The sequence below is a fragment of the Streptomyces sp. NPDC050759 genome (assembly GCF_044456945.1).
GTDB lineage: Bacteria > Actinomycetota > Actinomycetes > Streptomycetales > Streptomycetaceae > Streptomyces.
The window spans coordinates 1-111526 of sequence record NZ_JBITGI010000022.1; the positions used below are offsets into that span (position 1 = coordinate 1).

Genomic DNA, 111526 nt, shown 5'->3' on the forward strand with positions numbered 1-111526 from the left:
AAACGCCCGGTTACATTCCGAACCCGGAAGCTAAGCCTTACAGCGCCGATGGTACTGCAGGGGGGACCCTGTGGGAGAGTAGGACACCGCCGAACAAATTTTGAGGAAACCCCCGTTCCATTCGGAACGGGGGTTTCCTGCGTTTCAGGTATTACTGTGGTCCGCATGAGTTATGCGATCCGGTCCATACGTGCCGACGAATGGCCCGCAGTGAAGGAGCTCAGGCTCGACTCGCTGCGGGATCCGGTGGCGCACCTGGCGTTTCTCGAGACCTACGAAGAGGCTGTCGCCCGTCCGGACTCCTTCTGGGAGGACAGGGCGGCCGGGGCCGCCGAAGGGGAGACCGGGGCGCAGCAATTCGTCGCCGAGGGGTCGGACGGGCGGTGGCTCGGGCAGTTGGTCGTCCTGCTGGAGGAGGCGGGGACCACGGACTGGGCCGGGTTTCCGGTCGAACGGCGGCAGGGACACATCGTCGGGGTGTACGTACGGCCCGAGGCGCGTGGCGGTGAGCTGACCAAGGCGCTCTTTGCGGCCGGCGTTGAGTGGGCCTGGGGGGCCGGCGCCGAGCGGGTGCGGCTCATCGTGCACGAGGACAACGGGCGGGCGCAGGGCCTCTACCGCAAGGTGGGGTTTGTGCCGAGCGGGGTACGGGTGCGGTTGCCGCAGGATCCGGGGGAGTCCGAGCTGGAGTTCGTGCTGGAGCGCGACTGAGGCGCGTTCATCAGGGATCATGAAGCATGGGCCCGGACGACTGGTACCTCACCGAAGACATCGACGACTTCCTCGCTCGTGCCGGGGAGTTCCTGCGCTCACGTCCTGTCCGGCACATCATGCCGCTGACGTGGACCGCGAGACTGCGGCGACGCGGGGCGGCCGCGTACGGTGCCGAAGCCGCCGTGTTCGGTTTGCTGGAGCGCGCCGGTGAGGTGCAGGGCGCCTTCTACCGCCTGTCGCCCAGCCGTGGTCTGAGCCTCACTCCTCTCAGCGCGGAGCAGGCCGACGCCCTCGCCGCCCGTCTGGTCGCCCTCGGGCACTCCGTTCCGTCCGTCAGCGCCGACGACGCCACCGCCGCCGTGTTCGCCGAGGCCTGGCAGCGGCACACCGGGGCGACGCCGAGGGTGCGCGTCCGGCTCTGTCTGCACCGCCTCGGCACGCTCGTCCCGCCGGAGCCGTTCCCGGCGGGCCGGAGCCGGGCCGTGGGGGAGCAGGACCTCGAGCAACTCATGGGCTTGTGCCGCGGGTTCGCGGCGGACGTGGGGGAAGCCGTCACCATCGACGCCGACTCCTGGGCCCACACCCGCTTCGCGGACAAGCGCTACACGTTCTGGGAGGCTCCGGACGGGACGCCCGTCTCCATGGCGGGCGCGAACCCCATGGTCGCCGGGCTGGTCCAGGTGGACCCCGTCTACACCCCGGCGCCTCTGCGCGGTCGCGGATACGCGGGTGCTGTGACCGCCGAGGTGAGCCGGGCCGCGCTGGCCTCGGGCGCCGAGGATGTCGTGCTGTTCACGGACGCGGCCAACCCCACCAGCAACGCCCTCTACCGGCGCCTGGGATACGTGCCGGTCGTCGACTGGGCTGCCTACGACTTCTGAGCTCTACGCCGGGAGGTCCGCGTCCGGCCAGCGGGTGCGGGCCTGTTCGCGGGACCGGAGCAGGGCCAGGGTCGGAAGCCCCCGGTCCGCTCCGGCGGCCAGCAACTCCGGGAGCTGGGGAAGCGGAGCCACGGCTGCGACGTCGTCCAGGACGAGCGTCAGTGGTGGGTCGAGGCGACCGGAGGATGACCGTTCGGCCATGCGCCGGCCACGCTCGACCACGCTTGAGGTGAGGGCCGTCAGAAGGGGCATCGCGCCTGGATTGGTCCTGGGGTCCTCGATGGATTCACCCACCACATAAAGCGTGCCCCCTTCGTCGACGAAGGAATCCAAGGCGAGGGCATCATTTCGGTTGGGAGTGCATGCCTCGCGGATGTTGACCGTGAAGAGCGCGGAGAGGGCCCGGCTGATCAACTCCTGGGCGATGTCGCGGCGCTCGGGGTGCGCGGTGAGGGCCGCTTCGAGTTCGCCCGCGGAGCCGGGTGCCGCCTTGGGGTTGGTGCGGAGGGTTCTCACGGCGTCCTGGACCTGGGCGCCCTGGCACCAGCGGTGGACGTGGCGGATGGTGCGGGCTTCTATCGCCGCGGCGTGGAGGTAACTGCGCAGGAGCGTTTCGGCCACGTCGGCCACGGCCTGGTCGATCTTCGCTGTGGGCCGGACGGGGGCGAGGAGGGCCTGTGCCCTGGTCTTGGCTGTCTCCTTGGTCTCGCAGCCTGTGGTGGGGGACCAGTGGAGGCGGGCCGGGGTGTCGCAGAGGTGGGTGGGGTCGTAGACGTGGACCGGGCCCAGTTTGGCTCGGGCGTCCTTGGTGTCGGCCCAGACGGCGGGGTTCGAGGTGACTACGAGGGCGGGGCCTTCCGCGTCTCTGATGGTCTGGGTCGCGGTTGAGTGGCGGGTTTCCCTGGGGGCGTAGAGCACCGCGCCTTCGGGGCGGGGCATTTCCCACCCGGCCCCCCGTTCACCCTGGGACAGGGACGTGGGCAGCTTGGCAGCCGTCGGCGTCGCGAGGAGGGGCTCGGTGGGGTGTGGGGAGCTGGGGAGAGGAGCCGCCGTGGCCGGTTGAGGTTGAGTTTCCGGGTGAGGCTGCGGCTCCGGCGCCGGTCTCGGGGCCGGTACCTCATGGACCGGCCCCGGTTCCGGACGTCGTTCCCCTGCCGCCAGTTTCTCCGCTCTAGTCCTCGCCCGTACCGCCCTCCAGCGGGCCAGTGTTCCCATCACGAAGATCGTCAGGACGCCCAGGATCAGCAGCTGGCCGATGAACAGGCCCCAGACCAGGCCGTAGCCGGAGAGCCGGCCTGCGGGGGTGTCGGGCCAGGCGCCTGGGATGTCCTGGGGGTGGCCGATGAGGTGGCGCATGGCCTGGGGGGTGCGGGTGAAGGTGACGTTGTGGGGCCAGTCGCCGTGGGCGAACAGGCCCGCGAGGCCCGTTGCCGTCCAGACCAGCAGGGTCATGCCGAGGAGGAAGGCGAGTATGCCGACCAACAGCCCGTCCGGGACGCCTCCCTGGCCTCCCTGACCGCCCTGTCGGCGGTCGTCCGGTCTCACCACGTGCCCTCCCTCCTACGCCACCGTCGACTCGGAGTCGCCCATGTGCTGTTCCACGAAGGCCGCCGCCCGCTCCTCCGCCTCCAGCTCCGCGGCGTGCAGGGCGTCGTCGGTCAGGTCGCTGGAGGACTCCGTCATCGCGCGGTCGGTGAAGACCAGGGGGCGTTCGGTCTCGGTGACCAGGTGTTTGACCACCTGGACATTGCCGTTGACGTCCCAGACGGCGATGCCGGGGGTGAGGGAGGGGATGATCTCGACCGCCCAGCGGGGCAGGCCCAGGACCCGGCCCGTCGCACGCGCCTCGTCCGCCTTCTGGGCGTAGATCGTCCTCGTCGATGCCATCTTCAGGATCGCCGCGGCCTCCTTCGCCGCCGCTCCGTCCACGACGTCGGACAGGTGGTGGACGACCGCGACGAAGGACAGGCCGAGCCGCCGGCCGAACTTCAGCAGCCGCTGGAAGAGCTGGGCCACGAAGGGGCTGGCGATGATGTGCCAGGCCTCCTCGACCAGGAAGATGCGCTTCTTGCGGTCGGGGCGGATCCAGGTGTGTTCCAGCCAAACTCCGACGATCGCCATGAGGATGGGCATGGCGATGGAGTTGCGGTCGATGTGGGACAAATCGAAGACGATCAGCGGCGCGTCCAGGTCGATGCCGACCGTGGTCGGGCCGTCGAACATGCCCCGCAGGTCACCGTCGACCAGGCGGTCCAGGACCAGGGCGACATCGAGGCCCCACGCGCGGACGTCCTCTATGTCGACGTTCATCGCCTCGGCCGACTCGGGCTCGGGGTGCCGTAGCTGCTCCACGATGTCCGTGAGGATCGGCTGGCGTTCGACGATCGTCTCGTTGACGTAGGCGTGCGCGACCTTGAGCGCGAAGCCGGAGCGCTCGTCGAGGCCGTGGCCCATCGCGACCTCGATGATGGTCCGGAGCAGGGCGAGCTGGCCGGTCGTCGTGATCGCGGGGTCGAGCGGGTTGAGGCGGATCCCCATGTCCAGGGCGGCCATCGGGTCCAGGCGGATGGGGGTTATCCCCAACTCCTGCGCGATCAGGTTCCATTCACCGACGCCGTCCTCGCCCTGGGCGTCCAGGACGACGACCTGGCGGTCGCGGAAGCGCAGCTGCCGTAGGACGTACGTCTTCTCGAGCGCCGACTTGCCGTTGCCGGATTCGCCCAGGACCAGCCAGTGAGGTGCCGGGAGCTGCTGGCCGTAGAGCTGGAACGGGTCGTAGATGTAGCCCTTGCCGGAGTACACCTCGCGGCCGATGATCACCCCCGAGTCGCCGAGGCCCGGCGCTGCTGTCGGGAGGTAGACCGCCTGCGCCTGGCCGGTGGAGGTGCGGACCGGCAGGCGGGTCGTCTCGACCTTTCCGAAGAGGAAGGAGGTGAAGGCGTCGCTGAGGACGGACAGCGGATCCCGCATGCTTGGTCCCCTACTTTCGGATGCCGGTGGCGAACGGAAGCGTGTTCACAAAGGCGCGATGGTGCTCGCGGTCGCACCACTCCAGTTTCAGATACGACTTTCCGGCCGAGGCCCGGATGGTCCGCTTGTCGCGGGCCAGGGCCTCGGGGTTGCGGGAGGACACGGTGATGTAGCCGACCAGGTTGACCCCGGCCGCGCCGCTCGCGAGGTCCTCGCCGCGCTGGTCCAGGCGGTTGTGGGAGGCGACGTCACGGGGGTCGACGGTGCGGTTCATCTTGGCTGCGCGGGAGGCCTCGGCCTCGTCGTTGGTTTTTTCGGTCAGCATGCGTTCGATGGCTACCTCGGTGGGCTCGAGATCCATCGTCACGGCGACCGTTCGGATGACGTCCGGGGTGTGGACGAGGAGCGGCGCGAGGAAGTTGACGCCCACCGGGGTCATCGGCCATTCCTTCACCCAGGCGGTGGCGTGGCACCAGGGCGCGCGGGTGGACGACTCCCTCGTCTTGGCCTGGAGGTACGTCGGCTCCATGGCGTCCAGCTCGGCCGGCCAGGCGTTGCGCTTGGTCATCGCCTGGATGTGGTCGATGGGGTGGTCCGGGTCGTACATGGAGTGGATGAGGGAGGCGAGACGGCCCTGGCCGAGGGGCTGGCGCACGCGGATGTCCGCCTCTTGGAGGCGGGAGCAGATGTCGGTCAGCTCGCGGGCCATGACGACGGCGAGCCCCGCGTCCCGGTCGAGCCTGCGGCCGGACTGGGGGCGGGCCGCGCGGGCCATCGCCTGGGCCTCGGCGGCGAGTTCGCGGTTGAAGTGCATGCAGGCGACGAGGTACGCGCGGTGCTGCTCGCTGCTGGTCGACACCATGGACTGGAGTTGGTCGTACGACGTCTGCAGCCAGGGCAGTGCCCTGTCGTCCCCGCGCATGGCGACGTCCTTGGCGTGGGCGTCGGGGTCGGCGGGGAGGGTGCGGGCGAGCATCTGGAGGCGGGTGACGAAGCCGTCGCCGTTGGCCACGTGCTTGAGGAGGGTGCCGAAGCGGTCGACGAGGGCTTCCTGGTCCTCGGAGTCGCGCAGGCCGACGCCGGGGCCCTCGATCTCGATCGCGGCCGTCACCGTGCGGCGGTCCGCGTGGAGCAGTACGGCGATCTCGTCGGGGCCGAACGGGGCGGCGAGCCAGTTGATCCGGCCGATGCCGGGGGGTGGGCCGACCTCGACCTCGCGGCCGTCGACGTGGGTGCCGGCCTCCATCACGGAGGAGCGGTAGGTCGTGCCCTGGCGGAGGGTGCGCTTGTAACTGCGGTTGATCTCGAACCACTTGTAGAAGGTGCGGCGCTTGTACGGCACGTAGACCGCGGCGAGCGCGACGAGCGGGAAGCCCATCAGCAGCACGATGCGCAGGGAGAGCACCGGGACGAGGAGCCCGCACATCATGCCGAGGAACGCGCCCACGATGATGAGCGCGATCTCGCCCGTCTCGCGATTGCGGCCGACGATCGCGTTCGGCCGGGCGCGGCCGATCAGATACGTACGGCGGGGCGTGACCGTATGCGACACGTGGGACTCGGTCGTCAACGCCCGTCACCTCCTGTGCTGTTGCTACTGCCGTTGCGGGTGTTGCCGGCGTGCGGGCTGTTCACCGGGTTGCTCGAGCGGGGTGCGGGAGCGGCGGAGGGGACAGATCCGCCACCTCCGTTCGGGGTGCGCGAGCTGTGGGCGGCGACTCCGCCGGACGCCGGGTTGCTCGGGCGGGCACCCGAGCCTCCGGAGGCCTGACCGTTGTTGTCGGCCCGGGAGCTGTGGGTCTTGATGCCCTGGGCGACCAGGGTGGCCGGGGAGCTGATCACCGCGGCGGCCTTGCCCTCGGCGTTCTGCATGATGCGGTTGTTGCGGGAGCCGGCGATCTCGTCGCCGAAGCCGGGGACGAAACGGTAGATCATCGCGCTGGCGAAGATGGCGAGCAGGATGATGGCGAGGCCGGAGACGACGGCGGAGAAGGCGTCGGGGCCGTCGTCGGAGGAGAGCGCGCCGGCGAGTCCGAGGACGATGACGATCACCGGTTTGACCAGGATGACGGCGATCATGATGCCGGCCCAGCGGCGGACGTGGCCCCAGAGGTTCTTGTCGACGAGGCCGGCGTAGACGACGGTGCCGAGGAGGGCGCCGACGTAGAGGAGGGCGGCTCGGATGACGAGCTCCAGCCACAGGACGCCGGCGGCGAGGATGCTGACCAGGGAGACGACGATCAGCATGATGGGGCCGCCGCCGATGTCGTTGCCCTTCTCCAGGGCGCCGGAGAAGGTGCCGAAGAAGGTGTCGGTCTGGTCGCCGGTGGCCTTCGCGAGGACCTCTGAGACGCCGTCGGTGGCGGAGACGACGGTGTAGAGGATGAGGGGGGTGAAGGCGGACGCGAGCACGGTCAGCCACAGGAACCCGATCGCCTCGCTGATGGCGGTGGTGAGGGGGACGCCTCGTACCGCGCGCTTGGCTACGGCCAGCAGCCACAGGAGAAGGGTGAGGATGGTCGAGGCCGCGAAGACGACCGCGTACTGCTGGAGGAACTTCTGGTTGGTGAAGTCGACGTTGGCGGTGTTCTCGACGGCGTCGCTGAGCTTGTCGATGGTCCAGGCCGCGGCCTTCGCGCAGCTCTTGGCGAGGGAGGACATGGGGTCGAGGGTGGAGGTGGGATCGTCGTTGATCGATCCGCCGTTCGACTTGCTGCTGCGGTCGCTCTCGCACAGGGAACGGGCGGTGCCGGTGATCAGGCGGCAGGCGTCGTCGCTCGGCGTGGGAGACGGTGAGGGCGACGGGGCCGCGAAGGCACGGGCCGCCAGCAGCACGGTCGCGGTCTGCACGGCTGTGACCGCCGCCGCGGCCTTGAGCACGTAGCGACTACCGGGCATAGGTGAACCCTCCGTACTCGGCGACAGCCTTCGCCATCTCGTCCGCGCTGGAGGCCGTGTCGTCGCCTGGGACGGGCGCCGGGCCTTCTTTCTGGGACTGCGTGACGACCTTCCAGTCGTCGGCGGTCCACTCGAGCTTCATGGTGATGGTGAACCAGCTGTTGGTGACGGGGTTCGTGGACTTCTCGCCTGCCATGCCGAGCAGCCCGCTGCACCAGACATCGACGGTCGCGCTGTTCTGGGAGGACTGGGTGACCTTGGTGCCGATCGGACTCGTACGGGACACGAAGGTGTAGCCGACCGGCGTGGAGCCGTCGTCGTTCAGACCGATGTTCTTGCTGAAGGCCGGGGTGTAGGCCTTGTCCAGAGTCGACGTGAAATCGGTGACATGGGTGGGGGCGATGATGGTCTGCAGGATCGCGTCGCGCTTGGCCTTGTTGAACATGTCGGCCGAGCCCAGCGCCACGGCGTAGTTCGCCGCCGCGCTCTGCGCACCTTGGACGTCATGCGGGTAGCCGGTGGGAATCACACCCGGCGTGGACTGCACCGGCTTGGTCCCGCTCGGTGCTGTCGACGCGACGTCCGGTCGGCTCCCCGTCCCCTCCGCCGAGGAAGAGCCATCGTCCCCGCCACGGTTCGCGAAGGCGATCGCGGCGATCAGGAGGACGATGACGCCGACCACGGTGACCAGGCTTCGGGAGGACGAGCGGCCGGAGCGGCGGGCGCCGCCGTAGACGTCGCTGCTGCCCTCCGGGTACCGGGTGCGGGTCTGGCCCGTGCCGCCGTAACCGCCGGAGCCTTCTTGGTCGTCTCCGAGACTCATGCCGCTCACGTCCCCTCGACGTCGTACGAAAACGCGTAGGAGTACGACGGTAGCCGCGCTGGTTTCCGTGCGGGTGCGGTGTGGTGACTCGACATCAGGGAACGCAACCTAAGCCGGTGGGCACTGCGGACGGGTGGGTTGGAGGGGCTGTACCGGACGCGGCGGCTATACGGCCATGCCGTACACGATGGTGAAGAGCGTGCCCAGGGAGCCGATGATGAAGACTCCCGTCAGCCCCGCGATGATGAGGCCCTTGCCCTGTTCCGCGCTGAAGGTGTCGCGCAGTGCGGTGGCGCCGATGCGCTGTTTGGCGGCGCCCCAGATGGCGATGCCGAGGCAGAGCAGGATGGCGACCGCCATGACGACCTGGATCATCGTCTTGGCCTCGGTCCCCAGCGCGCCGAAGGGGCCCCAGTCCGGAGCGATCCCGCCGATGATGGTGTTGATGTCTCCCTTGTCGGCCGCAAAGAGCATGTAAGTCACCGCCCCTGGTGGGTAGTTCCGTTTCCCCTGCGTGTGCGCAGAGGTCAGGCCTCATTGTCGCCGACAATTCCGCCGTCGTATGTCGACTTGGCGGCATTGGTTGGCGGGTTTCGTACGAATGACTGTCTGGTCACTCTGTGTATCACGGCAGGTAACGCCGGGCAATGAGGCCTGGGCGGAACCTGTCGTGTGGTTCCGTCGTTGACCCCTCTTACGACCTGCGGCGCTTCTGGCACCGATGTTCTGCGGGTGAAGGCTAACCCGGAGGGCCGCCGGCATGGCGAACGGGCCGCGGTAGGGGAGTCCGCGGCCCGTTCGTTGACGGAGAGTCAGCCGGTGAAGGCGCTCACTCCCTTGGGGGTGCCCCACCCGGTCGGACCGTCGTAGCCCGAGGTGGCGGTGCAGAAGTAGCTCGTCGAGCAGCTGCCGTTGTTGCCCGAGGTCACGTCGTTGAGGGAGGACGTGTGCCGGTAGGGGTACTGGGCCGGGTAGTCGCTGCTGCCGGGCGTACCGGCCAGCGCGTAGACGGCCGCGATGATCGGGGACGAGGCGCTGGTGCCGCCGAACGTGTACCAGCCGGCGGTGACGCCGTAGGAGTCGTAGACGGAGACGCCGGTGGCGGGGTCGGCGACGGCGGATACGTCCGAGATCATGCGCTTGGTGCAGCCGCTGTCGGTCTGCCAGCTCGGCTTGGCGTCATAGGACGAGCAGCCCGATCCCGTGCCCTCGGTGGAGCTGGTCTTCCAGACGGTCTCGGTCCAGCCGCGGCTGTTGGAGGAGGTGGACAGCGCGGTGCCGCCCACCGACGTCACGTACCTGGAGGCGGCCGGGTACTCGGCGCCGTAGCCCTCGTCGCCGGCGGAGACGGTGATGGCGACGCCGGGGTGGTTGAAGTACGAGGAGTCGTAGGAGGTGTCCGAGGAGGACTCGGAGCCGCCGTAGGAGTTGGAGACGAACTTGGCGCCCAGGGTGACGGCCTCGTTCACCGCCTTGCCCAGGTTGGCCATGGTGGCGGACTTGGCCTCGACGAGGAGGATCTTGGCGTTCGGGGCGATGGCGGAGACCATGTCGAGGTCGAGGGAGATCTCCTCGGACCAGCCGGCGTCGCTGGAGGGCAGGGAGGTCGTGGAGCCCGTCTGGGAGACCTTCTTGAAGCAGCCGCTCGCGCTGGTGCAGGCCGGCAGGCCGTAGTACGAGCGGTACTTGGCGAGGTCCGCCTCGGCGTTCGGGTCGTTGTAGGCGTCGACGATGGCGATGGTCTCGCCGGCGCCGTTGGAGGCGGCCGCGGCGGTCAGGCCGTAGGCCGACTGGAGGTCGCTCGGGCCGTAGCCGGAGGGGGTGGCGGCGTCGGCGGCCTTGGGGTTGATGCCCCGGGCTTTCTGGAAGGCGGTGGTGCCGCCGGTCACGCGAAGGGAGTTGCAGGCGAGTTCGCCGGTCTTCTTGGGGGTGGCGCAGGGGGTCGCGGCCCAGGTGACCTTGGACGAGGTCGTCGCGTCCGCGTGGACCGCGGTGCCGAAGCCGGCGAGGACGAGGGCGGCGGTGACGGCCGTGGCGGAGCCGACGCGGTGCCATCTCAGGCGTGTGTGGGGGAAGTTGGTACGCAAGGTGCAGCCTCCTGATGGTGAGGGACAGGGGCGGTGCGGGTGCGTGCCGTCGGCTTTCCCCGGCGGCGGGCGGCGGCCTGTGAGGACGGTCCACCTTGTTCCGTACGTGACAACAGAGAATGGCTGGAAATCTGACCTCCGCCATACCGAAAGTTGTCCCGGGCTTACTCGCGCATGGCCGCTCGATGGACCGCGGGCGGTGGTGACTTGACTCGCGTGGACCCGGCGAACGGGCCGCGACCGGATGTCGCGGCCCGTTGCCGTTGTGCCGCCGAGGGGACCCCACGTCCCCCTCTCAAGGGCGGCGTCCCCGTGACCCGACGGGGACACTCGTGGACCGGATCAGCCGGTGAAGGCGCCCAGGCCTGCCGGGGTACCGAGGCCGGTCGGGCCGTCGTAGCCCGACTTGGCGGTGCAGAAGTAGCTCGTGGTGCAGGAGCCGTTGTTGCCGGAGGTCACGTCGTTGAGGGCGGTGGTGTCCTCGTAGGGGTACTGGGCCGGGTAGTCACTGCTGCCCGGAGTGCCCGCGAGGGCGTACACCGACGCGATGATGGGGGCGGAGGCGCTGGTGCCGCCGTAGGTGTTCCAGCCCGTGCCGTCCGAGCCGTAGGAGTCGTAGACGGAGACGCCGGTGGCGGGGTCGGCGACGGCGGAGACGTCGGCGATCATGCGCTTGGTGCAGCCGCTGTCGGTCTGCCAGGAGGGCTTGGCGTCGTACGAGGAGCAGCCGGAGCCCGTGCCCTCGGTGGAGCTGGTCTTCCAGACGCTCTCGGTCCAGCCGCGGCTGGTGGAGGAGGTCTTGAGGGCGGTGCCGCCGACGGCGGTGACGTACTTGGAGGCGGCCGGGTACTCGGCGCCGTAGCCCTCGTCGCCGGCGGAGACGGTGATGGCGACGCCGGGGTGGTTGAAGTAGGAGGAGTCGTAGGAGGTGTCCGAGGAGGACTCGGAGCCGCCGTAGGAGTTGGAGACGAACTTGGCGCCCAGGGTGACGGCCTCGTTCACCGCCTTGCCCAGGTTGGCCATGCTCGACGAACTCGCCTCGACCAGCAGGATCTTGGCGTTGGGGGCGATGGCGGAGACCATGTCGAGGTCGAGGGAGATCTCACCGGCCCAGCCGCTGTCGGCGGTGGGCAGGGAGGTCGTGGAGCCGGTCTGGGAGACCTTCTTGAAGCAGCCGTTGGCGGTGGTGCAGGCCGGCAGGCCGTAGTAGCTGCGGTAGGTGGCCAGGTCCGCCGCGGCGTTGGGGTCGTCGTAGGCGTCGACGATGGCGATGGTCTCGCCCGAGCCGTTGGAGGCGGAGGCGTCCGTCAGGCCGTAGGCGTCCTGGAGGTCGCTCGGGCCGTAGCCGGTCGGGCTCGCGGAGGAGGCGTTCGGCTTGAGCGTCTTGGCGGTCATGCCCTTCAGTGCAGCCTGCTTCTCCATGAACGCGGTGGTGCCGCCGGTGACGCGCAGGGCGTTGCAGACGGCGTAGCCCTTCTTGGGGGTGGCGTCACACGTGCTCTCGTACTGCACATGGGCCTTGGCGACGGCGGTGGCGACGGCCTTGGCGCTCACGTGGTCGGGCGTGGCCGCGGTCGCGTGGACGGCGGTGCCGAGTCCGGCGAACACGAGGGCGGTGGTGGCCACGGCGGTGGAGCCGGCCCGGCGCCATCTGCCGGGTATGTGGGGGGTGTGGGGAGTACGCAACGTACAGCCTCCTGAGAGTGGTTGCAGAGGCCTGCGGTGGGGGACCACCGGTGAGGTTCCCGGTGGGGGCGGCGACCCGGGTAGACCATCGCCTTGTTGAGTACGTGACAACAAGGCAGGCGGTGGAATCCTGACTTCCGCCATACCGAAGGGCGTTGGGGGATTGCTGATCAATGGCGGGCGGATGGGCGGGGGATGGTCACGGCTTGACCATCTACACGCGTCGCACACAACTCCCGGGTGAGTGAAGGCGGTTGGCGTCTCCGGATCAGCGGGGCTTGAGGCCGTGCATCAGGTGGTGGACCAGTTCCGGCACGGTCTGCATGGCGGCCTCGGTGGTGAACATGCCGGTGGCGGCGAAGGACGCGAGGCCGTGGAGGGCGGTGCCCACGACGATGGTGAGCTGCTCGGGGTCGCCGTCGACGATCTCGCCGCGCTGCTGGGCGGCGGCGACGGCCCGCGCCAGGGCGCCCACCGTGCGGTCGATCCCGGCGGCCATCTGTTCGGCGGCGTCGGGGTCGTGCTTGCGGGCGTACATCAGCTCCAGGAGCTCGGCGTTGTCGATGGCGAAGCCGAGATAGGTCCGGGCGAGGACGGTGAGGCGGTCCCTCAGGGCGAGCCCCGGTTCGTCGGCGGCTTCGAGGGCCTCGGCCATGCGGTCGTATCCGACCAGGGCGAGGGCGTTGAGGAGGGCCTGCTTGTCCTTGAAGTGCCGGCCGGGGGCGGCGTGGCTGACGCCGAGGTCGCGGGCGAGTTCCCGCAGGGAGAGGGAGGCGCTGCCCTTGTCGCGGAGGGTGCGCTCGGCGGCGGCGAGGAGGGCGGAGCGCAGGTCTCCGTGGTGGTAGGGGCGGGTCTCGGGCTTCTCGGCTGGCATGGGTGCCATCGTATCCGGATGTAGTCGATGCCAGCATTGTTGGCAGTGCCACCATTGTTGTCATTGACAGCATTGTTGGCGGCGTCTACATTCGGGTGTATGGCTATCGACAAGCAGCAGAAGTGGAACGCGACCCGGATCCCCGACCAGGCCGGCCGCACGGCGGTGGTCACGGGGGCGAACAGCGGGATCGGACTCCGGGCCGCGCAGGCCCTGGCCGAGGCGGGCGCGCACGTCGTGTTCGCCGTACGGGACGTGGAGCGCGGTGAGGCGGCGGCGAGGACCGTGAACGGCAGCACGGAGGTCCGGCGGCTGGATCTGGCGGACCTGTCGTCGGTGCGGGAGTTCGCGGCGGGCTGGGACCGCCCGCTGGATCTGCTGATCAACAACGCGGGCGTGATGATGGTCCCGCAACAGCGGACGGCGGACGGCTTCGAGATGCAGTTCGGCACCAACCATCTGGGCCACTTCGCGCTGACGAACCTGCTGTTGCCGTATGTCACCGACCGGGTCGTGACGGTGTCCTCGGGTGCGCACCGCTGGGGCGACCAGCGGATCGACTTCGACGACCTGAACAGGACGTCGGCCTACGACCCGAGGGGCGTGTACGGCCAGTCGAAGCTGGCGAACCTGCTGTTCGTGCTGGAGCTCCAGCGGCGGCTGACGGAGTCGGGCTCCAAGGTCCGCGCTCTGGCCGCCCACCCCGGCTACTCGGCCACCAACCTCCAGAGCCACGCGGCGAGTGCGGCGGCCCGGGTGTTCATGAAGTTCGGCAACAGGTTCCTGGCGCAGGACGACCGCGCGGGCGCACTGCCCACGTTGTACGCGGCGACGCAGGAGCTGCCGGGGGCGAGTTATGTCGGGCCGGACGGGCTCGGCGAGATGAGGGGCGCGCCGACGCTGGTGGGCCGGAGCACGGCCGCGAGCGACCCCGCCGTCGCCCGGCGCCTGTGGACGGTGTCGGAGGAGCTGACGGGGACGCGTTTTCCCCAGGGTGTGGAGACGCGGGCCACCTGATCGGGGGCACGCGCCGGTGACTCAGCCGGCGTTCGCCCAGAACCCGCGCAGCGCGCCGGCGAGTTCCTCCGGCGCCTCCTCGGCCATGTGGTGCCCGGAGTCGATCGGACCGCCCTCCAGCCGGTCGCCCGCCCAGTCGCGCCAGACGTCCAGGACATCGCCGTAGAGGTCTCTCATGTCGTCGCGGGTGGCCCACAGGACCTGGAGCGGGCTGTCGATGCGCCGGCCGGCCCGGCGGTCGGCGTCGTCGTGTTCCCGGTCGACCCCGAGGCCGGCCCGGTAGTCCTCGCACATGGCGTGCACGGTGGCCGGGTCGTGGATCGCGTGCCGGTAGTCCTCGTACGCCTCGGCGCCCATCTGTTCGGCGGTGGCCGTGTACCAGGCGTCGGGGTCGGCGTTGATGACGCGTTCGGCGGGCTTGTCCGTCTGGCCGAGGAAGAACCAGTGCCACCAGCTCGCGGCGAAGCCGGCGTCACAGCGGCGCAGGGCCTCCCCGATGGGGACGGCGTCCAGCACGCTGACGGCGGACACGGCCTCCGGGTGGTCGAGGGCGAGCCGGGTGGCCACGTACGCGCCCCGGTCGTGCCCGACGACCGTGAACCGCTCGTGCCCGAGGCGGCGCATGACCGCGAGGCAGTCGCCGGCCATGGCGCGCTTGGAGTACGGACGGTGTTCCGGATCGGTCGGGGGCTTGTCGGACCGGCCGTAGCCGCGCAAGTCGGGGCAGACGACGGTGTGACCGGCCGCGGCCAGCAGCGGGGCGACCCGGTGCCAGGTGGCGTGCGTACGGGGGTGTCCGTGCAGGAGCAGCACGGCGGGGCCGCTGCCGCCGTGCCGCACCCGCAGCCGGACCCCGTCGTCGCCCTCGCGGCGTGTCAGCTCGAAACCGTCGAACACACCGGCCTCCCGGGTTCGGTCGTCGGGGTCCGGCTGCCCTGGAGCGCGCGATCCACACGGTGACCACGGCCGTGATCGCCCGTTGACGTGTTTCTCACCTTCGTGCGGAATGCTGGCTTCCGTGAAGCGCACGCCACGTCTGGCTCTCCACGCCGCCGTCGTCCTGCTCACCGTCACCTCGGCCTCCGAGGCGGTCGCCGACGACGGGGCGGGGCCCTTCGGGGTGACGGTGGTCGCCGCGGCGAACTCGCCGACCGCCCGCGTGGGACCCCTGTTCAACGGCGGACAGCACCACTGCACCGCCTCCGTCGTCCGCAGCCCGCACCGGGACCTCCTCGTCACCGCCGCGCACTGTCTCGACAATGGTGACGACGGCCTCGTGTTCGTGCCCGGCTACCGGGACGGCACAGCGCCGTACGGGACGTGGAAGGTGCGCAAGCGGTACATGCCCGAGGGGTGGTCCAAGGGGCAGGACGAGGACAGTGATGTCGCCTTCGCCACGGTCGAGGGGGACATCCAGGACGCCGTCGGCGGGAACCGGTTCGTGACCGGCTCAGCCACCGGGGCCACCGCCGTCACCGTCACCGGGTATCCCTCCTCCCGTGACCTGCCGATCAGCTGCACCAACAGGCCGACCGCGCACAGCCGTACGCAACAGCGCATCGACTGCCCCGACTTCACCGGCGGGACCAGCGGCAGCCCCTGGGTGAACGGGAACGGGCAGGTCGTGGGGGTGCTGGGCGGGCACGAGCAGGGCGGGGCGACGCCCGACGTGTCGTACAGCGTGGTCCTCGGGGCGGAGGCCGCCGCACTCTACCGGGACGCGGTCCGCTGAGTTCTGCGCCCCCTCGACCGCGATCTTCGCGCCGACCCGTCCGAGTACCCCGGTTTCCTTCGGGGAAGCTCCTAGACTGACGCGGGCGGACTCCCAGTCGGTGAGGGGCGGTTGACGGTGCGTAAGGCGTGGCTCGTGGCGGGCGCCGCTCTCGGGGCGGGGCTCAGCTTCGTGATGCTGCTCGTCGTGGGGGTCTACGTCGTCGCAGGCAACCTTGCGGGCGGGGTCGGCGGAGCCACCAGGACGCTGGCCAAGGGGGCTGTTCCGGCCGCCTATCAGCCGCTCGTGCAGAAGTGGGGCAACCTCTGCCCCGCCATCAACCCCGCCCTGCTCGCCGCCCAGCTCTACCAGGAGAGCGGGTTCAACCCGAAGGCCCAGAGCGCCGCGGCCGCGCAGGGAATAGCGCAGTTCATCCCGGGGACCTGGGCCACGCACGGGGTCGACGGGGACGGCGACGGCGACAAGGACGTATGGGACCCCAACGACGCCATTCCCTCGGCGGCTTCCTACGACTGCTCCCTCGCGTCCTATGTGAAGGCCGTCCCGGGCAACATCACCGAGAACATGCTCGCCTCCTACAACGCGGGCGCCTACGCGGTCATCAAGTACGGGGGCGTGCCGCCGTACAAGGAAACCCAGAACTACGTGAAGACCATCACGACGCTGGAGGAGAGCTTCGCGGCGCCCACGTCCCGTGTCGATCCCTCCAAGCAGGCCGCCGGGGCCATCTACTACGCGCAGAAGAAGCTCGGGACGCCCTATCTGTGGGGCGGGACCGGTACCGCCGAGCAGGGCGGGCGCTTCGACTGTTCGGGGCTGACGCAGGCCGCGTACGAGAGCGTGGGCATCACGCTGCCGCGCGTCGCGAACGATCAGTACAACGCCGGCCCGCATCCGGCCAGAAGTGAACTGTTGCCCGGGGACCTGGTGTTCTTCTCCACCGACCTCAACAACTCGCGCGCGATCCACCATGTGGGGATTTATGTGGGCGGCGGATACATGATCGACGCACCGAGAACAGGTGCTGTGATCCGGTTCGACCCGATCGACACTTCTGAGTACTTCGGTGCCACCCGGGTCACCGAAGATGGCGCGAAAGCATTGCCCACGACGGTGTGACCGAACGTGAAACCCACCCCTGAACTGCAGTGATGTGTCTCTCTTCGATAACGTCTGCGTGATCATTCAGTGGAGTGTGGAACGTATTAACGGGAGCCGTGCGTTCCTGGGGGCGTAGCCGAGCGCACATGGGTACGCCGGGAAAGACGACGAAGGGGCCGCAGCACCATGGCTGTTCTCGCCGAATCCGGGTCGAACCCCGACGTCGACCTGCTCTACGACATCAACGGCCTGGCCAAGGACGCCCCGCACTGGTTCGACCGGGTCATGGAGTACGTCGGGGAGTACGGCATCCTGCTCGGGATGGTGCTGCTCATCCTGTGGTGCTGGTGGGCGGGCCGCCGGCGTGGAGGTGAGGACGCGGCGTCCTCCGTGGCCGCGTTGGTGTGGGCGCCGCTCGCCGCCGCGCTGGCCGTGCTGGTGAACGTGCCCATAAGGGGGTTCGTCGAGCGGCCCCGGCCGTTCCGGACCCATGAGGGGCTCGAGGTCCTGGTTTCCGGGAAGACCGACTACTCCTTCGTGAGCGACCACGCGACGATCACCATGGCGATGGCCGCCGGGTTGTTCGTGGTCAACCGGAAGTTCGGGCTCCTCGGCATCGCGCTCGCGCTGCTCGAAGGGTTCTGCCGGGTGTACATGGGTGTGCACTATCCGACGGACGTCATCGGCGGGTTCGCGCTCGGGACGGCGGTGGCCCTGTTGTTGTCGCCGCTCGCGATGGCTCTCCTCACGCCGGTGATGAAGGCGGTCGAGGGGTCCTCGAAGGGGGCGTGGATCGTCCGCGCGCGAGGGGTCGAGCGGGGGGCCTCGGTGATTCCCGGGGCCCGGCAGGAGGCCGCGGCCTCCGAGCGGGATCTCGCCGCGTAGCGCACGACCGCTACAGCGACTGCGGGGAACCGCTACAGCGACTGCGGGGAGGTGAAGAACCCCTGCGGGTCGTACTGCTTCTTCACCTTGGCCAGCTGTGTCGCCGCGTCGCCGTAGTACGCCTTCCGCCAGTCCTTCAGCGTCGGGTCCGTGTAGTTCTGGTAGGCCGCGCCCGAGGCGTAGGGCTTCATCGCGTCGTGGGCTCCCGTCAGCCAGGACCGGGCCGTCGTGCCCGTCGATCCCGCCTTCCAGGACGCGATGTACTGGGCCAGCATGCGGGAGCGGCGGTGGACGAAGGCCGTCGCGGTGGGGGCGACGCGGTTGACCGCTCCGCCGAGGGCGGTCAGGGCGATGCTGCCCGAGCCGCCCCGGACCGAGGCGATCTGACTGAGAAGGGTCTGGATGCCGGCCGCCGAGAGCGAGCGGTCGAAGAAGTCCGAGTGGGCCGCGTAGGTCTCGCGGCCGAGGGCGCCCTGCGGGGTGCGGCCCGGGGTGGAGCCGGGCAGGTGGCACCTGGCGTCCGTGGAGAAGGACGAGCAGCCCGCGTACGCCTCCATCGCGCTCTCGTAGGAGTGCCGCCTGAGCGTCACGCTGCGGGCCGGTGAGCCGATCCTGTCGGCCAGGCGGTCGAGCGCGTTCTGGAGCTCGCCGTAGGTGCCCAGGGAGAACGCCGCTACCGCCACGGAGGGCGAGCCGCCGTTCTCCACGTGGCAGGAGGACCAGATCTCGTCGGGCTGGGTGGGGCCCCACTCCTGCCATGCCCTCACCACGGCGGCCGCCCTGGACCACGGCCAGGTCGCGTACGCGGTCACGCCCTGCGGGGCGGGGTGGGTCCTGAAGTGCAGTTCGGTCACTACGCCGAAGTTGCCGTTGCCCGCGCCGCGCAGCGCCCAGAAGAGGTCCTTGTCGGTGGACGCGTCGGCGGTCAGCTCCTTGCCGTCGGCCGTGATCAGCGTCGCCCGGGTGAGGCTGTCGCAGGTCAGTCCGTAGGCCCGCGAGGCCACGCCGTGACCGCCGCCCAGGGTGAGACCGGAGATGCCGACGGTCGGGCACGAGCCCCCGGGGATGGTCACGCCCTTGGCGGTGAGGGCCCGGTAGACGTCGATCAGCTTGGCGCCGGCGCCGACCACCGCGGTGCCGCCCGAGGCGCGGACGCGGTTCAGCCGGGAGACATCGACGATCAGTCTGTTGTTTCCCGAGGACCAGCCGGCGTAGGAGTGGCCGCCGTTGCGGATGGCCACCCGGATGCCGTGGGCGCGGGCATAGGCGAGAGTGGAACGGACGTCGTCCGCGTGCGCCACGTACGCCACCGCCGCGGGCCTCAGTGAGTCGAAGCGGGTGTTGTAGAGCTGCCGGGCGGTCGCCCAGTCGGCGTCGCCGGGGCGGACCAGTGGGCCGTCCAGGTCGCGGGCGAGGCCCGACCAGTTCGCGGCGGCCGCGGCGGGCGTACGGGAGGAGGAGAGGGACTGGCCGATGGTGCTCTGTGCGGCGCCGGCGCTGCCCCCGCCGTCGCACGCGGCCGTGGCCACCGCGGCGATCGCGGCCGCGCCGCCCCCGATGAACGTACGCCGTTGCATGTGTCCGTGCCTTCCGTCGGCCTCGTCGGCTTCCGTGGTACGAGACGGGACTGTGGGGGTGAGGGTTCCCTGGAGGGTTCCGGAATCACACTGTGCCCTCGACGTAAGCGTTCCGTGACCTCACCGCACCTTCTGCAGGGGTTCACCCGCAGTTCACTTCCGGCCATCAACGCCTTCACCTGATCTGCCTAATTTCGGCCTTACGCGATGCGTGGTGCGCCAGGAAGGCGCATCCGTGTCTCTCAGACTTCGCGCACGCCGCCGGATTCAGGACGGCGGCTCCCGGAAGGAACTCAAGTGAAGCTTCAGCGCAAGAACCGGCGGGCCCTCGCCTTCGGTGCTCTCGCCGTCTCCGGCGCCCTGGCCCTCACGGCGTGCGGCTCGGACGACACCAGCGACGGTGGTGGCAGCAGCGCGTCCTCGACCGCCAACGCCAGCAGCATCAAGTGTGACGACGCCAAGGGCCAGCTGCTCGCCGACGGCTCCTCCGCGCAGAAGAACGCGATCGACGCCTGGGTCAAGCAGTTCACGCAGGCCTGTGGCGTGCAGATCAACTACAAGGGCAGCGGCTCCGGCGCCGGCATCACCGCCTTCACCAACGGGCAGGTCGCCTTCGCCGGCTCCGACTCCGCGCTGAAGCCGGAAGAGGTCACCGCCTCCAAGAAGGTCTGCTCCGGCGGCCAGGCCATCGACCTCCCGATGGTCGGCGGCCCGATCGCGATCGGCTACAACGTCCCGGGCGTGGACAAGCTCACGCTGGACGCCCCGACGCTCGCGAAGATCTTCAACGGCAAGATCTCCAAGTGGAACGACCAGGCGATCGCGAAGCTGAACCCCGACGCCAAGCTTCCCGACCTCAAGATCCAGGCCTTCCACCGTTCCGAGGACTCCGGTACCACGGACAACTTCACCAAGTACCTGATCGCCTCCGCCAAGAGCGACTGGCCCTACTCGGGCGGCAAGGCCTGGCAGGCCAAGGGCGGCCAGTCGGCGTCCGGCTCCTCCGGCATCGCCCAGCAGGTGAAGCAGACCTCCGGCGCGATCGGCTACATGGAGCTGTCGTACGCCAAGGACGGCATCAACCCGGTCAGCATCGACACGGGCGCCTCCGCCCCGGTCGAGGCCAGCGTGGAGAACGCCACCAAGGCCATCGCCGACGCCAAGGTCGTCGGCACCGGCTCCGACCTGGCGCTGCAGCTGAACTACGCCACCAAGGCAGAGGGTGCCTACCCGATTACCCTGGTGACGTACGAGATCGCCTGTGACAAGGGCAACAAGGCCGACACCCTGGCCGCCACCAAGGCGTTCCTGCGCTACATCGCCTCCGAGGACGGCCAGAAGGTCCTCGCGGACAACGACTACGCGCCGATCCCCGACGACATCATCGCCAAGGTCCGCACCACCATCGAGGGCCTGAGCTGACCTGAGTGTGGTCGGACCGGGGCCCGCTTCGAGGGACCCGGTCCGACCACACCGTCCGGTGCACCGCCGCCAGGAGCCGCACATCGCACGCGGCTCAGCAGACCGGAGAACCCGATGGACACCACACAGATAACAGACGCACCTCCCCCCACCCCCCAGCAGACCGACGCCGAGCTGAAGCGCGCGGCCCGCGGCGCCACCCGACCCGGTGACCGGATCTTCCTCGGTCTCTCCCGTGGGTCGGGCATCCTGCTGCTGGCGATCATGGCCGCGATCGCCGTCTTCCTCACGTACCGCGCCTCCATCGCGATCGGCAAGGACGACGCGAACTTCCTCACCACCTTCGAGTGGAACACCGGTCTGATCCCGCCGAAGTTCGGCATCGCCGTCCTCGCCTTCGGCACGGTCGTCTCCTCGATCATCGCCATGGTCATCGCGGTCCCGATCGCGGTCGCCATCGCCCTGTTCCTCACCCACTACGCCCCGCGCAGGCTGAGCGGTCCCATCGCTTATGTGATCGACCTGCTCGCCGCCGTGCCGTCCATCGTCTACGGCCTCTGGGGCGCCCTGATCCTCGTCCCGCACATGAACGGCCTCTACGGCTGGCTCGACGACTACCTCGGCTGGACCGGCATCTTCGACTGGCAGGGCGGCGCGCCCCGCTCGATGCTCACCGTCGGCATCCTGCTCGCGATCATGATCCTGCCGATCATCACCAACGTGAGCCGCGAGGTCTTCCGCCAGGCCCCGCAGATGATCGAGGAGGCGGCCCTCGCCCTCGGTGCCACCCGCTGGGAGGTCATCCGCATGGCGGTGATCCCCTTCGGCCGCTCCGGCGTGATCTCCGCCTCGATGCTCGGTCTCGGCCGTGCGCTCGGCGAGACGATGGCCGTGGCCACCGTGCTCTCCCCGACCTTCACCATCCAGGCCAGTCTGCTCGACCCGGGCGGCGGCACCTTCGCCCAGAACATCGCCAGCAAGTTCAGTGAGGCCAGCGACCTCGGCCGGGACGCCCTCATCGCCTCCGGTCTGGTGCTGTTCGTCATCACCCTGCTGGTCAACGGCGCGGCCCGCATGATCATCGCCCGCCGCAAGGAGTACTCGGGGGCCAACGCATGAGCAACGCCGTCATCGCCGACAAGCCCCGCAGCACCCTGCGCGGCGCCCGCCTCCCCAAGTGGAGCCCGTACGCCATCGCCGTCGGCTCGGTCGCCCTCGGCCTCGGCATCAGCGCGGCCGCCGGTCTGAACAGCAGCATCCAGTGGGCCCTGATGGCCGCGGTCCTGTTCGTCCTCGGCACGTATGTCATCGCGGCCCGCGTCGAGGGGCGCCGGCAGGCCAAGGACCGGGTCGCGACCGCGCTGGTCTGGGTCGCCTTCCTGATCGCCCTGGTCCCGCTGATCTCCCTGGTCTGGACGACCGTCGTACGCGGTGTGAAGGTCCTCGACGTCTACTTCCTGACCCACTCGATGGGCCTGGTCTCCGACACCGAGCCGGGCGGCGGCATCTACCACGCCATCCTCGGCAGCCTGGAGCAGGTCGGCCTCGCCACGGTGATCGCGGCGCCGGTCGGCGTGCTCACCGCGATCTACCTGGTCGAGTACGGGCGGGGCAACCTCGCCAAGGCCGTCACGTTCTTCGTCGACGTGATGACCGGTATCCCCTCGATCGTCGCGGGTCTGTTCATCCTGTCGATCATGCTGATGTTCGACATGCAGCCCTTCGGCTTCGCGGGCTCGCTCGCGCTGGCCATCCTGATGATGCCGGTCGTGGTCCGCTCCACGGAGGAGATGCTCAAGCTCGTCCCGAACGAGCTGCGCGAGGCGTCCCTGGCGCTCGGTGTCCCGAAGTGGCGCACCATCCTGAAGGTGGTCCTGCCGACCTCGATCGGCGGCATCACGACCGGCATCATGCTGGCGATCGCCCGTATCGCGGGCGAGACCGCGCCGGTGCTGCTGCTGGTGTGGGGCAACTCGCTCATCAACACCAACCCCTTCGATGGTGCGCAGGCCTCGCTGCCGCTGTACATCTATCAGCAGTACGCGAACAGCGCGGGCTCCGGTGCGGCCTACGACCGTGCCTGGGCCGCGGCGCTGACGCTGATCGCCTTCGTGATGATCCTGAACCTGGTGGCCCGCGGCATCGCCCGCTGGAAGGCCCCGAAGACCGGTCGCTAAGGCGACAACTTCCGGCTCCGCCGGGCGGGGCCCCCTCAGCGACTGATCTGGAAGTGAAGTAATCATGGCCAAGCGAATCGACGTCAGCGGGCTCACCGCCTACTACGGCTCCCACAAGGCGATCGAAGACATCTCGATGACGGTCGAGCCGCGCTCGGTGACGGCCTTCATCGGCCCCTCCGGCTGCGGCAAGTCGACCTTCCTGCGCACGCTCAACCGGATGCACGAGGTCACCTCGGGTGGCCGGGTCGAGGGCAAGGTGCTCCTCGACGACGAGGACCTGTACGGCCACGGCATAGACCCCGTGTCCGTCCGCCGCGAGGTGGGCATGGTCTTCCAGCGCCCGAACCCGTTCCCCACGATGTCGATCTTCGACAACGTGGCGGCGGGCCTGCGCCTGAACGGCTCGTACAAGAAGAGCGAGCTGTCGGACGTCGTCGAGAAGTCCCTCAAGGGCGCGAACCTCTGGAACGAGGTCAAGGACCGCCTGAACAAGCCGGGTTCGGGTCTCTCCGGTGGTCAGCAGCAGCGTCTGTGCATCGCCCGCGCGATCGCGGTGGAGCCCAAGGTCCTCCTCATGGACGAGCCCTGCTCGGCCCTGGACCCGATCTCCACCCTCGCCATCGAGGACCTGATCGGTGAGCTGAAGGAGCGCTTCACGATCGTCATCGTGACGCACAACATGCAGCAGGCGGCGCGTGTCTCCGACCGCACGGCCTTCTTCAACCTGGCCGCCGTCGGCCAGCCCGGCAAGCTGATCGAGATCGACGAGACGGAGCGGATCTTCTCCAACCCGTCGGTCCAGGCCACGGAGGACTACATCTCCGGCCGCTTCGGCTGAGCCGACACCGACCCCTCGCGGTGCTGCATGGCGGTGCCACCGCGAGGACACAGAGGGCCCGCCCCCGGATTCCGGGGGCGGGCCCGTTGTACGTGCACGGCTCCTACAGGAACACCAGGTCCACGATCCAGAAGGCGCAGGCGGCCACGATCGCCGCCGCCGGCATGGTGATGAACCAGCCGAGGACGATGTTCTTGGCGACGCCCCAGCGGACCGCGTTGACGCGCTTGGTGGCGCCGACGCCCATGATCGCCGAGGTGATGACGTGGGTCGTCGAGACCGGCGCCTTGAACAGGTAGGCGGTGGTGAACATGATCGCCGCACCGGTCGTCTCCGCGGCGAAACCCTGCGGCGGATCGAGCTCGATGATCTTCCGGCCCAGGGTGCGCATGATGCGCCAGCCGCCCGCGTACGTGCCCAGCGACAGCATCACCGCGCAGGCGATCTTCACCCAGACCGGGATCGGGTCGCCGTACGTCTCGTGGCCGGAGATCACCAGGGCCATCACCACGACACCCATGGTTTTCTGGGCGTCCTGGAGGCCGTGACCGAGGGCCATGCCGGCCGCGGACACGGTCTGCGCGATCCGGAAGCCCCGCTTCGCCTTGTGCGGGTTGGCCCGCCGGAATATCCACATGATCGCGGTCATCACCAGGTAACCGGCGATCAGACCGACGACCGGCGAGAGGAACATCGGGATGACGACCTTGTCGAGCACACCGTTCCAGATCACCTCGGTGCCGCCCGCCAGGGCGGCCCCGACCATGCCGCCGAACAGCGCGTGCGAGGACGAGGAGGGCAGCCCGAAGTACCAGGTGACGAGGTTCCACACGATCGCGCCGACCAGGGCCGCGAAGAGGATCGCCATCCCCTTCGAGCCCTGTGGCGTGTCGATCAGGCCCTCACTGACGGTCTTGGCGACCCCGGAGCCGAGGAAGGCTCCTGCCAGGTTCATGACCGCCGCCATGGCGAGCGCGGCCCGGGGGGTCAGCGCCCGCGTCGACACCGAGGTCGCGATGGCGTTCGCCGAGTCGTGGAAGCCGTTGGTGTACGTGAAGAAGAGCGCGACCAGGATGGTCACGACCAGAGCGAAGGTGTCCATGGAAGAGGTCAGGACTCCTTGACGGCGATGGTCTCCACCGTGTTCGCCACATGCTCGAACGCGTCCGCGGCCTCTTCGAGGACGTCCACGATCTGCTTGAGCTTGAGGACCTCGATGGCCTCGTACTTGCCGTTGAAGAGCATGGCGAGCAGCTTGCGGTGGATCTGGTCCGCCTGGTTCTCCAGCCGGTTGACCTCGATCCAGTACTCGGTGAGGTTGTCCATGGTCCGCAGGTTCGGCATGGCCTCGGCCGTGAGCTCGGCGGCCCGCGCGAGCACCTCGATCTGCTGCTCGACGCCCTTGGGGAGCTCCTCGACGTTGTAGAGGACGACCAGGTCGACGGCCTCCTCCATGAAGTCCATGATGTCGTCGAGGGAGGACGCCAGGTTGTAGATGTCCTCGCGGTCGAACGGCGTGATGAAGGAGGAGTTCAACTGGTGGAAGATCGCGTGAGTGGCGTCGTCACCGGCGTGTTCAGCGGCCCGCATACGCTCTGCGATCTCGGCCCGGCCGGCGGTGTCCGCGCCGAGCAGTTCCATCAGGAGCTTCGAGCCCGTGACGATGTTGTCCGCGGAGGCGGCGAACATGTCGTAGAAGCTCGTCTCCCTGGGGGTCAGACGAAAGCGCACAAGGGGTCCTCGGGGTGCATCGGTTTCGGTCAGGCTGATGCTAGGTGCATCATCCGGCCACGGCTAATGGGCCGTCCCCCAGTGTCGCCCATCAGGCACAGTGGTTGGCACGGGGGCCGTCCGCAGGCCCTATACCCGGGAAACTTCGGTACCATATACCCAGGAGGGGTATAGGAATGCCCCTTGTTGTGGAGGACGCGATGACGACCACCGACACCGGCGCCACGGCGCCCTCCGAGCCAGTGGCCGAAAACGTCACGCACGGCTACCACAAGCAGAAGGACGAGCACCTCAAGCGCCTGCGCCGGATCGAGGGCCAGATCCGGGGCCTGCAGCGGATGGTCGACGAGGACGTCTACTGCATCGACATACTCACGCAGGTGTCGGCCTCCACCAAGGCCCTGCAGTCCTTCGCCCTGCAGCTCCTGGAGGAACACCTGCGGCACTGCGTCGCGGACGCTGCCGTCAAGGGCGGCGCCGAGATCGACGCGAAGGTCGAGGAGGCGACGAAGGCCATCGGCCGCCTGCTGCGGACCTGATCCGGACCTCGCCCCGACGGGACGGGCGCCCCCGGCTCACGTGCCGGGGGCGCTCGCACGTTCTTCGGCCACTTTCAGCACCTCGTCGATGCTCGCCAGGCTGAGCCGGTCGTCCGCGGCCGACGCCGCGATGATCAGCTCTCCGCACAGTTCGATCTCGGCGAGGGCCACGTGGTCCTGCACCGCCGTACCGCCGACCGGAGCCACGCGCATCACCTCTTCTCTGCCGTTACCGACTTCCTAGAGTAGGGAGCGGCATACACACCGCGCATGGCACGGACGGGCTAGTTCTTGACGCCCGTCACGGCCGCTCACCCCTCGGCGATCTCGCCGGCGTAGATGTCCCGGGCGGCCGGCAGACGTACGTCCGTGGCGATCCCGAAGTCGTACAGCAGGGTCGTCGAGGCGACCGCGACGGTGCCCTGCCGCTGTCCGTTGACGAAGCTGAAGCGGTGGCGGATCTTGCGGATGCGGCCCTGGTCGTCGAGGTAGACATCGAAGGGCACCGCGGTCGTGGCGAACCCTTTCGCCGCCGCTGCCAGGACACCCTGGTTGGCGCCGGAGGCGTTCTTCGCCGCGGCGGCGAGGTCCGCCGTACCCCGGTAGTGCCGCACCTCGGTCCCCGCGAGTTCGGTCGTGCCGACGTAGGTGGCCGTCCTGGTCCCGCGCAGCACCTCGGCGGCGGCGAACGGATCGGTGGCCCCGCCGGTGACGAGATTGCCGTCGGACAGGGTCGCGGTGTCGACGCGCACCCACTTGTCGGCGGGCACACCCGCACCCCGGTTCTTCATGAACAGGGCACCGGGAGCGAGGAGTTCGGTGATCGGCCGGTGCTCGCTGGTGCCGGCCGGGTCCTGCGGCAGCATCACCTTCAGGCGGCCGAGCCGCTCGCGGTAGTCGTACACGCCCTCGCCGCGGATGGTGACCCGGGTGCCGCCGGTGGCCATCTCCATGGACGTGCTCGCCTTCGAACTGCCCGCGTTCTCAAGGGCGTCGGCGGCCCGGCGCAGGGTACCGACCGGGTCGGCCGCGCGCGCGTCGTCGAGGGTGGCGCCGCTGCCCGAGCAACTGGTGGCGCAGGCGCACGCCATGAGCACCGCCGCGACGACGACCGACCCGCCGGCCTGCCTCTGCTGCCGCTCCGTCATCGCCGCCTACCCCCAGCCGATACGTCCGTCAAGGACCCCCTGTCGTGTCGCCTAACGACGGGCAGGAGGAGGTCGTCACGCGCATACCGGGCCTTTACCCGCGGTGGGTAACGTTGTCAGCGTGGCGCAGCAGGACAGGATCCCCCCACCTCCCTCCGACCGACCGGCCCACCACACGCAGATGGTCGAACAAGGCCGTTTCTGCCTGGCCCGGTGCACCTGCGGCTGGCGCGGACCGGCCCGCAGAGCCCGCAGCCAGGCCCGGGCGGACGCGGCGGGGCACACGGAGGGGTGAGGCCTACGTGTGCTCGAGCACGCGCACCAGGAGTTCGTCGACCAGGGTCCGGTCCCGGAGTTGGGTCAGTCGGTTCTTGGCGGCCGTCGGCGAGAGCCAGAGAACGCGGTCGACCTCGTCGTTCGGGGTGAAGGCGCCGGTGGTGGCTTCGGCCGCCCAGTAACGGACCTGCTTGGGGCGGCCGTTGGCGTAGTACTTCGTGGTGGAGAGCGGGGTGCCGGGTGCGGCCCGGTACCCGGTCTCCTCCTCCACCTCACGCAGCGCGCCGGTGAGGGCGTCCTCGCCGCGCTTCAGCTTGCCTTTGGGGTGCGACCAGTCGTCGTATTTCGGCCTGTGGACCAGGCAGACCTCCAGCCCGCCGTCGATCGGGGAGCGGCGCCACAGGACGCAGCCGGCTGCCTGGACGGGGGTTTGCGGGGCGTCGGTCACGGGAGTCGATGCCTCCTTCAGGTACTGACGGCCTGTTTCTGCCAGCACTGCTGGAACGTGAACCGGGCCGCCTCCACCTCGTGGCGCTGGTCGGCGTGCAGAACGCCGAGGGCGTAGGCGGTGGCCGGGGCGATGCGGGGGGTGCGGGCCGCTGCCGCGGCGGCGGCCGCGGCCTCGGAGGCGTCCCGGTGGCGGTCCAGGGCCTCACCTGCCGTCAGAAGCCGCAGCTCCACCGGGGGGTTGCTGCCGCAGAGGACCTCCCGCGCGTATCTGTGCAGGCGAAGGAGGAGGCGGACCTGGTGCCAGGGGGCGTCCTGGGGGTGGGGAGAGGGGTCCGGGGAGAGTCCGTGGATGAGGGCCTCGGCGTTGTAGGGATGGCCCGCGGTGACCAGGGGCAGGGCGGTCACCGCGTCGTCGAGGCGTTCCTGGGCCGCGGTGGCCATGGGGTGGAGGTCGGTGGTGACGGCCGTTTTCGTCAAGGGGACTTCGCTCGCCAGTACGGCGATGTGGTCGGCGACCGCGTGGAAGCGGGAGGAGCCGAGGGCCTGCAGGGCGGTGCTGTGGGCCCGGGTGCGGGCGAGGGTGAGCTGGCGGTCGAGGAGGGCGCCTGCCTTTGCGGCGCCCACGGTCAGGTTGCCGCGGTCCGGGGCGGGCACCGGGTGGGCGGGGGAGCCGGCGGTGCCCACCGCCGCACCCGCCGGCTGCGCCGGGAACACCGCCCCCGACAGCCGGTGCAGGGCCAGCAACAGGCGTTCCAGACGGGACTCGTACGCGTGCTCCATGCCCAAGGTCCCGGACAGCCAGGCCAGTTCGGGGCGCAGGGACTCCGACCAGTCGGGGTCCAGGAGCGGGCGGAAGGTGTGGAGGCTGGCGCTGATGCGGCGGACCGAGCGGCGCAGGGCCCGGGCCGCGTCGACGGGGTCGTCCGCGCTCGCCGCCGAGGCACCGCCGGACTCCCGGTGCTGGCGCAGGGCGCGGAGGAACTCCGTGGCCTGGGACCGCAGGTAGCCCGCGAGGGCGTCCCCGGTGAGCGTCCCGGCGTGCCCGGCCAGGGGATCCGTCGGTTCAAGGTGTTGCTGTGCCACGCCGGCGCCTCCGGGCGTCTATGAGCATCTCCTGGACGTTGCGCAGGGGCTGGCCGTCCGCATCCATGGCGTGCCGGGTCCACTCGCCGTCCGGGCCGAGATGCCAGGACGCGGTGGTGTCGGACATGCCGGTCTCCAGCAGCCGGTTGAGGGCCGCCCGGTGGGCCGGGTCGGTGACCCGGACCAGGGCCTCTATCCGGCGGTCGAGGTTGCGGTGCATCATGTCGGCGCTGCCGATCCACATCTCGGGCTCGCCGCCGTTGCCGAAGCCGAAGACGCGGGAGTGTTCGAGGAACCGGCCGAGGATCGAGCGGACCCGGATGTTCTCGGACATGCCGGCGACGCCGGGGCGGATCGCGCAGATGCCGCGCACCCAGACGTCGACCGGCACACCCGCCTGGGAGGCGCGGTAGAGCGAGTCGATGAGTGCCTCGTCCACCATGGAGTTGACCTTGATGCGGATGAAGGCGGGGCGCCCTGCGCGGTGGTGCTGGACTTCCTTGTTCACGCGGGAAATAAGGCCGTCGCGGAGGGACTTGGGCGCCACGAGGAGGCGGCGGTAGGTCTCACGACGGGAGTAGCCGGACAACCGGTTGAAGAGGTCGGAGAGGTCAGCGCCCACCTGCGGGTCGGCGGTGAGCAGGCCCAGGTCCTCGTAGAGCCGCGCGGTCTTCGGGTGATAGTTGCCGGTGCCGACGTGGCTGTACCGCCGTAGCGTGTCGCCCTCCTGACGGACCACCAGGGACAGCTTGCAGTGGGTCTTCAGGCCGACCAGGCCGTAGACGACATGGCAGCCCGCCTCCTCCAGCTTGCGCGCCCACTTGATGTTGGCGTGCTCGTCGAAGCGGGCCTTGATCTCGACCAGGACGAGGACCTGCTTGCCGGCCTCGGCGGCGTCGATGAGGGCGTCGACGATCGGCGAGTCGCCCGAGGTGCGGTACAGGGTCTGCTTGATGGCGAGGACGTCGTCGTCCTCGGCGGCCTGCTGGAGGAACGCCTGCACCGACGTCGAGAACGAGTCGTACGGGTGGTGCAGCAGGACGTCGCGGGCGCGCAGGGACGCGAAGATGTCGGGCGCGGACGCCGACTCGACCTCCGCCAGGTCGCGGTGGACGCCGGCGACGAACTTGCGGTACTTCAGCTCGGGGCGGTCGAGGCCCGCGATGCGGAAGAGGCCGGTGAGGTCGAGGGGGCCGGGGAGCGGATACACCTCCGCCTCGGAGATCTTCAGCTCGCGCACCAGCAGGTCGAGGACCTCGCGGTCGATGGACTCCTCGACCTCCAGGCGCACCGGCGGGCCGAAGCGGCGCCGCATGAGCTCCTTCTCCAGGGCCTTGAGGAGGTTCTCGGCGTCGTCCTCCTCGACCTCCAGGTCCTCGTTGCGGGTGACCCGGAAGGTGTGGTGCTCCAGCACCTCCATGCCCGGGAACAGCTCCTCCAGGTGGGCCGCGATGACGTCCTCGATGGGGACGTAGCGGCCGGGGGAGGACTCCAGGAAGCGGGACAGCAGCGGCGGGACCTTGACCCGGGCGAAGTGGCGCTTGCCGTTGACCGGGTTGCGCACGATCACGGCCAGGTTCAGCGACAGGCCGGAGATGTACGGGAAGGGGTGCGCCGGGTCGACCGCGAGGGGGGTCAGGACCGGGAAGATCTGGTGCCGGAACAGGGTGAAGAGGCGGGCCTGCTCCTTCTCCTGGAGTTCGCTCCAGCGGACCAGGTGGATGCCCTCCTCCGCGAGTGCGGGGGCGACGTCCTCGTGGTAGCAGGCGGCGTGCCGGGCCATCAGCTCGCGGGAGCGGGCCCAGATCATCTCCAGGACCTCGCGCGGCTGGAGGCCGGAGGCGGAGCGGGTGGCGACGCCGGTGGCGATACGGCGCTTCAGTCCGGCCACCCGGACCATGAAGAACTCGTCGAGGTTGCTGGCGAAGATCGCGAGGAAGTTCGCGCGCTCCAGCATGGGGGTGTTCGGGTCTTCGGCGAGTTCCAGGACACGTTCGTTGAACGCGAGCCAGCTGCGCTCCCGGTCGAGGAAACGACCCTGCGGGAGCTGGGCGGCCCCGTCGACCGGGACCTCCTCGTACGCGTCGAGGTCGGCGTCGAGGTCTGGTTCCAGATCGGAGACGGTGGCCGACACGGTGTGCGGGCGGTGCGCGGCTATGGAGCCCACGGAGGGCTGTACGTGCTGGACCTCTGCCTGGGTGTTCGACTGGCTCATGGACCCATTCTTCCGCGCCGGGAGCGAAACGGGCGCGTCGGAGGCGGCGAGCGGGAGCACCACGGCGACCGGGGCGTCCCCGTTCCCCGCGGATCCCTCGGGCGGCGGCGAAGGCTCTGGCACGGCGGGCTTCATTCGGTGAGGGTCGCAAGCCCGTCTGAACCAATGGTTACGGCGACATGGCGTTCGGGATATCGGAGGACGGCTCCCGGGCGTCCGCACCCCTGAACCGCACGTCCTTCCCGCGGCCGGGGGGACGTGCGGTTCAGGGGCGTTCTCAGGCGGTACGGCGGCGCAGTACCCGGAAGGCGGCGGTGGTCGCGAGCGCGGTGACCGTGAGGACGATGCCGGTCTCTACGAGGTGCAGGGGCCAGAAGTGGGACGGGGGGTGGTAGGCGCCGCTCCGGGTCTGCCACAGCCCGGCGGACGCCTTGCCGTTGCCCGCCGTCGGCCAGAAGTCCTCGCGGTACCGCTCGACGCACTGGTTGAGCACGATCATCACGGTGACCGCGACCGCGAGGGCGGGCAGGGAGCGTCGGAGCAGCAGCGCGGCGAGTGTGCCGACCGCCAGTGCGCACAGGCCGTACGCCACCACGGCCGGGCCGCGTGCGGCGAACACGTCCGGGAAGGACCAGTCGTCGCCCATCAGGTCCCGGTGCGCCGACCAGGCCCAGCGGTAGGCGGGGACGAACACGGCGCCGGCGAGGAGGAGCGCGAGCGCGGGCAGGGCGAGCTTGGCGGTGAGCCAGCGCGCCGGGGAGACGCCCTGCGACCAGGCCAGCAGCGCCGTGCCGCTCTCCAGCTCGCGGCCGACGAGGGCGCCGCCCGCCCACGCGGCGACGATCCAGAAGCTGTAGTACATGAACGTACTGACCCAGCCCATCGCCGTGCTGTAGGTGTGCGCGGCCCCGAGCCCGCAGCCTTCGCCTCTGGGGCAGGTGTCCAGGGTCGCGTACGCCGAGTCGGCGGTGACCTCGGTCAGCCACACCAGGTAGCCCACGGAGCCCAGGACGAAGGCGGCCCACACGATCAGCGCCGTGCGGTGCAGCCGCAGCACGCTCCGGGTGAGCCCCTGCCGGGGGAGGGCCGGTGCGCTCATCCGATCGCTGCCCGCCTGCGCAGGAGAGCGAACGCGAGGGCGACGGCGACGGCGGTGAGGGCGAGCAGGACGCCGGTCTCCAGGAGCTGGCGGGGCCAGTAGTCGGGGGACGGCAGGTACTCGCGGGTGAAGCGGACGACGTGGTGCTTGGCGAGGCAGGCCTTGTCGTCGTAGCAGCCCGGGTCGCGGATCTCGGTGCCGGCGGAGGTGAACGCCCGGCTGCGCGAGCTGAGCTCGGGCTGCTGGTAGCGGCCCTGGAAGGGCCAGTGGTTGCCGCGGAAGGCGTAGACCAGGAAGTACGCGAACCCGCTGAAGGCGAGGGCGGGCAGGGTGCGGCGGACGGTGAGGCCGATCAGGGCGCCGAGGGCGAGACCGAGCAGGGGTGCGGCGACGGTGGCCGGGCCGAGGGAGAAGTAGAGGGAGCGGGGGCCGATGCCGGCGATGAGCAGGTTGCTGTGGGCGGCCCACAGCTGGTGGTACAGCACGGTCAGCAGGGTGGTGCCGAGGACGACGAAGGCCGCGGGGACGGCGAGCGCGGTGGCGAGCCAGCGTGCCGGGGAGACCGACTGCGTCCAGGCGAGCTGTGCGGTGCCGCTCTCCAGTTCGCGGGCGATCAGCGGGCCGCCGGCGAACAGGGCGACGGCGAAGGAGGCCATGGTGAGCAGGGTGTCCGGGTAGTAGAAGAGGTCGTTGTACTCGATGGCGGGGCCGTCGGACATGATCAGCGCGGCGTACCCGTAGACGGCGAGCTTGTGCTGCGCGGCCTCGGCGCCGGGGCCGAGGAGCCAGAGCAGGAAGCCCGCGGTGGCGGTCACGAAGGCGAGCCAGATCCACAGGGCGCCGCGGTGCAGGCGCAGGACGGTGCGGACCAGGCCGCGTGGTGTGCGCGCCGGGGCGGGGCGCGCTTCGAGGACGGCGGCGGCGCTCATGCGGACACCGCCGCGGGGGCCGTGGTGCCCGGGGTGAGCAGGGCCGGGGCCTCGGGGGCGCGGAGATGGGCGAGCAACAGTTCCTCCAGCGAGGGCTCCTCGGTCGCCCAGCCCTCGCCGACCGGGCCGTCGCGGCGGATCAGGGCGGTCAGCCCGCGGCCGGCGGTACGGGACTCGATCACGGTGTGCGGGGCCAGGTCGGCGGGTGTGCCGCGGCCGGTGACCAGGGTGTGGGCGGCGAGCAGGTCGTCGATGCCGCCGCCGAGCCGGACCCGGCCGCCGCCCAGGAGCAGCAGGTGGTCGCAGGCGTCGGCGAGCTCGGCGACGATGTGCGAGGACATCAGCACGGTGGTGCCGCGCTCGGCGGCGTCGGCCATCAGGGTGCCCATCAGCTCGTGCCGGGCGAGCGGGTCGAGGTCGGCCATCGGCTCGTCGAGGAGCATCAGGTCGGGCCGCTTGCCGAGGGCGAGGGCGAGCGCGACCCGGGTGCGCTGGCCGCCGGAGAGCCCGCGGATCCGGGACTTGGGGTCCAGGCCGCCCTGTTCGACGATCCGGGCGGCGCGGGTGGCGTCCCAGCGGGCCGGGTTGAGTTCGGCGCCCATGCGCAGGGTCTCGGCGATGGTCAGCTGGGGGTAGAGCGGCTTGTTCTGGGCGAGGTAGGCGACGCGGTCGCGGGTCTCGCCGGGCGCCCCGCCGAGGACGGTGAGTGTGCCGGCGGTGTGGTGCAGCAGTCCGGCGGCTATCGCGAGGAGGGTGGACTTTCCGGCGCCGTTGGGGCCGACCAGCGCGCTGATGCGGCCCGTGGGCAGCCGGAAGGAGCAGCCGTCGAGGGCGGCGGCCCGCCTGCCGTACCGCTTGCCCAGGCCGGACGCCTCCAGGGCGACGGCCGGGGTGGTGCTGGTGGAGCTCACTGGTCCCCCTTCGGGAAGTGCTCATCGAGTACGGCGGTGAAGAACGCGTCGACGTCCTCGCGGCCGAGGCCCGCGGACCGGGCGCGCTTCGCCCAGTCGTCGAGCTCGGCGCGCAGGGGAGTGTCGGCGGCCTGGACACCGGTGCCGAGCGTCCTGCGGACGAAGGTGCCGAGGCCGCGGCGGGCCTCGACCAGGCCCTCGCGCTCGAGTTCGCGGTATGCCTTGAGCACGGTGTTCGGATTGATGGCGGTGGCCTCCACGACCTCGCGGGCGGTGGGGAGCTTGTCGCCGGGTTCGAGCAGGCCCAGTCGTAGGGCCTGCTTGGTCTGCTGGACGATCTGTACGTAGGTGGCGACGCCGGAGCGCCGGTCGATGCGGTACTCGACCACGCGGACAACCACCCTTTCACTAATTGAGTAGTGAAAGGGTGTTGGAAGGTGGTCGTGAAAGTCAAGCGGGTTTTTTTTCTGGCCGGGTGAACCGATCGGCGGGGATCGTCCGATGGAGGGTCGTGAGGGAAACGAGAAGCGACGGGGATCTGCTGCGGGCCATCGCGGCGGACGGGGACCGGCGTGCCTTCGAGGAGCTGTACCGGCGGTACGCGCCCTGGCTGCTCGCGCGGCTGCGGGGACGGTGCGCGGACGCGGCCCTGGTCGACGACGTCGTACAGGAGACGTTCCTCGCGGTGTGGCGGGGGACCGCCCGCTACCGCGAGGAAGGCGATGTGGCCGGGTGGCTGTGGCGGATCGGCTCGCGCCGGCTGATCGACGCGCTGCGCGGCGACGGGGCGCGGGGGCGGCTCAGGCAGGCCCTGTCCCGCCTGCGGCACCGGGACGAGGCGTCCGCGGAGGAACGCGTGCTCGCGGGGGTGGAGCACGGGGACCTCGCGGGTGCCCTCGTCCGGCTGTCGCCGGAGCTGCGGGCGGTCCTGCAGGCCACGGTCATCGACGGCCTGACCACCCGCGAGGCCGCCGTCCTGCTGGGCATCCCGCCCGGCACGGTCAAGACCCGCGCGATGCGGGCCCGCAAGCAGCTGAGGGAGGCGCTGACGTGAGCACGGACGAACGACCGGGGGGCGCTGCGCGGGGCCCCGGACCGCAGCCGATGACCGGGGCCGGAGTGCAAGGCGGCTCCTCGCAGGTACGAGTGAAGGAGGTGGCGGCATGAGCTGGCATGTGGCCGAAGGTGATCTGCGGGCTTATGCCCAGGGCGAGTTGGCCGCCCCCCTGCTCTGGTCCGCCGACACCCACCTGGCGGCCTGCGCCGAGTGCCGGGGGCTGCTCGCCGACGTGACCGACCCGGTGGCGCTGGACGCCGGGTGGGAGCGGCTGGACGCCGAGCTGGACGCGCCCCGGCCGGGATGGCTCGAGTCGCTGCTGACCCGGGCCGGGATCGCTGACCACACCGCGCGGCTGCTCGCGGCCACGCCGGTGCTCAGGCGCTCCTGGCTGGCGTCCGTCGTGTTCCTGCTGCTGACGACCGTCGGCGCGGTGCACACGACCGAGTCGCCGACCCTGTTCCTCGCCCTCGCCCCGCTGCTGCCGCTGGCCGGCGTGGCCCTGTCCTACGGCCCGGCGCTCGACCCGACCTACGAGATGACGGTCGTCGCGCCCACCCACGGCTTCCGGCTGCTGATGATCCGCACGCTCGCCGTGCTGGTCGCGGGCCTCGGCCTCAACGGGCTCGCCACCCTCGCCCTGCCCGGCTACGGTCTGCGCGCCCTCGCCTGGCTGCTGCCCGCGCTCGCCCTCACCGCGACCGGCCTCGCGCTCACCCCGCGGCTCGGCCCGGTGCTCGCCCCGTCCCTGGTGGGCGGCGCCTGGGTCGCCGTACTGCTCGCCGCACAGGCCGCGCAGCACACGGCCGCCGACCCGCTCGCGCCCTTCACCGCGGCCGGGCAGGGCGTGGCCGGGACCGTCGCCGCGCTCGGGGCCGGGCTGCTCTTCCTCGTCCGTGACCGCTTCGACCTCTTCAACGGGAGCGCCGCATGACCACCGCCGTCTCCGCCTCCGGGCTCCATCTCCGCTACGGCGGCACCCGCGCCCTCGACGACGTGTCACTGCGGCTGACGCCCGGCGTGACCGGGCTGCTCGGGCCCAACGGGGCCGGGAAGACCACCCTGTTGAGGGTGCTCGCCACCGCCGTGCCCGCCGACCGGGGCTCCTTCACCGTCCTCGGCCACGACCCCGGCACCTCGCGCGGCCGTCAGCAGGTGCGCCGCTCGCTCGGCTATCTGCCGCAGACCCCGGGATTCCACCCGGACTTCAGCGCCTTCGAGTTCGTGGACTACGTGGCGATCCTCAAGGAACTCACCGACCGCACCGCACGCCACCGCGAGGTGCGGCGCGTGCTGGAGGAGGTCGACCTCGGGGACGTACGCGCCAAGCGCATCAAGAAGCTGTCCGGCGGGATGCGGCAGCGGGTCGCGCTGGCCGCCGCCCTCGTCGGCGACCCCGGCTTCCTCGTCCTCGACGAGCCGACCGTCGGCCTCGACCCCGAACAGCGCATGCGGTTCCGGGAGTTGATCGCCCAGGCCGGAGAGGGCCGGACCGTGCTGCTGTCCACCCACCAGACCGAGGACGTGGCGATGCTCTGCCACCGTGTCCTCGTCATGGCCCGCGGCCGCATCCTCTTCGAGGGCACCCCCGCCGACCTGACCGCCCGCGCCGCCGGCCGGGTGTGGAGCAGCGCGGAACGCGCCCCGGACGCGAAGGCGGGCTGGCGCACCGGCACCGGCTCCTTCCGCAACGTAGGCGACCCGCCGGCCGGCGCCGACCTCCTCGAACCCACCCTGGAGGACGGCTACCTGCTCGCCCTGGACGACGCGGGCACGGACGCGGAGGTGGCGGCCGCATGAGCCTGGCGACCGAGACGGCGGCCGAGTCCGCCGCCGTCCGCGAAGACGACCCGCGGCGCTCCTGGGCGGCCGTGTTCGCCCTCGCCCGCTTCGAGGCACGCGACCTGCTGCGCTACATCCCGGTCCTGGCGACGCTCCTGCTGTACGTCGGCTACACCGCCTGGACGCTGTTCCACGTGAAGGAGGGCATGGACGCCTTCCCGGCCCTCCAGGACGCCGACCGCGCCACCCAGACCGGGCCCCTGCTGTTCGGGATCGCCCTGTTCGTGTGCGTCAACCGGTGCACGCTGCGCTCCCGCCGGCGCGGCACCGACCGGCAGTTCGCCGTGCTGGTCATGGAACCGTGGCGGCGGACGGTCGCGCATGTGCTGTCGGTGGCGCCCTTCGCCGCCGTCACCGCGCTGGTCGTGCTCGGCGACTTCACCCGGCAGGCCCTCAGGCCGGGCGCCGTGGGACACGGCTCGCTCGCCGAACTGGCCGTCGGCCCCCTGTACGTGCTGCTGTGCGGCGCGTTCGGAGTGCTGCTCGCCCGGCTGGTCCCCTCCACGTTCGCGGCGCCGGTCGGCGTGGTCGGACTCTTCGTCTTCAGCGTGTTCATCTCCGCGGGCACCGGCGGCGCGGAGTGGTCGCGCCGGCTGTCCCCGATCGTGGGCGAGGACAGCGGCAACACGGTCCTGCCGTCGGACCTCGTCGGCCGTCCCGCCGCCTGGCACGCTCTGTACCTGACCGGGCTGATCCTGCTCCTGGCCCTCTGCGCGGTCCTGGCGAGCGGCGGACGCACGGTGTATCTGAAGGCCGGCGCGGCGGGCGCGCTCGCGCTGACGCTGGCCGGCGCGGTCGGCCAGTCCGGGGGTGTGTCGGCGGAGTTGGCCGCCGCCCGCGAACGGGCCTCGGTGTCCCCGCAGCGCGACCAGACGTGCGTGCAGCGCGGCAGCTCGACGTACTGCGCCTTCCCCGAGTGGACCGGCCGGGCGGGCACCTGGGCGGGGGTCGTGGACCGCGTCCAGGCGCTGGCCGGCGGAACGGCGGCCCGGCAGCCCCTTCTCGTACGGCAGCGGGTCGAGGCCCGTTACGGACTGACCGGCGACTCGGCGATCGATCCGCTCACCGCGCCGGGCCAGGTGACCGTCGGCACCCGCTGGGGCGGCAACCGGGTCCCCGAGTTCGCGGTCGCCGTCGCCTCCGTGCTGGTCGCCGGTGACGAGGCGAAGGGCGGCGAGCTGTGCGACGGGCGGGTGGTCACGACGATGTGGCTGGCCCTGGGCGGAGCCTCCCACCCGATGACCGACCTGGCGAACGTCCGTCTCGACGACAGTGTCAGCGGGTCGGCGTACGTTCTCGCCCCGACCAGCGGGCTGTCCATGACGGCCGGACAGACCGCTGTCCTGCGGGAGTTGCTGGACCGCCCGCGCGGTGAGGCGACGGCTTCCGTGCAGCAGCACTGGACCGAGCTGACCGCGTCCGGGGTCTCGACGGCCCAGGTGGCGCGGGTGCTGGGGACCGAGGTGCCGAAGGGGGCGAAGGACTGTGCGGAGGAGTGACGGGGCCCCGCGAGGTGTGAGCCCGGCGCTGGTGGTGGCCGTGGCGCGGACCGTGCCGTGGCGGGCGGTCGGTGCCGGGGCGGTCATGGGGCTGCTGGTGGTGGGTCTGCCGCGGCTGCTGTCCGGGACGCTCGACGCGTGGCTCGGTCTCACCCTCCTCCGGGCGGCCGCGCTCGTCTTCGCCCTGGGTCTGACCTTCCTCCTGGACGATCCGACCCGGGAGCTCACCACCCCCGTCCCCACCCGGCGTTGGGTCCGGACGGGACTGCGGGTCGCGCTGGTGGCGCCGGTCGCCGCGCTGTGGTGGACGGCCGTGCTGGCCCTGCTGCCGCGACCTGCCCGCCCTCCCCTCGGCGCGATCACCCTGGAGGCCGCGGCGACGGCCGCCCTCGCCCTGGCCGCCGCGGCGGCCGCGGTCCGCTTCACCGACGAGCCCCGTCCCGGCCCGTCGGTGGCGGCGGCCCTGCTGACCCTCGCCCTCCTCGCCCCCCACCTGCTCCCGTCCCGCTGGGACCTGTTCGTCCTGGTGGGGGAGCCCGGCTGGGATGTGGCGCATGTGCGGTGGGCAGTGGTGCTGGCGGGCGCCGTCGTGCTGGGGGCGGCCTGCGCGGTGGAGCCGCTGCGCGGGCTCAGGTCACGGTTGGTGTCCTGACCCGTACGGCGTCGGCGTGTCGGCCCGCTGGGCGGGGCCGCGGTCGCCGGGACTTGTTCGTCCCGGTTGGGGGACCCCGACGTTGCGCGGGTGCAGGTCACGGCTGGTGTCCTGACCGTATGGTGTCGGCGCGCCGCCCCGCCGGGCAGGACCACGGCCCGCTTGCCGGGTCCGTCCGGACCGCGACCCCGTATCCACCACGTCCGCCCGGGCGGGGCGCCAGGTGCCGGGCACGACCGGCAGGCCGACGACGTACAACTCGACGTAGGCGTCGGGGATCCGGTCGGCGAGGGCGCACGCCTCTGCTACGAAGAGGCGAGGACGTCGCGGCATCCGGTTCAACTCGCGACATCCGCTTCAAGGTGTCGCCGACTGGAAGGCGGGTGAGATCCCCCGTCATGGGTGCCGCAGTTGCCGGGCTAGGCTTTTCCTGCTCATGCCGAGGCCTGGTATGCGCTGAAGTCGTGACAGGTCGAGGCGAACGGGGTGCGCAGCCGGATGGGCGGAGGTGGGAAGCCGTCGACAGGGACGGCGGAACTCCGGGCGCAGATGGGCGCGTTCCTGCGCGGTGAAGGGGATGCGCGGGCCCTGGTCGAGGCCGTGCGGGGCGCGGAGCTTCTGCTTCCCCTGCTTGGTGAGGGTGCCGTGTGGACTGCGGATTCGGATGACATCCGCTGGCTGTTCGCGTTCACCGGCACCCGTGAGATGCACACCTTCCTGCAGCAGAAGTGGGAGGCCGCCGAGCCCGGCGAGCTGCCCGCCGAACTGGCCCGGTACGCACGCTACGTCGCCGTGAACGGTGAGGAGCTGCTGCACGAGCTGCTTCCCGCCTGGGTCGGGCGGGACCGGGTCCCGATGGGGGTCGTGGTGGATGTGTCCTCCGCATCGCGCGCCTTCCTGCCACCGGTGTCCGGGATCGTGCCGGACGGGATCGCGCTCGACAAGCAGTCCGTCACCGATGGAGAGGTTGTCGCGTGGTGAGCGGTGGTGGTTACGGGGTCGACCCGCAGATCCTGAAGCAGGTGTCCAAAGGCATCAACGATGCGCTGGACGAGCTGAAGAAGATCACGGACGCGACCGGGGCGACCACGGGCCAGGGCTTCTCCGATCTGTCCGTGTCCCCGAACGCGATGGGCCACTCCGCCGCCTCCCAGAGGTTGGACGACTTCGCCGAGCGCTGGGGCTGGGAGGTCCAGGCGCTCCTGGACGAGGGCAACGAGGTGGCCGGGACGCTGGATCTGAACGCCGGCTACTACCACGAGGCGGAGGAGTACGGCATGGGCGTCCTCAAGGACGTTGCGCTGTCCGCGACCTCCGACCCGACGCTGACCTCGCAGGACGCGGAGAAGATGTCCTGGAGCCAGGTGGGGGACAAGGCCGGGGACACCTACCGCCCCGACTACTCCATGGCCAGTTACGAGAACGCTTCCGAGGAGAGCCGGAAGAACCTCTCCGCCACCTGGACCGACGTCACCGAGACCGGCACGGTCGGCACCGAGATCGGTGTGATGAGGGCAGCCTCTTCCCCGGCCTTCGGCGGTGACGACGACGGGCAGGACTCCGGCGTCGCGGCGAACGGGAAGTGATGGGCTTCCTCGACGATCTGGACGGCGCCACGCAGGGCCTGCGCGACACCTTCGCCGACGGGGTGCAGACCGTCACCCACGGCACGTCGGAGTTGCTCGACGCGGCCGGTGCACACGGCTGGGCGGACAAGGCCGACGGAGCCGGCTCCTGGGTGGCCGACCGACTGGGTGCCCGCACCCGCGAGCTGGAGCTGGACGAGACCGACGACCCGGCCCTGCTGGTGCACGGGGACGCGAGCGCGATCCGTCAGTCGGCGGCGCAGTTGAGAAAGCTGGGCGCGGCCTTCGAACGGACCGGCCTGGCGCTGCGGAAGATGGACCCCGCGGACTGGCACGGACAGGCCGCCGACCGCTTTCGCGAGAAGGTGCAGACCCATCCCAGGCGCTGGCTGAAGGCCGCCGACTCGTTCGAGGACGCGGCCGCCGCGATGGACCAGTACGCCCACGCCGTCGAGTGGGCGCGCAAGCAGGCCCGCGAGGCGGTCGAGCAGTGGAAGCAGGCCCGGCAGCGGACCGAGGCCGCCTCGGAGCGGTACCGGCGCGAGGTCGACGACTACACCCAGCGGGCCCTCGCTTTCCAGGTGGCGGGCCTGTCCGGCACCGAGGACGGGCAGCGGCCTCCGCAGGAGCCGGGCCCGTTCCACGACCCCGGGGCCGAGGGACGCAAGTCGGCGGAGCACCTGCTCAGGACGGCCCGCGGCGAGCGCGACAGTTCGGGCGCCCAGCTGGCCGAGAAGCTCGCCCGCGGCACCGACCAGGCCCCCGCCGAGCCTGAGGGCCTGGACCGCCTCAAGCGCGAACTCGGCAACACGCTGAAGAACCAGTTGGTCGGGGCCGAGCACAAGCTGGGCGGCGTCCTCAAGACCGGCACCTCGATGCTGCGCCTGGCCCGCACCGTCAACCCCCTGGACCCCTACAACCTGACCCACCCGGCCGACTACACCACCAACCTCACCGGCGTCGCCCGCGGCCTGGTGCACACCGCCAACCACCCCACCGAACTGGTCAAGGGCCTTGTCGGCGAGGGCTGGAGCACCGACCGTAACCAGGCCATGGGCGCCTTCGCGACCAACTTCATCGGCGGCGGGGGCGCCGCGGGCAAGATCGGCGCCCACAGCGTGGAGGGCGCGGTCGCCAAGGACACCGCAAAGACCGTCGGCCAGAGCCTCACCGACGACGCCGCCGGAGCCGTCAAGCATGTCGACGACGCCTCCGAGGCGGTCGGGAAGCTGGACCCGGACGATCCGCGCAGCCTTCCCGCGGCCGTCGACAAGAACATCGACATCGACGGCATGCGGCACCAGCCGGTGTGGCGCGAGAGCCACGAACCGCTGTACCGCAACGACAACCGTCATCCCGCGGAGATCTTCGAGCAGGGCTTCCACCCATGGGACTCGTCCAACAACGACCTGTTCGGCTACGTCGAAGGCAACCACAAGTCGGCCTTCGTGGGCACCACCAGGGATGCGGACGCGAACTGGGTGAAGGACTACCGGTACGAAATCGACGCCCCCGGCGGGATCGACGTCAACCAGACCCTGCCGAACAACAAGTACGCCGAAACCGACGAGGAGATCGCCTTCGCCGGCGGCATCGACCGCAAGCACATCAAGGGAGCCTGGGAGATCTCTCGTGACGGGGTCAAGGGAGAATGGATACCGAACCCCCACTACGAGCCGCACGTCCCCCGAACTCCCGCCGCTCCCACCCCTGAATCACCGCCCGCCAGCCGACTCCCCCAAGGATGGACCCGATGAGTCGTCACATTCCTGACCGCTTCGAGGTCCTCGCCTTCAACGGTGACCGGCAAGCCGACGCCGTCCTGCGCTGGGAGGGCGACGACCGCGACCACGACTACACCGTGACCGCCGAGGGCCCTTGGGGGCAGGTCTCCGGCAGAGCGGGTGACTGCTTCGAGGCGCTCATGCGTGTCCGCGAGCAGCTCGAACCCCAGGGATGGCTCCTGGGCGTCAACGGCTCCCGACGCAACACCTGGGCTTCCGGGATGTGCCGTGGCATGGGCGGTTTCCAGGTGTACCGCCTCACCCCCTTCACGCGACTCACCAACGCCGATCGCATCCTGACCTTCGATCCCGCCCCCCGCGAGACGCTGGCCACCATCGCCGAGCAGGTCGCCTTCGAGAAGGAGTGGAGCCCGTACCCGTGACCGCTTCGACCGGCTCCGCGCCCGCCGTCCCTCCGGTCACCCCGGCCCTGCGCGCCCAGGCCGCCCGGCAGCGCGGCGGCTACGTGTACGCGATCGACCCGTACTTCGACCCCGCCGGCGCGGTTCCCCCGTACGGCATCGTCGGCGGCTGGTCCGTCGACCACTTGGGGCAGCTCGTCTCCTTCACGCACAACCCGAAGTACCGCCCGTCGCCGGTCGCGCTGGAGTTCCCCGCTCCGCTCACCGCCCTGGACGCCGCCGTGCAGCGAGCGGTCACCGGTTACGGCAGCGAGGCGGAACTGCTCGCGGCCTTCCGCGACGCCACGCTCATCCTGTTCGCCCAGGAGGGGCAGGACGGGCTCTACACGGTGGCCGACGACGACGGCAGCCGCTACATCCCGGCCTTCACCCACCCCGACCACACCCCCGAGGCCTGGCAGCAGTGGCGGCAGGCCACCGGCCACTTCGTCGCGGCCGCCGGCCTCCCGGTCAAACTCAACCCCGGACACCGCATCAGCCTGACCATCCCGGCCGAGGCCGGGAACGGAGCCGGTGCGCAGAAAGCAGGCCCCAGCACGTCGTCTCCCGCACCGTCGTCTCCCACACCGTCGTCTCCCGCACCGTCGGCCTCCACCTCGTCCCCCGACCTCCCCCAGGCTCCCGTGGGTGCGCCGCTGCTCGCCGCCGGCCTGCTCGCGGCGCTCGGCCGCCGACGCCGTACGGCCCTGTGGGAGTCCGCGATGAGCGCCGAGGGCCACCGCACCCCGGAGCCTCCCCGGCCGACGGGTGCCGCCGCCGATACCCAGGACGCGCTGCTCGTCGACGCCGACCCGCAGGCCGTACGCGATCTCGACCGTGCCCTGCGGGGACTGGCGACCGCTCTGACCGCGGAATCCCGCAGCCTGCCGACGGTCCACGCCGCCTGGCTCACCGACAGCGAGCTCACCCTCCAGCTCGCCCAGCCGGCGCAGCAGCCCCCGGCGCCGTGGCAGCCCGGCCGGAACGACACGTTCTGGCGAATCCACCTGGCCGACGTCCCTGCGTACGAAACGGACACCGGCGCCGCCGCCCCCTACCCCGGCCTGGTCAGCCTCGGCACCCGCGGCCGCGCGCGGCTGCTGCTGAACCTCGAAGCCCTGCCCGGACTCGTCTCGCTGACCGGCGCTCAGCCGGACCGGACGGCAGTCCTCGCATCAGTCGCCGCGGAACTCGCCACCAGCAGCTGGGCGGACCGGATGACCCTCACCCTCGTGGGCCACGGCGCGGAACTCGCCGAGCTGGCCCCCACCCGGGTGCGCCAGGTCAACGACATCGACGAACTGCTGGAAGACATGGCGGCCGAGACCGGCCGGCGACGCGATGCCCTCGCCATGGCCGGTCACGACTCGGTGCTCACCGGGCGCACCGGCCTGTCCCGGGACACCTCATGGGCACCCCACCTGGTTCTGCTCACCGCCCGGCCGAGCAAGGACCAGGCAGCGAAACTCGCCGAACTCGCCGCGGACTCCGGCCGACTGGGCATCGGATACCTGGCCGCCACCGGGGACAAGGGCCTGCCGGGCACCTCCTGGGAACTCGAAGCCACCACCGACGGACGCCTCCTCGCCCCACCGCTCGGTCTGGACCTCCAGGCGCAGCTCCTGCCGCAGGACCAGTACCAGGCCGTGGTCCGGCTCTTCGCCGACGCCGTGTCCGACGCCGACCGCGCTCCGGACCCCGGCCCCCCGCCGTTCCGGGTCGACCTCACCCCCAGCGGACAGCCCGCGGTGTACGCACGGCTGATCGGCACCTACGAGATCATCGGCCTCGACACACCCGACGCCGAGCACGGCCCGCTGCTCCACGAGGCCCTGGCCATGCTCCTGCTCCACCGCGAGGGAGTGCACCCGCGGGTCCTGGCCTCCGGCCTGTGGCCCCATGGCGTGACCGATGACGTCCGGGACGCCTTCATCGCACGCCTGCGAACATGGCTGGGAACCGATCCCGACGGAAGCCCGCGGCTCGGCATCGGCACCACCGGCCGGCTGACCCTCGCGCCCTCCGTCGTCTGCGACCTGGACGTCCTGCGCACGCTCCACCACGAGGCCACCGCGGGCAGCGGATCGGGCAACGCCCGGATACGGGAGCGCCTGCTCGACGACGCCCTGGCACTGGCCCGCGGCCCCCTGCTGGCCGACCGTCCGAAGGGCCGCTACACCTGGCTCTCCCACGAGGTCGTGGAGACTGAGCTGCTCCTGCTGGTGGCCGACGTGGCACTGGCCCTGTCCGGCCACCACCTGGAGGCCGGCAACCCGGCACCGGCGCTCGACGCCCTCGGCACGGCATTGACCAACGCACCGGCGGACGAGCGACTCTGGAACGAACTCCTACGCGCCGCGCACGCCACGGGCGACACGGCCCGGCTCGAATCGACGGCAGCAGCGCTCGTCGCCCGCCATCACGAGCTCAATGGCGGCGCCCGCGGCCTCCCTCCCCGCACCGAGGCGCTCCTCGACAAGCTCCTGCCGGCCTGGCGTGAGGCCCGAAGCGCTGCCGGCTGACTCCCCCGTGCAATCAGCCGCAGGTCCGACTCCTCACGTCTCCGTGCGGTACATCAGGTCGGTCTCGTACGTCGTGAAACCGAGGCGTTCGTAGACCGACACCGCCGCCTTGTTGTCGGCGTCGACGTACAGCATCGCCGTCGGCAGGCCCTGGGCGGCGAGGTGGCGCAGGCCGATCGTGGTGAGGGCCTTGCCGAGGCCGCCGCCCTGGGTGCCGGGGCGGACGCCGAGGACGTAGACCTCGCCGAGCTGTTCGGCCGCGTGCACCTTGGTCCAGTGGAAGCCGACCAGTTCGCCGTCGCGGAAGGCCAGGAAGAAGCCCTCCGGGTCGAACCAGGACTGGGCCTTGCGGTCGTCCAGGTCGCGCTGGGTCAGGGAGCCCTGTTCGGGGTGGTGGGCGAAAGCGGCCGCGTTCACCGCGAGCCAGGCGGCGTCGTCCTCGCCGGGGACGAAGGAACGGACCGTCACGTCCGCCGGGAGCACCGGGTCGGGCAGCTCCAGGCCGGTCAGGGGGCGCCGCATCTGCCGTAGCTCACGGAAGAGGGTGAGGCCGAGGACCTGGGCGAGATGGCGGGCGGCGCTGTGGCCGCCGTGCGCCCACACCCGCAGCCGCTTGCCGGAGGCGGCGAGCAGGGCCGAGCCCAGGGCACGGCCGTGGCCGTGGCCGCGGTGGGCCGGGTGGACGACCAGCTCCGCGGCCGGGGCCTCCACCGGGTCGGTGTCCTCCAACTGGGCGTAGCCGACCAGTTCGTCACCGACACGCAGCAGCAGATGGGACACGCCCTCGCGGGCACCGCCCCGCAGCTGCAACCTGCCCTGTTCGGACACCGCTTGCCGGCCGTCGTCGTGCGCGGCCTCGGCGAGGAGCCCGAGGACCGCCTCGGTCTGTTCCGGCGAGAGCGCCGAAAAGGTCTCGATGGAACGGGAGATGCCGGGGCGTGCGATGTCGTCGCTGGTCATGGCTACGAGGGTAAGGGCAGGTCCGGGCAAAGCGGCGGCAAAGAAGCAACCGGGATGTAACCACGAAACCCCTGTCGCGCTACGCGCGTTGACCCTAGGCTGCGCCGGGACGGGGGCACTTCCTCATCCGGATCCACCGGAACCACCGGATTCAGCAGAAGCTCAGGGGGGCGTATGCCAGCCATATCCCAGTCGGACCAGCAGCAACGGCCGCACCAGTCGGACGCCGGTCGTCGCAGACGTCGTACGTACCGTCTGGTCGCCGCAGCCGCCGGTCTCGCCACCGTCGGCGCGCTCGCCGCCGCGCTGCCCGCCGGCGCGCACGACAACCAGCACGGCAAGCCGCTGCCGAGCCGCTACCAGGACGTTCAGCTGCTGTCCTTCAACGACCTGCACGGCAACCTGGAGCCGCCGTCCGGCTCCTCCGGCCGGGTCACCGAGCTCCAGGCGGACGGCACCACCAAGACGATCGACGCCGGTGGTGTCGAGTACCTCGCCACCCATCTGCGCGAGGCGCGCAAGGCGAACGGGTACTCCATCACCGCCGCCGGTGGTGACATGGTCGGCGCGTCTCCGCTGATCTCGGGTCTCTTCCACGACGAGCCCACCATCGAGGCGCTGAACAAGCTCGACCTGGACGTCACGTCCGTCGGCAACCACGAGTTCGACGAGGGCGCCAGGGAACTGGCCCGTCTGCAGAACGGCGGCTGTCACCCCACCGCCGGCTGCTACAACAACGAGGAGTTCGAAGGCGCCGACTTCCCCTACCTCGCGGCGAACGTCCTGGACGAGAAGACCGGCAGGCCGATCCTCAAGCCGTACTGGGTGTGGAAGAAGAAGGACGTCAAGGTCGGCTTCATCGGCGTCACCCTGGAGGACACGCCGGGTGTCGTCTCCGCCGAGGGCGTCAAGGGCCTGAAGTTCAAGGACGAGGTCGAGACGATCAACAAGTACGCCAAGGTGCTGCAGAAGCAGGGCGTCAAGTCGATCGTGGCCCTCATCCACGAGGGCGGGCTGCCGGCCTCGGGCTCGTACAACTACAACTGTGACTCCCCGGGCGCAGGCGACGGCATCTCCGGCCCGATCGTCGACATCGCCAAGAACATCTCACCCTCGGTGGACGCCCTGGTCACCGGCCACACGCACGCCGCGTACGTGTGTACGATCCCCGACCCGTCGGGCAAGCCCCGCATGGTCACCTCGGCCGCCTCCTTCGGCCGGCTCTACACGGACACGACGCTGACGTACGACCGGTTCACCGGCGACATCGCCCGTACGGCCGTGAAGTCGGCGAACCACGTGGTCACCCGGACCGTCGCCAAGGCGCCCGACATGACCCAGCTGATCAGCAAGTGGAACACCCTCGCGGCGCCCATCGGCAACCGCGCGGTCGGCTACATCTCCGCCGACGTCCCGAGCACCGGCACCGAGTCGCCGATGGGTGACCTGATCGCCGACGCGCAACTCGCGTACGGCAAGGAGCTCGACCCCGAAACCGACCTCGCGCTGATGAACCCGGGCGGTGTCCGGGCGGGCCTGACCTACGCGGCCAAGGGGACCGAGGGCGACGGAGTGGTCACGTACGCCGAGGGCTTCACCGTGCAGCCCTTCTCCAACACCGTGAATCTCCAGGACTTCACCGGGGCCCAGCTGATCAAGGTGCTCCAGGAGCAGGTGAGCGGGACGAACGCGGCCTCGCCGAAGATCCTGCAGCCGTCGGCGAACCTCACCTACACGCTCGACCTCACGAAGACCGGCGCGGACCGGATCGTCGTCGACTCCGTGAAGCTGAACGGCACGGCCGTCGACCCGGCGGCCACCTACCGCGTCGCGACCAACAGTTTCCTCGCGGGCGGTGGCGACGGCTTCACCACGCTGGGCCAGGGCACCAACGACCTCGTCGGCGGCGACGACCTCGCCGCTCTCGTGGAGTACCTGACGGCCAACTCGTCGGCGACCAGCCCGATCGCGCCGCCGGTCGCGAACCGGATCTCGGTCGTTCAGTAGATCGTGAGCCGGGTCGCACAGACCCGGAGAGAGAAAGAACCCCGGCCCCGCCGACCACCCTGGACGGCGTCCCGCTCACCCACATGGGCCTGGAGTTCCTGCGGGAGCAGGTCGCCCTGCTCCCGCAGGAGACCCTGATCCTCAACGGGACGATCCGCGAGAACATCGGGACGGGCCGGCCGGGCGCGAGTGACGAGGAGATCGAGCAGGCGGCCCGGTCGGCGGCGGCCCACGACTTCATCTCCTCGCTCCCCGAGGACTACGACACCGGGATCGCCCCCGGCACGGCGGCGCTGTCCGGCGGCCGGCTCAAGCGGATCACCATCGCCCGCGCGATCCTCCGGGTCGCGCCCGTCCTGGTCCTCGACGAGCCCACCGCCGGCCTCGACTCGGTTGCCGCGCGCCAGATCGTGCAGCCCCTGCGCCGGCTGATGTCCGGCCGTACGACCATCATGATCACCCGCGATCTGAGCCTGGCCCCCGACGCGGACCGGATCCTGGTGGTGGACGGCGGACGCCTGGTGGAGACGGGCGCCCACACCGAACTGGTGGCCCGCCGCGGCTCCTACGCCCGCCTGCTGGGCCCGCTCCCGGAGGACATGATGATCCTCAGAGAGCCGCCGATCGAGATGACGGCCCCGCGCGGCTGAGAGCGCCTCGCCTCCGTCAGTCCCGCTTCGGGCCCGTGATCGCCTCACCGATCACGAAGCCCTTGGCGGGGCCTTCGGCGATCGTGACGTCGGTGCCGTAGGGGACACGGTGGATGTCCTCCCAGTCGGCCTTTTCGGGGCGGGGGCCGGTGAAGAGGGTGACGGCACCCTGACCGTCGTAGTCGTCGATGAGGACGTACACGGGGATGCCGGCGCGGGCGTACTCGCGGCGCTTCTTGAGGCGGTCGCGGTCCTGGTTGCGCCATCCGGGGGAGGCGACTTGGATGACGAGGCGCACGGAGTCCGCCTTGACCCCCATGTCATCCTCATCGCCGCACGGTTCCGTGTCCTCCGGGGCCACAAAAGCGTCCGGGATCCATGCCTTGCGTTTGTAGATCACGTTGACGTCCTGATGGCAGGCGTATTCGCTGCCGTCCAGGAACTTGTCCAGGGCCCTTCGTACACGATTGGTGATCTGGCCGTGTGAACGGCGGGCGGTCGGCGACACCTCGATGGCTCCCTCGATGATCTCAGCGCGGTAGCCCTCGGGGAGTTCCATGGCCTTCCATGCCTGCCACAGGACCTCGTCCAGGTCGGGTCCGTTCAGGGATTCGGGCTGAGCCTCGGACATGGTCTTAGGCCTCTCATGCGCGAGAGCGGTCAAGGGGGCACCTCCTCATCAAGTGTGGGCTGGGTGTGCGCGGGGCACAAGCAACGCGATCACCGTAGGCAGGGCTGTATGGCTGACCTGCGGCAACAACCCCGGTTCACCCGTTCGAGGGAGACTCACCCGGCACGTCCTCAGAACGGCTCCGCCGCCCCCACGATCCGGGCCGGCAGATACGGCGACCGCACTCTGATCTCCCAGCCCCGCCGCCGGGCGTGGCAGACGAGGGCCAGGATCTCGAGGCTCAGCGCGGCGTCGGGGTCGGTGGGGCGGTCGGCGACGGCGTAGTGGTCGCGGTGGGCCGTGAGGGCGTCCAGGAGGGCCAGGTTGAAGCTCTCCTCGTCGCCCTCGACGAGCTGGGAGAAGAGCACCGCGGGCGGCGGCAGGACACCCTGGTCGCGGGCCTTCCCGGCGTCCCGCAGCGCCAGGTCCGTGGCGGGACCGGGGTCCTCGCCGCGCAGGTAGGCGTGCAGGGCCCGCCGGTAGGAGGCCGACACGGAACGGTCCGGGCCGACGCGCTCAGGCCCCGCCAGGACCAGCGGCGCCAGATGCTCCCGCCGGCCCGTGACCAGCGCGAGGTGCACCGCCCGGTGCCAGGCCCCCGGCCCGGCGTCCTCGTCCCGGCAGGCGGGGTAGGTCACGGTCCTGCCGTCGATCGTCACCGGCACGTCGGTGCCGGGCTCCGCCAGCGTCGTACGGAACAGCGCGGCCCCCAGCTCCGCGGCCAGCCGCAGGTTCTCCAGCTGGGCGTCGCTCGCGTCGGGCGTGTGCGCGGCACGGGTGCGGAAGAGGAGCTCCTGGTAGGTGACGGCGTAGGCCAGCTCGAAGGTGGTGAGCGACTTGCCGGGCATCGGCGTGATGGCGTCCCGGGTGTACCGCTCGAACTGCTCCTCACTGTCCGGATCCAGCGGACGCGGCTCCAGAAGGCGCTCGAACTCCACCACCCCCGCGGCGAGTTCGGCCACCGCGTCCGGGCGGCGGTCCTGGCCGTAGGGCCCCACCCGCGGCGGTGTGGCCTTGAAACCGGTGACCAGCGCGTCCGGCAGATAGTCGCTGTCGACGGCCGGCGGCCAGCCCTCCTCGCGGTACGCCAGTGCCGTCAGGGCGATCGGGAGAAGGGGCAGGAGACTGCCCGGACGCGCTCCGGGCCCGGGAGTGCCGGTCAGGGGCTTCAGCAGTCGTACGACCGCCTCGTCGAAGCCCTCCCGGTCACCCGCGGTCAGCGCGCGCAGCGCCCGCAGCCCGATGCCGTACGGCTGGTCGGCGAGGTGCTCGCCGGTCTCCGTCTCCCGTGCCCGGACCCGGTCGAGCGCCGCGTCGAGCGCGGTGAGCTTCTCCTTGCGGGAGGGCGGGTAGGTGACGTCGTCGTCGCCGGTGTCGCCGATGACGCAGGCCATGAAGCCGTTGATCAGTTCGGCGTCGGGGTGGCCGGAGCGGCCCCGCTGGGGGGCCTCGCGCGCGAACTGGAAGGCCTCGCCGTGCCATTGGGTCTTCCCGGCGAGGATCGCCAGGCAGAAGGCGTCCAGCCACTTGGCGGCCGTGACCGGCTCCGGGGTGCCGCCGGGCTCACGGTCGTAGACCAGGCCCCAGTTCGGGTAGGTGAGGAAGACCTCGAAGTGGTCGCGGGGGAAGTACGCCGCGTACGCCACCGCGCCGGCGGCCGCCTCGGCGGCGTCCTCCAGGACCGCCTTCGCCTCCGGGGAATGCAGATCGGGCGTCTCCACCGAGAGCGCGCCGAGATACTCGACGAACTCCTGGGCGATCAGCCACCACTCCCACGCCGTCACCGGGCCGGCCTTGGCCATGGAGTGGACCTGCGAACCGATCCTGTTCGCGAAGTCCTTCCGCACCGCCGAAACGGCCGCCTCGCCGACCCGATGCCTTTCGATACGTACCACTTTCCGCTCCCCCGTCCGACACCTTGATCTACGGAAACCAGCCTAGATCGAGGGTCTGACACTGGACCGGAGAGCCGGTGAATCAGCAGGTCAGGAGGTACTCGGCGTCCAGTCGCCCAGCCAGTCCGCGACCTCCTGGCCGGCGGCCTGAGCGTCGGTCAGCTGCGGCCGGTTGCTGCTCGCCGCACCCGAGCCCGCGCCGGTGTTCTTGTACTCCGCGAACCGGTCGTCCTTCCAGGAGAAGCCGCTCATGTCGGTCCACGGCGTGGACTTGACCGCGGCGCTCAACGACGTGTTGCGGACCGTGGTCTGCGGGTCGAGGCTCGCGTCACCGCCGGCGTGCCAGGGGCGGCCCAGGTAGAAGCTCGCGGAGGAGACGTCCCCGTTCACGGTCGAGTTGGCGATGAGGATGCCCTTGCGGCCCGCGGCGGTGCTGGGCGCCGTGACGTAACCCGCCGAGGTGCCGTTCCAGCGCTTCTTCAGCGTGATGACGGACTTGTCGATCACCGCGGTGGCCCGCCCGAAGATGAAGTCGACGTTGCCGACGACGTAGGAGTTGGTCATGTAGACCCGGCCCAGCTTCTCCTTGGCCGCGGTGTCCACGAGGAGCGTGTCCTGGTCGCCGCTGACGATGACCCCGTCGAGGAACACCTTGTCGGCGGCGGTGCGCAGGGCGACCGCCTGATTGGCGATGTCCTGGTGACTGGCCTCGTCGAAGTCGTTGGAGATGGTCAGGTTGCGGGCCTGGAAGTCGTCGGCCTCGACGGCGACGGTGGCGCTGCCGCCGGTGCCGTAGGTGCCCGAGCCGTCGGGCTTGGGGGTGCCGGACGCGTTGTTGTAGACGATCACCGTGTCGTTACGGCTGCCGCCCGACCCCTGGATGGTGACGTGCGGTTTGTTGGACGGCACCTTGACCAGCTCGCGGTAGGTCCCCGGCTTCACCGAGATCACCACGCGGGAAGGGTTGTTGGCGGGTACGGCGTTCACCGCGGCCTGCACGGTCGAGTACTGCCCGCTGCCGTCCTTGGCGACGGTGAGGGTCGTGGCCGCCGCCTTGGTGGTGGCCGTCGTACCGATGGAACCGCGCGGCCCCACCCCGGACTTGAGGAGCGCGGGCACGTCGGCCGTCTTGTCGAGCGTGTACGCGTAGTACGTCTTCGGGTCGAAGGCGGTGCCCCCGCTCTCGTTCCTGCCGCTCGTCCCCACGAAGGTGTTGCCCTTCTGGACGATGCTCGCGGTGGCGTCCTTGATGACGGGGTTCTTGAAGCCCTGGAAGTAGGAGTTCTCCAGGACCATCCTGGTCGCGCCGCGCGAGTAGTTGCCATAGGAGGAATTGATGTCCGTCCCGGCCACGTCCTCCAGGAAGTTGTTGTAGAGGTGCGCGTGGGCCGCGTTGTCCGTGGACGGGTTCCGCTGCTCGGTCTCGCGGATCCAGTTGTGGTGGATGGTGATGTCGGTGACGACGTTCTCCGTCCAGCCGATGCCGAACGCCTTGTTGTCCTGGCTGAGTTTGTTCCAGGAGACCGTCACATAGGTGCTGTCCTTGCGGACGTCGATGAGGCCGTCGGCCATGTGCCGCAGGTCGTTGTGGTCGATCCACACGTGGTGGGCGCCGTCCATCTGGATGGCGTCGAAGTCGTGTTCCTTGTCGTTCCACACGCCCTGGTAGGCGTCCCGGATCGTGAGGTTGCGGATGATCACGTTGTGCACACCGGAGCCGAGGAAGAAGCCGCCGCCGACGATCTGCCCGGAGGTCCCGGACCCGACGATGGTCTTGTTGCTCTGGACCTTGATCTCTTTTCCGACCGGGTCCATGGTGATGGTCGCGGCGACGACGATGACGTACGGCTCGCTCGCCGTCGCGTACTTCTCCAGGTCGGCGAGCGTCTTCACGGTGACGATCTGACCGTCCCGGCCGCCGTACGTCCCGTTCTGGCCGAGCGCGTTGACGGAGGCGAAGCCGTCCGCGGTGGCGGTGGCCCAGGCGGGGGCGGCGGTGGTGGCGGCGGAGGCCCGGGGCTGGGCGCCCGGGAGCACACCGTAGGCCAGCCCTCCGGCGGCCGTCAGGACGAGCGGAACACCGAGGGCGACGGCGGTTGTCCGGCGTCGGCGATGCAGGGCCATGGGGGGCATCCATTCCGTGCGGGGGCAGGGACCGCAGAGCAGTCGCCGCCCCCCGCACGGAAGGTTGCCGCCTGAACGCGCCTACTTCGCGCAGGACTTCGGGTCGAGGTTCTCCTGCCACTTGTCCTCACGGCCGTCGGGCTGGCCGTTGGGCAGGAGCTTGTCGGAGATGCCGTCGATGTAGTAGCCGTACGAGTAGATCGTCTTCCAGTTCGCGTCCCGGCCACGCCAGGTGTGCGTGGTGACCTCGCCGTCGCCCTTGTTCCACTGGTAGTCCTCGACGTAGAACACCGGGTTCACGCGGACCACCCGCTGGTACGGCGTCCAGGTGGTCGCCACCTGGGTGCACGGCGGTATGGACTTCTCGCTGCGCCGCTCGAAGGACGAGGTCTTCTCCCAGCCCCACTCGTAGCCGGCGCTGCCGCCCACGGTGCCGGAGAAGATGCTCTTGGCCAGGGACAGGCTGATGCTGGCGCCGACGCTCTTCTTGGCGAAGGTCTTGGTGCTGTACCCGCTGACGAAGGTCACCTTGTCCTCGGTCGTGCCGTGGTTGCCGGTCCACTCGGAGGTGCGGACGGGCTCGCCCTTCACGGACCAGGTCGAGGACTGCGCGTACCCGCACCAGCCGCGGAACAGCTCCCACGGCCCGGCGGGCACCCACAGCCCGACCACGTCCCGCAGGTACTCGTCCTGCGTCTTGAACTCACCGGTGTCGACGTTGAGCGCGCCGTAGACGCCGGTCAGGCTGGTCTCCTGGCTGCACAGCCGGTCCAGCATGACGTCGGTGTTCCCGGGGTCCACGCCCCGGACGTTCTGGGCCCCGCCGGGACCGGCCGCCTGAGCGGTCCCCGATCCGGCCAGCAGCGCGGTGACGGCGAGGGCCGCGGACGCGGCGGCGAGGGCGCTCTTCTTCAGAGTCGATGTACGAAACAGACGCATGGGGGGTTCTTCACTCCTGAGTGCTGAGGACAGATGCGTGGGGCACCTGTGCGACACCTCAGGAAGCTGGCAGAGAACCCGTGAGTAGGGTCGAGAACGCGTGAGGGTTGACAGGACATCGACAGCTTGGCGTTCACTGCAAGGCGGCGGGAGCCTCCGGTGGCGGAGTCGGCGCCCCCGGCAGTCGTACGGTCGCGATGGTGCCGCCGCCCTCGGCGTGGCCGAGGGTGACCTCGCCGCCGGCCTGCTGGACCGTGCGGGCCACGATGGAGAGGCCGAGACCGGAGCCGGGCAGGGCGCGGGCGCTGGGGGAGCGCCAGAAGCGGTCGAAGACGTAGGGGAGTTCCTCGGCGGGGATGCCGGGGCCGTGGTCGCGGACGGTGAGGACGCCCTCGTTCAGCCGGACCTCGACCGTGCCGCCCTCGGGGCTGAACTTCACGGCGTTGTCGAGGATGTTGACCACGGCGCGTTCCAGCGCGGCGGGCTCGGCCCGGGTGTACCAGGGCTCCAGCGAGGCGTCGATGGTCAGCTCCGGGCCCCGCAGCCGTGCCCTGCGCAGGGCCGACTCGACGGTGTCCTCCAGCGAGACGACCTGGACCCGCTCACCGCGCTGGCCCTCCGAGCGGGACAGCTCCTGCAAGTCACCGATCAGCGAGGCCAGTTCGGTCATCTGCGCCTTCACGGACGCGAGCAGCGCCTTGCGGTCGGCCTCGGGGAGGGGGCGGCCGGTCTCCTCACTGCGGGTGAGGAGCTCGATGTTGGTGCGCAGGGAGGTGAGGGGGGTGCGCAGTTCGTGCCCCGCGTCGGCGATGAGCTGCTGCTGGAGCTCACGGGAGCTGGCGAGGGAGCTCGTCATCGAGTTGAAGGAGCGGGACAGACGGGCGACCTCGTCCTCGGCGTCCTCCTCGACGGGGATGCGGATGTTCAGGTCTTCGGTGCGGGCCACCTGTTCGACGGCCTCGGTGAGCTTGTCGACGGGGCGGAGACCGGCGCGGGCGACGGCGAGGCCGGCGATTCCGGCGCCGACCACCCCCACACCGGAGACGAGGAGGAGGATGAGGGCGAGTTCGTTGAGGGTGGACTGGGTGCCCTTGAGCGAGGTCGCGACCATGAGGGCGGCCGGCTGCGAGGTGACCTGGTCGATGCCCTTGTAGACGGTCAGTACGCGGACCGCGTCGCCATCCGCGTCGGTGCCGTTGCGATAGGTGCCCTTCCTGGGGTCGGCCTCCTTGATCACGTTCTTGTCGGAGCCGGTGACCTTGACCGTGCCTTCGGAGTACCGGGGGACGCAGGTGGTGCCGTCCTGCCTGACCAGCTGCACATAGCCGTTCCGGGGCTGGAACTCGTCGTTGCCGGTGTTGTTGCCCTGCGAGGAGTCGGCGCACACGATCACCCCGTCCGGGCCCACGCCCCGTCCGAGCATCTTCTCGAGATCGTTGTTCACCTGCTCGTACAGTTTCCCCTGCACGATGAACCAGCAGGTCACCGACACCGCCGCCACCGCGAACGCCACCGCCGCCGCCACCAGCAGGGCCAGCCGGGACCGGATCGGAAGGGCCCGGTAGCGCCGTACGACCCTCTTCACTCCGCGCCACCCTGCCGCAGCACATATCCCACGCCACGAACCGTGTGCACGAGCCGCGGCTCACCGCCCGCCTCCGTCTTGCGGCGCAGGTACATCACGTACACGTCCAGCGAGTTGGACGACGGCTCGAAGTCGAAGCCCCACACCGCCTTAAGGATCTGTTCCCTGGTCAGCACCTGGCGCGGGTGCGCCATGAACATCTCGAGCAGGGTGAACTCGGTACGGGTCAGCTCCACGGGCCGCCCCGCACGCGTGACCTCACGGGTCGCGAGATCCATCCGCAGGTCGGCGAAGGTGAGCGCCTCGTCGTCGACGGACCCCGCACCGGCCGCCGCGGCGTACGAACTGCGGCGCAGCAGGGCACGGACCCGGGCGAACAGCTCGTCGAGCTCGAACGGCTTGACCAGGTAGTCGTCGGCGCCCGCGTCGAGCCCGGTGACCCGGTCACCGACCGTGTCGCGGGCCGTCAGCATCAGGATGGGGGTCGTGTCGCCCGCGCCGCGGATGCGCCGGGCGGCGGTGAGTCCGTCCATGCGGGGCATCTGGATGTCGAGGACGACCAGGTCGGGCCGGTACGCGGTCGCCTTGTCGAGCGCGTCGGCGCCGTCCACGGCGACCTCGGTGTCGTAGCCCTCGAAGGCGAGGCTGCGCTGGAGTGCTTCGCGCACCGCCGGCTCGTCGTCGACGATCAGGATGCGCTGGGGGTCACGGTCGCCTTCGGCGGGGCTCATGGGCTTGGGATTCCTCGGGTGCGGTGGAGACAGGGGGCCGGCTCTGCTCGATGGCATCACCCTCGCATGTTTCCCGGCGGGCGCGTCAGGAGGGGAGCGGCGGGGTTCAGCCGCGCATCGCCGTGAGCCGGTGCAGCTGTACCTTGCGGCGGTGCGGGCGGGCCGCGGTGGTGCGCAGGCCCATCAGCTCGGGGGCCACCGCCACGGACGCCACCTCGGGCGCCCGCGTCACCGGCGGGTGCAGCGCGTACGCCACCTCAAGAGCGAGGGCGAACCCGGCCGCGTCGGTACCGGCCACCGTGTGCGAAACCTGCTTGATCATGACGTGCTCCCTGTTGGTCAGAGGAACTAGCTGTCCGCGCCGCCGGCCCGCAGCGTGGCCAGGTCGGACTTGACGGTGTTGATCGGGATGGAGAAGCCGAGGCCCGCGCTGCCGGCCGTCGAGGAGTCCGAACTGGCGGAGTACATCGCGGAGTTGATGCCGATGATGTTGCCGTTCATGTCGATGAGCGCGCCGCCGGAGTTGCCCGGGTTCAAGGACGCGTCCGTCTGGATGGCCTTGTACGTCGTCGTGGAGGAACCGGTGTCGCCGTTGAACTGCTGGCCGCCGAACTCGAACGGCCACTGACCGCTGCCGCCGCCCTGGCCCTGCCCCTGGCTCTGGCCCTCGTCCGTCGAGACGGTGACGTCCCGGTTGAGGGCGGAGACGATGCCGCTGGTGACGGTGCCGGTGAGGCCCTCGGGGGAGCCGATCGCCACGACCTCGTCGCCGACCTGGACGCCGTCGGAGTTGCCGAGGGTGGCCACGGTCAGGCCGGAGGCGTTCTCCAGCTTGATGAGGGCGAGATCCTTCTTGCTGTCGGTGCCGACGACCTTCGCGGTGTAGGTCTTGCCGTCGCTGGTGCTCACCTTGATGGAGGTGGCGCCGGAGATGACGTGGTTGTTGGTGATGATCTCGCCGTCGCCGGTGATGATCACGCCGGAGCCGGTGGACTCGCCGGCGTTCGAGGTGGCGTTGATCTCGACGATGCTCGGGCTGACCGCCTTGGCGACCCCGGAGACCGTGCCCTTGGCGGAGGACGGCACCACGCTGGTGCTGGTGCTGGTGCTGCTGCTGGAGGCGACCGTGTCGTTGCCGGTCAGCTCCTGGATGCCGTAGGCGGTGCCGCCTCCTATCGCCGCGGCGACGATCGCGACGGCGGCGAGGAGGGCGAGGGGGCCGCGGGTGCGCTTCTTCGGGGCGGGGGCCGCGGGCTCGGCCGGGGGCGCGGTGAGGAGAGCGGTTCCGCCGCCGTTGCCGTCACCGCCGTACGGACCGGCGCCCTCGGAGGCGAAGGCGGCGGGCTGGGCGTAGGCGGCGGGCTGAGCCTGCTGCCCGCCCGGCCACACGGTCGTCGGCTCGACGACCGGCTGCTGGACCGGCTGCTGGACCGGCGCCGCGGGCTGCGCGGGCTGTGCCGCCTGCGCGGGCGGCTGGGCCGGCGGGGGCGGCCACTCGGGGTTCACGGGCGAGGAAGCGTGCTGCTGCTGGGCGCCCTGGTAGGGGGTCTCGTACTGCTCGTACTCGCCGTCGCGGCGGAAGCTCTCGGTCATGACAGAAAGCTTGTCGCCCCACCATGAGAGCTCCCTGAGTGCTTGCTGAGAAGCCCGGCAGAACCTCGTATGCCCGATATAAGGCCGCCGCTGGCCTCCTGCGCCGCGTTCTCAGGCGCCTTTAAGGGAACTCACTCGCACCCGCAGGACCGCCGCACGACCAGCTTCGACGGGAACACCTTCAGCCGCTCCCGGCGGGACCCCGCGACCCGGAGTCCGTCGTCGAGCACCAGGTCCACCGCGGCCCTGGCCATCGCCGACCGGTCCGACGCGATGGTCGTCATCGGCGGATCCGCGAGCGCGGCTTCCTTGATGTCGTCGAACCCGATGACCCCCAGCTCGCCCGGCACGTCGATGCGCAGCTCGCGCGCGGCCCGCAGCAGGCCGATCGCCTGGTCGTCGGTGGAGCAGAAGATCGCCGGGGGGCGATCGGGCCCGGCGAGCACGCCGAGCGCCACCTGATAGGCGTCGTAGCGGTTGTACGGCGCCTCGAAGAGCCGTCCCTCGGTGGGAAGCCCGGCCTCGTCCATGGCCTGCCGCCAGCCCTCGACGTGATCGGAGACCGGGTCGCCCACGGCGGGGGTGTCGGCGGTACCGCCCATACAGGCGACGTAGGGGTATCCGTGCCCCAGCAGGTGCTCGACGGCGGTCTTCGCGCCGGAGAGGTCGTCGAGGACGACGGCGACGTCGTCGATCGCCTCCGGCCGCTCGTGCAGCAGCACGACCCGGGCGTCCCACGCGTCGATCTCGGCGGCGGCGTTGTCGTTCAGCGCGTGCGAGACCAGGATCAGCCCGGACACCCGCATCCCGAGGAACGCCCGCAGGTAGTGGACCTCGCGCTCGCCGATGTAGTCGGAATTCCCGACGAGCACCATCTTCCCGCGCTCGGACGCGGCCTGTTCGACCGCGTGCGCCATCTCCGCGAAGAACGGCTGGCGCGCGTCCGGCACGATCAGGCCTATGAGATCCGTACGCCGGGACGCCATCGCCTGGGCGACGCGGTCGGGCCGGTAGCCCAGCTCCTTGATCGCGGCGAGGACACGCTCGCGCGTGGCCGGGGCGACCGGCCGGGGTCCGTTGTTGATGACATAACTGACTACGGCGGTGGACGTTCCCGCCAGTCGCGCCACATCATCCCTGGTTACCTTGGCCACGCGCGGAGTCTACGCGGATGGACCCGCTCTGGGCAGGGCGTGAAGGAGGCACTGTGCCCCCGCGACGGCCTACCGGGAGGTAGCCGGTGCGGGAGCCATGCCCGGGCGGAGAACCCGCTATGCCTCGGCCGGTACCTCGGAGGCGTCCAGGGCGGCGCTCTCGTCCGCATCCTCCGTGTTTGCCTGGCCGGAAGCGCCGGTCGCGGCGCCCTTGGCCTTGGCGTCGTCGCTCGCGCCGACGCTGCCCTTCTCCGGCGTAACGAATCGATAACCGACGTTCCGGACGGTCCCGATCAGCGACTCGTGCTCGGGTCCGAGCTTCGCGCGCAGTCGTCGTACGTGGACGTCGACCGTCCGGGTGCCGCCGAAGTAGTCGTAGCCCCAGACCTCCTGCAGCAGCTGCGCGCGCGTGAAGACGCGGCCGGGGTGCTGGGCGAGGTACTTGAGGAGCTCGAACTCCTTGAAGGTGAGGTCGAGGACCCGGCCCTTGAGCTTCGCGGAGTAGGTCGCCTCGTCGACCGAGAGGTCGCCGTTGCGGATCTCCATGGGGGAGTCGTCGTTGACGATCTGCTGGCGGCCCATGGCCAGCCGCAGGCGCGCCTCGACCTCGGCCGGTCCGGCGGTGTCGAGCAGGACGTCGTCGATGCCCCAGTCGGCGGTGACGGCGGCGAGGCCGCCCTCGGTCACGACGAGGATGAGCGGACAGCCGGGCCCGGTGGAGCGCAGCAGCTGGCACAGGCTGCGGACCTGCGGCAGATCACGGCGCCCGTCGATGAGGATGACGTCGGCACCCGGGGTGTCGACGAGGGCGGGGCCTTCCGCCGGAGCCACACGCACGTTGTGCAGGAGCAGGCCGAGGGCGGGCAGCACCTCCGTCGATGGCTGGAGGGCATTGGTCAGGAGCAGCAGAGAACTCATATGTCTGGTTCCTCCTCGGTCCCGCGAGGTCACGGCTTTCGTATACAGGGGTATCCGAAAGCACAAAAGGACCCGGGGGCTGCGTTGCCCGAGTCCTCTTCCGACGAGAATAGCCCACATGAGCATGGAGTCGGCAGGTCGTGTGGCGCGTTCCACGGGGAGTCCGCACTCTGAGACGCGCAGACATGTACCTATACGGACGTTTCTGCACACCGACGACGGTGTGACGATCGATTCCGTATACGATCCGCCCTCCTTCGTATACGACGCCTCCCGGCCACCCGCGCGTGACCTGGTGTTCGTGATCGCGCACGGTTTCACCGGCGATGTGGATCGTCCTCATGTTCGCCGGGTGGTGAACGTGTTCACGCGGTACGGCGCCGTGGTCACCTTCTCCTTCCGCGGCCACGGAGCCTCCGGCGGGCGCTCGACGGTCGGCGACCGCGAGGTGCTGGATCTGGCCGCCGCGGTGGCGTGGGCCCGCGGGCTCGGCCACGCGCGCGTGGTGACCGTCGGCTTCTCGATGGGCGGGTCGGTGGCGCTGCGGCACGCGGCGCTGTACCGGCCCGACGGCGGCTGTCTTCCCGACAAGGGGCGCACGGACGCGTACCCGGACGCGGTGGTCTCGGTGAGCGCGCCGGCCCGCTGGTACTACCGCGGCACGGCCCCCATGCGAAGACTCCACTGGCTGGTGACCCGCCCCGAGGGCCGCCTGGTCAGCCGCTACGGATTCCGTACGAGGATCCATCACCGCGACTGGGACCCCGTTCCGCTGTCCCCGGTCGAGGCGGTCCCGGAGATCGCCCCCACCCCTCTCCTGATCGTCCACGGCGACCGCGACGGCTACTTCCCCCTCGACCACCCGCGGATGCTCGCGGAGGCCGCCGGCGACCACGGCGAGCTGTGGATCGAGCCCATGGGCCACGCCGAGCACGCGGCCGGCGACGAGCTGCTGGGCCGTATCGGGGACTGGGCTGTCACAGCGGGCGGATAGCCTGGCCCCGTACACCATCGATCGATTGAGGAAGCGGATGCCAAAGGTCACGGTGCGCTACTGGGCCGCCGCGAAGGCCGCGGCCGGGATCGCCGAGGAGCCCTTCGACGCGGCCACGCTCGCCGAGGCGCTGGACGCGGCACGCGAGCGACACCCCGGTGAACTGGTGCGCGTCCTGCGGCGATGCTCGTTCCTCGTCGACGGTGACCCCGTGGGCACCCGCGGACATGAGACGGTACGGCTGGCCGACGGCGGCACGGTCGAGGTGCTCCCGCCGTTCGCAGGAGGGTGACGATGACGAACCAGCCGTACGAGGACCACGAGCAGTATCCGCAGCAGGGCTGGCCGGCCCAGCAGGCGTACGACGACGCTCAGGCAGCCCAGCAGCACACCCAGCAGTGGCAGGGCCAGACCTGGGACACCCAGATGCACCGACCGGTCCAGGCCGCGCCGGAGACGGCGTACCTGCCGCAGCAGGCCTACGAGGGCGAGCCCCAGGGGTACGGCCCCGGCTACGGGTCCCCGCAGGGGACTCCGGGGGCCGGCGCGTACGGCGCCGCAGCGGCTCCCGACCCGGCCTACGGCTCCGCATCGGCTTCCGACCCGGGGTACGGCCCCGCACAGGCTCCCGGCCCCACGGCGTACGGCTCCGCGCCGACGTCCTCCGACCGTGCGGGGCATGGTCACGCGTCGGCGGCCTCCGGTTCTGCCGGGTATGGCTCCGCGCCGACGTCTTCTGAGGATCGTGCGGGTCATGGTCACGCGTTGGCGGCTCCCGGCCCCACGGCGTACGGCCCCGCGCCGACGCCCTCCGACCGCGCGGGCCATGGTCATGCCTCGGCGGCTCCCGGTTCCGCCGGTCACGGGTCAAGCCCGACGGCTCCCGGTCCCGCCGGTCACGGGTCAAGCCCGACGGCTCCCGGTCCCGCCGGTCACGGGTCAAGCCCGACGGCCGCCGGCCCCGCCGGTCACGGACCTGCGCCGATGACTCCCGGCCACGCCGGGCACGCTCACGCCCCGGCGAGTGGGGGCCCCGTCCAGGGGTCCGCCCAGGCACACCCCGGCGCCGCCGCGCACGGGTCCGCGTCCGAGCCGTCCGGCTACGGCCCCGCCACCCTCGCCGGCAACCCCCGCGTCACCGACGCCCAGCGGGCCCGTCTCGAGGGCCGCTCCCCGATCATCGAGCCCGGCATCCAGCCCGCCGCCCTCACCGCGCTGCTCGGCCTGCTGCTCTCCGGAACGGCGGCGGTCGGGTCGTACGCCCTCCTCGTGCCCCTCGTCGTCCTCCAGGCCGTCTCCGCGGCCGGCTGGTTCCGGCTGAACGGCATGTGGCCCGCCCGGCAGGGCATCGCGCTGGCGTTCCTCGGGGCGCTGGTGGCGGACGCGGCCCTGCTGACGGCCGGCCGGGAGAACGCGCCCGCCGCGATCCTCGGCACCCTCGGCGTCTGGGTCCTGCTCAGCCTGGTGATGCAGCTCCGCTCGCACGCCGACCCCGACGAGCGGATGTACGGCCTGATGGCGACCGTCGCCTCGGCGGCCCTGGCGATCGTGGCGACCGGCCACCTCGCGGCGGACCCGGACGCGGTGACGGTCGGCGCGGCCGCCGTGGCCGTCGCGGTCCTGGCCCGCGCGCTGCCCCTGCCGACCCCGGCCTCGGTGGTCGTCTCCCTGCTCGCCGCGGCGGGCGCGGGCATCGCGGTCGGCGGGATGACGGGGCTCGGCGCGAAGGGCGCGTTCCTCGGCGCGGGCGCCGCGGTGTGCGCCCTGATCGGCCACCGGGTCGCGAGCTACGACTACCCGTCGCGCTTCGTGCACTTCACGGCGGGCGTGGCCCTGCCGCTGGCCGCGGCGGCTCCGGCGGTGTACGTGCTGGGCCGGGCGATCGGCTAGGGCCTGTTGCGAGAGTGGCCTCGTCGCCCGGAGGGCGGCCGCGCGGCGTCCGGTGCGTGCTCTGGGGGTCCCCCCGGCCGAAGGTTTGGGGAGTGCCGCGCGGAAGCCCTCGTACGGGGCGTACTCGGGCTTGCGGGCGGTGCGGCGAGTGGGGGTACCTCCCACGCCTTGGGGCAGTGGGGGAGCGTGCCGGGCGTCGCGCGGCAGAGGCCACTTTCGCAACAGGCCCTAGGCCGGCCCAGGCGTCTCGGTCCACAGGCAGAAGGGGTGCCCGGACGGGTCGAACAGGACCCGGACGTCGTCCTGCGGCTGGTACTCGGCGAGCCGCGCCCCTTCCGCCACCGCTCGCGCGGTCTCGGCAGCCAGGGCGTCCGGGCCGCCGTCGACCTCGATGTCCAGGTGCAGCATCATCTGCTGGTCGCCGGGCTTGCGGGTCGGCCAGACGGGCGGGACGTACTCGGGCTCGGTCTGGAAGGCCAGGGACGTGCCCGCGATGCCGGGCGGCGGCCCGGTGAGGACCCAGTCCGGTTCCTCGGCGCGCACCACGTACCCGAGGAGGCGCTGGTAGAAGGCGGCGAGCTCGTGCGCGTCATGCGCGTCGAGGACGACGGTGGACAGCGACAGCCTCGCGGATGAAGACATGGGGGCCTTCTTACTGCCGCCGCTTCTTCCCGTCCAGCTCGTCCCACCACTCGTCGGACTTCGGGTCGCCGGAGGGGTCGTCCCACCAGCGGTCGTCGGGCCCGCGCCGGTTCGCGACGATCGCGGCGAGCGGCGGGATCACCATGGCGACCACACACATCCCCACGGCCACCGGTACCGACCAGAGCCGCACGACTCCCCAGGCCAGGACGAACAGCCCGATGCACGTGCCCATCATGGCGAAGTAGACATGCCGCCGTCGCGCCAACATACGGTCCAGCGTAATTCCGGAAAGGCCGGAGGGCCGTACCCCCAGGGGTACGGCCCTCCGGTGTCGGTCAGGTGCCTCAGACCGCGATCGCGACCTCGGCCAGGCCGCCCTGCTGGGCGACGACCGTGCGGTCGGCGGTGGCGCCGGGGACCAGGGCACGGACGGTCCAGGTGCCCTCGGCCGCGTAGAAGCGGAACTGGCCCGTCGCGGAGGTCGGGACCTCCGCCGTGAACTCGCCGGTCGAGTCCAGGAGGCGGACGTAACCCACCACAGGCTCGCCGTCACGCGTCACCTGACCCTGGATCGTGGTCTCACCGGGCTTGATCGTCGAGGCGTCCGGGCCGCCGGCCTTCGCTCCACACATGTCTTTCTCCAAAGAAGGGGTCTGACCGGAGGAAGGCCGGTCGGGATGATGCGGACTGGGTCTTACTTGTTGGCGCCGAGCTCGATCGGAACGCCGACCAGGGAGCCGTACTCGGTCCAGGAGCCGTCGTAGTTCTTGACGTTCTCGACGCCCAGCAGCTCGTGCAGCACGAACCAGGTCAGGGCCGAGCGCTCACCGATACGGCAGTACGCGATGGTGTCCTTGGCGAGGTCGACCTGCTCCTCGGCGTAGAGCTCCTTGAGCTCCTCGTCTGACTTGAAGGTGCCGTCGTCGTTGGCGTTCTTCGACCACGGGATGTTGCGCGCGGACGGGACGTGGCCCGGACGCTGCGACTGCTCCTGCGGCAGGTGGGCCGGGGCGAGGAGCTTGCCGGAGAACTCGTCGGGGGAACGGACGTCGACCAGGTTCTGCGAACCGATGGCCGCCACCACGTCGTCGCGGAAGGCGCGGATGGCCTTGTTCTGGGGCTTCGCCGTGTAGGTCGTCTCGGCCCGCTCCGGGACCTCCTCGACCAGCTCGCGGGCGTCCAGCTCCCACTTCTTGCGGCCGCCGTCGAGAAGCTTGACGTTCTCGTGGCCGTAGAGCTTGAAGTACCAGTAGGCGTAGGACGCGAACCAGTTGTTGTTGCCGCCGTAGAGGATCACCAGCGTGTCGTTGGCGATGCCCTTCGACGAGAGGAGCTTCTCGAAGCCCTCCTGGTCGATGAAGTCGCGGCGGACCGGGTCCTGCAGGTCCTTGGTCCAGTCGATGCGGATCGCGTTCTTGATGTGGTTCTTCTCGTAGGCGGACGTGTCCTCGTCCACCTCCACGATCGCGATGTTCGGGTTGTCGAGGTTGGCCTCGACCCAGTCGGCATCGACCAGGACGTCGCTGCGGCTCATGCTCTTTCTCCTCCGGGGCAGTTGCGGCGGGGCGTACGGAAGGGTGCGCGGGGCGCACGGATGCCTGAGAGTGCCAGGGCAGGGGGATGCGGAGGTCGATGCCGTCCGCTCAGAAGGGGCGACAGAGCATGGCGGCAACGCGGCACAGGTCTACTGCCCGCCGCTTCGTGAGATCCGCCTGTCGCTTCATGCTGTCGATCGTAGGGACGGACATACCGGCATGTCACCGGTGTGTCGCATGCTGAGATGCGATCGTCCGGGATGTGGGACAAGAAAGCCGCCCGGGCCGTGGTCCACGGTTCCCGGGCGGGTGTAGCCGTCATCACATCTACGCTACGGACGTCACCGTCTCGCCTATCGGACACGCGGCGTCCGGAAGGTACCGCGTACGGCCCGACGCTCGTCCTACCCGGCGAGCTTGACGTCCGAACCCTTCACCGCGATCTCCACACCGTCCGCACCCGCTTCGACCTTGTCGAGCTTGATACCGCCCGGCAGGCCCTCGATCTTCTGGTCGAAGTCGGCGATCGAACGGACGTCGGAGTCGGCGAGGGTGATGTTGCCGAAGCTCGGAATCGAGTCGGCGTGCACCCGCACGGTGTCCCCGTCCACGACGCTGACGGTGCTGAGCACGGAGACGGGCTGCTCCAGGGCGCTGACCTTGATGTCGACCTTGATCTTGCCGTTGCCGCCGTCGGAGAGGCCGACGACCTTCGCGGTGACGCCCAGCGGAAGCTGGGCCTCCTCGGACCCCGCGGCCTTCAGCAGCTGGTCGTAGGCGATGGTCGCGGTGCCGGCGGCGGTGGAGGCGGTGGCGGAGCTGTAGTCGCCGGAGAACGCGACGCCCTTCATGGCGGCGTTCAGGTCGTCGATGCGGATCGTGCCCCCGCTGGTCCCGGTGTCCGCGTCGTAGTCCTTCATCCCGACCTCGACGTCGTCGAGCTCACCGCCGGCCACCTGGGTCAGGAACGGGAACCCCTTGATGTCCACGCTCGGCGTCGTGGTCAGCCCCTCCTGCGTCTTCAGCCGGTCCGCGACCTCGCCCTCCGCGAAGTGGACCGCCAGACGATCGGCGGCGACGAACAGCCCACCGAGAATCACGGCGATGATCAAAAGTATTCGCAGGGCGCGCATGCGGTGGGTCCCCCCGGGGGTGGCGGTCTTGTCGACGGACGGGTGGCCGTCGAGCGGCAGACTAACCCCGCGGGGTAAGGCGCCCGCCGGATTGTCGATCACCTGTGACAGGCCGCATCCGGTAGCTGCTCAATAGACGAGCGCCTGCGTCCCGTCCGCCAGCGCCTCCTGGACGAACACCTGCGCCCCCGCGATCCGTACGCCCTCGATGACGTCCTTCTCCGTGATGTCCCGGCGGGCCGCGCACTGGGTGCACAGGGTGAGCCGCCCGCCCGCGAGGATCGAGTCCAGCAGGTCGGGCAGCGGCGCGGCGTGCGGCAGCTCGAACTCCGCTGCCCGCCCCGGCAGCGCGAACCACGCCGACTCCCCGGTCAGCCACAGCGAGACGTCCACCCCACTGGCCACGGCCACCGCCGCCACGGTGAACGCCTGCGAACAGCGCTCGGGGGCGTCGGCCCCGGCGGTCACCTTGATCACGAGCTTCTTCGCCATAACGGCAGCGTAGTGCGACGGTCACGTCGTCGCGACGATCATCACCAGTAGCCCCGTGACGCTGACCGCGGTGAGCACGCCGGTCCAGAAGGCGTCGTCGGTGAGGACCCAGGGCACCCGCAGGCGCAGCCGTCGGCGCCGGGCACGGGGGACCGGGGAGGGCGGGGGAGGCGCCGACTCCGGTACCTCGGGAGGCGGCGGGCCACTCGGCCGGCCCGGCAGCGGATACGGATAGTAGGGCGGCGGCACGCTCATGCGAGGTCCGCCTCTCGCCGGTGCCCGCGCGGCTGGTCGACCACGAGGAACGGGCCGTCGGTCAGCGGAGGACGGGGCTCCTGTACGGCGGTCCGCGCGGTCGTTCGCCGCGCGGACCCGTCTCCGACGCCCTCCCCTCCCTCGTCCCCGTCCGGGACAGCAAGGACCCCGGTCGGCGGGCGCTGGTCTTCCTGACGAGGCCTGGGCCGTGTTCGTTGCCCACGTGTCCGAATCGTGATCAAGTGGGCGTACAACCCTGGGTGTTGACCAGCGGTCTCCTGTGAAGCGCGCATACGGAATGCGCGCTTCACGTCTTGTGGGGGACGCGTTGGAAAGACCCGAGGTGCCCGAAGCGCCTGAGATACCCGAAGCACCTGACACACCCGAAGCACCTGAGACACCCGAAGAGAGCCCCCGGGCGCGCCGCCGGGGCCGTACGACACTGCTGATCGCCGGCGCCGCCGTACTCGGTGTCGTCGCCGGGACGTGCACGGGATACCTGATCCAGGCCGACCGCGAGCCGACGAAGCTGGCCTCGCTCTCCCAGCCGACGCTGACGCAGGCCAAGGGCCCGGCGCCCGAACCGCTGTCCGCCGCCCAGGACCGCCGCGTGAAGACCGACGGTGACCTGCGCAAACTGCTGCTGAAGAAGCCAGCCGGGGCGAAGGACGCCGACTGGCTGGGTGACGAGGACGGCTGGCTGGACCTGGCCCGGTACGCCGAGCTCTACGAGGAGCCCGCCGATGCCTTCAGCGACCAGGTGAGCGACGAGTTCCGCCGAGTGGCCGTCACGGGCTGGGCGAGCGGGGACCGTCAGGTGACGGTCCGCCTGATCCAGTACCGGCAGGAGGAAGCCGTCGTGGCTGCGGACCAGGCGTCGAGCGGCCAGTACTGGGCGGACAAGGAGGGCTCGACCCGCAGCCGGGCCATACCCGGCACCGGGGACGGCATGGCGTATGTGCACGACAAGCCCGACACCGAGCCCGGGTATCTGCCGGTCTTCGGGGCGGAGGCGTACGCATGGCGCGGTGACGTCACCATGGAGATCCGGGTCTACGACACCAAGTCGATCACCATGAAGACGATCATGGACCTCGCCGAGCGTCAGATGGAGCGGCTGTGAGCGAGAACGAGAACCAGCCCACACCGGCCGATCTGACGAAGCCGGGGCCCGCGGTGGAACCCACGGCTCCGGCCGAACCCGTCGATGCCACGGAAGTCGGGACACCTGCGGATTCGGCCGAGCCCGCTGCATCGACGGAAGCCGCTCAGCCTGCTGCGTCGACGGAAGCCGCTGAGCCCGCTGCGTCGACGGAAGCCGCTGAGCCCGCTGCGTCGACGGAAGCCGCTGAGCCCGCTGCGTCGACGGAAGCCGCTGAGCCCGCAGCGTCGACGGAAGCCGCCCAGCCTGCCGCGCTCTCCGGCCCGGCGGAGCCCCTCGCGCTCGTCGAACCCACCGCACCCGCCCGCAACCCCGCCCGACGCCGCCGCCGTATCGCCGCTCTCGTGGGCTCGCTCGTGCTGGCCGCCGGTGTCATCGGTGGGGTCGGCTACACCGTCGTCACCGTCGACGGCGCCGACCGTGACGCGGGGGCGCCGCTGTGGAAGTTCCCCAGGGCCACGACCGAGACGGCGAAGCCCGTCGCGGCGAACGGGCTGTCGGGGATGCTCGTGCCGTACAAGGACGGCGAGTGGGGCAAAGGGCCCGACATCGGGGAGTACGGCTACGACGCCGAGCTGAGCGGGGCCCACGCCACAGCACTGCGCAAGGAGTCGCTGAGCGGGTTGCCGCGCACCCAGCGCAAGGCGCTGGAGAAGCAGATCGACAAGCAGCGCCTCAAGGGGATCGCGATGCGCAGCTACCTCAGCAACTTCTACGCGAGCAAGGCCGCCACGGTGACCATCGAGCTGTCCGAACTGGAGAACTCCGCGGCCGTCCGCGAGATCTCCGGCTACCAGGAGGAGCTCGTCGGCGTGCTGGACGACCTCCTGCGCAAGGGCCCCAAGATCGAGGGGCACAAGGACGCCCGCTGCTTCCTGGCGCCCAAGGACAAGGACGAGAAGCTCGACTCCATGGTCTGCTTCGCCCACGAGGGCAACGTCCTGGTCAGCCTCACCGCCGACAGCGCGAAGCCGATGCAGCAGAAGGACATCGCCACGCTGCTGCGCGAGCAGCTCGACCGCATCGCCGAACCGGGGGAATCGGTATGACCGAGCAGACCTCACAGCCCGAGCAGACCTCACAGCCCGAGCAGACGGCACAGACGGAGCTCACAGAGCAGGCCGCGCCGCAGGCACCCGAACCGCAGGCACCCGAACCGGTACCCGCGAACGAGCCCGGCGACGACATCAGCGTGGTCGGCCCGGCTGGGCACACAAGAAGGCCCAGCCGGGCCCTCCGCACCACCCTCCGCTGGACCACCGCCGTCCTCACCTTCGCCGCCTTCACCGCCGGCACGGCATACGCCGTCGCGGACATGACCCGCACCGACGTCCCGGGCCTGGCGACGGAGTCGGACGGTCGCTGGGACTACCCCACGCTCACCAAGCCCCCGTTGCCCTCCGGCAGCCCCGGCCCCTTCGCCGACACGAACAAGACCGGCTCCCACTACGCCGATCTACGCCGGCTCGTCCTCCCCGCGCCCCGCAACGCGACCGCCGACAAGGCCCTGACCGGCACGGACGGCTGGCTGCCGACGAAGGACTTCCTCACCCGGTACGAGGAGAAGGAAGACCGGGCCGAACTCGCACAGAAGTTCACCGACCACGGCCTCCGCCACATCGCGGCTCGCGGCTGGACCACCCCGGACGGCACCCACACCGCCGTCTACCTGCTCCAGTTCGACACCGCCGCCGTCGTCGACGAGTTCACCGGCGACATCGCCCCGTACAGCGACCCCGGCTACCAGCTGCGCGGCGCCGCCGACTCGGTCACCGACGAGGACTTCCCCGACGCCTCCCTGGTCACGAACGTCACGCGTGTCGCGTACATGGAGGCGAAGCCGTACGGGACAGCACAGACCCGGCACGCCTACCTGTTCGCAGGGGACGTGATCGCCCTGGTCGTCGAGGACCGCAAGGGCACCGCCCCGGCCGTCCCCTTCGAGCAGACCGTGACCCTCCAGGGCCAGCTCCTGAGCTGAGTTCCGGTGGGACAGACCTCGCACCGCCCCCCGGGCCCCGGCCGCGTAAGCTGGGGCCCGGCCCGTGTACATGCACCGCACCACGCTCATCCGAGGAGCACCCTGTGGAGATCTTCTTCGAAGCCCTGCTGGTCCTGGTCTGCGTCGGCGTTCTCGCCTTCGCCTACCTGACCGTGAAGAAGCTGTACCAGGGCCAGCGCTGATCCCCCTCTAGGAACCGCCACTCATGATCGAGATCCCGTCCGACCTCCACAAGGACCTCGTCCCGCTCGCCTTCCTGCTCGGCAACTGGGCCGGCGCGGGCGTGCACGACTTCCCGGGCTCGGAGAAGTGCAACTTCGGCCAGGAGGTGACCTTCGGCCATGACGGCCGGGACTTCCTGGAGTACGAGTCCCACACCTGGGTGCTGGACAACGACGGCAACAAGGTCCGCCCGCTGGAGTCCGAGCACGGCTTCTGGCGCATCGACGCCGACCGCAAGGTCGAGGTGACGATGGTCCGCGACGACGGCGTCGTCGAGATCTGGTACGGCGAGATGGCCGCCCAGAAGCCGCAGATCGACCTGGTCACGGACGCCGTGGCGCGTACGGCCGCCTCCGGTGCGTACAGCGGTGGCAAGCGCCTGTACGGCTACGTCAAGAGCGACCTCATGTGGGTCGGCGAGAAGCAGACCCCCGAGGTCGAGCTGCGCCCCTACATGTCGGCCCACCTGAAGAAGGTCGTCACCCCGGAGGAGGTCGAGCGCTGGGCCAAGGCCCTGCCCGACGACCTCCCGGACGACGGGATCGCCTTCTTCAAGTAAGCCTTCCGCCGAGTGGGTCATAGACTTTCCGGTGTGGTGAGCACCGATTGGAAGAGCGACCTCAGGCAGCGCGGTTACCGGCTGACCCCGCAGCGCCAGCTTGTCCTCGAAGCTGTGGACACCCTGGAGCACGCGACCCCCGACGACATCCTCACGGAAGTGAAGAAGACGGCGTCGGGGGTCAACATTTCCACGGTCTACCGGACCCTGGAGCTTCTGGAGGAGCTCGGTCTGGTCAGCCACGCCCATCTCGGGCACGGGGCGCCGACGTACCACCTCGCCGACCGCCACCACCACATCCACCTGGTCTGCCGCGACTGCCAGAACGTCATCGAGGCCGACATCAAGGTGGCCGCCGACTTCACCGCGAAGCTCCGGCAGGAGTTCGGCTTCGAGACCGACATGAAGCACTTCGCGATCTTCGGCCGCTGCAAGGACTGCTCTCTCAAGGCTTCAACTACCGAGTCGTAGGCTTAGTCATATGAAGAGCCCTCTGCTGTCCCTGCCCGGTGCCGTCCCCGCCGAGGGTGTGGACGAAGGCGTCGCCGCGCACTACGGCGACCTGTTCCGCGAGCAGCGCGCCCTCGCCGAAGGCACCGGATTCGTCGACCTCTCGCACCGCGGGGTCGTGTCCGTCACCGGCGAGGACCGCCTCAGCTGGCTGCACCTGCTGCTCACCCAGCACGTCAGCGACCTCCCGACGGGCCAGGCCACCGAGGCCCTCATCCTCTCCGCGCACGGCCACATCGAGCACGCCCTGTATCTCGTCGACGACGGCACGACCGTCTGGGCGCACGTCGAACCCGGCACCCAGGGGGCGCTGGTCGCCTACCTGGAGTCGATGAAGTTCTTCAACCGGGTCGAGGTCGCCGACCGCACGGACGAGTTCGCCGTCGTCCACCTTCCCGCCGGTTCCATCGCCGAGGTGCCGGAGGGGGTCGTCGTACGCGAGACGCCGTACGGCCGCGATCTCTTCCTGCCGCGCGCCGACCTGGAGTCGTACGCCGAGAAGTCCGGTCCCGCGGTCGGCCTGCTCGCCTACGAGGCGCTGCGGGTCGAGCAGCACCGCCCGCGCCTCGGTTTCGAGACCGACCACCGCACCATTCCGCACGAGCTGGGCTGGATCGGTACGGCCGTGCATCTGCAGAAGGGCTGCTACCGGGGCCAGGAGACCGTCGCCCGGGTGCAGAACCTGGGCAAGCCCCCGCGGCGCCTGGTCTTCCTGCACCTGGACGGCAGCGAGGTGCACCTGCCGCCCGCCGGGACCGACATCCGGCTCGCGGACGAGGGGCCCGACGGCCGCAAGATCGGTTTCGTGACCACGTCCGTACGGCACCACGAGCTCGGCCCGGTCGCGCTCGCCCTGGTCAAGCGGAACGTCCCCCTGGACGCGCGCCTCGTCGCCGACACGACGGCCGCGGCCCAGGAAGTCGTCGTGGAGCCGTAGCCCCCCGGATCTCAGATGTCCAGCAGGACCGTGAACGGGCCGTCGTTCGTCAGGGACACCCGCATCCGCGCACCGAAGCGCCCGGTGGCCACCGTCGCCCCCAGGGAGCGGAGCTGGGCGACGACCTCGTCGACGAGCGGCTCGGCGATGTCGCCGGGGGCGGCGGCGTTCCAGGTGGGGCGGCGGCCCTTGCGGGCGTCGCCGTACAGGGTGAACTGGCTGATCACCAGCAGCGGGGCGTCGATGTCGCTGCACGACTTCTCGTCGTGCAGCATGCGCACCGACCAGAGTTTGCGGGCGAGTTGAGCCGCCTTCTCCTTGGTGTCCTCGTGGGTGACCCCGACCAGGACGCACAGTCCCTCGCCGCTGATCTCCCCGACCGTCTCACCGTCGACGACGACGCTCGCGCCGTCCACCCTCTGCACCACTGCACGCATGTGCCCATCATGCCGGTCCCGCGGGAAGGACCCGTGTTCGGGTTTATTTTTGATCCTTAACCCCCCATCTGGGGCCGTTCGGGGGCACTCGGTCACATAGCGGCCACTTGGGGTGGCACGATGCTTCCACACGCCGGTCGAGGGGACGGTAGAGGCGCATGAGCACACCGAGTACCGGGCAGCCGGGGCCCGTCCGCGTTGCCCACAGGGCGGAGCCGGAGACACCCCGGCCGCCCGCGCAGCGTACGGACAGCCACCTGCTGCCCCCGGATCCGATCGAACATGATCTCGCCACGCTGAGCCTGCCCGAGCTGCGCACGCTGCGCCGGGACGCCCAGCGGGACGAGGCCGACCTCAGCTATGTCCGACGGCTGCTGCAGGGCCGTATCGACATCCTCCGCGCGGAACTGCTGCGCCGGTCCCCGACGGGCGCGGGCTCGCTGCTCGAGCGCCTCCCCGAGGCCTCGGTGGTCGACCGGCTCCCGGAGATCCTCACCGACGCCCCGGCCCGCCAGCGCTCCTCGGCCCGCCACGTCACGCTGGGCACCCCGCACAGCGAGGAGTACCGGCTGCTGGCCGCCGAGACGCTCGCCGAGGTCGAACTGTCGGACCTCTCCGCGCGGACCGACCTGGAACTGAGCACCGCCATGGGCCGGCTCGTGCGGTACGAGCAGCAGGTGTCCGGGCGACGCCAGCGGTTGCAGCGGACGGCGGACGAGTGCAGCGGGGAGATCGCGCGGCGGTACCGGGAGGGCGAGGCGCAGGTGGCGGATCTGCTGACCTAGGAACTTCGCGTCTGCTGACCTGGTTTCAGGCAACTTCGCGTCTGCTGACCCAGGTGACTTCCTGGCGGCCCGGGCCGGAAAAACGACGCGACACCCCATCCCCGCCCGCCTACCGTGGCCCCCATGAGCGCCCCAGCCGACATAGACGTCCGTCCGGTCACCGAGGCCGAGTATCCCGAATGGCTGCGTGCCGTGCATGCCGGGTTTCTCCGGGAGCCGGTCGTGTCGGAGACGGAACTGGAGGCCCGCAGGAGCCAGTTCGAGCCGGGGCGGCTGCTCGGGGCCTTCGACGGGGACCGTTGCGTGGCGACCTTCCGGTCCTTCGCGCAGGAGGTGACGGCGGTCGGTGGTGAGTTCGTGGCCGCCGACGCGATCTCCGCCGTCACCGTGACCGCCACCCACCGCCGGCGCGGGCTCCTGACCCGCATGATGAACCAGGATCTCGCCGCCGCGAAGGAGCGCGGAGACGTCCTGGCGACGCTGATCGCCGCCGAGTACCGGATCTACGGCCGCTACGGCTTCGGCCCCGCCACCTCGGCCGCCGAGTGGACGATCGACGTCCCGCGCGCCGGCCTCGATCCCCGTGGCCCCGATCTGGACGGCGGCCGTATCGACCTGGTGGAACCCGACGACGTACGCAAGCTCGGCCCCGAACTGCACGACCGGGTGCGCCGGGCCACGCCGGGAGCGATCAGCCGGGGCGACTGGTTCTGGCAGCTCGAGACGGGTGCCGTACGCACCGACCCGAAGTGGACCGAGCCGTTCTTCGCCGTGTACCGGGCGGCGGACGGCACGGTCGAGGGGCTGATGGCGTACGAGGTGGACGACAAGTGGGCCGACTCCATGCAGCCGTTGAACACGGCGAGCGTGCGCAGCCTGATCGCCTCGACCCCGGCCGCCGAGCGTGCCCTGTGGCACTACCTGTGCTCGATCGACTGGGTCATGCGGGTCAGGAGCGGCTGGCGGGCCCCCGACGACCTGCTCCCGCACCTGCTGCCCAACCCTCCGGCGGCCGGGATCACCATGCAGTCGGACTTTCTGTGGGTGCGGATCCTGGATGTCGTACGGGCCCTGGAGGCGCGGACGTACGAGGGTGAGGGCGCGCTGGTGCTGGAGGTCGTGGACGGGTCCGGGATGGCCGGCGGCCGCTACCGGCTGGAGGCCTCGCCCGCCGGGGCCACCTGTACGGCGACGACTCGGAGTGCCGATCTCACGCTCGACGTGCGGGAGTTGGCGACACTGTGGCTCGGTGACGAGTCGGTGGCGCGGCTCGTGGCGCTCGGGCGGGTACGGGAAGAACAAGCGGGCGCCGGCCGGGTGGCCGACGCCCTGCTGCATACGTCCAGGCGTCCTTGGTGCCCGGACATGTTCTGACGCTCCCTTCTGGCGGGGACGGGTGGGCGGTTGCTTCGCATCCGTAGCGAGCTGTTCAGTTGTGGTTGTGCGGTGTGTGCAGCTGTCGCTGCTGTTCAGTTGTCGGTGTTCAGTTGTGACTGTGCAGACCGACCGGGCTCCCGGCTCCCCTCCGGAAGGGAGCCCGATCAGCCGGATCCTGGGCCCGGCGGGCGGGCGTCAGCCGGACTGGGCGAGCAGCATCACGAGGATGACCGCTCCGATGCCGCCGATCGCGACGTTCTTGGACTTGACGCCGATGGTCAGGGCGACGAACGCGACGATGCCCATCGCACCCCACTTCCACTGCACGAGTGCCTCGAAGCCGACGGCGAGGGCGGCGATGGCGACTGCGATGAACGGCATGACGGTCCCCCCTTCGGGACGGTGGCCCCTGTCGGCCGCAGACTGGCCAACCTTGTGAAGCTTTGACCATGTTTCTCAAGGTTGCTCAAGTTGGCGACCAACTTCACTGTACTTATCTCCGCTTGGATGCGTCTCATAACCACCTTCCAGTGAACTGCCCAAAGATGGCGGGAAGTTGTAGTGTTTGGTCGTGGACCCGAAACACGCCTCCGTCAATGGACGGAAGAGGTCACAGCGGCCACACACGTCACCTCGCGAGGTGGCCGACGAGCTCCGCGCCCGGATCCGGTCCGGCGCGCTGCGGGCAGGTCAGCGCATGCCCACACAGGCGCGGCTGGCCGACGAGTTCGGCGTCGAGCGCGGGGTCGTACGGCAGGCGCTGTACCTGCTGCAGACGGAACGCCTGCTCACCAACGTCTCCAAGGGAAGCCCGGCGACCGTCGCCCCCGACCTGGGGCTCAGCGGGGCGCTCGGCGGCCCCGGAGCCGCCCCGCAGCCCACGATGGTCGCCCTCGGTCCCCGGATCTCCACCGCCTTCGCGGCCCCGCACGTCGAGATAGACGCCCTGTGCCTGACGTCGGTGTCCCTCAACCTCGCCGTTGGCGAGGGGCTGCGCCAGATCCACGCCGGACGACTGAATCCGGCCAAGATCGACGTCCGCGTCCTGCTGCCGGGCCGGGACATCGACCTCGCCTTCCCGGTGTCCGTCGAGGACCGTGGCGACGACGACCCGGTCCACGAGCGCTGGCTGGCCCAGCGCAACGCGCAGGGGCAGGTCCTCCGGCACAACCTCCTGGCCCTGCGTGCCACGCACGGCATCGACGTCCACGTCTCCTTCCGTGCCCTGCCCTTCACACCACCCGTGAAGCTCTACCTCCTCAACGGCATGGAGGCGCTGTTCGCGTACTACACGCTGACGCGCCGCAAGGAGGAGATCGACCACGAGCACCTGGAGCTGTACGACTCCGAGGGCACCCAGTCGATGCTGTTCGCCTTCGAACAGGGCGCCGGCCTGCGGGACACGACCTTCGTGGAGCAGTCCCACCTGTGGTTCAACGCACTGTGGGAGACGATCAGTTCGGAGCTGGCGCTCACGGGCTGACGTCTCCCACAGGGGCGGATCCGGGTGCCTTCGGGTCATAGGGCGGGCCCCGCGACCAGCAGAGCGAGCACCACGGCCCCGGTCGAACTGATCGCGGGGTTCTTGGCCTTGATGCCGATGGTGAGCAGGAGCATCCCGATGATGCCGCTGGCGCCGTACTTCCACTGCAGGGTCTGCTCGACGCCGACGACGAAGACGGCAGAGAGGAGAGCGAGGGCCGGCATGTTGGTTCCCCCTTCGGACGGGCGGGCGGGCGAGGCGGGCGAGGAGGTAAAGCTTCCGCCAACTCATCCAAGTTGGCAACCAACTCTGCCTATGTTGTCCCCACTTGGTGGGGGTTGATAAACAACTTCCGGACAACTCCCCAGAGATGGATTGGAGTTGTAACGTTTGGTCGTGACCCAGGAGAACGTTGCAGTGAACGGCAGCAGAAGGCTCTCGCCCCAGGAAATCGCCGACACCCTGCGGGAACGCATCCGCGTGGGCGACCTCAGGGCCGGCGACCGCCTGCCCACCCAGGCCGAACTCGCGGAGGAGTTCGGCGTGGAACGGGGCGCGGTCCGCCAGGCGCTGCGCGCACTGCAGGAGGACGGGTTGCTCAGCAATGTGAGCAAGGGGAGTCCGCCGCGGATCGCGGAGCGGGTGCCCGGGCTGTCGGGGGAGCCGCAGCCGACGATGGTCGGCCTGGCCCCCCGCCTCACGGAGGCCTTCTCCAGCCCGCACGTCCGCATCGACGCGGCCTGCCTGACCTCGGAGACCCTGATGGTGGCCCTGAGCGAGCCGGTCCGCCACATCCACGAGGGCCGGATCCACCCCGAGTCCATCGACGTCCGCATCCTGCTGCCGTCCCGGGACATCAACCTGGCCTTCCCGGTGCCGGTGGACGCCCCCGACGACGACAACCCGGTCCACCAGCGCTGGCTGGAGATGCGCAACGCCCAGGGGCACGTCCTGCGTCACAATCTCCGTTCCCTGCGCTCCTCCCACGGGATCGACGTCAAGGTCAGGTTCCGCGCCCTGCCGTTCACCCCGCCGGTGAAGCTGTACCTGCTCAACCAGTCGGAGGCGTTGATCGCGTATTACATGGTCGCGCGCCGGGAGGAGGCCACGGATGCCGGAATTCTCGACATGTACGACGTCCTCGGCACGGAATCGCTCCTCTTCTCCTTCGCGAAGAACGCCGGCGAGCGTGACGCCGCGTTCGTCGATCAGTCGCAGAAGTGGTTCGACGCCCTCTGGGAAACCATCACGACGGACCTGACACTCTCCTAGTGACTCCTGAGACGACGCACACTGAACCGGTGACAGCAGAGACAGCACGACTCGCATCACTGGTCGCCTCCGCTCGGTACGTGCTCTGGGACATGGACGGGCCGATGTGCCGGTTGTTCGCGGGCTACCCAGCGCACGAGATAGCCGGGCAACTGGTCGCCATGATCGACGGGTTGGGCATGGGCGCCCTCCTGACCGCGCAGGAACGATCCGGCGACGATCCACACGTAGCGCTGCGTGGCGTCCATGAACGGCACCGCGGAAGCGATCTGGTTCTCGCGCTGGAGGAGTGGCTCACCCGGCGCGAACTGGAGGCCGTCTCCAAGGCGATGCCCACCCCGCATGCCGACCCGCTGATCAGGACGTGGTCGGCGCGCGGGGCCAGGTTCGCGATCACCACCAACAACGCCGCCCTCGCGGCAGCGGCGTACGTCGAGAGCCGCGGACTGGCGGACTGCTTCCCGCACATCTACGGCCGCACGGCGAACCTCGATCTGATGAAGCCGAACCCGCACCCTCTGGAAGAGGCCATCAAGGCCATGGGCGCCGTTCCGTCGGCCACGCTGATGATCGGTGACACGGTGACGGACCTCCAGGCCGCGCAACAGGCCGGGGTGTCGTTTCTTGGCTACGCGCGTAATGCGGACAAGGAGCAAGTCCTGAGGGATGCGGGTGCCGAGGTTGTGGTGCGCTCGTTGGAGCAGGTGATGGACGTACTGCGCCACGTTCCCTGAGCTGTCGATCGGACGATGTGCGCGTAACCGGTCCACTATGCCGCCCGCCCCCTACCACTTCGACGACGCTGATCAACTGTCGGTCCAATTGGGCTGGTTGCCTCAAAAGTGGTTGTTCCCTGACTGATTGATCGACTAACGGGCCTGCAAATATTGGCCTGTTGGCGGTTTGGTTGGCCGGTGATGGAGGTACGGTCGCGATGTGAGCGAAGAACGCGGCAAGAGAGCCACCATTCTGGCGACGCTGCGGTCCCGTATCGCCGACGGCGAGTACCGGCCGGGTTCTCACCTGCCCCCGCAGCGCACTCTCGCCGACGAGTTCGAGGTCTCACGGGACACGATTCAGCGCGTCCTGGAGGAGCTGAAGACCGAAGGCTGGATCGAGTCACGTCAGGGCAGTGGTTCGAAGGTTCGAGTGACGCTCCCCATCCATGTGACGACGCAGATGAAGGTGCCTCCCGGTCGTATAGCGCTCGGGCCCTTCGTCGCCCGTGTCTTCGCTCAGCCCGTCGTGGAGCTGGATGTCTTCACGTTCACCTCGGAGAGCCTTGACACCCAGGTGCGGGTGCAGGCCGATGCAATCCGCAACGGGCAGATTCCCGCCCCGGAGCGCATCGCGATCCGGATACTGCTGCCTTCCGAGTCGACCGAACTGCCGTACCCGCGGGCGAGAGTGCCGGTGGACTCCACCGCCGACGTGAAGGAGCTGGACCGGATCCTCCAGGCGCGTACGCGGGAGATCATCCGTCGGCACACCTCCTCCCTGCGCGATGCCCTGCGCAACCTCAAGACGGATGCACTGGTGCCCGACGTCACGGTCTCCGTCCGCGAGGTGCCGCTCGTGCCGACCCACAAGCTGTATCTGCGGCGCGGTGTCGAAGGGCTGATCGGTCCGTACAAGATCGTGGAGCGCACGATCCTGGTGGACGACGACACCGAGATCGACGCCTGGGATGTCCTGGGGCTGGGGTCCACCTTGATACGGCACGTCCAGGACGACGGTGACCCCAACGCGACGGGGTCGGTGTTCATGCAGAGCTGGCAGGACTGGTTCGACTCATGTTGGCACCGTTATGAACCGTCTTGACCGATGTCCCTGTTCGTTACATTCCTCGAACAGTGTGAAGCGCAGGAGTGAAGACTGTTTCATCTGGGTAGCCAGTCCCGAATAAGGCCCGTCGAGGCCGCTTGGGCACTACAGTGTGGTCCCTCTCGTGCTGCGCATGAAATTCGGAGGCGCTGCATAGTTGCTCAGGAGTGCCCGTGGGTGGTCCATCCGGGCCCGCTGCCGCGTTCGCGGGGCGGGCGGCCCGTGAGGCGCTCGGTGAGCTGGTCTCCCACGCCAGGTCCGCGGGAAGACTCACCCGCGGTCACCACAACCTGAACTACATTGTTCCGCCACCCTTCTGGCTTGATCAGCTGACGGATCTCAAGTTCATCATGGTGCGTGAGCGTCAGCGCTCCGCGTTGCCCGTGGTGATCCGGACCTGGCAGGACGAAGCGGAGATCCTCGAGGCGATCGGCGGTGTTCTCCCGCATGTGCCGCGGTGCCTGTTGAAGTACGGCGACATCGCGGTCATGAGTTACGTGGACGGCGTCCCCCTGTCCAGCGTCTGCCCCAATGGCAAGCCCGTGGACCAGCACGTGGTCCGGGCTCTCGCCGAACTGCTGGCGGACATGACACACGTCGGCCGCAAGGAGCTGCCGCCCCTGCCGCAGTCGTGGCCCCGGTCCAGCCGGGACAGCCGGGCCTTTCTGCGCACGCTGGCCCTGGCCACGGAGGCGCAGGTCCGGCAGCGCAACTGGTACAGGTTCGGCGGACTGTTCGCGATGCTCGGCATCCCCGAGGACGCCATGGTGCGGTTCGCCGAGCGCGTGCCCGCGATGATCAGCCGCCCTTTCAGCCTCCTCCACACGGATCTGCACCGTGACAACGTCATCGTCTCGTACGAGGCCGGCCCTCCGTTGTTCTGCGTGGACTGGGAGCTGTCGAGCTACGGCGACCCGCTCCACGACCTCGCCACCCATCTGGTGCGCATGCGTTACCCGGTGAATCAGTGGGACGAGGCCGTCGAGGCGTGGCGCTCGGCGATGGTGTCGCGGCGTCCCAAGGCGGTCAACGGCCTGGAGCGCGACCTGCGGCACTATGTCGCCTTCGAGCGCGCCCAGTCGGTCTATCCGGACGTGATGCGCGCCGCGACGTCTCTGGGCGAGTCGTTCGACCAGAAGGATCTGGACGCCGCGACCGAAGCGGTTTTCTGGGCCTTGCAGGTCGCTGAAGAGCCGTTGCGTCTGAAGAACGTTCCGGACGAGAAGGCCATCGAACGCATTCTCTTCCGCTGGAATGTCGCGCACGGCAAGCGCCACAGCCGTGACCGCGCAGTGTCGTCCATCTCCTGGGTGCGCGATCCGCGGTTCCCCGAGCGTCCGACGTTCCCCAAGTCGGCGGTGCAGGAGGCCCTCTTCGAGGAGGGGGCGGCTCTGGCCGACCGAGTGTTCAAAGGGACGGCGCACCTCAGCACGGCGGTGCGGGTGGCAGGCGTGCCGTACCCGGTGATGGTGCGGCGCAAGGTGGGAGCCGACACATCCAGGGAGCGTCGGTTCCTGAACGAGCACGTCGTGCTACGGGCGATCGAGGACTCGGGCGTGCCCGTGCGTGCGCCGCGCGTGCTGGCGCTGGGGACAAGTGAACTAGGAGACCAGTTCACCATCCATTCCTTCGAAGGGCCAGAAGGGCCGAACGGGGAGATCCGGGCTCCCGATCACCCTGCGGGTGGCCTTCTGCCGCACGAGGCGGACGACCTCGTGAAACAGCTGCACGCCCTCACCCAGGTCGACTGCGCGAAGCTGATGGAGGACTCGTACGCACCGGTCGCGGGGTTTCATGAACAGCTGTGCGCCGAGCTGATCCGGATGGTGTCGGACCTGCCGAAGGAGACGCTTCAGCTGGCGGGCCAACTCGGCCTTCCCACCAGTGGCTTCCGACTGGAGGAGCTCCTCCGCCGGCATACGGTGACCCCTCGACGTGCTGTGCTTCTGCACGGAGACCTCAATCCGTGGAACATGATCCGTCGTGAGGACGGCTCGGGCCTGACCCTGATCGACTGGGAGATGGCGATGGTGGGCGACCCCCTGTACGACCTCGTCCGCCATATGCACCTGACGCCGACCCTCCCCGAGATCCGAACGCGCATGTTCGACCGGTGGTTGCAGCTTTTGCCGGAGGACTGCACCAGGGGATGGCGTGCCGACTGGCGTGTGTACCGCTGGATGGAGACCGTGCGCTCCGCTTATGTGGACCTGGACCGGCTGATGACCCGCGACAGTCTCGACGCCCCCAATGTGAGCCGTGCGGTGGGGACCTATGCCATGACCCTGACCGCCGCGACCGCGACACTCGGCCTGCGGGCCGCAAACACGAATCCCTATCTTGTCCTGGCGCTGCCGCACGGAGACCATTGAGGATCGTCACCGCACAGTTGGCCCAACTGGTGCGTCGCGAGGCGGAGCGGCCGCTTCGGTACGGGGGAAGGGGCTCCGGATGTCCGGAAGCAGCGGCAGGAGTGTGCCCGGCGCCACCATGGGTGAACGGCTGAAGAGGTTCCAGGCACGCTACGAGCCGATGATCACGCGTGCGCTGCTGCTGGGCATCTTCGGCACAGGGCTTCTCGCCCAGTTCGTGAAGCCCGTGGGAGACGCGATGGCGGGCAAGACCTTCCTGGGCGGTGCACTGCTCAGCCTGGTCGGTTACGTCCTGTACGACACCCTGAAGGATCTCGCGGCATCCCTCCGGCTGGCCCCACGCGCTCAGGTCAAGTCCCAGGAGCTGGGCAGATTCGTGACCGAGGCGTTCGAAGCTCAGGTAGTGGAGATCAGTTTTCTCGGGTACACGGGCGAGACGCTGTACAACGAGCTCTACCACCGTCTGGAAGCCATGCATGGAAGTCCCGGACCCATCAAGGAGGTGCGGATCAGATTCCTCGTGCCGGACTTCCGCCGCCCCATGACGGTCCCTTCCCGGGTGGGTCCTCAGGGAGATCCCGTCGATGACGAGCAGTTCCGCAGAGGGCTGGAGCTTCAGTGCATGGGGTACGCCAGGAGGTTGACCGCACTGGCGCACCGACTGACCGGCGGAGGTCGGATAACGGCCGCGTGCGAATACCGTTTCTACCCGGGTATACCGCGGGACAAGATCTGCATTTTCAACCGTGAGCTGGTGCTGCACGGTCTCTACGACCTGGCAGCCCGGACCATAGAGTCCAGTTCGGGACCCGAGTACTACGACCCCAAGGGGTACCAGACCGATCTGACCTTCTGGTCTTCGGACGGCACTGACGAGGCCAAGACCGCCCTGGCGACATGGAACAAGCACTTCGACGACCTGTGGGGTCTCGCCGAGAGATCCCACTGGCATCAACACACAACGTCGTGATCCTGCCCTGGGCGCCCCGCGTAGGCTCACCGCCATGACCGCCCCCGGCCTGCGCCAGCGCAAGAAGCAGCGGATGTACGAGACCCTGTCGGAGATCGCCATCCGGCTGTTTCTCGAGAAGGGCTTCGACGCCGTTTCCGTGGCCGAGATCGCCGCCGCCGCCGAGGTCTCCAAGCCCACCCTCTTCCGGTACTTTCCGGCCAAGGAGGACCTCGTCCTGCACCGGATCGCCGATCACGAGGACGAGGCGGCTCAGGTGGTCGCCGGGGCGGGAGTGGGGCCGGTCGCCGCGTTGCGGGCGCACTTTCTCGAGGGTCTGGAGCGGTGTGATCCGGTCACCGGACTGAACGATCACCCCGCGGTGCTGGACTTTCACCGGCTGCTGTACGGCACCCCCTCGCTCGTCGCCCGCGCGTACGCCCACCTGGAGCGCCAGGAGGCCGCGCTCGCCGAGGCGCTCGGCGGTGACCTGGACGCGCGGCTGGCCGCCGGGCAGATCATCGCCGTACGACGGGTGCTCGCGATGGAGAACTGGCGGCGGATTTCGGCGGGGGAGCGGGTGGCGGACGTGAAGGGGGATGCCGTGACCGCCGCCGAGCGGGCGTTCGACGCGCTGGAGAGGGCTCTGTCGCACCCCGATGCGACACGGTAATAAACTTAACTCGGTTGCATTTTCGTTTACGCTCGGTGGAATGACCACCATCGAGCCGGGCCTCCATCGGGAACTCCACCGCGAGCGCATCCACCACGACCGTTGCCGTACCGCTCTCGCCGCCATGATCGACGGCGCCCAGGAGCAGGTCGTCGTCGGCGAGGACGTCTCCGCCTCCGGGGCGGACGCCGAGGTGCTCGGGTACCAGCTGCGCAGTCAGGCCAAGGAGATGCGGGAACTTCCCGAAGGGCCCCTGTTCTTCGGGAAGCTGGAGTTCGACCACGGCGATCATGCCGGGCAGGCGTATCACCTGGGGCGGCTGCGGATCACCGAGCATCCCGCCGCCCCGCCCCTCGTCGTCGACTGGCGGGCCCCCGTCTCCCGCGCCTTCTACCAGGCGAGCGCCCGCGATCCGCAGGGTGTCGCCGTGCGGCGGCGGTTCGGGTGGGCACCGGGGAGCAAGGGGGAGTCCGCCGATCTCACCGGCCTGGAGGACGAGCACCTCCGGGACGGCGGGCCGCCGCAGGTCAGCGACATCGTCACCCGCGAGATCGAACGGCCCCGCGTCGGCCCCATGCGGGACATCGCCGCGACGATCCAGCCCGAGCAGGACGATCTCGTACGAGGGGACCTCGCCGTCTCCGTGTGCGTCCAGGGCGCTCCCGGGACCGGCAAGACCGCCGTCGGGCTGCACCGGGCCGCCTATCTGCTCTACACCCACCCGCAGCGGATGCGGCGCGGCGGGCTCCTCGTCCTCGGCCCCAACCGGACCTTCCTCTCCTACATCGCGCAGGTGCTGCCCGCGCTCGGCGAGACCGGCGTACGGCAGTCCACGCTCCAGGACGAGATCGCCCGCCACCCGGTCACCGCCACCGACGCCCATCCCACCGCCGTCCTCAAGCACGACCCCCGGATGGCGGAGGTGCTGCGCCGGGCGCTGTACGCGCGGGTGTCGACCGCACAGGTCGACTCCCTGGAGATCAAGGACGGTTCGTACCAGTGGCGGGTCGGCGCCGGCGAACTCACGCGGATCGTGGCGGACGTACGACAGGAGGAACCGCCGTACGCGACCGGGCGGGAGCGGGTGCGCAGCCGGGTGGTGCGGAGTGTGCAGCTGCAGGCCGAACGGCGGGCCGGGCCGCAGAGCGGTGCGTGGGTGCAGCGGGTCTCGCGGTCCCGGGTGCTCGGGGCGTTCCTCGACGCCGTGTGGCCCAAGGCGCGGCCCGAGGAGGTCGTGGCCGAACTGCTCAGTGACCGCGAGGAGTTGGCGGCCGCTGCCGACGGGCTCCTCGACTCCGTAGAGCAGCAGAACCTGCTGTGGACCAGGCCGCCGCGGTCGTGGAAGTCGGCGCGCTGGTCGGCGGCCGATCTGGTGCTGCTCGACGAGGTCGCCGGGCTCGTGGAGCATCCTGAGGGGTACGGCCATCTCGTCGTCGACGAGGCGCAGGACCTGTCTCCCATGGAGTGCCGGGCGATCGCCCGCCGGGCGCGTTTCGGGTCGGTCACCGTGCTCGGTGACCTGGCGCAGGGGACCACGCCGTGGGCGGCCCGCTCGTGGCACACCGTCCTGCGCCATCTCGGCAAACCGGACGCGGCCGTCGTACCGCTGACCATCGGGTTCCGTGTCCCGCAGGCCGTCGTCCAGCTCGCCAACCGGCTCCTCGCCCAGCTGGACGTGGCGGTGCCGGAGGGACGGTCCCTGCGCGGGGACGGGGAGCTGAGGATGCGTCCCACATCCCCGGACGCCTTGCCGGGCGCGGTCGTGGACGCCGTACGGGAATCGCTCGCGCACGAGGGGTCCGTGGGGGTCGTCGCCGCCGACGCCGATGTGGAACGCGTACGGCAGGCCCTCGACGCGGCCGGGATCGTCGCCGCCGGACCGGACGAACTCGGTGCGCGGGTGAGCGTCGTACCGGCAGGTGTGGTCAAGGGGCTTGAGTACGACCATGTCGTGGCCGTCGAGCCGGCCGCGATCGCGGAGGCGGAGGAGCGCGGGCTGCACCGGCTGTATGTCGTGCTGACCCGCGCGGTGTCGCGGCTGGTGGTGGTGCACGGGCGGCCGCTGCCGTTCTAGCGCGGTGGCGGCCGCCCGTGCGTGGCTCACCCGATGGCGGCCGCCCGTCGTGGGCTCAGGCGCGTTCGAGGAGGGGGATCAACTGCTCTTCCTCGTACGTCAGATGAGCCTCCAGTTCGGTCGTCAGGCGGTCGACCTCCGTGCGGACGGAAGGGAGGTCGGTGCCGGAGAGCGCCTCGCGCAACTCCTCGACCAGGGCCGCGATGTGCTCGTGCTCGGTGCGCAGACGGTCGATGGCCGGAGCCGCCTCCGGGTGGCGGTCGGCCAGGAACGGGAACATCGCCACGTCCTCGCCGGTGTGGTGGTTGTGCAGGCCCTGGCAGAAGGTCAGGCAGTTGACGCGGAGTTGCGCGCCGAGGGTACTTGCCCCGGAGACCAACTCCTTTCTGATCAAGGCGAGTTCGCGGCGGAAGGCGTCGTGGACGAGCTTGATGGCCTCGCCCGGGGAGGAGGCGTTGATGTTCGGCGGGCCCGGGCGGACGATCTCGCGCAGGGCGACCACCGGCAGGACGCGGTCGGTCTTCTCCTGGTACGCGGCCCAGCCGCGGTCCGACTCCACGGCCCGCGCGAAGGCGCGGTCCCGTTCCTCGCCCGCCAGGACGACCGCCTTCGCTTCGTAGGTGAACACACCGCTCTCGACGGTGACGTGGGGGTGCGCCACGAGGTTGCGGTACCAGTCGGGGTGGTGGGGTGAGCCGCCCGCCGAGGCGATCACGAGGATGCGGTCGCCGCCGTCGGGGAGGTAGCCGACGGGGGTGGTGTGCGGGGTGCCGGTGCGGGCGCCGGTGGTGGTGAGGAGGATCAGTCGGCCGCCCTCGAAGGGGCCGCCGACCCGGCCGTGGTGGGCGCGGAACTCGTCGATGATCCGCTGGTTGAAGTCATGGATGGGGTTGGTCACTCTCTCTGCTCTCTCTGGTCTCCGGTCATGTCCTGGACGACTCAGAGAAAGCGGAGGGCTCCTGGCCCTCCCCGGCCTCACTCAGAGGCCGGGCACCCAACTCGCTCACGGCACAAGGCCGACCCGGCAGTCATGCACGCACGGTAACGTCCGGGGCATGATCGAGACCAGCGAGTTTGCGGACGTTCCCACGACCACCCTGGCCGATCTGCTCGGCCGGGGCCAGGTCATGGACATCGGGATCCGGCCTCTGTGGGGGCCGGTGCCGAGGGTGGCGGGACCGGCATTCACCGTACGGTGCGCTCCCGGCGACAACCTCATGCTGCACGCCGCGATCCACCGGGCGCCGGCCGGCTCGGTCATCGTGGTCGAGTCGGGGGACCTCGACCACGCCCTGGCCGGCGGGAACGTGTGCGCGGTCGCGCAGCGGCGGGGGATCGCGGGATTCGTCGCCGACGGGCTGATCCGCGACCTCGCCGAGGTACGGGAGGCCGGTTTCCCGGTGTTCGCCCGAGGGGTCATCCCGATCCCGGGCGCGAAGAAGGCCGTGGCGCCGCTGGGCGGTCGGGTGCGGTGCGGCGGGGTGCGGGTCGACGCCGGGGACGTGGTGGTCGCCGACGAGGAGGGGGTCGTGGTGGTTCCCGCCGCACGTCGGTCCGACGTCCTCGCCGCTGCCCGCGCCAAGCTGGCGAAGGAGGCGTCCGAGACGCTCGACGCGTGGGAGGCGGCGCACCGGGCGTGTATCGACGAGATCCTCGCGGAGGCCGGGTTCGAGGGGTGACGGCTGGGGGGCTGGAGGGCGAGGGTGCTTCTCTTCCTGGACGTGGACGGGACCCTGCTGCCGTTCGGGGCGGCGGGGCCGTATCCGCGGTACGAGCCGGCCTTTCCGCCGGCCGGGGCCGTCACCGGCCATCCGCTGCTGACCCGTGTCGACCCGCGCTCGGCACGCGTCTGACGTCGCTGGGCTGTGCGCTGGTGTGGGCCACGACCTGGGGGGACGACGCCAACACCGCTCTGGCGCCCTGGCTCGGACTGCCCCGGCTGCCGCTCGTGGACTGGCCGGACCCGGACGACGACGCGATGCCCGGCCTGCACTGGAAGACCCGCCCTCTCGTCTCCTGGGCGGCCGGACGACCGTTCGTCTGGATCGACGACGAGATCACCGGCGCCGACCGGGCCTGGGTGGCCGCCCATCATCCCGAACGGGCTCTCCTGCACCGAGTGGATCACCGGGTGGGACTCACCGAAGGGGACTTCACGGTGCTGGAGGAGTGGCTGACGAGAGGAGAGCGGTGATCGGGCGATATCGAGTGGCCGGCCGAGCCCCGCTCCCCTACGGTCGCCGGCATGGCTGACGAAGGCTTCACCCATCCACGGCTCGCCGCGATCTACGACGCGGTGGAACCCGATCGCAGCGACCTCGACGCGTATGTCCGGATGGTGGAGGAGTTCGAGGCGCGGCGGGTGCTGGACATCGGCTGTGGGACGGGGGTGTTCGCGCTGTTGCTGGCCGGCCGGGGGATCGAGGTGGTGGGGGTCGACCCCGCCCTCGCCTCGCTCGACGTGGCCCGGGGGAAGCCGGGGAGTGGGCGGATTCGCTGGATCCATGGGGACGCGTCCGAACTTCCGTCGCTGCGCGTCGACGTGGCGACCATGACGGCCAACGTCGCCCAGCAGATCGTAGGAGCGGATGCCTGGCGGGAGACGCTGCGGGGTGCGTACACGGCGCTACGGCCCGGTGGGCGGCTGGTGTTCGAGACGCGGGACCCTGCGCGGCGGGCCTGGGAGGAGTGGCACCGGGAGGCGACGTACGCCGTGACGGACGTGCCCGGTGCCGGAGCTGTGGAGAGCTGGGTCGAAGTCACCGGCGTGGACGGCCAGTTGGTGACGTTCCGGTGGAGCTATGTGTTCGCCTCGGACGGGCGGACACTGACCTCGGACTCGACGTTGCGCTTCCGGGAGCGGGGGGAGGTCGAGGCGGAACTGGTCGCGCGGGGGTTCGTGGTGGAGGGCGTACGGGATGCGCCGGACCGGCCGGGCAAGGAACTCGTCTTCGTGGCGCGGCGCCCCTGAACAGGAGTTCCGAAGTAGCTCACGTGGACAGCTGGTTCCGGTGGGACTCACTGATCGCCTTCCGCGTCAGGACGGGGAGAGGACGCAGAACTCGTGGCCCTCCGGGTCGGTCAGGCACGTCCACGGGACGTCGCCCTGGCCGAGGTCGAGGTCGGTGGCGCCGAGGGTGCGCAGCCGGGCCACCTCCGCCGCCTGATCGCCACCGGGGTACGGCAGCAGGTCGAGATGGACACGGTCCGGCACGCTCTTCACGTCCGGTGTGCGAAGGAACTCGAGATACGGGCCGACGCCCTCGGCGGAGCGCAACACCGCCTGATCGTCGGTCACTTCGTGCAGGGGCCAGTCCGTCGCCGTGCTCCAGAACCGGGCCATGGCCCACGGATCCGCGCAGTCGACCACCACCGCGGCGATCGGCCCGGTGTCCCGGTAGACCTCACGAGGCTCCAGTACGCAGAACTCGTTGCCCTCCGGGTCGGAGAGGACCGTCCACGGCACCTCGCCCTGGCCCACGTCGACGGGCGTCGCGCCAAGAGCCTCCAGACGCGCGATCAGCTCCGCCTGATGGGCCGCGGAGGTGGTGGCGAGGTCGAGGTGCACACGGTTCTTCGTCGCCGTCTTGGATTCCGGGACGGGAACGACGTCGATGCCGACACCGACCGGGTCCGGCCACACGAGACCGCCGGCGGGGCCGACGTAGGTGGTCACACCGGGGCTGTAGGCATCCCAGCCGAGCGCCTCCGCCCAGAACCGGCCGACCGCCGGCCCGTCAAGAGCCTTGATGTTCACCTGAACGGGTCGCAGCGCCATACCGGCGATCCTATGCACCCGCTCCGCAGCGCAAGCGCCACTCGTGACCGGGGGTGACGGCTTCGACGGGGTCCTCGCGGGCGGCATGGCGGACCGCACCGCGGTGACCCCGCTGAACGCCGCCTACGGCAAGGACGGCAAGACCCTGTACGTCACCACCGAGTTGCACTGGGCGGCGGTCGCGGCCGACGACGACCCGCCGGGGTCGATCAGCGTCGTCGATGCGGCGAGCGACCGGACGGTCAAGGGTCCTGTGGCGCTCGACGCGGCGGCCTCGGACGTGGCAGGGAGCGACGACGGCCGCTCCCTGTATCCGGTGCAGCCCGAGGCTCGCACCGTCACGGTGTTCGCCGCACAGGAAATGGAACCGGTGGGCACACCCGTCAGGATCGAGGTCGCCGCGGACCACCGTGCCTGGGTGTTCAGCAAGTCCCCCGATGAGGCCGCGTCGATCGACCCTGCACCGACAAGGTCGCCGAGCGCCGCATTCCCCTGGGAAGGGAGTGGACCGACGCCACGGTGAGCTCCGACGGCCGGCGCCTCTACGTGGCCCGGGGCACGTCGGTCTCGATGATCGACCCGGACACCGGCAAAGCGGTCGGCGCCCCGGTCGAACTCGGGGCCGAGACCGTGGCCCTGAACAGGGTCTCCGTCGTGGACACCAGGACGATGAAAGCGCTGGCGAAGCCGGTCGACGTAGGGCAGCCGCCGATGTCCGTCGCGATCTCTCCCGGCGGCGACCGTGTGTGGCTCGCTCTGTTCAGGGACCTCGCGTCCTTCCGGACCGCCACCCCGCACTCCGTGTCGCACTTCGCCGTTGTCCTGTCTTGGATAAGTCCGGGCATCACGCCCCGCTGACCTGCGGTGCCCGGACTTGAGTGAGACGGGATTCGTCGATGTGTCTCATTCAAGTCCGGGCAAGGCGCCGTTCTCTCGCAGTCCGGGTCGTCGGGGCCGCGATGGGCTCAGGCGTCCGCAGGTGTGGCGTCGAGGGCGGCTGGACCGAAGCCGGCCTCGGCCAGGACGTCGGCGGCGACTCCGCGGCCGACCTGGGCGAGGCCGATCAACAGGTCGTCGCAGTCGATGCGGTCGGAGCCGTTCTGCTCGGATCGTGCCTCCGCGATGGCGATGGCCTTGCGGGAGTAGGGCGTCCAGGCGATGCGCTCGGCAGCTTGGGAGGCGCCCATGCTCAGTCGGGTGCCGACGGACTGGTGGACGGTCTCCGGTGAGACACCGCCAGCCTGCAGGAGTCGGGTGGCGCTGTTGTCCTGTGCGGTCAGTCCCCAGAGCAGGTGCTCGGTGCCGATGTAGTTGTTGCGGTGATGGACTGCCGCCTGCTTGACGTGGGTCATCGCCTGGCGGAGGTCGTCGGTCATCGTCTCGGGGCTGTAGCGCTTGTGCGGTGCGTGGAAGCGTTGCTGGACCGCCTGTCGTGTCACGCCGAGGGCGGTGCCGATGTCGGTCCACGAGTTGCCGTGCATCCGGCAGTGCTCGACGTAGTCCTCGACCAGGTCGTCAGCCAGCGCCTGCATCTGACCCGCGAGTTGGGCGGCGACCGTGAGGAGGGCGAGCCAGTCGGGTTGTTCTTGGCTGCCGGGGCGGTGTGCGGTGTCGCACCTGCGGTCGACTTCCGCGATGAGATCGTCCAGGTCCGGAAGAGTCATTAGGCAAGTACGCCTTGACAGTTTGGAATTGTCAAGACGTACTTGCCTCTGCTCGCTGGTGCCTTGAGATGACTGAGACGTCAGCCCAGATGCCCGGAGATCTCAGAGACTGCCCGGACATCGCTGAGACAGGACAGCTGGCGAAGCCGGTCGACGTAGTTCTCCACGTGGCGTGACACACTATTGCAAGCGCCTGCTTGCAATAGTTAGCGCGGATGATGCACAGTGGGGACATGGCATCGCTCAACGTCGGCAATCTCGGTGAATACCTGCGTGAACAGCGGCGCACCGCGCAGCTGTCGCTCAGGCAGCTCGCCGATGCCGCCGGGGTGTCCAATCCGTATCTGAGCCAGATCGAGCGCGGGCTGCGCAAGCCGAGCGCGGAGGTGTTGCAGCAGGTCGCCAAGGCCCTGCGGATCTCCGCCGAGACCTTGTACGTGCGGGCCGGCATCCTCGACGCCGAGCGGGACCGGGACGACGTGGAGACGCGTGCGGCCATCCTCGCCGATCCCACGCTCAACGAGCGGCAGAAGCAGGTGCTGATCCAGATCTACGAGTCCTTCCGCAAGGAGAACGGGTTCGAGATAGCCCCGCCGGACGCGGCACCCGCCGCGCAGAGCGACGGTACGGCCCTTCGGGGCAGCGACGTCCAGGACAGTGACGTACTGGACGACGACACCGCCGTAGAAGACCCCCGCACGACCGACGGCAGCGACGCCGACCCGCACCAGACGGCCAGTTGAGACTCGACACGCCTCACAGCACGCCGACTGGCACCGCGGGACCCAAAACCCTCATCAGAATGCGATCCGGGAGGACCACCACCATGGCCATCACCGACGACATCCGCAAGGCCGTCACGGACCCGACCCCGCTGTACTTCCTCGCCGGCGCCGGTGACCTCGCCCTCCAGGAGGCCAAGAAGGTGCCCGGCCTGGTCGAGCAGCTGCGCGCCGAGGCGCCGGCCCGTATCGAGGCCGTGCGCAGCACCGACCCGAAGGCGGTCCAGGAGAAGGCCCAGGCCCGTGCCAAGGAGGCCGGCGCCAAGGTCAAGGAGACGCAGGAGACCCTCCAGACCAAGGTCGGTGAGTTCATCACCAACCTGGACGGGGACATCAAGAAGATCGGCACCACCCTCGACGCGGACCTGAAGAAGCTCGGCGAGTCCGCCCAGGACTTCGCCCTGCGCGGCGTCGGCGTCGCCGCCGAGTACGCCGTCAAGGCCCGGGAGACCTACGAGAAGGTCGCCGAGCACGGCGAGCAGGCCGTCAAGACCTGGCGTGGCGAGGCCGCCGAGGAGATCGAGGAACTCGCCATCGCCGTCGAGCCGAACGCCGGGCCGGGCGAGGTCAAGGAGCAGGCGACCGCGACTCCGGCCCCGAAGCCCGCCCCGGCCACGGCCGCCGCCCCGGCCCCGGCGAAGAAGACGACCACCACCACTGCCAAGAAGACCACGCCGGCGCGCAAGACCACGACGGCGAAGAAGGCCCCGCCCGCCAAGTAAGGCACCGCGGGACACTTCGGGACTCAGGGCCGGGCACTTACCGAGTGCCCGGCCCGTTCTGCGGGTAGCGGACTCACGGGAGCGGGTACGGTGACCGCGTAATCGCGAAATGACGAGCCGAGTCAGGTGGTGGACGTTGTGCTGATGCAGGGGTTCGCAGGCTTCATGTGGCTGCTGAGCATGGCCCTGATCGTTTTCAGCGGCTTCGCGCTGTTCGACGCTGCCATCCGCCGTGAGGACGCCTACCGCGCGGCCGACAAGAAGACCAAGCCCTTCTGGCTGATCATCCTCGGGCTCGCCTTCGTGGTGAACCTGATCTTCAACATCCTGTCGTTCCTGCCGATCATCGGCCTCATCGCGACGATCGTCTACATGGTCGACGTACGCCCGGCGATCCGCGCCCTCCCGGGCGGCGGCCGCAGCGGCCGGGGCAGGGGTTCGAGCAGCGACGGCCCTTACGGCCCGTACAACGGCGGCAGGTGATCCCGCGGGCTGAGGACAGCGCCCCTCAAGGGGCGCTCAGCCCGCACACGACAGACACCCCTGCGGCGCGAACCGCTAACCCTCCCGGTCGAGCAGCAGTACCGCCACGTCGTCCGCCAACTCGCCTCCGTTGAGCGAGCGCACCTCGTTCACCGCGGCCCGCAGCAACGCCTCGCCCCGCAGCCCTTCGGACAGCTGGCGACGGATCATGGCGACCATTCCGTCCTGGCCCAGCCGCTCCCCGCCCTCGCCGACACGCCCCTCGATCAGCCCGTCGGTGTAGAGCATCAGACTCCACTCGGCGCCCAACTCCACCTGCATCCGAGGCCAGCGGGCCCCCGGCAGCAGGCCCAGCGCGGGCCCGTTGTTGTCGTACGGCAGCAGCCGCGCGGGCCGCCCCGGCCGGGCCACCAGCGGCGACGGGTGCCCGGCGAGACACAGCCCCGCCCGCCGCCCGTCCGGCGCGATGTCGACCGTGCACAGCGTCGCGAAGATCTCCTCGTCGGAGCGCTCGTGCTCCAGCACCTGTTGCAGCGTGCCGAGCAACTCGTCCCCGCACAGCCCGGCCAGGGTCAGCGCACGCCAGGCGATCCGCAGCTCCACGCCGAGCGCCGCCTCGTCGGGGCCGTGCCCGCAGACGTCGCCGATCATCGCGTGCACGGTCCCGTCGGGAGTCCGTACGACGTCGTAGAAGTCACCGCCGAGCAGCGCACGCGACCGGCCCGGCCGGTACCGCGCGGCGAACCGCAGCGAGGACCCCTCCAGCAGCGGCGTGGGCAGCAGCCCGCGCTCCAGGCGCCGGTTCTCCTGCGCCCGCACCCGTCCCTCGGCGAGCCTGCGCTCCGCCGTGTCGGAACGTTTCCGCTCCACCGCGTACCGGATCGCCCGGCTCAGCAGCCGTCCGTCCAGCTCGTCCCGGAAGAGATAGTCCTGGGCGCCCACCCGCACCGCCTCCGCCCCGCGCTCGGCGTCGCCGGACGCGGTGAGCGCGAGGACGGCGTGCCGGGGTGCGAGCTCCAGGACGTGACGGAGTACGGCGAGCTCGTCGTCGTCATCGGAGCGGCCGGGGGCGGGCAGCGCGAGGTCGAGCAGGATGCAGTGCACGTCGTCCGTGAGCAGCCGCTCCGCCTCGGTGAGGTTGCGGGCGGTGCGGACGCGGATCGGCTTGCCGGCCGAGTCCAGGAGCTCGGGGACGACTGTGGACCCGCCGGGATCGTCCTCGATCACCAGCAGGCTCAGTTGGGTGGTGGCGTTGTTGTCGACCGTGGCTTCCTTGCGCGGGGCTTCCTTGGAGGGGGCGTCCTTCGGTGCGGCCGGCGCCTGACCACTTTCCACGGCCGGGATCGCTCGCTGCCGCGGTATGGGTACGGGCATGGTCTCGGATTCCTTCCCTCCCCCCGAGGGCATGGTGGGGCGAGGGGTCTCGATCCACCGACGGGGACCATAGCGGGTGCCGGGGCGGGAAAGGAATGGCGTGAGACACGCCGCTTGGCCGGTGGCCACTGTCATATGCCGCGTTATCCACCGCAGTTGGACAGATGGCGCGTGCCGCGGGGATGACGAACGTCACGTTCGCGGAAGGTTTGCGGGGCCGTCAGGCGTGCCCCGCATCACATGACCCAGGTCTCACTTGGTCCAGGTCACCCCTGGTCGCCCGGGGGCCGCTCACGCGTCCGGCCGCACCACCCCGAGTATCGGCATCGACCCCGCTCCGGCGATCGTCACCGTCCGGCCCGGCCGCGGCGCGTGCACGATCGCGCCGTCGCCGAGGTACATCGCCACATGGCTGGCGTCGTCGAAGTAGATGATCAGGTCGCCGGGCCGCATGTCCTTCACGTCGACGTGCTTGAGCTGCTTCCACTGCTCCTGCGAGGTGCGCGGAATGGGCTTGCCGGCGCTCGCCCAGGCCTGTGAGGTCAGTCCGGAACAGTCGTACGAGTCAGGGCCCTCGGCGCCCCATTCGTACGGTTTGCCCATCTGGGTCGTCGCAAAGGCGACCGCGATCTTCCCGGCCGCGCTCGCCGTGCCGTCGATCTCGTCGAGGATGCCGGAGTCCAGCCAGGCGGTCTGCGCCTGATGGGCGGCCTGCTCCTGCAGTTCGGCGAGGCGCTTCTTCTCCTTCTCCTCCAGCTGGGACTCGAGCTTCTCGGCCGCCGCGATCTGCTCCTTGACCTTCTTCTTGGCCGCCGCCTTCGCCTTGCGGTTCGCCTCCAGCTTCGTCCACTGCGCGGAGGCGTCGTCGGCGTACTGCTTCAAGTCCTGCTGGGTCCGGGTCAGTTCCGCGATCAGCGCCTTGGTGGCGCGCTGGCCCTGCAGCACACGGCCGGTGTTGTCCAGGAACTCCTGCGGATCGTCGCTCAGCATCAGCTGCGCCTCGTCCGACAACCCGTAGCCGCGGTACTGGGCGGCGGCCGCGGCGCCCGCGCGGGCCTTCAGCTTCGCCAGCTTCTCCTGGCCCTTGACGATCTTCTGGGCCAGGGCGACGATCTGCGCCGACTGCTGCTCGGCCTTCTCCTCGGCGGCGTTGTAGGCGTCGGTGGCGACGGCCGCGTCGTGATAGAGCGCGTCGAGCTGCTTGCGTACGGCTTCGATGTCCTTGTTGGTCACGGCGGTCGGCGAAGCCGTGGGGCTCGGGGTCGGACTCGGGGCGGCGAAGGCGGTACCCGGTGCCGCCAGCACGGCTACCGCGCCGATCACGGTCACGGCCGTAGCGATCAGACCGCGCTTGCCCGTTCCCATACCTCTGCCCCCAAAGCTGATTTACCGTCAGTAACTTACGGTGCTCGGGGGATCGTGCCACGTCATGGCCGAAAGCGACAGAGGCACGCCTTACCGGCGTAGCCCTTCGCGACCCGGTGCTTCCCGGGTGCATCCCCCTCTCCCCGTCCGCCGAAGACGATCTCCCCGCCTTTGTGACGAACGACTCACAGAGATCGTTCCCCGCAGGTCACCTCGGAGCGGGTTCACCCGTCTGGTGCACCGGAGTTCAGGGTGCGGCGCCGTGCCAGGCGCATCGGAGTTCACGCGTGTGCCACCCCGCGCGGTCCACCGGAGTTCACACGTGCGGCACTTCGCCCGGCTCACCGGAGTTCGCGCGTGCGGCACTCCGCCAGGCGCACCGGCGTTCACGCGTGTGCCACCCGCCCTACGTACCCGAGTTCAGCGTGCGCCCGCCCGCCAGGGGCACCGGAGTTCACGCGTGCGCCACCCCGCGCGGTGCCAACGCCCCCCACGCCACCGTCACTTCACCCTGCCGCCAACGCGAAGGCCCGTCCACCACCGGCCAGTCGGTCGTCAGGTCCCGTACCGACCGGATCCACCGCTGCCGGGCGCCGTACGACGCGTAGGGCGCGGCGGCCGCCCACGCGCGGTCGAAGTCGCGCAGGAAGGAGTGCACCGGCTCGCCCGGGACGTTGCGGTGGATCAACGCCTTCGGCAGCCGCTCGGCGAGGTCGGAGGGCCGCTCCAGCGAGCCCAGCCGGGTCGCGAAGGTGACCGTCCGCGGCCCCTCCGGACCGAGCGCGACCCACACGTGCCGACGCCCGATCTCGTCGCAGGTCCCCTCGACGAGCAGCCCGCCGCGCGACCCCCGCGCGGGATCGGCCGGCGCCAGCCGGGCACACAGCCGCTCCCATACGGCGGCCACCTCGGCCTCGTCGTACTGGCGCAGCACATTGGCCGCCCGGACGAGCAGCGGCCGCTGGGGGACCGGGATCTCGAACCCGCCGTGCCGGAAGACGAGCCCGTCGCGCTCGTACGGCTTCGCCGCCGCCACCCGGGCCGGTTCGATCTCGACGCCGACCACGCGCGTGCGTGGAGCCCCCGCACGGAGCCGGGCGAGCAACTCGACGGCCGTCCAGGGCGCGGCGCCGTACCCGAGGTCGACGGCGACCGGATCGGCGGCGCGGCGCAGCTCGGCGCCGTGTGCGGCAGTGATCCAGCGGTCCATGCGGCGCAGCCGGTTGGGGTTGGTCGTCCCGCGCGTGACCGTGCCCACAGGACGCGAGGCGGCGCGGGATGTCATGCCTACGAGGGTATGCGGCGGGCGACGGGCCACCGTGCGCACTCCGGACCGCGCCGCGACGCACCCCATCCTCGAACGGTTGAGCGAAATACGGTAATACCTCGGCAAAAACCGCCCCGTACGGAATGGGAATGCCGACTTCCGGTGTTGCTTCCGTCGGAGGGTTCCCACACCCTCCGTCCGGCATGCCCGCAGCAAGGAGAGGAACGCCACGTGAGCCAGTACGTCAGCAGGCTCCAGCGTCGCTCCCAGGCAACACCCCACCGGTTGCGACTGCACCGCCGCCCCCGCCGCGTCGCCATGCTCTCCGTGCACACCTCACCGCTCCATCAGCCCGGCACCGGCGACGCGGGCGGCATGAACGTCTACATCGTCGAGCTCGCCCAGCGCCTCGCCGCGATCAACATCGAGGTCGAGATCTTCACGCGCGCGACGACGGGCGGTCTCCCACCGACCGTCGAGATGGCCCCCGGTGTCCTGGTCCGCCACATCGACGCGGGCCCCTACGAGGGCCTCAACAAAGAGGACCTGCCCGCCCAGCTGTGCGCCTTCACCCACGGCGTCATGCAGGCCTGGGCCGGCCACCGCCCCGGCCACTACGACCTGGTCCACTCGCACTACTGGCTCTCCGGCCACGTCGGCTGGCTCGCCGCCCAGCGCTGGGGCACCCCGCTCGTGCACGCCATGCACACCATGGCCAAGGTCAAGAACGCCAACCTCGCCGACGGCGACACCCCCGAGCCCGCGGCCCGGGTCATCGGCGAGACCCAGATCGTCGCCGCCGCCGACCGCCTCATCGCGAACACCGCCGAGGAGCGCGAGGAACTCGTACGGCACTACGCCGCCGACCCCGCCAAGGTCGCCGTCGTCCACCCCGGCGTGAACCTCGAGCGCTTCCGCCCGGCGGACGGCCGAGCGGCGGCCCGAGCCCGTCTCGGTCTGCCCCAGGACGCCCTGATCCCCCTGTTCGCGGGCCGTATCCAGCCTCTGAAGGCCCCGGACATCCTCCTGCGGGCCGTGGCGGTGCTCCTCGACCAGCGTCCCGACCTGCGCTCCCGCATCCTCGTCCCCGTCGTCGGCGGCCTCAGCGGCAGCGGCCTCGCCAAACCCGAAGGCCTGCAGAAACTGGCCTCCCGCCTCGGCATCGCGGATGTCGTACGGTTCCACCCGCCCGTCGGCCAGGAGCAGCTCGCCGACTGGTTCCGGGCCGCGTCCGTGCTGGTCATGCCCTCCTACAGCGAGTCCTTCGGTCTGGTCGCCATAGAGGCCCAGGCGGCCGGCACCCCGGTGCTCGCGGCGGCGGTCGGCGGGTTGCCGGTGGCCGTGGCCGACGAACGGACCGGTTTCCTCGTACGCGGACACGATCCGGCCGCCTACGCGCGCGTGCTGCGCGATTTCGCCGACGACCCGGCGCTCACGCCCCGCATGGGCGAGGCGGCCGCGCGGCACGCCCAGTCCTTCGGCTGGGACACCGCCGCCGCGGCGACGGCGGACGTGTATGCGGCCGCGGCGCAGTCGTACCGGCGTCACGTACGCTCGCTCCATGGCTGAGGCAGAGAAGGCGGCACAGGTCATCGAGGGCGTCCTCAAGGACGCCGAGGTCGAGTGGGAGAGCCCCGCACCCGGCAACTACGTCGTGCAGCTCCCCGGCACCCGCAAGCTGAAGACGACCGTCTCACTCCTCGTCGGCCGCCACTCCCTGTCGCTGAACGCCTTCGTCATCCGCCACCCCGACGAGAACGAAGCAGGAGTCCACCGCTGGCTCCTGGAGCGCAACCTCAAGCTGTACGGCGTGAGTTACGCCGTCGACCGGCTCGGTGACGTCTACGTCGCCGGCAAGCTCCCCCTCGCCGCGGTCACCGCCGACGAGGTCGACCGCCTCCTCGGCCAGGTCCTGGAGGCGGCCGACGGCAGCTTCAACACCCTGCTGGAGCTGGGTTTCGCCACCGCGATCCGCAAGGAGTACGAGTGGCGGGTGGCCCGGGGCGAGTCGACACGCAACCTGGACGCGTTCGCGCATCTGACCCAGCGTTCGCAGGACTGAACACCTGTTCATCCGGCCCGGGAGCTGTTGCGATAGCGCCCCGGCGTCACCCCCACCAGCCGCTTGAAGTGCCGGGTGAGATGGGCCTGGTCGTGGAAACCGGTGAGCGCGGCGACCTCGGCGGGACCCTGCCCCTCGAGCAGCAGACGTCGGGCCCGGCCGACCCGGCGGGAGTTGAGGTACTGGTGCGGCGCGATGCCGTAAGCGGCACTGAACGCCCGTACGAGATGCGCCGGATGAGCCTGGACGACCCCTGCCGCCTCCTCCAGCGACAGCCCCTCCACGACCCGCTCGTCGAGGAGTTCGCGCAGCCGACGGGCGAGGGCGGGATCGCGGCGTGCGGACCCGTCGTACAGCGGCGGCCGGAGGAGCGTCCTGAGCCGGTCACCGATGAGCGTCAGCCTGCTCTCCGCCTCGAACTCCTCACCGGGCCTGCTCAGCGCGGTGTGCAACTGCCCCACCCGCTGCCGCAGTACGGGATCCCGCAGATCGGGACCGTCGACGGCGGGCCCGATGAGCTCGTCGCCGAGGTGGGTGTGGTCGAGGTAGAGAACCCGCTTGCGGAAGCCGTCCGGAGTGGCGGGCGAGCCGTTGTGCGGGACGTGCGGCGGCAGCAGTGACACGGTGTCGTCGGGCGTGCCGTGCTCGTGCCGGTCGAGGTCGTACCGCACGGCCCCGTCGTCCACGATGAGCAGCGTCCACGCCTCGTGCACATGCATCGGATAGGCGTACTCGGTGAAATGGGCGTGGAAGACCTCGGTGACGCCCGGAACGGCGGGGCGCCACGCGGTGACCTCCTGCGCGGGCATGGTTCTGGCCGCCATGCAAAGAACGTACAAGACGAGGCCGTACGACGCCCGCGAGTCTCATTCCATGAGTACTGAACCCATCCGCTTCGACACCAAGATCGCCGTCCTGCTGCGCGAGGACCTGGAGACCTGGCAGCGCCTGAACGTCACCGCGTTCCTCGTCAGCGGCCTGGGCACCCAGGCCCCGGAGGTGGTCGGCGAGCCGTACGAGGACGCCGACGGCGTGCCTTACCTGCCGATGTTCCGGCAGCCGGTGCTGGTGTTCGAGGGCACCAAGGAGACGCTGAAGACGGCCCACGCGCGCGTGCTGTCCCGTTCGCTCCCGCGCGCGCTCTTCACGAGCGACCTGTTCGCGACGGGCAACGACCGGGACAACCGCGCGGCGGTCCGGGCGGTGGCGACGGGGGAACTGGACCTGGTGGGCCTCGCGGTGTACGGGCCGCGCAATGCCGTGGACAAGGTGCTCAAGGGTGCGCGGATGCATCCCTGACGGATCAGGCCGGGCTGGCCTCGGTGGCGGTGGACTTCTCGATCACGGCGGTCTCGGCGGGCGTATCCCCGGGCAGGCGGCGCATGAGGGCGGCGTACCCCGCCGCCGTCACCGTCCCGACGACCGCGCACAGCCCCCACAGCCACTGCGCCCCGAACCGGTCGATGACGAAACCGGACATCAGGGGCGCCACGAGGGCGGCGGCGGACCAGGACAGGGTGTACATGCCCTGGTAGCGGCCGCGGCCTTGGGCGGGGGAGAGGCGGACGACGAGCCCGGTCTGGGTGGGCGCGTTGATCATCTCGCCCAGGGTCCACACGCAGACGGTGAGGGCGAACAGGCCGACGGACCCGGCGAAGGCGGTGAGCCCGAAGCCGTAGCCGGCGAGCAGCGACGAGACGACGAGCAGCCGCTGCGGATCCCGGTCCTGGATGAACCGGGTCACCGGGATCTGCAGCGCGACGATCAGGACCCCGTTCAGGGCGATGGCCAGGCCGTAGTCGGCGGGCGTGAACCCGGCCTCGCCCATCGCGACGGGCAGTCCGATGGAACCCTGCTGGAAGATCACGGCGACCAGGAAGGACAGCCCGACGACACTCATGAACCGCCTGTCGCGCAGGACGGCGGCGAGGTGGACGTCGTCGGGGGCCTTTTCGGCGTGGTGTGCGAGGGGCCGGGACTCGGGCAGCTTGAGGAAGACGAGGACCGCGCAGACGGCGGTCATCCCGGCCTCGATCAGGAAGCCCGCGAGATAGCTGTACTCGGCGATGAACCCGGCGGCCATGGAGGAGACGGCGAAACCGAGGTTGATGGCCCAGTAGTTGAGCGAGAAGGCCCGGACGCGGTCCTCGGGCCGCACGATGTCGGCCATCATCGCCTGCACGGCCGGCCGGGAGGCGTTCGAGGCCATGCCGACCAGGAACGCGACGGCGGCGATGGCGACGGGGTGGTGCATGAAGCCGAGCAGCGCGACGGAGGCGGCGGTGGCGGACTGCGCGACGAGCAGGGTGGGCCGCCGTCCGAGCCGGTCGGTCATCACCCCCGCCCCGATCGACGACACGACCCCGCCCAGCCCGTGCAGCGAGGCGACGAGACCGGCGTAGGAGGCGGAGTAGCCGCGGTCGAGGGTCAGGTACAGGGCCATGAAGGTGGCGACGAAGGCACCGAGCCGGTTGACGAGGGTGCTGGTCCACAGCCACCAGAACTCGCGGGGCAGCCCGGAGACGGTCTCGCGGGTGGCGCGTCTCAGGGTGGCGAGTGGCATGGACGGTCCCCCGTGTATGTAAGCGGCTCAGGCAGTGAGCACAACTTACGAAGACCAGATGACCACGGACCACTCAATTAACAGATCCCGTCAACCGTCCGTCTGTCGAGCGGGCACCACCCGGATGGAAGGCGTGGATTACGCTCATACGCATGGCCGACGCACCGTACAAGCTGATCCTCCTCCGCCACGGCGAGAGCGAATGGAACGCGAAGAACCTGTTCACCGGCTGGGTGGACGTCAACCTCAACGAGAAGGGCGAGAAGGAGGCAGTCCGCGGCGGCGAACTCCTGAAGGACGCCGACCTCCTGCCCGACGTGGTCCACACGTCCCTCCAGCGGCGTGCGATCCGCACGGCCCAGCTGGCCCTCGAATCCGCCGACCGCCACTGGATCCCGGTCCACCGCTCCTGGCGCCTGAACGAGCGCCACTACGGCGCCCTCCAGGGCAAGGACAAGGCCCAGACCCTCGCGGAGTTCGGCGAGGAGCAGTTCATGCTGTGGCGCCGCTCCTACGACACCCCGCCGCCCCCGCTCTCGGACGACTCCGAGTTCTCCCAGGCGTCGGACCCGCGCTACGCCACGATCCCCCCGGAGCTCCGCCCCCGCACGGAGTGCCTGAAGGACGTCGTCGTCCGCATGCTCCCGTACTGGTACGACGGCATCGTCCCGGACCTCCTCGCCGGCCGCACGGTCCTGGTCGCGGCCCACGGCAACAGCCTCCGCGCCCTGGTCAAGCACCTCGACGGCATCTCCGACGCCGACATCGCCGGCCTGAACATCCCGACGGGCATCCCGCTGTCGTACGAGTTGGACGCCGACTTCAAACCGCTGAACCCGGGCGGCACCTACCTCGACCCGGACGCGGCCGCCGCGGCGATCGAGGCGGTCAAGAACCAGGGCAAGAAGAAGTAGAGTTTGCGATCACGCCCCTGATCTGCGCATATAGCGCGGATCAGGGGCGTTTTCATGGTCTGGGCCCACTGCGGGCCGGAATTTGGTCGAGAATTCCTTTGGCGACTTCAACGAGATGATGATTCAGCCGTGTGTCCCGTGACGGCGCCGCTGTTTTCAGTCGGACTGCTCAACCGCGCTTTGGAATGGCATCGCTTCCAAGCTGCCACATTTCATAATTCCCGCATTCTGCCGTGATCTCGGCCGTCTCCTGGGCCGCGGTGAGGAAGTCATCGACCACGGGCGAGGTGCGCGACGCCGCCGCTGCGAGGCACACCTGCTCGGGTGCCAGATCCGGGATGGGCACATAGACGACGTCCGGGTGTGAGGAGAACACGGTCGCGGAACGGGCCAGGAACGAGATGCCCCGGCCGGCCGCGACATGCTCGAGGGTCTCGTCCACCCCGCGCACCAGGTACCCGGCGTTGGGGTGCGGGCGCCTGGTGGGCTGGGTGCTCGGGTCGCCGTGCCAGATCAGCGGTTCGCCGGCCAGGTCGGCCTCGGTGACCTCCTCCTTGCCGGCCAGCCGGTGGCCGGCGGGCAGTACCGCCACCCGCGGCTCGGTGTACAGCGGGGTGACGCGCAGGCCGGCCTCGTCGATGGGCAGCCGCACATAGCCGACGTCGATGCGGCCGTCGAGCAGCATCGCCGCCTGGTCGTCCCCTTCGATCCGCTGCACGTCCACGACCACGTCCGGGTGCCGGGCCTCGAACGCCCGCGCCGCCGGGATGACCGGGATGCCGGCCCGGAATCCGACCATCAGCCGCCGGCTGCCGCGGGCGGCCGCGGACACCCGGCGGCGGACCGCGTGCGCGGAGGCGAGCAGCGGACCGGCGTCGGCCAGCAGTTGTCGGCCCGCGTCGGTCAGCGCCACGCCGTGGCGATCCCTGGTGAACAGCGAGGCGCCGAGATCCTGCTCGAGCGCGCGGATCTGCCGGCTGAGCGCCGGCTGCGCGATATGCAGCTCATCGGCGGCGCGGCCGAAGTGCAACTGGTCGGCCACGGCGGCGAAGTAACGCAATTTGCGCAGGTCCAGATCCACGGCGTCTCCCATTCCGGTGATGCCTTCAGGGTATCACCACCGCTAAAAGAAGTCTTGGACACCCGCTCAGGCCAATGGCAACCTGAATAAGTACCTATTGGGGCCGAAGTGAATTCGGCACCAAAATGCGGCATCCACTGTTTCGAATACCCATCAATTTCGAATACCCATCAATTCAACGGAGTGATCGTGGGAAAGCTCGATGGCAAGGTAGCGGTGATCACCGGCGGATCCACCGGCATGGCACTGGCCGGCGCCAAACTGTTCGTCGAGGAAGGAGCGCACGTCTTCATCCAGGCCCGGCGGCAGGAAGCACTGGACGACGCCGTCAAGCTGATCGGCCGCAACGTCACCGCCGTCCAGGGTGACGCGGCCGAACTGGACGACCTGGACCGCTTGTACGACACCGTCAAGCGGGAAAAGGGCTCGATCGACGTGCTGTGGGCCAGCGCCGGAATGGGCGAACCCGCCACCCTCGGCGAGATCACCGAGGAGCAGTTCCACCGCGCCTTCTCGCTCAACGCGCGCGGCACCCTGTTCACCGTGCAGAAGGCACTGCCGCTGATCAACGACAACGGCTCGATCTTCATGACCGGATCCAACGCCTCTCTCGGCGCTTTTCCCGGCTGGAGCCTCTACGCGGGAAGCAAAGCCGTCCAGCAGGCCTGGGCCCGCGTCTGGCTCAACGAACTGCGCGACCGCAAGATCCGGGTCAACGTCCTGACCCCCGGCCAGGTCGCCACCGCCAAGCAGGAAGAACTGTTCGACGAGGCGACCAGGGCCCAATTCGAGTCCCTGATCCCCCGCGGAAAGATGGGCCGCCCCGAAGAAATCGCCACCGTCGCCCTGTTCCTCGCCTCCGACGACTCCAGCTACGTCAACGGCCTGGAACTGGTCACCGACGGCGGCACCACCGCCCTCTGAACCTCACATCAGGAATGCCGGGGGCACACCCCACAACAGAAGAGAGCACACCTCATGAGCAGCATCACCCTCATCGGTACGGGAAACATGGCCCGCGCCATCGGCACGCTCGCTGTGGCGGGCGGCAACACCGTCGAGGTCATGGGACGCGATCAGTCCAAGGCCGATGACCTGGCCAAGGCTCTGGGCGGCGGCGCGACGACGGGCAGGTGGGGCGCCGTCCCGGCCGGGGACATCGTCATCACGGCCCTCTTGTACGACGGTGTCGTTCCGGTCGTCGCCGAGTACGGAGACGCCCTCGCGGGCAAGGTCATCGTCGACATCAGCAACCCCTTCAACGCCACCTTCGACGGACTGGCCCACAGCGAGGAGACCTCGATCGCGCAGGAAGTCGCCAAGGTGGCTCCGGCCGGCGCCGACGTGGTCAAGGGGTTCAACACCATCTTCCGCAATGTCCTGGAGAAGGGCCGGCCCGACGTCTTCATCGCCGGCGACAACGCGCAGGCCAAGGCGGGCGTGGCGGCCTTCATCGAGAGCCTCGGGCTGCGCCCGCGGGACGTCGGCGGCCTGAAAATGGCGCACTGGCTGGAAGGAATGGGCCTGGTGACGGTGGGCCTCGCCGGCAACGGGGTCGGCCACTGGGACTTCGCCCTCGGCGTCAACGAATTCACCGGCTGAGCCGGCGAACGACCCTGCCCGACCGAGGCGACTGTCGCGGAGATGCGCCTGCCCGGTCGGAGGGGGACGGGGGCCGCGTCGAAGCGGTGCACACCGACCGACTGGAGCTGGTCCGCGTCCGTGAGCCACTCGCGGGTGAAGCCCCGTTGCTCGAACCACTCGCAGATCTGCGGGACCCGGTCGGGAGGATTGCGGTGGCGGGTCCGGATGACCCGGGCGCCGGGAGCGCACAGGTGCGTGCACGCGTCCACCGTGCGCTCTGTGTCCGCGTCCTCGGATATTCACGGGAGGACGCGTTGGACCGCCTACGCTGACGGCCGAGGGATGCTGGACATCACGGCCGACCAGCTGACGGAAGCCCACCATGCCGAACACGAGGGGCCCCGGTGTCACCCAGGGCCCCTCGCCGTCGTACGAGATCCAGCCGTACAAGACCAGCCGTACAAGACCAGCCGTACGAGATCCAGCCGTACCAGATTCAGCCGCACTGGCACGGATTGCCCGACTGGCACCCGCACCCGCAGCCCGAGCCGCAGCCGCACGCGCCGATGACCGTCAGGGTCCTGATCGCGGCGGGCTGCTCGGTCGGGCGTTCCTGCGTGGGGTCGGGCTGGGGAGTGCTGGGGGATTCGGCCATGGGTCCTCCTCGAGGCGAGGGCCAGAACGTCCCGACTGTCGGACCGGGCCCTGTACCCATTGCATGCCCGCCCCGCTGGGCGCATCAACGGCGCACAGAGGCTTGCACACGCCCCGAACAGCCCCAGGGCGCGGGGTTCAGGCCCCCTCCACTCCCGTCACCGGCTGGATGTCCTGCTGGAGCTCGTCCGCGTGCTCACCCGTCACCAGGTACACCACCCGCTTGGCGACCGACACCGCGTGGTCGGCGAACCGCTCGTAGTAACGGCCGAGCAGCGTCACGTCGACCGCCGTCTCGATGCCGTGCTTCCACTTGTCGTCCAGCAGGTGCTGGAAGAGCGTGCGGTGCAGCAGGTCCATCTCGTCGTCGTCCTGCTCCAGCTGGAGCGCCAGGTCGACGTCCTTGGTGACGATGACCTCCGCCGCCTTCGCCATCAGGCGCTGCGCGAGCTGGCCCATCTCCAGGATGGTCGCGTGCAGGTCGTGGGGGATGGCCTTCTCCGGGAAGCGCAGCCGGGCCAGCTTCGCCACGTGCTGGGCCAGGTCGCCGGAACGCTCCAGGTCGGCCGACATGCGCAGTGAGGTGACGACGATACGGAGGTCCGTCGCCACCGGCTGCTGCCGTGCGAGGAGCGCTATGGCCCGGGCCTCCAGGTCGTGCTGGAGGTCGTCCACCTTCTGGTCGGCCTCGATCACGCTCTCGGCCAGCTTCAGGTCGGAGTCGAGGATGGCCGTCGTGGCGCGTCCGATCGCCGAGCCGACCAGCCGGGCCATCTCCACCAGACCGTCGCCGATCGAATCAAGTTCCTCGTGGTACGCGTCCCGCATCAGGGTTCCCTCTCGTACGTTCCTGTGGGTTCCAGGGGCCAAAACCGGCCGTGAAACCGGTGCTGCGTACCCCACGCTCCCACGTTCGGCCCTGTACGCGTCCGTTTCCGCCCTCCCAAATGAACCAACACTGGCTCCAAGGTGAACTCTGGGCGACGAGTGTTCGAGCTCGCACTCGGACGGCTGTGGCCAGGACCGATCCCATGCCTAACCTGGAGGCATGGACGTGAACGCGGCGGTCGCCGCAGCGGCAGCGATCGCCGGTGTGCTCACCGGCGTCATCGCCATGCTGGCGTTCCGCTGGAGCGAGCGGGAGCAGAAACGCCCCACCCGCACCTCCCTGCACACCGACCCGGTGCTTCCGCCGGGCGTGGACACCGTCCTCTCCGTGCTCCGCTCCTCGGCCGTGGTCCTCGACGAGGCCGACGCCGTGGTCAAGGCGAGCTCCGCCGCGTACGCCCTCGGGCTGGTCCGCGGCGGCAAGCTCTCCGTGGAGCCGATGCTCCAGATGGCCAGGGACACCAGGAGGGACGGGGAGATACGGCAGGTCGAGCTGGACCTCCCCAGGCGGGGGACCGGACGCGGGGAGGCACTCGCGGTCTCCGCGCGCGTCGCGCCCCTCGGCTCCCGGCTGGTGCTGCTCCTCGTGGAGGACCTCACCGAGGCCCGGCGGATCGAAGCAGTACGACGCGACTTCGTCGCGAACGTCAGCCATGAGCTCAAGACCCCGGTCGGCGCGCTCTCCCTCCTGTCCGAGGCCGTCATGGACGCCTCGGAGGACCCGGAGGCCGTGGAGCGCTTCGCCGGCCGGATGCAGATCGAGGCCACCCGCCTGACCAGCCTGGTCCAGGAGCTCATCGACCTCTCCCGGGTACAGAACGACGACCCCCTGGAGGACGCCGAGCCCGTCCGCGTGGACGAGCTGGTCGCCGAGGCCATCGACCGGTGCCGGCACCAGGCCGGCACCAAACAGATCACCATGGCCGCCGCCGGCGCAGCCGAGCTGCGCGTCTGGGGCAACCGCGGCCAGCTCGCCGCCGCTCTCGGCAACCTCGTCGAGAACGCCGTCAACTACTCACCCGCCCGCACCCGGGTCGGCATAGCCGCCCGCCGGGTGTCCGTGCCCAGCGGCGACCTGATCGAGGTCGCCGTCACCGACCAGGGCATCGGCATCTCCGACAAGGACAAGGAGCGCATCTTCGAGCGCTTCTACCGTGTCGACCCGGCCCGCTCCCGCCAAACAGGCGGTACCGGACTCGGTCTCGCGATCGTCAAGCACGTGGCCGCCTCGCACGGCGGGGAGGTCACGGTGTGGAGCTCCGAGGGACAAGGCTCCACGTTCACCCTCAGGCTGCCGGAGGCGGGCGCGGCCCGCGACCGCGCGCTCCAGCACCCCGACCTCGACGACGAGGACGGGCCCACTCCCGAGTCGGCTTCTTACGACCCGCTTCCCGCCCCGGAGGTCCTTCCGTGACCCGAGTGCTCGTCGTCGAGGACGAGGAGTCCTTCTCCGACGCCCTTTCCTACATGCTCCGCAAGGAGGGCTTCGAGGTCGCCGTCGCGACCACGGGCCCCGACGGACTCGACGAGTTCGAGCGCAACGGCGCCGACCTCGTCCTCCTCGACCTGATGCTGCCGGGCCTGCCCGGCACGGAGGTCTGCCGCCAGCTGCGCGGCCGCTCCAACGTCCCCGTCATCATGGTGACCGCCAAGGACAGCGAGATCGACAAGGTCGTCGGCCTGGAAATAGGAGCCGATGACTATGTCACCAAGCCGTTCTCCTCGCGCGAGCTGGTCGCCCGCATCCGCGCCGTCCTGCGCCGCCGCGGCGAGCCCGAGGAGGTCACCCCGGCCGCCCTGGAGGCCGGTCCGGTCCGCATGGACGTGGACCGCCACGTGGTCACGGTCTCCGGCTCCAAGGTCGACCTGCCCCTCAAGGAGTTCGACCTGCTGGAGATGCTGCTGCGCAACGCCGGCCGCGTCCTGACCCGCATGCAGCTCATCGACCGGGTCTGGGGCGCCGACTACGTCGGTGACACCAAGACCCTCGACGTCCACGTCAAGCGCCTGCGCGCCAAGATCGAGCCGGACCCGGGCGCGCCCAGGTACCTGGTGACGGTGCGGGGCCTCGGCTACAAGTTCGAGCCGTAGAGAGAGCCGAAAAGAGAGCCGTAAAGAGAAACGCCTCACGTACGCCGAAGGGCGGGACCTCCTCGGAGGTCCCGCCCTTCGGCGTACGACGGTCTCGTACGGCCGCTCAGTGGCTCGCGGCCGACTCGGTCGCCGTCGCGCTCGCGGAGGCCGCGTCGGTCGCCGTGGCCGCGCCCGTCGGGGTCGCGGAGCCGGTCGGAGTGGTGGACGGCTTGGCCGTCTTCTCCGGTGCCGACGGGACCGCGGTCGGACCCCACTTGGTGAAGTAACTGTCGGCCGGGACCACGAAGGCGCGCAGACTCACCTCACCGGTCGTGCTGAAGGTGAAGGTGACCTTCTGGGCGTTGCCGTCCTTGATGCTCTCGCCGATCTCGGCCACCGCGGCGGAGGCGTTGCCCTTGCCGCCCAGGATCACGGAGCCGTGCGCCGGGACGGTCACCTTGCCCTTGCCCTTGGCGGGCGTGATCTCGGCGCTGCCGCCGCCCTCGACGCTCACGGCGTCCAGCGTCTGGGCGGTGCCGGTGGTGTTGAAGACCGTGGCGGAGACCACGGCGGGGCCCTTGGTCTCGCCCGAGGCCTCGGTGCTGGGCTGGGTGATGACCACGACGTTCTGGAGCCTGATGCCGCCGACGCTGGTCTCCGCGTTGTCCGGCTTGACCTCCAACGTCTGGGCGTTGGTTCCGGCCGCGCACGCGGAGAGCGCGGTGACCGAGAACGCGATGGCGGCGGCGGCGAGGACGCCGCGTCGAAGGCTGCTGCTCACGGCGGCGGCAACTCCTTGACTTGAGCGAGGCGGCCGTAAAGCCGCGCTAAGTGTCTGTCAGCGGCCTCAGGTTACCGAGCCGTTCCCGTCGGCCCGCACCCGACCCTCCCCAAGAGCCGTATCTCTGCCGTCACTGTGGTTCACAAGTGACTCGCGAGTCACTTCCGCCCCGCACTCCGGCGCTCGTCCGGCATTCACATAAGAGCCTTCGGCATCCAGTAGCAAAACTTCCGTGAAGGAATGCGCGATCACCCCCGGAATTGATCACCGGCTGATCCGTCCGGCCCGTGTGATCAATTCCTGAATCGGCGCGGAACCGACTCCTGGCTCCGAACGGAGTAGCGTAAGTCGCACACCTGGAACCGGACATTTGGGGACGTTAGCCCGTCCGGAAGGGCTTCCGGATGTGTGTAACGTACGCGTTTCACCTCGCCCGAAGAGCCGCTCCGACCTGCGAATACCTTCTTCCGCTCGGCCCGCGCAGCACGTTCCTGTTGCTGTTGTCAAGCCCCGAGATATGCCCTGACCTGCGAAAACGCCATTCAGAACCCGCAGTTTCCGTGTTACCCTGGATAGCCACGGAAGGGGTACCTGTCACATGACGTTCAAGGTTGGCGACACCGTGGTCTATCCCCATCACGGGGCCGCGCTGATCGAGGCTATCGAAACTCGCCAGATCAAAGGCGTGGACAAGACCTACTTGGTTCTGAAGGTCGCCCAGGGTGACCTGACGGTGCGTGTGCCAGCGGACAATGCGGAGTTCGTCGGCGTGCGTGATGTGGTCGGTCAGGATGGGCTGGACCGGGTCTTCGAGGTGCTGCGCGCACCGTACGCCGAGGAGCCCACGAACTGGTCCCGTCGATACAAGGCAAACCTGGAGAAGCTCGCCTCCGGCGATGTCATCAAGGTCGCGGAAGTAGTGCGCGACCTGTGGCGTCGTGAGCGCGAGCGCGGACTCTCCGCAGGTGAGAAGCGCATGCTCGCCAAGGCTCGGCAGATCCTGGTGAGTGAACTCGCCCTCGCGGAGAACACCAACGAGGACAAGGCCGAGGCGCTGCTCGACGAGGTTCTCGCGTCCTGAGCGGTCCCTGTGCAGGCACCTTGCCCGCCCAGCTCAGCACACACTGAATCCGAATTGCCGCACTGAAATGCCGCGGTGCCCGATGACGCAACAGCTGTCGCCGGGCGCTGCGGCATGTCTGTCTCCGGATGCCGGATCCACGACGCCCCGTAGTGGCGTGCGCGTGTTCCTCTCGGAGAGAGATCCCCCGATA

113 protein-coding genes, 1 rRNA gene and 2 pseudogenes are annotated in these 111526 nt (G+C 70.1%); 60 read left to right on the forward strand and 56 right to left on the reverse strand.

The window, feature by feature from the left end:
* The 3 genes from rrf to ACIBJB_RS41275 form a co-directional block, all read left to right on the forward strand.
* Positions 1-95, forward strand: a 5S ribosomal RNA gene (gene rrf / locus ACIBJB_RS41265); the annotation flags it as partial.
* 70 nt (positions 96-165) lie between these two features.
* Entirely contained in the window at positions 166-711 is a 546-nt protein-coding gene (locus ACIBJB_RS41270; protein ID WP_398939012.1) for a GNAT family N-acetyltransferase, read from the forward strand.
* A 26-nt stretch (positions 712-737) separates the two neighbouring features.
* Positions 738-1595, forward strand: a complete 858-nt coding sequence (locus ACIBJB_RS41275; RefSeq protein WP_398939014.1) for a GNAT family N-acetyltransferase — start codon at positions 738-740, stop codon at positions 1593-1595.
* Between the two features lie 3 nt (positions 1596-1598).
* Here the strand turns inward: ACIBJB_RS41275 and ACIBJB_RS41280 are convergent, their stop codons facing one another.
* The 9 genes from ACIBJB_RS41280 to ACIBJB_RS41320 all read right to left on the reverse strand — a co-directional run bounded on the left by ACIBJB_RS41280 (position 1599) and on the right by ACIBJB_RS41320 (position 12942).
* Positions 1599-3140, reverse strand: a complete 1542-nt coding sequence (locus ACIBJB_RS41280; RefSeq protein ID WP_398939248.1) for a type VI secretion protein — start codon at positions 3138-3140, stop codon at positions 1599-1601.
* 15 nt (positions 3141-3155) lie between these two features.
* Positions 3156-4565, reverse strand: coding sequence for an ATP-binding protein (locus tag ACIBJB_RS41285; protein WP_398939015.1), 1410 nt, complete (start codon positions 4563-4565; stop codon positions 3156-3158).
* Positions 4566-4575: 10 nt separating this feature from the next.
* Positions 4576-6135 (reverse strand): SCO6880 family protein, encoded by a 1560-nt coding sequence (locus tag ACIBJB_RS41290; protein ID WP_398939016.1) that lies wholly within the window; start codon positions 6133-6135, stop codon positions 4576-4578.
* Positions 6132-7463: a hypothetical protein gene (locus ACIBJB_RS41295; RefSeq protein ID WP_398939018.1), complete on the reverse strand. Its 1332-nt coding sequence runs from the start codon at positions 7461-7463 to the stop codon at positions 6132-6134. The genes ACIBJB_RS41290 and ACIBJB_RS41295 overlap by 4 nt, the downstream gene beginning before the upstream one ends.
* Entirely contained in the window at positions 7453-8286 is an 834-nt protein-coding gene (locus ACIBJB_RS41300) for a hypothetical protein (protein ID WP_398939020.1), read from the reverse strand. Before ACIBJB_RS41300 ends, ACIBJB_RS41295 begins: the two co-directional genes overlap by 11 nt.
* 165 nt (positions 8287-8451) lie before the next feature.
* On the reverse strand, positions 8452-8760 hold the full coding sequence (locus ACIBJB_RS41305) for a hypothetical protein (protein ID WP_007383036.1): 309 nt from the start codon (positions 8758-8760) through the stop codon (positions 8452-8454).
* A gap of 338 nt (positions 8761-9098) precedes the next feature.
* Entirely contained in the window at positions 9099-10373 is a 1275-nt protein-coding gene (locus ACIBJB_RS41310) for a peptidase S8 (RefSeq protein WP_398939021.1), read from the reverse strand.
* Between the two features lie 342 nt (positions 10374-10715).
* Positions 10716-12059, reverse strand: a complete 1344-nt coding sequence (locus tag ACIBJB_RS41315; RefSeq protein WP_398939022.1) for a peptidase S8 — start codon at positions 12057-12059, stop codon at positions 10716-10718.
* A 268-nt stretch (positions 12060-12327) separates the two neighbouring features.
* On the reverse strand, positions 12328-12942 hold the full coding sequence (locus ACIBJB_RS41320; protein ID WP_398939023.1) for a TetR/AcrR family transcriptional regulator: 615 nt from the start codon (positions 12940-12942) through the stop codon (positions 12328-12330).
* A 90-nt stretch (positions 12943-13032) separates the two neighbouring features.
* Here ACIBJB_RS41320 and ACIBJB_RS41325 point away from each other — a divergent pair, with 90 nt between their 5' ends.
* Entirely contained in the window at positions 13033-13950 is a 918-nt protein-coding gene (locus ACIBJB_RS41325; protein ID WP_398939025.1) for an oxidoreductase, read from the forward strand.
* A gap of 21 nt (positions 13951-13971) precedes the next feature.
* On the opposite strand, the gene ACIBJB_RS41330 is transcribed toward ACIBJB_RS41325, so the two are convergent.
* Positions 13972-14847, reverse strand: a complete 876-nt coding sequence (locus ACIBJB_RS41330) for an alpha/beta fold hydrolase (RefSeq protein WP_398939027.1) — start codon at positions 14845-14847, stop codon at positions 13972-13974.
* A 121-nt stretch (positions 14848-14968) separates the two neighbouring features.
* On the opposite strand from ACIBJB_RS41330, the gene ACIBJB_RS41335 reads away from it, so the two are divergent.
* The 3 genes from ACIBJB_RS41335 (at position 14969) to ACIBJB_RS41345 (ending at position 17668) form a co-directional block, all read left to right on the forward strand.
* Positions 14969-15682 (forward strand): trypsin-like serine peptidase, encoded by a 714-nt coding sequence (locus tag ACIBJB_RS41335; protein WP_398939029.1) that lies wholly within the window; start codon positions 14969-14971, stop codon positions 15680-15682.
* Positions 15683-15793: 111 nt separating this feature from the next.
* Positions 15794-16801 (forward strand): NlpC/P60 family protein, encoded by a 1008-nt coding sequence (locus tag ACIBJB_RS41340; protein WP_398939031.1) that lies wholly within the window; start codon positions 15794-15796, stop codon positions 16799-16801.
* A gap of 168 nt (positions 16802-16969) precedes the next feature.
* Positions 16970-17668, forward strand: a complete 699-nt coding sequence (locus tag ACIBJB_RS41345) for a phosphatase PAP2 family protein (protein WP_398939033.1) — start codon at positions 16970-16972, stop codon at positions 17666-17668.
* Between the two features lie 32 nt (positions 17669-17700).
* Here the strand turns inward: ACIBJB_RS41345 and ACIBJB_RS41350 are convergent, their stop codons facing one another.
* Positions 17701-19245 (reverse strand): FAD-binding oxidoreductase, encoded by a 1545-nt coding sequence (locus tag ACIBJB_RS41350; RefSeq protein WP_398939035.1) that lies wholly within the window; start codon positions 19243-19245, stop codon positions 17701-17703.
* A 297-nt stretch (positions 19246-19542) separates the two neighbouring features.
* On the opposite strand from ACIBJB_RS41350, the gene pstS reads away from it, so the two are divergent.
* The 4 genes from pstS (at position 19543) to pstB (ending at position 23685) form a co-directional block, all read left to right on the forward strand.
* The gene (gene pstS, locus ACIBJB_RS41355) at positions 19543-20667 is read left to right on the forward strand and encodes a phosphate ABC transporter substrate-binding protein PstS (RefSeq protein ID WP_398939038.1); all 1125 of its coding nucleotides are present in this window, start codon (positions 19543-19545) and stop codon (positions 20665-20667) included.
* 114 nt (positions 20668-20781) lie between these two features.
* A complete protein-coding gene (pstC, locus tag ACIBJB_RS41360) occupies positions 20782-21786 on the forward strand; it encodes a phosphate ABC transporter permease subunit PstC (RefSeq protein ID WP_398939040.1) in 1005 nt (334 codons plus the stop codon).
* Positions 21783-22844 (forward strand): phosphate ABC transporter permease PstA, encoded by a 1062-nt coding sequence (pstA, locus tag ACIBJB_RS41365; RefSeq protein WP_398939042.1) that lies wholly within the window; start codon positions 21783-21785, stop codon positions 22842-22844. Before pstC ends, pstA begins: the two co-directional genes overlap by 4 nt.
* A 64-nt stretch (positions 22845-22908) precedes the next feature.
* The gene (gene pstB / locus ACIBJB_RS41370; RefSeq protein WP_398939044.1) at positions 22909-23685 is read left to right on the forward strand and encodes a phosphate ABC transporter ATP-binding protein PstB; all 777 of its coding nucleotides are present in this window, start codon (positions 22909-22911) and stop codon (positions 23683-23685) included.
* A 103-nt stretch (positions 23686-23788) separates the two neighbouring features.
* Here the strand turns inward: pstB and ACIBJB_RS41375 are convergent, their stop codons facing one another.
* Together ACIBJB_RS41375 and ACIBJB_RS41380 are read right to left on the reverse strand one after the other, a co-directional pair.
* Positions 23789-24787: an anion permease gene (locus tag ACIBJB_RS41375; RefSeq protein WP_398939046.1), complete on the reverse strand. Its 999-nt coding sequence runs from the start codon at positions 24785-24787 to the stop codon at positions 23789-23791.
* A gap of 8 nt (positions 24788-24795) precedes the next feature.
* Positions 24796-25416: a DUF47 domain-containing protein gene (locus tag ACIBJB_RS41380; RefSeq protein WP_030043659.1), complete on the reverse strand. Its 621-nt coding sequence runs from the start codon at positions 25414-25416 to the stop codon at positions 24796-24798.
* Between the two features lie 200 nt (positions 25417-25616).
* Here ACIBJB_RS41380 and ACIBJB_RS41385 point away from each other — a divergent pair, with 200 nt between their 5' ends.
* Positions 25617-25955, forward strand: coding sequence for a metal-sensitive transcriptional regulator (locus ACIBJB_RS41385; RefSeq protein WP_057608844.1), 339 nt, complete (start codon positions 25617-25619; stop codon positions 25953-25955).
* A gap of 36 nt (positions 25956-25991) precedes the next feature.
* Here ACIBJB_RS41385 and ACIBJB_RS41390 read toward each other — a convergent pair whose 3' ends face one another.
* From ACIBJB_RS41390 to ACIBJB_RS41430, 9 genes are all read right to left on the reverse strand, one after another.
* Positions 25992-26168, reverse strand: coding sequence for a hypothetical protein (locus ACIBJB_RS41390; protein WP_398939049.1), 177 nt, complete (start codon positions 26166-26168; stop codon positions 25992-25994).
* 98 nt (positions 26169-26266) lie between these two features.
* Positions 26267-27103 carry a hypothetical protein gene (locus ACIBJB_RS41395; protein WP_398939051.1) on the reverse strand — a complete coding sequence of 279 codons (837 nt, stop codon included), beginning with the start codon at positions 27101-27103 and terminating at the stop codon, positions 26267-26269.
* 298 nt (positions 27104-27401) lie between these two features.
* Positions 27402-27827, reverse strand: coding sequence for an NUDIX hydrolase (locus tag ACIBJB_RS41400; RefSeq protein WP_398939053.1), 426 nt, complete (start codon positions 27825-27827; stop codon positions 27402-27404).
* A 17-nt stretch (positions 27828-27844) separates the two neighbouring features.
* The gene (locus ACIBJB_RS41405) at positions 27845-28912 is read right to left on the reverse strand and encodes a CHAD domain-containing protein (RefSeq protein WP_398939055.1); all 1068 of its coding nucleotides are present in this window, start codon (positions 28910-28912) and stop codon (positions 27845-27847) included.
* Complete coding sequence (locus ACIBJB_RS41410; protein WP_398939057.1) at positions 28893-31127, reverse strand: RNA degradosome polyphosphate kinase; 2235 nt, start codon at positions 31125-31127, stop codon at positions 28893-28895. The genes ACIBJB_RS41405 and ACIBJB_RS41410 overlap by 20 nt, the downstream gene beginning before the upstream one ends.
* 277 nt (positions 31128-31404) lie before the next feature.
* Positions 31405-32226, reverse strand: coding sequence for a hypothetical protein (locus ACIBJB_RS41415; protein ID WP_398939059.1), 822 nt, complete (start codon positions 32224-32226; stop codon positions 31405-31407).
* A complete protein-coding gene (locus tag ACIBJB_RS41420) occupies positions 32223-33155 on the reverse strand; it encodes a hypothetical protein (protein ID WP_398939061.1) in 933 nt (310 codons plus the stop codon). The genes ACIBJB_RS41415 and ACIBJB_RS41420 overlap by 4 nt, the downstream gene beginning before the upstream one ends.
* Complete coding sequence (locus ACIBJB_RS41425; protein ID WP_398939063.1) at positions 33152-34066, reverse strand: ABC transporter ATP-binding protein; 915 nt, start codon at positions 34064-34066, stop codon at positions 33152-33154. The genes ACIBJB_RS41420 and ACIBJB_RS41425 overlap by 4 nt, the downstream gene beginning before the upstream one ends.
* Positions 34063-34455, reverse strand: a complete 393-nt coding sequence (locus ACIBJB_RS41430; RefSeq protein WP_398939065.1) for a GntR family transcriptional regulator — start codon at positions 34453-34455, stop codon at positions 34063-34065. Before ACIBJB_RS41430 ends, ACIBJB_RS41425 begins: the two co-directional genes overlap by 4 nt.
* Before the next feature lie 122 nt (positions 34456-34577).
* Between ACIBJB_RS41430 and ACIBJB_RS41435 the strand changes: the two genes are divergently transcribed.
* From ACIBJB_RS41435 to ACIBJB_RS41480, 10 genes are all read left to right on the forward strand, one after another.
* Positions 34578-35120, forward strand: coding sequence for an RNA polymerase sigma factor (locus ACIBJB_RS41435; protein ID WP_365662290.1), 543 nt, complete (start codon positions 34578-34580; stop codon positions 35118-35120).
* 109 nt (positions 35121-35229) lie between these two features.
* Positions 35230-36057, forward strand: a complete 828-nt coding sequence (locus ACIBJB_RS41440) for a zf-HC2 domain-containing protein (protein ID WP_398939067.1) — start codon at positions 35230-35232, stop codon at positions 36055-36057.
* Positions 36054-36923: an ABC transporter ATP-binding protein gene (locus ACIBJB_RS41445; RefSeq protein ID WP_398939069.1), complete on the forward strand. Its 870-nt coding sequence runs from the start codon at positions 36054-36056 to the stop codon at positions 36921-36923. The genes ACIBJB_RS41440 and ACIBJB_RS41445 overlap by 4 nt, the downstream gene beginning before the upstream one ends.
* Positions 36920-38464, forward strand: a complete 1545-nt coding sequence (locus ACIBJB_RS41450) for an ABC transporter permease (protein ID WP_398939070.1) — start codon at positions 36920-36922, stop codon at positions 38462-38464. The genes ACIBJB_RS41445 and ACIBJB_RS41450 overlap by 4 nt, the downstream gene beginning before the upstream one ends.
* Entirely contained in the window at positions 38451-39116 is a 666-nt protein-coding gene (locus tag ACIBJB_RS41455) for an ABC transporter (protein WP_398939071.1), read from the forward strand. Before ACIBJB_RS41450 ends, ACIBJB_RS41455 begins: the two co-directional genes overlap by 14 nt.
* Positions 39117-39614: 498 nt before the next feature.
* Positions 39615-40097: a hypothetical protein gene (locus ACIBJB_RS41460; protein WP_398939072.1), complete on the forward strand. Its 483-nt coding sequence runs from the start codon at positions 39615-39617 to the stop codon at positions 40095-40097.
* Complete coding sequence (locus ACIBJB_RS41465) at positions 40091-40702, forward strand: hypothetical protein (protein ID WP_398939073.1); 612 nt, start codon at positions 40091-40093, stop codon at positions 40700-40702. The genes ACIBJB_RS41460 and ACIBJB_RS41465 overlap by 7 nt, the downstream gene beginning before the upstream one ends.
* A complete protein-coding gene (locus ACIBJB_RS41470; protein ID WP_398939074.1) occupies positions 40702-42459 on the forward strand; it encodes a putative T7SS-secreted protein in 1758 nt (585 codons plus the stop codon). Before ACIBJB_RS41465 ends, ACIBJB_RS41470 begins: the two co-directional genes overlap by 1 nt.
* Positions 42456-42869, forward strand: coding sequence for a hypothetical protein (locus tag ACIBJB_RS41475; RefSeq protein WP_398939075.1), 414 nt, complete (start codon positions 42456-42458; stop codon positions 42867-42869). Before ACIBJB_RS41470 ends, ACIBJB_RS41475 begins: the two co-directional genes overlap by 4 nt.
* Positions 42866-45409 (forward strand): type VII secretion system-associated protein, encoded by a 2544-nt coding sequence (locus ACIBJB_RS41480; protein ID WP_398939076.1) that lies wholly within the window; start codon positions 42866-42868, stop codon positions 45407-45409. Before ACIBJB_RS41475 ends, ACIBJB_RS41480 begins: the two co-directional genes overlap by 4 nt.
* A 33-nt stretch (positions 45410-45442) precedes the next feature.
* Here ACIBJB_RS41480 and mshD read toward each other — a convergent pair whose 3' ends face one another.
* On the reverse strand, positions 45443-46369 hold the full coding sequence (gene mshD, locus ACIBJB_RS41485) for a mycothiol synthase (RefSeq protein WP_398939077.1): 927 nt from the start codon (positions 46367-46369) through the stop codon (positions 45443-45445).
* A 174-nt stretch (positions 46370-46543) separates the two neighbouring features.
* On the opposite strand from mshD, the gene ACIBJB_RS41490 reads away from it, so the two are divergent.
* Entirely contained in the window at positions 46544-48376 is a 1833-nt protein-coding gene (locus tag ACIBJB_RS41490) for a bifunctional metallophosphatase/5'-nucleotidase (RefSeq protein WP_398939078.1), read from the forward strand.
* A gap of 59 nt (positions 48377-48435) precedes the next feature.
* Positions 48436-49026: pseudogene (locus ACIBJB_RS41495) on the forward strand (ATP-binding cassette domain-containing protein); the annotation flags it as partial.
* A 16-nt stretch (positions 49027-49042) separates the two neighbouring features.
* Here the strand turns inward: ACIBJB_RS41495 and ACIBJB_RS41500 are convergent.
* The 10 genes from ACIBJB_RS41500 to ACIBJB_RS41545 form a co-directional block, all read right to left on the reverse strand.
* A complete protein-coding gene (locus tag ACIBJB_RS41500) occupies positions 49043-49657 on the reverse strand; it encodes a Uma2 family endonuclease (RefSeq protein ID WP_398939079.1) in 615 nt (204 codons plus the stop codon).
* A gap of 170 nt (positions 49658-49827) precedes the next feature.
* A complete protein-coding gene (locus ACIBJB_RS41505) occupies positions 49828-51591 on the reverse strand; it encodes an immunity 49 family protein (protein WP_398939080.1) in 1764 nt (587 codons plus the stop codon).
* A 90-nt stretch (positions 51592-51681) separates the two neighbouring features.
* The gene (locus tag ACIBJB_RS41510) at positions 51682-53715 is read right to left on the reverse strand and encodes a pectinesterase family protein (RefSeq protein WP_398939081.1); all 2034 of its coding nucleotides are present in this window, start codon (positions 53713-53715) and stop codon (positions 51682-51684) included.
* An 81-nt stretch (positions 53716-53796) separates the two neighbouring features.
* The gene (locus ACIBJB_RS41515) at positions 53797-54654 is read right to left on the reverse strand and encodes a hypothetical protein (RefSeq protein ID WP_398939082.1); all 858 of its coding nucleotides are present in this window, start codon (positions 54652-54654) and stop codon (positions 53797-53799) included.
* A 133-nt stretch (positions 54655-54787) separates the two neighbouring features.
* Positions 54788-56239 (reverse strand): sensor histidine kinase, encoded by a 1452-nt coding sequence (locus tag ACIBJB_RS41520; protein ID WP_398939083.1) that lies wholly within the window; start codon positions 56237-56239, stop codon positions 54788-54790.
* On the reverse strand, positions 56236-56970 hold the full coding sequence (locus ACIBJB_RS41525) for a response regulator transcription factor (protein WP_398939084.1): 735 nt from the start codon (positions 56968-56970) through the stop codon (positions 56236-56238). The genes ACIBJB_RS41520 and ACIBJB_RS41525 overlap by 4 nt, the downstream gene beginning before the upstream one ends.
* A 106-nt stretch (positions 56971-57076) precedes the next feature.
* On the reverse strand, positions 57077-57292 hold the full coding sequence (locus ACIBJB_RS41530) for a hypothetical protein (protein ID WP_398939085.1): 216 nt from the start codon (positions 57290-57292) through the stop codon (positions 57077-57079).
* A gap of 26 nt (positions 57293-57318) precedes the next feature.
* A complete protein-coding gene (locus ACIBJB_RS41535; protein ID WP_398939086.1) occupies positions 57319-58563 on the reverse strand; it encodes a S1C family serine protease in 1245 nt (414 codons plus the stop codon).
* A gap of 131 nt (positions 58564-58694) precedes the next feature.
* Positions 58695-59717, reverse strand: coding sequence for a LacI family DNA-binding transcriptional regulator (locus ACIBJB_RS41540; RefSeq protein ID WP_398939087.1), 1023 nt, complete (start codon positions 59715-59717; stop codon positions 58695-58697).
* Between the two features lie 117 nt (positions 59718-59834).
* Positions 59835-60635, reverse strand: a complete 801-nt coding sequence (locus ACIBJB_RS41545; RefSeq protein ID WP_398939088.1) for a response regulator transcription factor — start codon at positions 60633-60635, stop codon at positions 59835-59837.
* Between the two features lie 118 nt (positions 60636-60753).
* Between ACIBJB_RS41545 and ACIBJB_RS41550 the strand changes: the two genes are divergently transcribed.
* The 3 genes from ACIBJB_RS41550 to ACIBJB_RS41560 are packed head-to-tail and all read left to right on the forward strand — an operon-like array spanning position 60754 to position 63519.
* A complete protein-coding gene (locus ACIBJB_RS41550; RefSeq protein WP_398939089.1) occupies positions 60754-61629 on the forward strand; it encodes an alpha/beta hydrolase in 876 nt (291 codons plus the stop codon).
* A gap of 37 nt (positions 61630-61666) precedes the next feature.
* On the forward strand, positions 61667-61921 hold the full coding sequence (locus ACIBJB_RS41555; RefSeq protein WP_007382997.1) for a MoaD/ThiS family protein: 255 nt from the start codon (positions 61667-61669) through the stop codon (positions 61919-61921).
* A 2-nt stretch (positions 61922-61923) separates the two neighbouring features.
* Positions 61924-63519, forward strand: a complete 1596-nt coding sequence (locus ACIBJB_RS41560; RefSeq protein ID WP_398939090.1) for a hypothetical protein — start codon at positions 61924-61926, stop codon at positions 63517-63519.
* Positions 63520-63747: 228 nt separating this feature from the next.
* Here ACIBJB_RS41560 and ACIBJB_RS41565 read toward each other — a convergent pair whose 3' ends face one another.
* The 8 genes from ACIBJB_RS41565 to ACIBJB_RS41600 all read right to left on the reverse strand — a co-directional run bounded on the left by ACIBJB_RS41565 (position 63748) and on the right by ACIBJB_RS41600 (position 67579).
* A complete protein-coding gene (locus tag ACIBJB_RS41565) occupies positions 63748-64161 on the reverse strand; it encodes a VOC family protein (protein WP_398939091.1) in 414 nt (137 codons plus the stop codon).
* 10 nt (positions 64162-64171) lie between these two features.
* On the reverse strand, positions 64172-64432 hold the full coding sequence (locus ACIBJB_RS41570; RefSeq protein WP_398939092.1) for a DUF3099 domain-containing protein: 261 nt from the start codon (positions 64430-64432) through the stop codon (positions 64172-64174).
* Between the two features lie 76 nt (positions 64433-64508).
* Entirely contained in the window at positions 64509-64796 is a 288-nt protein-coding gene (locus ACIBJB_RS41575; RefSeq protein WP_020122955.1) for a DUF1416 domain-containing protein, read from the reverse strand.
* 62 nt (positions 64797-64858) lie between these two features.
* Positions 64859-65698, reverse strand: a complete 840-nt coding sequence (locus ACIBJB_RS41580) for a sulfurtransferase (RefSeq protein ID WP_398939093.1) — start codon at positions 65696-65698, stop codon at positions 64859-64861.
* Between the two features lie 109 nt (positions 65699-65807).
* On the reverse strand, positions 65808-65912 hold the full coding sequence (locus ACIBJB_RS41585) for an Ms5788A family Cys-rich leader peptide (RefSeq protein WP_365121950.1): 105 nt from the start codon (positions 65910-65912) through the stop codon (positions 65808-65810).
* Between the two features lie 191 nt (positions 65913-66103).
* On the reverse strand, positions 66104-66832 hold the full coding sequence (locus tag ACIBJB_RS41590) for a DUF2993 domain-containing protein (protein WP_398939095.1): 729 nt from the start codon (positions 66830-66832) through the stop codon (positions 66104-66106).
* Positions 66833-66961: 129 nt separating this feature from the next.
* Entirely contained in the window at positions 66962-67324 is a 363-nt protein-coding gene (locus tag ACIBJB_RS41595; protein WP_123990152.1) for a DsrE family protein, read from the reverse strand.
* Positions 67325-67345: 21 nt separating this feature from the next.
* Positions 67346-67579 (reverse strand): hypothetical protein, encoded by a 234-nt coding sequence (locus ACIBJB_RS41600; RefSeq protein ID WP_398939096.1) that lies wholly within the window; start codon positions 67577-67579, stop codon positions 67346-67348.
* Positions 67580-67922: 343 nt separating this feature from the next.
* Here ACIBJB_RS41600 and ACIBJB_RS41605 point away from each other — a divergent pair, with 343 nt between their 5' ends.
* The 6 genes from ACIBJB_RS41605 to ACIBJB_RS41630 all read left to right on the forward strand — a co-directional run bounded on the left by ACIBJB_RS41605 (position 67923) and on the right by ACIBJB_RS41630 (position 72971).
* The gene (locus ACIBJB_RS41605) at positions 67923-68702 is read left to right on the forward strand and encodes a hypothetical protein (protein ID WP_398939098.1); all 780 of its coding nucleotides are present in this window, start codon (positions 67923-67925) and stop codon (positions 68700-68702) included.
* Positions 68699-69790, forward strand: a complete 1092-nt coding sequence (locus ACIBJB_RS41610; protein ID WP_398939100.1) for a hypothetical protein — start codon at positions 68699-68701, stop codon at positions 69788-69790. The genes ACIBJB_RS41605 and ACIBJB_RS41610 overlap by 4 nt, the downstream gene beginning before the upstream one ends.
* The gene (locus ACIBJB_RS41615; protein WP_398939102.1) at positions 69787-70722 is read left to right on the forward strand and encodes a hypothetical protein; all 936 of its coding nucleotides are present in this window, start codon (positions 69787-69789) and stop codon (positions 70720-70722) included. Before ACIBJB_RS41610 ends, ACIBJB_RS41615 begins: the two co-directional genes overlap by 4 nt.
* A 226-nt stretch (positions 70723-70948) precedes the next feature.
* Positions 70949-71524: an FABP family protein gene (locus ACIBJB_RS41620; protein WP_398939104.1), complete on the forward strand. Its 576-nt coding sequence runs from the start codon at positions 70949-70951 to the stop codon at positions 71522-71524.
* 33 nt (positions 71525-71557) lie between these two features.
* Complete coding sequence (locus ACIBJB_RS41625) at positions 71558-71995, forward strand: Fur family transcriptional regulator (protein WP_057608747.1); 438 nt, start codon at positions 71558-71560, stop codon at positions 71993-71995.
* Positions 71996-72005: 10 nt separating this feature from the next.
* Entirely contained in the window at positions 72006-72971 is a 966-nt protein-coding gene (locus ACIBJB_RS41630) for a YgfZ/GcvT domain-containing protein (RefSeq protein WP_398939106.1), read from the forward strand.
* 11 nt (positions 72972-72982) lie between these two features.
* Here ACIBJB_RS41630 and dtd read toward each other — a convergent pair whose 3' ends face one another.
* Positions 72983-73408, reverse strand: a complete 426-nt coding sequence (gene dtd, locus ACIBJB_RS41635; protein ID WP_398939108.1) for a D-aminoacyl-tRNA deacylase — start codon at positions 73406-73408, stop codon at positions 72983-72985.
* 158 nt (positions 73409-73566) lie between these two features.
* Between dtd and ACIBJB_RS41640 the strand changes: the two genes are divergently transcribed.
* Complete coding sequence (locus ACIBJB_RS41640) at positions 73567-74193, forward strand: aerial mycelium formation protein (RefSeq protein WP_398939110.1); 627 nt, start codon at positions 73567-73569, stop codon at positions 74191-74193.
* Positions 74194-74316: 123 nt separating this feature from the next.
* A complete protein-coding gene (locus tag ACIBJB_RS41645; protein WP_398939112.1) occupies positions 74317-75567 on the forward strand; it encodes a GNAT family N-acetyltransferase in 1251 nt (416 codons plus the stop codon).
* Between the two features lie 198 nt (positions 75568-75765).
* On the opposite strand, the gene ACIBJB_RS41650 is transcribed toward ACIBJB_RS41645, so the two are convergent.
* Positions 75766-75951, reverse strand: a complete 186-nt coding sequence (locus ACIBJB_RS41650; protein WP_057608742.1) for a hypothetical protein — start codon at positions 75949-75951, stop codon at positions 75766-75768.
* A 184-nt stretch (positions 75952-76135) separates the two neighbouring features.
* Between ACIBJB_RS41650 and ACIBJB_RS41655 the strand changes: the two genes are divergently transcribed.
* Positions 76136-77053 (forward strand): winged helix-turn-helix domain-containing protein, encoded by a 918-nt coding sequence (locus ACIBJB_RS41655; protein ID WP_398939113.1) that lies wholly within the window; start codon positions 76136-76138, stop codon positions 77051-77053.
* 35 nt (positions 77054-77088) lie between these two features.
* Here the strand turns inward: ACIBJB_RS41655 and ACIBJB_RS41660 are convergent, their stop codons facing one another.
* Positions 77089-77277, reverse strand: a complete 189-nt coding sequence (locus tag ACIBJB_RS41660) for a hypothetical protein (RefSeq protein ID WP_053851924.1) — start codon at positions 77275-77277, stop codon at positions 77089-77091.
* A gap of 166 nt (positions 77278-77443) precedes the next feature.
* On the opposite strand from ACIBJB_RS41660, the gene ACIBJB_RS41665 reads away from it, so the two are divergent.
* From ACIBJB_RS41665 to ACIBJB_RS41695, 7 genes are all read left to right on the forward strand, one after another.
* Positions 77444-78325, forward strand: coding sequence for a winged helix-turn-helix domain-containing protein (locus ACIBJB_RS41665; RefSeq protein ID WP_398939114.1), 882 nt, complete (start codon positions 77444-77446; stop codon positions 78323-78325).
* Positions 78274-79059 (forward strand): HAD family hydrolase, encoded by a 786-nt coding sequence (locus tag ACIBJB_RS41670; protein WP_398939115.1) that lies wholly within the window; start codon positions 78274-78276, stop codon positions 79057-79059. The genes ACIBJB_RS41665 and ACIBJB_RS41670 overlap by 52 nt, the downstream gene beginning before the upstream one ends.
* A gap of 202 nt (positions 79060-79261) precedes the next feature.
* The gene (locus tag ACIBJB_RS41675; protein ID WP_398939116.1) at positions 79262-80146 is read left to right on the forward strand and encodes a GntR family transcriptional regulator; all 885 of its coding nucleotides are present in this window, start codon (positions 79262-79264) and stop codon (positions 80144-80146) included.
* Positions 80147-80322: 176 nt separating this feature from the next.
* A complete protein-coding gene (locus tag ACIBJB_RS41680) occupies positions 80323-82521 on the forward strand; it encodes a phosphotransferase (RefSeq protein ID WP_398939117.1) in 2199 nt (732 codons plus the stop codon).
* A 103-nt stretch (positions 82522-82624) separates the two neighbouring features.
* Positions 82625-83491, forward strand: a complete 867-nt coding sequence (locus ACIBJB_RS41685; RefSeq protein ID WP_398939118.1) for a hypothetical protein — start codon at positions 82625-82627, stop codon at positions 83489-83491.
* 34 nt (positions 83492-83525) lie between these two features.
* Entirely contained in the window at positions 83526-84143 is a 618-nt protein-coding gene (locus ACIBJB_RS41690; protein ID WP_398939119.1) for a TetR family transcriptional regulator, read from the forward strand.
* Between the two features lie 40 nt (positions 84144-84183).
* The gene (locus tag ACIBJB_RS41695; protein WP_398939120.1) at positions 84184-86217 is read left to right on the forward strand and encodes a HelD family protein; all 2034 of its coding nucleotides are present in this window, start codon (positions 84184-84186) and stop codon (positions 86215-86217) included.
* Positions 86218-86272: 55 nt separating this feature from the next.
* Here ACIBJB_RS41695 and ACIBJB_RS41700 read toward each other — a convergent pair whose 3' ends face one another.
* A complete protein-coding gene (locus tag ACIBJB_RS41700; protein ID WP_398939121.1) occupies positions 86273-87115 on the reverse strand; it encodes a nitroreductase/quinone reductase family protein in 843 nt (280 codons plus the stop codon).
* 157 nt (positions 87116-87272) lie between these two features.
* Here ACIBJB_RS41700 and ACIBJB_RS41705 point away from each other — a divergent pair, with 157 nt between their 5' ends.
* The 3 genes and pseudogenes from ACIBJB_RS41705 (at position 87273) to ACIBJB_RS41715 (ending at position 89188) form a co-directional block, all read left to right on the forward strand.
* Positions 87273-87896: an RraA family protein gene (locus tag ACIBJB_RS41705; RefSeq protein ID WP_398939122.1), complete on the forward strand. Its 624-nt coding sequence runs from the start codon at positions 87273-87275 to the stop codon at positions 87894-87896.
* A 24-nt stretch (positions 87897-87920) separates the two neighbouring features.
* A pseudogene (locus ACIBJB_RS41710) lies at positions 87921-88411 on the forward strand (HAD domain-containing protein).
* 51 nt (positions 88412-88462) lie between these two features.
* Positions 88463-89188, forward strand: a complete 726-nt coding sequence (locus tag ACIBJB_RS41715) for a class I SAM-dependent methyltransferase (RefSeq protein WP_398939123.1) — start codon at positions 88463-88465, stop codon at positions 89186-89188.
* A gap of 66 nt (positions 89189-89254) precedes the next feature.
* Here the strand turns inward: ACIBJB_RS41715 and ACIBJB_RS41720 are convergent, their stop codons facing one another.
* Positions 89255-89995: a VOC family protein gene (locus ACIBJB_RS41720; RefSeq protein ID WP_398939124.1), complete on the reverse strand. Its 741-nt coding sequence runs from the start codon at positions 89993-89995 to the stop codon at positions 89255-89257.
* 43 nt (positions 89996-90038) lie between these two features.
* Between ACIBJB_RS41720 and ACIBJB_RS41725 the strand changes: the two genes are divergently transcribed.
* Positions 90039-90518: a hypothetical protein gene (locus ACIBJB_RS41725; protein ID WP_398939126.1), complete on the forward strand. Its 480-nt coding sequence runs from the start codon at positions 90039-90041 to the stop codon at positions 90516-90518.
* Positions 90515-90853, forward strand: coding sequence for a YncE family protein (locus ACIBJB_RS41730; RefSeq protein ID WP_398939128.1), 339 nt, complete (start codon positions 90515-90517; stop codon positions 90851-90853). Before ACIBJB_RS41725 ends, ACIBJB_RS41730 begins: the two co-directional genes overlap by 4 nt.
* A 107-nt stretch (positions 90854-90960) precedes the next feature.
* Here the strand turns inward: ACIBJB_RS41730 and ACIBJB_RS41735 are convergent, their stop codons facing one another.
* Positions 90961-91659 carry a Clp protease N-terminal domain-containing protein gene (locus ACIBJB_RS41735; RefSeq protein ID WP_398939130.1) on the reverse strand — a complete coding sequence of 233 codons (699 nt, stop codon included), beginning with the start codon at positions 91657-91659 and terminating at the stop codon, positions 90961-90963.
* Positions 91660-91892: 233 nt separating this feature from the next.
* Here ACIBJB_RS41735 and ACIBJB_RS41740 point away from each other — a divergent pair, with 233 nt between their 5' ends.
* From ACIBJB_RS41740 to ACIBJB_RS41750, 3 genes are all read left to right on the forward strand, one after another.
* Positions 91893-92402, forward strand: coding sequence for a helix-turn-helix domain-containing protein (locus ACIBJB_RS41740; RefSeq protein ID WP_398939132.1), 510 nt, complete (start codon positions 91893-91895; stop codon positions 92400-92402).
* Between the two features lie 83 nt (positions 92403-92485).
* Positions 92486-93163: a hypothetical protein gene (locus ACIBJB_RS41745; RefSeq protein ID WP_398939134.1), complete on the forward strand. Its 678-nt coding sequence runs from the start codon at positions 92486-92488 to the stop codon at positions 93161-93163.
* A gap of 144 nt (positions 93164-93307) precedes the next feature.
* The gene (locus ACIBJB_RS41750; protein ID WP_030318102.1) at positions 93308-93646 is read left to right on the forward strand and encodes a DUF2516 family protein; all 339 of its coding nucleotides are present in this window, start codon (positions 93308-93310) and stop codon (positions 93644-93646) included.
* A 75-nt stretch (positions 93647-93721) separates the two neighbouring features.
* Here the strand turns inward: ACIBJB_RS41750 and ACIBJB_RS41755 are convergent, their stop codons facing one another.
* The 3 genes from ACIBJB_RS41755 to ACIBJB_RS41765 all read right to left on the reverse strand — a co-directional run bounded on the left by ACIBJB_RS41755 (position 93722) and on the right by ACIBJB_RS41765 (position 97670).
* The gene (locus ACIBJB_RS41755) at positions 93722-95020 is read right to left on the reverse strand and encodes a SpoIIE family protein phosphatase (RefSeq protein WP_398939136.1); all 1299 of its coding nucleotides are present in this window, start codon (positions 95018-95020) and stop codon (positions 93722-93724) included.
* Between the two features lie 291 nt (positions 95021-95311).
* Entirely contained in the window at positions 95312-96385 is a 1074-nt protein-coding gene (locus tag ACIBJB_RS41760; protein WP_398939138.1) for a C40 family peptidase, read from the reverse strand.
* A 454-nt stretch (positions 96386-96839) separates the two neighbouring features.
* The gene (locus tag ACIBJB_RS41765) at positions 96840-97670 is read right to left on the reverse strand and encodes a class I SAM-dependent methyltransferase (protein ID WP_398939140.1); all 831 of its coding nucleotides are present in this window, start codon (positions 97668-97670) and stop codon (positions 96840-96842) included.
* A gap of 213 nt (positions 97671-97883) precedes the next feature.
* Between ACIBJB_RS41765 and mshA the strand changes: the two genes are divergently transcribed.
* Both mshA and ACIBJB_RS41775 read left to right on the forward strand, forming a co-directional pair.
* On the forward strand, positions 97884-99221 hold the full coding sequence (gene mshA, locus ACIBJB_RS41770) for a D-inositol-3-phosphate glycosyltransferase (RefSeq protein ID WP_398939142.1): 1338 nt from the start codon (positions 97884-97886) through the stop codon (positions 99219-99221).
* On the forward strand, positions 99214-99714 hold the full coding sequence (locus ACIBJB_RS41775; RefSeq protein WP_398939144.1) for a YbjN domain-containing protein: 501 nt from the start codon (positions 99214-99216) through the stop codon (positions 99712-99714). Before mshA ends, ACIBJB_RS41775 begins: the two co-directional genes overlap by 8 nt.
* Positions 99715-99722: 8 nt before the next feature.
* Here the strand turns inward: ACIBJB_RS41775 and ACIBJB_RS41780 are convergent, their stop codons facing one another.
* Positions 99723-100538, reverse strand: coding sequence for an AraC family transcriptional regulator (locus ACIBJB_RS41780; RefSeq protein ID WP_398939146.1), 816 nt, complete (start codon positions 100536-100538; stop codon positions 99723-99725).
* Between the two features lie 49 nt (positions 100539-100587).
* Here ACIBJB_RS41780 and ACIBJB_RS41785 point away from each other — a divergent pair, with 49 nt between their 5' ends.
* On the forward strand, positions 100588-101013 hold the full coding sequence (locus ACIBJB_RS41785; protein WP_057608839.1) for a DUF2000 domain-containing protein: 426 nt from the start codon (positions 100588-100590) through the stop codon (positions 101011-101013).
* 4 nt (positions 101014-101017) lie between these two features.
* Here the strand turns inward: ACIBJB_RS41785 and ACIBJB_RS41790 are convergent, their stop codons facing one another.
* The gene (locus tag ACIBJB_RS41790) at positions 101018-102277 is read right to left on the reverse strand and encodes an MDR family MFS transporter (RefSeq protein WP_398939148.1); all 1260 of its coding nucleotides are present in this window, start codon (positions 102275-102277) and stop codon (positions 101018-101020) included.
* Positions 102278-102429: 152 nt separating this feature from the next.
* Between ACIBJB_RS41790 and ACIBJB_RS41795 the strand changes: the two genes are divergently transcribed.
* The gene (locus ACIBJB_RS41795; RefSeq protein WP_398939150.1) at positions 102430-103191 is read left to right on the forward strand and encodes a phosphoglyceromutase; all 762 of its coding nucleotides are present in this window, start codon (positions 102430-102432) and stop codon (positions 103189-103191) included.
* A 169-nt stretch (positions 103192-103360) separates the two neighbouring features.
* On the opposite strand, the gene ACIBJB_RS41800 is transcribed toward ACIBJB_RS41795, so the two are convergent.
* The gene (locus ACIBJB_RS41800) at positions 103361-104272 is read right to left on the reverse strand and encodes a LysR family transcriptional regulator (protein ID WP_398939251.1); all 912 of its coding nucleotides are present in this window, start codon (positions 104270-104272) and stop codon (positions 103361-103363) included.
* Positions 104273-104461: 189 nt separating this feature from the next.
* On the opposite strand from ACIBJB_RS41800, the gene ACIBJB_RS41805 reads away from it, so the two are divergent.
* Positions 104462-105196: an SDR family NAD(P)-dependent oxidoreductase gene (locus tag ACIBJB_RS41805; RefSeq protein ID WP_398939152.1), complete on the forward strand. Its 735-nt coding sequence runs from the start codon at positions 104462-104464 to the stop codon at positions 105194-105196.
* A 54-nt stretch (positions 105197-105250) separates the two neighbouring features.
* Positions 105251-105874 carry an NADPH-dependent F420 reductase gene (locus ACIBJB_RS41810; RefSeq protein ID WP_398939154.1) on the forward strand — a complete coding sequence of 208 codons (624 nt, stop codon included), beginning with the start codon at positions 105251-105253 and terminating at the stop codon, positions 105872-105874.
* 478 nt (positions 105875-106352) lie between these two features.
* On the opposite strand, the gene ACIBJB_RS41815 is transcribed toward ACIBJB_RS41810, so the two are convergent.
* Together ACIBJB_RS41815 and phoU are read right to left on the reverse strand one after the other, a co-directional pair.
* Positions 106353-106511: a hypothetical protein gene (locus ACIBJB_RS41815; RefSeq protein WP_167348002.1), complete on the reverse strand. Its 159-nt coding sequence runs from the start codon at positions 106509-106511 to the stop codon at positions 106353-106355.
* Positions 106512-106648: 137 nt separating this feature from the next.
* Positions 106649-107338: a phosphate signaling complex protein PhoU gene (phoU, locus tag ACIBJB_RS41820; RefSeq protein ID WP_398939156.1), complete on the reverse strand. Its 690-nt coding sequence runs from the start codon at positions 107336-107338 to the stop codon at positions 106649-106651.
* Between the two features lie 220 nt (positions 107339-107558).
* Here phoU and ACIBJB_RS41825 point away from each other — a divergent pair, with 220 nt between their 5' ends.
* Complete coding sequence (locus tag ACIBJB_RS41825) at positions 107559-108812, forward strand: cell wall metabolism sensor histidine kinase WalK (RefSeq protein WP_057608683.1); 1254 nt, start codon at positions 107559-107561, stop codon at positions 108810-108812.
* Positions 108809-109489, forward strand: coding sequence for a response regulator transcription factor (locus ACIBJB_RS41830; protein WP_015659563.1), 681 nt, complete (start codon positions 108809-108811; stop codon positions 109487-109489). The genes ACIBJB_RS41825 and ACIBJB_RS41830 overlap by 4 nt, the downstream gene beginning before the upstream one ends.
* A 106-nt stretch (positions 109490-109595) precedes the next feature.
* Here ACIBJB_RS41830 and ACIBJB_RS41835 read toward each other — a convergent pair whose 3' ends face one another.
* Positions 109596-110252 carry a DUF461 domain-containing protein gene (locus ACIBJB_RS41835; protein ID WP_398939158.1) on the reverse strand — a complete coding sequence of 219 codons (657 nt, stop codon included), beginning with the start codon at positions 110250-110252 and terminating at the stop codon, positions 109596-109598.
* Positions 110253-110850: 598 nt separating this feature from the next.
* Here ACIBJB_RS41835 and ACIBJB_RS41840 point away from each other — a divergent pair.
* A complete protein-coding gene (locus ACIBJB_RS41840) occupies positions 110851-111333 on the forward strand; it encodes a CarD family transcriptional regulator (RefSeq protein ID WP_003953493.1) in 483 nt (160 codons plus the stop codon).
* Positions 111334-111526 lie beyond the last annotated feature (193 nt).

Bases quoted from the DNA above. Each gene is read 5' to 3' on its own strand.
- ACIBJB_RS41270 (WP_398939012.1), top strand. From the start codon at position 166: ATGAGTTATGCGATCCGGTCCATACGTGCCGACGAATGGCCCGCAGTG.
- ACIBJB_RS41275 (WP_398939014.1), top strand. From the start codon at position 738: ATGGGCCCGGACGACTGGTACCTCACCGAAGACATCGACGACTTCCTC.
- ACIBJB_RS41285 (WP_398939015.1), bottom strand. From the start codon at position 4,565: ATGCGGGATCCGCTGTCCGTCCTCAGCGACGCCTTCACCTCCTTCCTC.
- ACIBJB_RS41295 (WP_398939018.1), bottom strand. From the start codon at position 7,463: ATGCCCGGTAGTCGCTACGTGCTCAAGGCCGCGGCGGCGGTCACAGCC.
- ACIBJB_RS41300 (WP_398939020.1), bottom strand. From the start codon at position 8,286: ATGAGTCTCGGAGACGACCAAGAAGGCTCCGGCGGTTACGGCGGCACG.
- ACIBJB_RS41305 (WP_007383036.1), bottom strand. From the start codon at position 8,760: ATGCTCTTTGCGGCCGACAAGGGAGACATCAACACCATCATCGGCGGG.
- ACIBJB_RS41320 (WP_398939023.1), bottom strand. From the start codon at position 12,942: ATGGCACCCATGCCAGCCGAGAAGCCCGAGACCCGCCCCTACCACCAC.
- ACIBJB_RS41325 (WP_398939025.1), top strand. From the start codon at position 13,033: ATGGCTATCGACAAGCAGCAGAAGTGGAACGCGACCCGGATCCCCGAC.
- ACIBJB_RS41345 (WP_398939033.1), top strand. From the start codon at position 16,970: ATGGCTGTTCTCGCCGAATCCGGGTCGAACCCCGACGTCGACCTGCTC.
- ACIBJB_RS41350 (WP_398939035.1), bottom strand. From the start codon at position 19,245: ATGCAACGGCGTACGTTCATCGGGGGCGGCGCGGCCGCGATCGCCGCG.
- pstC (WP_398939040.1), top strand. From the start codon at position 20,782: ATGGACACCACACAGATAACAGACGCACCTCCCCCCACCCCCCAGCAG.
- pstA (WP_398939042.1), top strand. From the start codon at position 21,783: ATGAGCAACGCCGTCATCGCCGACAAGCCCCGCAGCACCCTGCGCGGC.
- pstB (WP_398939044.1), top strand. From the start codon at position 22,909: ATGGCCAAGCGAATCGACGTCAGCGGGCTCACCGCCTACTACGGCTCC.
- ACIBJB_RS41375 (WP_398939046.1), bottom strand. From the start codon at position 24,787: ATGGACACCTTCGCTCTGGTCGTGACCATCCTGGTCGCGCTCTTCTTC.
- ACIBJB_RS41385 (WP_057608844.1), top strand. From the start codon at position 25,617: ATGACGACCACCGACACCGGCGCCACGGCGCCCTCCGAGCCAGTGGCC.
- ACIBJB_RS41390 (WP_398939049.1), bottom strand. From the start codon at position 26,168: ATGCGCGTGGCTCCGGTCGGCGGTACGGCGGTGCAGGACCACGTGGCC.
- ACIBJB_RS41395 (WP_398939051.1), bottom strand. From the start codon at position 27,103: ATGACGGAGCGGCAGCAGAGGCAGGCCGGCGGGTCGGTCGTCGTCGCG.
- ACIBJB_RS41410 (WP_398939057.1), bottom strand. From the start codon at position 31,127: ATGAGCCAGTCGAACACCCAGGCAGAGGTCCAGCACGTACAGCCCTCC.
- ACIBJB_RS41415 (WP_398939059.1), bottom strand. From the start codon at position 32,226: ATGAGCGCACCGGCCCTCCCCCGGCAGGGGCTCACCCGGAGCGTGCTG.
- ACIBJB_RS41420 (WP_398939061.1), bottom strand. From the start codon at position 33,155: ATGAGCGCCGCCGCCGTCCTCGAAGCGCGCCCCGCCCCGGCGCGCACA.
- ACIBJB_RS41440 (WP_398939067.1), top strand. From the start codon at position 35,230: ATGAGCTGGCATGTGGCCGAAGGTGATCTGCGGGCTTATGCCCAGGGC.
- ACIBJB_RS41445 (WP_398939069.1), top strand. From the start codon at position 36,054: ATGACCACCGCCGTCTCCGCCTCCGGGCTCCATCTCCGCTACGGCGGC.
- ACIBJB_RS41450 (WP_398939070.1), top strand. From the start codon at position 36,920: ATGAGCCTGGCGACCGAGACGGCGGCCGAGTCCGCCGCCGTCCGCGAA.
- ACIBJB_RS41460 (WP_398939072.1), top strand. From the start codon at position 39,615: ATGGGCGGAGGTGGGAAGCCGTCGACAGGGACGGCGGAACTCCGGGCG.
- ACIBJB_RS41470 (WP_398939074.1), top strand. From the start codon at position 40,702: ATGGGCTTCCTCGACGATCTGGACGGCGCCACGCAGGGCCTGCGCGAC.
- ACIBJB_RS41475 (WP_398939075.1), top strand. From the start codon at position 42,456: ATGAGTCGTCACATTCCTGACCGCTTCGAGGTCCTCGCCTTCAACGGT.
- mshD (WP_398939077.1), bottom strand. From the start codon at position 46,369: ATGACCAGCGACGACATCGCACGCCCCGGCATCTCCCGTTCCATCGAG.
- ACIBJB_RS41490 (WP_398939078.1), top strand. From the start codon at position 46,544: ATGCCAGCCATATCCCAGTCGGACCAGCAGCAACGGCCGCACCAGTCG.
- ACIBJB_RS41500 (WP_398939079.1), bottom strand. From the start codon at position 49,657: ATGTCCGAGGCTCAGCCCGAATCCCTGAACGGACCCGACCTGGACGAG.
- ACIBJB_RS41510 (WP_398939081.1), bottom strand. From the start codon at position 53,715: ATGGCCCTGCATCGCCGACGCCGGACAACCGCCGTCGCCCTCGGTGTT.
- ACIBJB_RS41515 (WP_398939082.1), bottom strand. From the start codon at position 54,654: ATGCGTCTGTTTCGTACATCGACTCTGAAGAAGAGCGCCCTCGCCGCC.
- ACIBJB_RS41525 (WP_398939084.1), bottom strand. From the start codon at position 56,970: ATGAGCCCCGCCGAAGGCGACCGTGACCCCCAGCGCATCCTGATCGTC.
- ACIBJB_RS41530 (WP_398939085.1), bottom strand. From the start codon at position 57,292: ATGATCAAGCAGGTTTCGCACACGGTGGCCGGTACCGACGCGGCCGGG.
- ACIBJB_RS41535 (WP_398939086.1), bottom strand. From the start codon at position 58,563: ATGACCGAGAGCTTCCGCCGCGACGGCGAGTACGAGCAGTACGAGACC.
- ACIBJB_RS41545 (WP_398939088.1), bottom strand. From the start codon at position 60,635: ATGAGTTCTCTGCTGCTCCTGACCAATGCCCTCCAGCCATCGACGGAG.
- ACIBJB_RS41550 (WP_398939089.1), top strand. From the start codon at position 60,754: ATGAGCATGGAGTCGGCAGGTCGTGTGGCGCGTTCCACGGGGAGTCCG.
- ACIBJB_RS41555 (WP_007382997.1), top strand. From the start codon at position 61,667: ATGCCAAAGGTCACGGTGCGCTACTGGGCCGCCGCGAAGGCCGCGGCC.
- ACIBJB_RS41560 (WP_398939090.1), top strand. From the start codon at position 61,924: ATGACGAACCAGCCGTACGAGGACCACGAGCAGTATCCGCAGCAGGGC.
- ACIBJB_RS41565 (WP_398939091.1), bottom strand. From the start codon at position 64,161: ATGTCTTCATCCGCGAGGCTGTCGCTGTCCACCGTCGTCCTCGACGCG.
- ACIBJB_RS41570 (WP_398939092.1), bottom strand. From the start codon at position 64,432: ATGTTGGCGCGACGGCGGCATGTCTACTTCGCCATGATGGGCACGTGC.
- ACIBJB_RS41575 (WP_020122955.1), bottom strand. From the start codon at position 64,796: ATGTGTGGAGCGAAGGCCGGCGGCCCGGACGCCTCGACGATCAAGCCC.
- ACIBJB_RS41580 (WP_398939093.1), bottom strand. From the start codon at position 65,698: ATGAGCCGCAGCGACGTCCTGGTCGATGCCGACTGGGTCGAGGCCAAC.
- ACIBJB_RS41585 (WP_365121950.1), bottom strand. From the start codon at position 65,912: ATGTCCGTCCCTACGATCGACAGCATGAAGCGACAGGCGGATCTCACG.
- ACIBJB_RS41590 (WP_398939095.1), bottom strand. From the start codon at position 66,832: ATGCGCGCCCTGCGAATACTTTTGATCATCGCCGTGATTCTCGGTGGG.
- ACIBJB_RS41595 (WP_123990152.1), bottom strand. From the start codon at position 67,324: ATGGCGAAGAAGCTCGTGATCAAGGTGACCGCCGGGGCCGACGCCCCC.
- ACIBJB_RS41600 (WP_398939096.1), bottom strand. From the start codon at position 67,579: ATGAGCGTGCCGCCGCCCTACTATCCGTATCCGCTGCCGGGCCGGCCG.
- ACIBJB_RS41615 (WP_398939102.1), top strand. From the start codon at position 69,787: ATGACCGAGCAGACCTCACAGCCCGAGCAGACCTCACAGCCCGAGCAG.
- ACIBJB_RS41620 (WP_398939104.1), top strand. From the start codon at position 70,949: ATGATCGAGATCCCGTCCGACCTCCACAAGGACCTCGTCCCGCTCGCC.
- ACIBJB_RS41630 (WP_398939106.1), top strand. From the start codon at position 72,006: ATGAAGAGCCCTCTGCTGTCCCTGCCCGGTGCCGTCCCCGCCGAGGGT.
- dtd (WP_398939108.1), bottom strand. From the start codon at position 73,408: ATGCGTGCAGTGGTGCAGAGGGTGGACGGCGCGAGCGTCGTCGTCGAC.
- ACIBJB_RS41640 (WP_398939110.1), top strand. From the start codon at position 73,567: ATGAGCACACCGAGTACCGGGCAGCCGGGGCCCGTCCGCGTTGCCCAC.
- ACIBJB_RS41645 (WP_398939112.1), top strand. From the start codon at position 74,317: ATGAGCGCCCCAGCCGACATAGACGTCCGTCCGGTCACCGAGGCCGAG.
- ACIBJB_RS41650 (WP_057608742.1), bottom strand. From the start codon at position 75,951: ATGCCGTTCATCGCAGTCGCCATCGCCGCCCTCGCCGTCGGCTTCGAG.
- ACIBJB_RS41660 (WP_053851924.1), bottom strand. From the start codon at position 77,277: ATGCCGGCCCTCGCTCTCCTCTCTGCCGTCTTCGTCGTCGGCGTCGAG.
- ACIBJB_RS41690 (WP_398939119.1), top strand. From the start codon at position 83,526: ATGACCGCCCCCGGCCTGCGCCAGCGCAAGAAGCAGCGGATGTACGAG.
- ACIBJB_RS41695 (WP_398939120.1), top strand. From the start codon at position 84,184: ATGACCACCATCGAGCCGGGCCTCCATCGGGAACTCCACCGCGAGCGC.
- ACIBJB_RS41705 (WP_398939122.1), top strand. From the start codon at position 87,273: ATGATCGAGACCAGCGAGTTTGCGGACGTTCCCACGACCACCCTGGCC.
- ACIBJB_RS41715 (WP_398939123.1), top strand. From the start codon at position 88,463: ATGGCTGACGAAGGCTTCACCCATCCACGGCTCGCCGCGATCTACGAC.
- ACIBJB_RS41720 (WP_398939124.1), bottom strand. From the start codon at position 89,995: ATGGCGCTGCGACCCGTTCAGGTGAACATCAAGGCTCTTGACGGGCCG.
- ACIBJB_RS41735 (WP_398939130.1), bottom strand. From the start codon at position 91,659: ATGACTCTTCCGGACCTGGACGATCTCATCGCGGAAGTCGACCGCAGG.
- ACIBJB_RS41740 (WP_398939132.1), top strand. From the start codon at position 91,893: ATGGCATCGCTCAACGTCGGCAATCTCGGTGAATACCTGCGTGAACAG.
- ACIBJB_RS41745 (WP_398939134.1), top strand. From the start codon at position 92,486: ATGGCCATCACCGACGACATCCGCAAGGCCGTCACGGACCCGACCCCG.
- ACIBJB_RS41750 (WP_030318102.1), top strand. From the start codon at position 93,308: ATGCAGGGGTTCGCAGGCTTCATGTGGCTGCTGAGCATGGCCCTGATC.
- ACIBJB_RS41755 (WP_398939136.1), bottom strand. From the start codon at position 95,020: ATGCCCGTACCCATACCGCGGCAGCGAGCGATCCCGGCCGTGGAAAGT.
- ACIBJB_RS41760 (WP_398939138.1), bottom strand. From the start codon at position 96,385: ATGGGAACGGGCAAGCGCGGTCTGATCGCTACGGCCGTGACCGTGATC.
- ACIBJB_RS41765 (WP_398939140.1), bottom strand. From the start codon at position 97,670: ATGACATCCCGCGCCGCCTCGCGTCCTGTGGGCACGGTCACGCGCGGG.
- ACIBJB_RS41775 (WP_398939144.1), top strand. From the start codon at position 99,214: ATGGCTGAGGCAGAGAAGGCGGCACAGGTCATCGAGGGCGTCCTCAAG.
- ACIBJB_RS41780 (WP_398939146.1), bottom strand. From the start codon at position 100,538: ATGGCGGCCAGAACCATGCCCGCGCAGGAGGTCACCGCGTGGCGCCCC.
- ACIBJB_RS41785 (WP_057608839.1), top strand. From the start codon at position 100,588: ATGAGTACTGAACCCATCCGCTTCGACACCAAGATCGCCGTCCTGCTG.
- ACIBJB_RS41790 (WP_398939148.1), bottom strand. From the start codon at position 102,277: ATGCCACTCGCCACCCTGAGACGCGCCACCCGCGAGACCGTCTCCGGG.
- ACIBJB_RS41795 (WP_398939150.1), top strand. From the start codon at position 102,430: ATGGCCGACGCACCGTACAAGCTGATCCTCCTCCGCCACGGCGAGAGC.
- ACIBJB_RS41810 (WP_398939154.1), top strand. From the start codon at position 105,251: ATGAGCAGCATCACCCTCATCGGTACGGGAAACATGGCCCGCGCCATC.
- ACIBJB_RS41815 (WP_167348002.1), bottom strand. From the start codon at position 106,511: ATGGCCGAATCCCCCAGCACTCCCCAGCCCGACCCCACGCAGGAACGC.
- phoU (WP_398939156.1), bottom strand. From the start codon at position 107,338: ATGCGGGACGCGTACCACGAGGAACTTGATTCGATCGGCGACGGTCTG.
- ACIBJB_RS41825 (WP_057608683.1), top strand. From the start codon at position 107,559: ATGGACGTGAACGCGGCGGTCGCCGCAGCGGCAGCGATCGCCGGTGTG.
- ACIBJB_RS41840 (WP_003953493.1), top strand. From the start codon at position 110,851: ATGACGTTCAAGGTTGGCGACACCGTGGTCTATCCCCATCACGGGGCC.